This window comes from Bifidobacterium sp. LH_743 (assembly GCF_056355775.1).
Genome location: NZ_JBKESZ010000001.1, coordinates 288,358 through 403,700, shown reverse-complemented (window position 1 = coordinate 403,700; position 115,343 = coordinate 288,358). Strand labels below are relative to the sequence as shown.

General features: G+C 61.3%; 100 protein-coding genes and 5 tRNA genes (2 of these 105 only partly in view). 37 read left to right on the top strand and 68 right to left on the bottom strand.

What is annotated here, in order from left to right; genetic code table 11:
• The 3 genes from AC1ATL_RS01640 to AC1ATL_RS01630 form a co-directional block, all read right to left on the bottom strand.
• A protein-coding gene (locus AC1ATL_RS01640; RefSeq protein WP_476567970.1) for a fatty acid synthase subunit beta domain-containing protein crosses the window boundary here: on the bottom strand, window positions 1-3,722 show its 5' portion. Its footprint begins 5,602 nt before the window's first position; 3,722 of the gene's 9,324 nt are visible here — the first part of the coding sequence; its start codon is at window positions 3,720-3,722; its stop codon lies beyond the left edge, outside the window.
• A gap of 72 nt (window positions 3,723-3,794) precedes the next feature.
• Window positions 3,795-5,390 carry an acyl-CoA carboxylase subunit beta gene (locus tag AC1ATL_RS01635; protein WP_476568356.1) on the bottom strand — a complete coding sequence of 532 codons (1,596 nt, stop codon included), beginning with the start codon at window positions 5,388-5,390 and terminating at the stop codon, window positions 3,795-3,797.
• A 47-nt stretch (window positions 5,391-5,437) separates the two neighbouring features.
• Entirely contained in the window at window positions 5,438-7,354 is a 1,917-nt protein-coding gene (locus AC1ATL_RS01630; RefSeq protein WP_476567968.1) for an acetyl/propionyl/methylcrotonyl-CoA carboxylase subunit alpha, read from the bottom strand.
• Window positions 7,355-7,529: 175 nt separating this feature from the next.
• Here AC1ATL_RS01630 and AC1ATL_RS01625 point away from each other — a divergent pair, with 175 nt between their 5' ends.
• Window positions 7,530-8,123, top strand: coding sequence for a biotin transporter BioY (locus AC1ATL_RS01625; RefSeq protein WP_476567966.1), 594 nt, complete (start codon window positions 7,530-7,532; stop codon window positions 8,121-8,123).
• Window positions 8,124-8,179: 56 nt separating this feature from the next.
• Here the strand turns inward: AC1ATL_RS01625 and AC1ATL_RS01620 are convergent, their stop codons facing one another.
• Both AC1ATL_RS01620 and AC1ATL_RS01615 read right to left on the bottom strand, forming a co-directional pair.
• The gene (locus AC1ATL_RS01620) at window positions 8,180-9,166 is read right to left on the bottom strand and encodes a biotin--[acetyl-CoA-carboxylase] ligase (RefSeq protein WP_476567964.1); all 987 of its coding nucleotides are present in this window, start codon (window positions 9,164-9,166) and stop codon (window positions 8,180-8,182) included.
• Between the two features lie 9 nt (window positions 9,167-9,175).
• Window positions 9,176-11,248, bottom strand: coding sequence for a DUF6020 family protein (locus AC1ATL_RS01615; RefSeq protein WP_476567962.1), 2,073 nt, complete (start codon window positions 11,246-11,248; stop codon window positions 9,176-9,178).
• Between the two features lie 85 nt (window positions 11,249-11,333).
• Between AC1ATL_RS01615 and AC1ATL_RS01610 the strand changes: the two genes are divergently transcribed.
• Window positions 11,334-12,113, top strand: coding sequence for a PucR family transcriptional regulator (locus AC1ATL_RS01610; protein WP_476567960.1), 780 nt, complete (start codon window positions 11,334-11,336; stop codon window positions 12,111-12,113).
• Window positions 12,114-12,274: 161 nt separating this feature from the next.
• Here AC1ATL_RS01610 and rplA read toward each other — a convergent pair whose 3' ends face one another.
• The 12 genes from rplA to dapE all read right to left on the bottom strand — a co-directional run bounded on the left by rplA (window position 12,275) and on the right by dapE (window position 24,532).
• Window positions 12,275-12,967 (bottom strand): 50S ribosomal protein L1, encoded by a 693-nt coding sequence (gene rplA / locus AC1ATL_RS01605; protein WP_026647082.1) that lies wholly within the window; start codon window positions 12,965-12,967, stop codon window positions 12,275-12,277.
• A gap of 14 nt (window positions 12,968-12,981) precedes the next feature.
• Window positions 12,982-13,413 (bottom strand): 50S ribosomal protein L11, encoded by a 432-nt coding sequence (gene rplK / locus AC1ATL_RS01600; RefSeq protein ID WP_003807772.1) that lies wholly within the window; start codon window positions 13,411-13,413, stop codon window positions 12,982-12,984.
• 307 nt (window positions 13,414-13,720) lie between these two features.
• Entirely contained in the window at window positions 13,721-14,548 is an 828-nt protein-coding gene (nusG, locus tag AC1ATL_RS01595) for a transcription termination/antitermination protein NusG (RefSeq protein ID WP_476567957.1), read from the bottom strand.
• 24 nt (window positions 14,549-14,572) lie between these two features.
• The gene (gene secE / locus AC1ATL_RS01590; RefSeq protein ID WP_432624261.1) at window positions 14,573-14,800 is read right to left on the bottom strand and encodes a preprotein translocase subunit SecE; all 228 of its coding nucleotides are present in this window, start codon (window positions 14,798-14,800) and stop codon (window positions 14,573-14,575) included.
• A gap of 33 nt (window positions 14,801-14,833) precedes the next feature.
• Window positions 14,834-14,909, bottom strand: a tRNA-Trp gene (locus AC1ATL_RS01585).
• A gap of 236 nt (window positions 14,910-15,145) precedes the next feature.
• A complete protein-coding gene (locus AC1ATL_RS01580) occupies window positions 15,146-16,354 on the bottom strand; it encodes a pyridoxal phosphate-dependent aminotransferase (RefSeq protein ID WP_476568354.1) in 1,209 nt (402 codons plus the stop codon).
• Between the two features lie 127 nt (window positions 16,355-16,481).
• Window positions 16,482-17,615, bottom strand: a complete 1,134-nt coding sequence (gene proB, locus AC1ATL_RS01575) for a glutamate 5-kinase (RefSeq protein WP_476567954.1) — start codon at window positions 17,613-17,615, stop codon at window positions 16,482-16,484.
• Window positions 17,616-17,697: 82 nt separating this feature from the next.
• Window positions 17,698-19,389, bottom strand: a complete 1,692-nt coding sequence (gene obgE, locus AC1ATL_RS01570; protein ID WP_476567952.1) for a GTPase ObgE — start codon at window positions 19,387-19,389, stop codon at window positions 17,698-17,700.
• Window positions 19,390-19,465: 76 nt separating this feature from the next.
• Window positions 19,466-19,717, bottom strand: a complete 252-nt coding sequence (rpmA, locus tag AC1ATL_RS01565) for a 50S ribosomal protein L27 (protein WP_003807757.1) — start codon at window positions 19,715-19,717, stop codon at window positions 19,466-19,468.
• A gap of 39 nt (window positions 19,718-19,756) precedes the next feature.
• Window positions 19,757-20,065, bottom strand: coding sequence for a 50S ribosomal protein L21 (gene rplU, locus AC1ATL_RS01560; RefSeq protein WP_432624264.1), 309 nt, complete (start codon window positions 20,063-20,065; stop codon window positions 19,757-19,759).
• 144 nt (window positions 20,066-20,209) lie between these two features.
• Window positions 20,210-23,005, bottom strand: a complete 2,796-nt coding sequence (locus AC1ATL_RS01555; RefSeq protein ID WP_476567949.1) for an Rne/Rng family ribonuclease — start codon at window positions 23,003-23,005, stop codon at window positions 20,210-20,212.
• 330 nt (window positions 23,006-23,335) lie between these two features.
• On the bottom strand, window positions 23,336-24,532 hold the full coding sequence (dapE, locus tag AC1ATL_RS01550) for a succinyl-diaminopimelate desuccinylase (protein ID WP_476567947.1): 1,197 nt from the start codon (window positions 24,530-24,532) through the stop codon (window positions 23,336-23,338).
• Between the two features lie 139 nt (window positions 24,533-24,671).
• Here dapE and AC1ATL_RS01545 point away from each other — a divergent pair, with 139 nt between their 5' ends.
• Entirely contained in the window at window positions 24,672-25,616 is a 945-nt protein-coding gene (locus tag AC1ATL_RS01545) for an AEC family transporter (protein WP_085382309.1), read from the top strand.
• A gap of 38 nt (window positions 25,617-25,654) precedes the next feature.
• Here AC1ATL_RS01545 and AC1ATL_RS01540 read toward each other — a convergent pair whose 3' ends face one another.
• The 3 genes from AC1ATL_RS01540 to rplS form a co-directional block, all read right to left on the bottom strand.
• On the bottom strand, window positions 25,655-26,371 hold the full coding sequence (locus AC1ATL_RS01540) for a ribonuclease HII (RefSeq protein ID WP_476567945.1): 717 nt from the start codon (window positions 26,369-26,371) through the stop codon (window positions 25,655-25,657).
• Window positions 26,371-27,018, bottom strand: a complete 648-nt coding sequence (gene lepB, locus AC1ATL_RS01535; protein WP_476567943.1) for a signal peptidase I — start codon at window positions 27,016-27,018, stop codon at window positions 26,371-26,373. Before lepB ends, AC1ATL_RS01540 begins: the two co-directional genes overlap by 1 nt.
• 118 nt (window positions 27,019-27,136) lie before the next feature.
• Window positions 27,137-27,502: a 50S ribosomal protein L19 gene (rplS, locus tag AC1ATL_RS01530; RefSeq protein ID WP_204441821.1), complete on the bottom strand. Its 366-nt coding sequence runs from the start codon at window positions 27,500-27,502 to the stop codon at window positions 27,137-27,139.
• Between the two features lie 445 nt (window positions 27,503-27,947).
• Between rplS and AC1ATL_RS01525 the strand changes: the two genes are divergently transcribed.
• Entirely contained in the window at window positions 27,948-28,256 is a 309-nt protein-coding gene (locus tag AC1ATL_RS01525) for a BrnT family toxin (protein ID WP_476567940.1), read from the top strand.
• 1 nt (window position 28,257) lies between these two features.
• On the top strand, window positions 28,258-28,461 hold the full coding sequence (locus AC1ATL_RS01520) for a CopG family antitoxin (RefSeq protein ID WP_476567938.1): 204 nt from the start codon (window positions 28,258-28,260) through the stop codon (window positions 28,459-28,461).
• A gap of 96 nt (window positions 28,462-28,557) precedes the next feature.
• On the opposite strand, the gene pgi is transcribed toward AC1ATL_RS01520, so the two are convergent.
• The 9 genes from pgi to rph form a co-directional block, all read right to left on the bottom strand.
• A complete protein-coding gene (gene pgi, locus AC1ATL_RS01515; protein WP_432622998.1) occupies window positions 28,558-30,255 on the bottom strand; it encodes a glucose-6-phosphate isomerase in 1,698 nt (565 codons plus the stop codon).
• 239 nt (window positions 30,256-30,494) lie between these two features.
• A complete protein-coding gene (locus AC1ATL_RS01510; protein ID WP_476567936.1) occupies window positions 30,495-31,835 on the bottom strand; it encodes an acyltransferase family protein in 1,341 nt (446 codons plus the stop codon).
• A 29-nt stretch (window positions 31,836-31,864) separates the two neighbouring features.
• Entirely contained in the window at window positions 31,865-32,872 is a 1,008-nt protein-coding gene (locus AC1ATL_RS01505; protein WP_432622994.1) for an AEC family transporter, read from the bottom strand.
• Between the two features lies 1 nt (window position 32,873).
• A tRNA-Leu gene (locus tag AC1ATL_RS01500) sits at window positions 32,874-32,954 on the bottom strand.
• Window positions 32,955-33,058: 104 nt separating this feature from the next.
• A tRNA-Thr gene (locus AC1ATL_RS01495) sits at window positions 33,059-33,134 on the bottom strand.
• Between the two features lie 115 nt (window positions 33,135-33,249).
• On the bottom strand, window positions 33,250-34,530 hold the full coding sequence (locus AC1ATL_RS01490) for an aminoacyltransferase (protein ID WP_476567934.1): 1,281 nt from the start codon (window positions 34,528-34,530) through the stop codon (window positions 33,250-33,252).
• 131 nt (window positions 34,531-34,661) lie between these two features.
• Entirely contained in the window at window positions 34,662-35,936 is a 1,275-nt protein-coding gene (locus AC1ATL_RS01485; RefSeq protein WP_476567932.1) for an aminoacyltransferase, read from the bottom strand.
• Window positions 35,937-36,112: 176 nt separating this feature from the next.
• Window positions 36,113-36,787, bottom strand: a complete 675-nt coding sequence (locus tag AC1ATL_RS01480; protein ID WP_476567930.1) for a non-canonical purine NTP pyrophosphatase — start codon at window positions 36,785-36,787, stop codon at window positions 36,113-36,115.
• A gap of 102 nt (window positions 36,788-36,889) precedes the next feature.
• Window positions 36,890-37,654, bottom strand: a complete 765-nt coding sequence (gene rph / locus AC1ATL_RS01475; RefSeq protein WP_476567928.1) for a ribonuclease PH — start codon at window positions 37,652-37,654, stop codon at window positions 36,890-36,892.
• A gap of 196 nt (window positions 37,655-37,850) precedes the next feature.
• Here rph and AC1ATL_RS01470 point away from each other — a divergent pair, with 196 nt between their 5' ends.
• Window positions 37,851-39,179 carry a nicotinate phosphoribosyltransferase gene (locus tag AC1ATL_RS01470; protein ID WP_476567926.1) on the top strand — a complete coding sequence of 443 codons (1,329 nt, stop codon included), beginning with the start codon at window positions 37,851-37,853 and terminating at the stop codon, window positions 39,177-39,179.
• Between the two features lie 127 nt (window positions 39,180-39,306).
• On the opposite strand, the gene AC1ATL_RS01465 is transcribed toward AC1ATL_RS01470, so the two are convergent.
• Complete coding sequence (locus AC1ATL_RS01465) at window positions 39,307-40,314, bottom strand: aldo/keto reductase (RefSeq protein ID WP_476567924.1); 1,008 nt, start codon at window positions 40,312-40,314, stop codon at window positions 39,307-39,309.
• A 224-nt stretch (window positions 40,315-40,538) separates the two neighbouring features.
• On the bottom strand, window positions 40,539-40,856 hold the full coding sequence (locus AC1ATL_RS01460) for a DUF3039 domain-containing protein (protein ID WP_476567922.1): 318 nt from the start codon (window positions 40,854-40,856) through the stop codon (window positions 40,539-40,541).
• Window positions 40,857-41,003: 147 nt separating this feature from the next.
• On the opposite strand from AC1ATL_RS01460, the gene coaD reads away from it, so the two are divergent.
• The 9 genes from coaD to AC1ATL_RS01415 all read left to right on the top strand — a co-directional run bounded on the left by coaD (window position 41,004) and on the right by AC1ATL_RS01415 (window position 48,212).
• A complete protein-coding gene (gene coaD / locus AC1ATL_RS01455; RefSeq protein ID WP_432622977.1) occupies window positions 41,004-41,498 on the top strand; it encodes a pantetheine-phosphate adenylyltransferase in 495 nt (164 codons plus the stop codon).
• Entirely contained in the window at window positions 41,495-42,334 is an 840-nt protein-coding gene (locus tag AC1ATL_RS01450) for an ATP synthase subunit B family protein (protein WP_476567920.1), read from the top strand. The genes coaD and AC1ATL_RS01450 overlap by 4 nt, the downstream gene beginning before the upstream one ends.
• A gap of 48 nt (window positions 42,335-42,382) precedes the next feature.
• A complete protein-coding gene (locus AC1ATL_RS01445; RefSeq protein ID WP_476567918.1) occupies window positions 42,383-42,997 on the top strand; it encodes a YceD family protein in 615 nt (204 codons plus the stop codon).
• Window positions 42,998-43,124: 127 nt separating this feature from the next.
• The gene (gene rpmF / locus AC1ATL_RS01440; RefSeq protein ID WP_026646978.1) at window positions 43,125-43,319 is read left to right on the top strand and encodes a 50S ribosomal protein L32; all 195 of its coding nucleotides are present in this window, start codon (window positions 43,125-43,127) and stop codon (window positions 43,317-43,319) included.
• Between the two features lie 395 nt (window positions 43,320-43,714).
• Complete coding sequence (gene rnc / locus AC1ATL_RS01435) at window positions 43,715-44,497, top strand: ribonuclease III (protein WP_217063235.1); 783 nt, start codon at window positions 43,715-43,717, stop codon at window positions 44,495-44,497.
• A gap of 300 nt (window positions 44,498-44,797) precedes the next feature.
• Entirely contained in the window at window positions 44,798-46,660 is a 1,863-nt protein-coding gene (locus AC1ATL_RS01430; RefSeq protein WP_476567916.1) for an acetolactate synthase large subunit, read from the top strand.
• 30 nt (window positions 46,661-46,690) lie between these two features.
• Entirely contained in the window at window positions 46,691-47,245 is a 555-nt protein-coding gene (gene ilvN / locus AC1ATL_RS01425) for an acetolactate synthase small subunit (protein WP_033499342.1), read from the top strand.
• 383 nt (window positions 47,246-47,628) lie between these two features.
• On the top strand, window positions 47,629-47,913 hold the full coding sequence (locus AC1ATL_RS01420; RefSeq protein WP_476567913.1) for a type II toxin-antitoxin system RelB/DinJ family antitoxin: 285 nt from the start codon (window positions 47,629-47,631) through the stop codon (window positions 47,911-47,913).
• A complete protein-coding gene (locus tag AC1ATL_RS01415) occupies window positions 47,913-48,212 on the top strand; it encodes a type II toxin-antitoxin system RelE/ParE family toxin (RefSeq protein ID WP_476567911.1) in 300 nt (99 codons plus the stop codon). The genes AC1ATL_RS01420 and AC1ATL_RS01415 overlap by 1 nt, the downstream gene beginning before the upstream one ends.
• Window positions 48,213-48,347: 135 nt before the next feature.
• Here the strand turns inward: AC1ATL_RS01415 and AC1ATL_RS01410 are convergent, their stop codons facing one another.
• Together AC1ATL_RS01410 and AC1ATL_RS01405 are read right to left on the bottom strand one after the other, a co-directional pair.
• The gene (locus tag AC1ATL_RS01410; RefSeq protein ID WP_476567909.1) at window positions 48,348-49,628 is read right to left on the bottom strand and encodes an MFS transporter; all 1,281 of its coding nucleotides are present in this window, start codon (window positions 49,626-49,628) and stop codon (window positions 48,348-48,350) included.
• 82 nt (window positions 49,629-49,710) lie between these two features.
• On the bottom strand, window positions 49,711-50,322 hold the full coding sequence (locus AC1ATL_RS01405; RefSeq protein ID WP_476567907.1) for an ArsR/SmtB family transcription factor: 612 nt from the start codon (window positions 50,320-50,322) through the stop codon (window positions 49,711-49,713).
• 157 nt (window positions 50,323-50,479) lie between these two features.
• On the opposite strand from AC1ATL_RS01405, the gene AC1ATL_RS01400 reads away from it, so the two are divergent.
• Complete coding sequence (locus AC1ATL_RS01400; RefSeq protein WP_476567905.1) at window positions 50,480-51,109, top strand: response regulator transcription factor; 630 nt, start codon at window positions 50,480-50,482, stop codon at window positions 51,107-51,109.
• A gap of 2 nt (window positions 51,110-51,111) precedes the next feature.
• Window positions 51,112-52,263 (top strand): sensor histidine kinase, encoded by a 1,152-nt coding sequence (locus AC1ATL_RS01395; RefSeq protein ID WP_476567903.1) that lies wholly within the window; start codon window positions 51,112-51,114, stop codon window positions 52,261-52,263.
• A gap of 14 nt (window positions 52,264-52,277) precedes the next feature.
• Here AC1ATL_RS01395 and AC1ATL_RS01390 read toward each other — a convergent pair whose 3' ends face one another.
• From AC1ATL_RS01390 to AC1ATL_RS01370, 5 genes are all read right to left on the bottom strand, one after another.
• On the bottom strand, window positions 52,278-52,817 hold the full coding sequence (locus AC1ATL_RS01390; protein WP_432622959.1) for a hypothetical protein: 540 nt from the start codon (window positions 52,815-52,817) through the stop codon (window positions 52,278-52,280).
• A 329-nt stretch (window positions 52,818-53,146) separates the two neighbouring features.
• Window positions 53,147-55,348: an ABC-F family ATP-binding cassette domain-containing protein gene (locus AC1ATL_RS01385; RefSeq protein ID WP_476567901.1), complete on the bottom strand. Its 2,202-nt coding sequence runs from the start codon at window positions 55,346-55,348 to the stop codon at window positions 53,147-53,149.
• A gap of 67 nt (window positions 55,349-55,415) precedes the next feature.
• Window positions 55,416-56,747 carry an amidohydrolase family protein gene (locus AC1ATL_RS01380; RefSeq protein ID WP_476567899.1) on the bottom strand — a complete coding sequence of 444 codons (1,332 nt, stop codon included), beginning with the start codon at window positions 56,745-56,747 and terminating at the stop codon, window positions 55,416-55,418.
• A 191-nt stretch (window positions 56,748-56,938) separates the two neighbouring features.
• On the bottom strand, window positions 56,939-57,973 hold the full coding sequence (locus AC1ATL_RS01375; RefSeq protein ID WP_476567897.1) for an adenosine deaminase: 1,035 nt from the start codon (window positions 57,971-57,973) through the stop codon (window positions 56,939-56,941).
• A gap of 94 nt (window positions 57,974-58,067) precedes the next feature.
• Window positions 58,068-58,793, bottom strand: a complete 726-nt coding sequence (locus AC1ATL_RS01370; protein ID WP_476567895.1) for a type 1 glutamine amidotransferase — start codon at window positions 58,791-58,793, stop codon at window positions 58,068-58,070.
• Between the two features lie 100 nt (window positions 58,794-58,893).
• On the opposite strand from AC1ATL_RS01370, the gene cysS reads away from it, so the two are divergent.
• The gene (gene cysS / locus AC1ATL_RS01365) at window positions 58,894-60,540 is read left to right on the top strand and encodes a cysteine--tRNA ligase (RefSeq protein ID WP_476567893.1); all 1,647 of its coding nucleotides are present in this window, start codon (window positions 58,894-58,896) and stop codon (window positions 60,538-60,540) included.
• A 220-nt stretch (window positions 60,541-60,760) separates the two neighbouring features.
• The gene (gene ffh, locus AC1ATL_RS01360) at window positions 60,761-62,407 is read left to right on the top strand and encodes a signal recognition particle protein (protein WP_476567891.1); all 1,647 of its coding nucleotides are present in this window, start codon (window positions 60,761-60,763) and stop codon (window positions 62,405-62,407) included.
• A 123-nt stretch (window positions 62,408-62,530) separates the two neighbouring features.
• Here the strand turns inward: ffh and AC1ATL_RS01355 are convergent, their stop codons facing one another.
• Window positions 62,531-63,565: an endonuclease/exonuclease/phosphatase family protein gene (locus AC1ATL_RS01355; protein WP_476567889.1), complete on the bottom strand. Its 1,035-nt coding sequence runs from the start codon at window positions 63,563-63,565 to the stop codon at window positions 62,531-62,533.
• A 326-nt stretch (window positions 63,566-63,891) separates the two neighbouring features.
• Between AC1ATL_RS01355 and rpsP the strand changes: the two genes are divergently transcribed.
• The 4 genes from rpsP (at window position 63,892) to trmD (ending at window position 66,204) form a co-directional block, all read left to right on the top strand.
• Complete coding sequence (rpsP, locus tag AC1ATL_RS01350; RefSeq protein ID WP_011742735.1) at window positions 63,892-64,341, top strand: 30S ribosomal protein S16; 450 nt, start codon at window positions 63,892-63,894, stop codon at window positions 64,339-64,341.
• A 2-nt stretch (window positions 64,342-64,343) separates the two neighbouring features.
• Window positions 64,344-64,577 carry an RNA-binding protein gene (locus tag AC1ATL_RS01345; RefSeq protein ID WP_011742734.1) on the top strand — a complete coding sequence of 78 codons (234 nt, stop codon included), beginning with the start codon at window positions 64,344-64,346 and terminating at the stop codon, window positions 64,575-64,577.
• A gap of 21 nt (window positions 64,578-64,598) precedes the next feature.
• On the top strand, window positions 64,599-65,186 hold the full coding sequence (gene rimM, locus AC1ATL_RS01340) for a ribosome maturation factor RimM (RefSeq protein WP_026646989.1): 588 nt from the start codon (window positions 64,599-64,601) through the stop codon (window positions 65,184-65,186).
• A gap of 112 nt (window positions 65,187-65,298) precedes the next feature.
• On the top strand, window positions 65,299-66,204 hold the full coding sequence (gene trmD / locus AC1ATL_RS01335; protein ID WP_476567886.1) for a tRNA (guanosine(37)-N1)-methyltransferase TrmD: 906 nt from the start codon (window positions 65,299-65,301) through the stop codon (window positions 66,202-66,204).
• A 38-nt stretch (window positions 66,205-66,242) separates the two neighbouring features.
• Here the strand turns inward: trmD and rsmD are convergent, their stop codons facing one another.
• The 4 genes from rsmD to AC1ATL_RS01315 form a co-directional block, all read right to left on the bottom strand.
• Window positions 66,243-66,857 carry a 16S rRNA (guanine(966)-N(2))-methyltransferase RsmD gene (gene rsmD / locus AC1ATL_RS01330; protein ID WP_476567884.1) on the bottom strand — a complete coding sequence of 205 codons (615 nt, stop codon included), beginning with the start codon at window positions 66,855-66,857 and terminating at the stop codon, window positions 66,243-66,245.
• An 11-nt stretch (window positions 66,858-66,868) separates the two neighbouring features.
• Window positions 66,869-69,532: an ATP-dependent DNA helicase RecG gene (locus tag AC1ATL_RS01325; RefSeq protein WP_476567882.1), complete on the bottom strand. Its 2,664-nt coding sequence runs from the start codon at window positions 69,530-69,532 to the stop codon at window positions 66,869-66,871.
• Between the two features lie 179 nt (window positions 69,533-69,711).
• Entirely contained in the window at window positions 69,712-69,906 is a 195-nt protein-coding gene (gene rpmB / locus AC1ATL_RS01320) for a 50S ribosomal protein L28 (protein ID WP_003807649.1), read from the bottom strand.
• Window positions 69,907-70,073: 167 nt separating this feature from the next.
• A complete protein-coding gene (locus AC1ATL_RS01315) occupies window positions 70,074-72,038 on the bottom strand; it encodes a tetratricopeptide repeat protein (RefSeq protein ID WP_476567879.1) in 1,965 nt (654 codons plus the stop codon).
• A gap of 429 nt (window positions 72,039-72,467) precedes the next feature.
• Here AC1ATL_RS01315 and AC1ATL_RS01310 point away from each other — a divergent pair, with 429 nt between their 5' ends.
• From AC1ATL_RS01310 to AC1ATL_RS01295, 4 genes are all read left to right on the top strand, one after another.
• On the top strand, window positions 72,468-73,715 hold the full coding sequence (locus AC1ATL_RS01310) for an MFS transporter (protein WP_432623000.1): 1,248 nt from the start codon (window positions 72,468-72,470) through the stop codon (window positions 73,713-73,715).
• 78 nt (window positions 73,716-73,793) lie between these two features.
• The gene (locus AC1ATL_RS01305) at window positions 73,794-74,054 is read left to right on the top strand and encodes a hypothetical protein (protein ID WP_476567877.1); all 261 of its coding nucleotides are present in this window, start codon (window positions 73,794-73,796) and stop codon (window positions 74,052-74,054) included.
• A complete protein-coding gene (locus AC1ATL_RS01300; RefSeq protein WP_476567875.1) occupies window positions 74,014-74,310 on the top strand; it encodes a DUF4160 domain-containing protein in 297 nt (98 codons plus the stop codon). The genes AC1ATL_RS01305 and AC1ATL_RS01300 overlap by 41 nt, the downstream gene beginning before the upstream one ends.
• Window positions 74,303-74,563: a hypothetical protein gene (locus AC1ATL_RS01295; RefSeq protein ID WP_476567873.1), complete on the top strand. Its 261-nt coding sequence runs from the start codon at window positions 74,303-74,305 to the stop codon at window positions 74,561-74,563. Before AC1ATL_RS01300 ends, AC1ATL_RS01295 begins: the two co-directional genes overlap by 8 nt.
• Window positions 74,564-74,631: 68 nt before the next feature.
• On the opposite strand, the gene AC1ATL_RS01290 is transcribed toward AC1ATL_RS01295, so the two are convergent.
• Window positions 74,632-75,147 carry a GNAT family N-acetyltransferase gene (locus tag AC1ATL_RS01290; protein ID WP_476568350.1) on the bottom strand — a complete coding sequence of 172 codons (516 nt, stop codon included), beginning with the start codon at window positions 75,145-75,147 and terminating at the stop codon, window positions 74,632-74,634.
• Window positions 75,148-75,325: 178 nt separating this feature from the next.
• Between AC1ATL_RS01290 and AC1ATL_RS01285 the strand changes: the two genes are divergently transcribed.
• Entirely contained in the window at window positions 75,326-76,117 is a 792-nt protein-coding gene (locus tag AC1ATL_RS01285; RefSeq protein WP_476567871.1) for a DUF4037 domain-containing protein, read from the top strand.
• Window positions 76,118-76,285: 168 nt separating this feature from the next.
• On the opposite strand, the gene AC1ATL_RS01280 is transcribed toward AC1ATL_RS01285, so the two are convergent.
• Window positions 76,286-77,005: a FadR/GntR family transcriptional regulator gene (locus tag AC1ATL_RS01280; protein WP_476567869.1), complete on the bottom strand. Its 720-nt coding sequence runs from the start codon at window positions 77,003-77,005 to the stop codon at window positions 76,286-76,288.
• A 262-nt stretch (window positions 77,006-77,267) separates the two neighbouring features.
• On the opposite strand from AC1ATL_RS01280, the gene AC1ATL_RS01275 reads away from it, so the two are divergent.
• The 3 genes from AC1ATL_RS01275 (at window position 77,268) to gnd (ending at window position 80,314) form a co-directional block, all read left to right on the top strand.
• Window positions 77,268-77,807: a gluconokinase gene (locus AC1ATL_RS01275; protein WP_476567867.1), complete on the top strand. Its 540-nt coding sequence runs from the start codon at window positions 77,268-77,270 to the stop codon at window positions 77,805-77,807.
• Between the two features lie 68 nt (window positions 77,808-77,875).
• Window positions 77,876-79,204, top strand: a complete 1,329-nt coding sequence (locus AC1ATL_RS01270) for a GntP family permease (protein WP_476567865.1) — start codon at window positions 77,876-77,878, stop codon at window positions 79,202-79,204.
• 216 nt (window positions 79,205-79,420) lie between these two features.
• On the top strand, window positions 79,421-80,314 hold the full coding sequence (gnd, locus tag AC1ATL_RS01265; protein WP_476567863.1) for a phosphogluconate dehydrogenase (NAD(+)-dependent, decarboxylating): 894 nt from the start codon (window positions 79,421-79,423) through the stop codon (window positions 80,312-80,314).
• 236 nt (window positions 80,315-80,550) lie between these two features.
• Here the strand turns inward: gnd and AC1ATL_RS01260 are convergent, their stop codons facing one another.
• The 4 genes from AC1ATL_RS01260 to AC1ATL_RS01245 form a co-directional block, all read right to left on the bottom strand.
• Window positions 80,551-81,741, bottom strand: coding sequence for a pyridoxal phosphate-dependent aminotransferase (locus tag AC1ATL_RS01260; RefSeq protein WP_432624572.1), 1,191 nt, complete (start codon window positions 81,739-81,741; stop codon window positions 80,551-80,553).
• 167 nt (window positions 81,742-81,908) lie between these two features.
• Window positions 81,909-82,589: a TetR/AcrR family transcriptional regulator gene (locus tag AC1ATL_RS01255; protein WP_476567861.1), complete on the bottom strand. Its 681-nt coding sequence runs from the start codon at window positions 82,587-82,589 to the stop codon at window positions 81,909-81,911.
• A 152-nt stretch (window positions 82,590-82,741) separates the two neighbouring features.
• The gene (locus tag AC1ATL_RS01250) at window positions 82,742-83,950 is read right to left on the bottom strand and encodes a DUF2974 domain-containing protein (protein ID WP_476567859.1); all 1,209 of its coding nucleotides are present in this window, start codon (window positions 83,948-83,950) and stop codon (window positions 82,742-82,744) included.
• A 443-nt stretch (window positions 83,951-84,393) separates the two neighbouring features.
• Window positions 84,394-85,599 (bottom strand): DUF2974 domain-containing protein, encoded by a 1,206-nt coding sequence (locus AC1ATL_RS01245; protein WP_476567857.1) that lies wholly within the window; start codon window positions 85,597-85,599, stop codon window positions 84,394-84,396.
• Window positions 85,600-85,780: 181 nt separating this feature from the next.
• On the opposite strand from AC1ATL_RS01245, the gene AC1ATL_RS01240 reads away from it, so the two are divergent.
• A complete protein-coding gene (locus AC1ATL_RS01240; RefSeq protein ID WP_476567855.1) occupies window positions 85,781-86,569 on the top strand; it encodes a mechanosensitive ion channel family protein in 789 nt (262 codons plus the stop codon).
• A gap of 12 nt (window positions 86,570-86,581) precedes the next feature.
• Here AC1ATL_RS01240 and AC1ATL_RS01235 read toward each other — a convergent pair whose 3' ends face one another.
• From AC1ATL_RS01235 to AC1ATL_RS01225, 3 genes are all read right to left on the bottom strand, one after another.
• Complete coding sequence (locus AC1ATL_RS01235) at window positions 86,582-87,700, bottom strand: lysostaphin resistance A-like protein (RefSeq protein ID WP_476567853.1); 1,119 nt, start codon at window positions 87,698-87,700, stop codon at window positions 86,582-86,584.
• Between the two features lie 109 nt (window positions 87,701-87,809).
• A complete protein-coding gene (locus AC1ATL_RS01230) occupies window positions 87,810-88,946 on the bottom strand; it encodes a D-alanine--D-alanine ligase family protein (RefSeq protein ID WP_476568348.1) in 1,137 nt (378 codons plus the stop codon).
• A 71-nt stretch (window positions 88,947-89,017) separates the two neighbouring features.
• Complete coding sequence (locus tag AC1ATL_RS01225; protein WP_476567851.1) at window positions 89,018-90,016, bottom strand: NAD(P)H-dependent glycerol-3-phosphate dehydrogenase; 999 nt, start codon at window positions 90,014-90,016, stop codon at window positions 89,018-89,020.
• Between the two features lie 112 nt (window positions 90,017-90,128).
• Between AC1ATL_RS01225 and AC1ATL_RS01220 the strand changes: the two genes are divergently transcribed.
• A complete protein-coding gene (locus tag AC1ATL_RS01220; protein ID WP_476567849.1) occupies window positions 90,129-91,682 on the top strand; it encodes an ATP-binding protein in 1,554 nt (517 codons plus the stop codon).
• Window positions 91,683-91,731: 49 nt separating this feature from the next.
• On the opposite strand, the gene AC1ATL_RS01215 is transcribed toward AC1ATL_RS01220, so the two are convergent.
• From AC1ATL_RS01215 to leuC, 6 genes are all read right to left on the bottom strand, one after another.
• Window positions 91,732-92,613 (bottom strand): lysophospholipid acyltransferase family protein, encoded by an 882-nt coding sequence (locus AC1ATL_RS01215; protein ID WP_204442840.1) that lies wholly within the window; start codon window positions 92,611-92,613, stop codon window positions 91,732-91,734.
• A 147-nt stretch (window positions 92,614-92,760) separates the two neighbouring features.
• On the bottom strand, window positions 92,761-94,176 hold the full coding sequence (locus AC1ATL_RS01210; RefSeq protein WP_476567846.1) for an RNA-binding domain-containing protein: 1,416 nt from the start codon (window positions 94,174-94,176) through the stop codon (window positions 92,761-92,763).
• 333 nt (window positions 94,177-94,509) lie between these two features.
• Window positions 94,510-95,835, bottom strand: a complete 1,326-nt coding sequence (murA, locus tag AC1ATL_RS01205; RefSeq protein ID WP_432624082.1) for a UDP-N-acetylglucosamine 1-carboxyvinyltransferase — start codon at window positions 95,833-95,835, stop codon at window positions 94,510-94,512.
• Window positions 95,836-95,929: 94 nt separating this feature from the next.
• On the bottom strand, window positions 95,930-97,048 hold the full coding sequence (locus tag AC1ATL_RS01200) for a diguanylate cyclase (RefSeq protein WP_476567844.1): 1,119 nt from the start codon (window positions 97,046-97,048) through the stop codon (window positions 95,930-95,932).
• Between the two features lie 488 nt (window positions 97,049-97,536).
• Window positions 97,537-98,226, bottom strand: coding sequence for a 3-isopropylmalate dehydratase small subunit (leuD, locus tag AC1ATL_RS01195; protein ID WP_476567842.1), 690 nt, complete (start codon window positions 98,224-98,226; stop codon window positions 97,537-97,539).
• 58 nt (window positions 98,227-98,284) lie between these two features.
• On the bottom strand, window positions 98,285-99,688 hold the full coding sequence (leuC, locus tag AC1ATL_RS01190; protein ID WP_476567840.1) for a 3-isopropylmalate dehydratase large subunit: 1,404 nt from the start codon (window positions 99,686-99,688) through the stop codon (window positions 98,285-98,287).
• 315 nt (window positions 99,689-100,003) lie between these two features.
• Here leuC and AC1ATL_RS01185 point away from each other — a divergent pair, with 315 nt between their 5' ends.
• Entirely contained in the window at window positions 100,004-100,825 is an 822-nt protein-coding gene (locus AC1ATL_RS01185; protein WP_432624079.1) for an IclR family transcriptional regulator, read from the top strand.
• A gap of 124 nt (window positions 100,826-100,949) precedes the next feature.
• Here the strand turns inward: AC1ATL_RS01185 and AC1ATL_RS01180 are convergent, their stop codons facing one another.
• From AC1ATL_RS01180 to gltX, 4 genes are all read right to left on the bottom strand, one after another.
• A complete protein-coding gene (locus AC1ATL_RS01180; RefSeq protein ID WP_432624078.1) occupies window positions 100,950-102,347 on the bottom strand; it encodes a metallophosphoesterase in 1,398 nt (465 codons plus the stop codon).
• Between the two features lie 129 nt (window positions 102,348-102,476).
• Window positions 102,477-102,551: transfer RNA gene (locus tag AC1ATL_RS01175), tRNA-Gln, on the bottom strand.
• Window positions 102,552-102,589: 38 nt separating this feature from the next.
• Window positions 102,590-102,662, bottom strand: a tRNA-Glu gene (locus AC1ATL_RS01170).
• Window positions 102,663-102,906: 244 nt separating this feature from the next.
• Complete coding sequence (gene gltX / locus AC1ATL_RS01165) at window positions 102,907-104,427, bottom strand: glutamate--tRNA ligase (protein ID WP_432624077.1); 1,521 nt, start codon at window positions 104,425-104,427, stop codon at window positions 102,907-102,909.
• 163 nt (window positions 104,428-104,590) lie between these two features.
• Between gltX and AC1ATL_RS01160 the strand changes: the two genes are divergently transcribed.
• Window positions 104,591-105,925 carry a DUF805 domain-containing protein gene (locus AC1ATL_RS01160; RefSeq protein WP_476567837.1) on the top strand — a complete coding sequence of 445 codons (1,335 nt, stop codon included), beginning with the start codon at window positions 104,591-104,593 and terminating at the stop codon, window positions 105,923-105,925.
• Window positions 105,926-106,057: 132 nt separating this feature from the next.
• On the opposite strand, the gene AC1ATL_RS01155 is transcribed toward AC1ATL_RS01160, so the two are convergent.
• The gene (locus tag AC1ATL_RS01155) at window positions 106,058-107,071 is read right to left on the bottom strand and encodes a hypothetical protein (RefSeq protein WP_476567835.1); all 1,014 of its coding nucleotides are present in this window, start codon (window positions 107,069-107,071) and stop codon (window positions 106,058-106,060) included.
• Between the two features lie 108 nt (window positions 107,072-107,179).
• Window positions 107,180-107,839 (bottom strand): histidine phosphatase family protein, encoded by a 660-nt coding sequence (locus tag AC1ATL_RS01150; RefSeq protein WP_432624074.1) that lies wholly within the window; start codon window positions 107,837-107,839, stop codon window positions 107,180-107,182.
• A 412-nt stretch (window positions 107,840-108,251) separates the two neighbouring features.
• Between AC1ATL_RS01150 and AC1ATL_RS01145 the strand changes: the two genes are divergently transcribed.
• On the top strand, window positions 108,252-109,676 hold the full coding sequence (locus AC1ATL_RS01145; RefSeq protein WP_281775639.1) for an MFS transporter: 1,425 nt from the start codon (window positions 108,252-108,254) through the stop codon (window positions 109,674-109,676).
• A gap of 121 nt (window positions 109,677-109,797) precedes the next feature.
• On the opposite strand, the gene AC1ATL_RS01140 is transcribed toward AC1ATL_RS01145, so the two are convergent.
• On the bottom strand, window positions 109,798-110,334 hold the full coding sequence (locus AC1ATL_RS01140; protein WP_026646565.1) for a GtrA family protein: 537 nt from the start codon (window positions 110,332-110,334) through the stop codon (window positions 109,798-109,800).
• Window positions 110,335-110,441: 107 nt separating this feature from the next.
• Here AC1ATL_RS01140 and AC1ATL_RS01135 point away from each other — a divergent pair, with 107 nt between their 5' ends.
• On the top strand, window positions 110,442-110,789 hold the full coding sequence (locus AC1ATL_RS01135) for a phenylpyruvate tautomerase MIF-related protein (RefSeq protein WP_026646566.1): 348 nt from the start codon (window positions 110,442-110,444) through the stop codon (window positions 110,787-110,789).
• Window positions 110,790-111,143: 354 nt separating this feature from the next.
• Here AC1ATL_RS01135 and AC1ATL_RS01130 read toward each other — a convergent pair whose 3' ends face one another.
• The 3 genes from AC1ATL_RS01130 to AC1ATL_RS01120 all read right to left on the bottom strand — a co-directional run.
• On the bottom strand, window positions 111,144-112,604 hold the full coding sequence (locus tag AC1ATL_RS01130) for an ATP-binding protein (RefSeq protein ID WP_432624316.1): 1,461 nt from the start codon (window positions 112,602-112,604) through the stop codon (window positions 111,144-111,146).
• A gap of 259 nt (window positions 112,605-112,863) precedes the next feature.
• Window positions 112,864-114,381, bottom strand: coding sequence for a formate--tetrahydrofolate ligase (locus AC1ATL_RS01125; protein WP_476567831.1), 1,518 nt, complete (start codon window positions 114,379-114,381; stop codon window positions 112,864-112,866).
• Between the two features lie 252 nt (window positions 114,382-114,633).
• A protein-coding gene (locus AC1ATL_RS01120; RefSeq protein ID WP_476567829.1) for a C69 family dipeptidase crosses the window boundary here: on the bottom strand, window positions 114,634-115,343 show its 3' portion. 883 nt of this gene lie beyond the right edge of the window; the window shows 710 of its 1,593 coding nt (coding positions 884-1,593); its start codon lies beyond the right edge, outside the window — the gene reads right to left on this strand; the stop codon is at window positions 114,634-114,636.

Here is a 115,343-nt window from a genome sequence, read left to right as displayed (position 1 = left end):
CGGTGGGAGGTGTGGATCGGGTTGAAGTCGCCGGAAGTGCGGGCGAAGGCGGTCATCTCGTGCGGCGCGGTGACCGTGACGCGGCGCAGCATGCGGCGCGGCGTGTTTTCGATGTCGGCCTTGATGCCACCGTAATCGGGAGCCTCGGGCGGCAGAGCGTCGGAGTAGGCGCGGCCACGGATGGCGAAACGTTCGGTCTCATTGGCGAGCACGGTGCCGTCGGCTGCGGCATGGGTCACGTGGATGGTGACGACACGGCCGGAGGCGGATTCGAAGTAGTCTTCGGCCCAGCTGGTGAGCTGGATGGTCTCGCCGGTGTGCTTGAGCAGTTCGTCCTCGCTCACCTCAAGTTCGATGAGGTGGTCGAGATGCACTGCATTGAGCAGGCCTTCGATGACGGGGAACCCGTTGACATACACGGAGCCGAGGGCGGCGTAGATTGCCGGCCAGGCCGGTCCGACGAGCGCGTCCGGCGCGATGCGGGACGGCACGAGGTCGCTCGGCAAAGCACCGCCGGTGGCGGCCTCATGGTCGAAGCCGAGGTTGGCGGACAGCGTGTAGCTGGCGTGGGCGATGCCGAACGGGTAGGCGGTCTTGTCGTCGGCCGCTTCAATCTGCGGCATCGCGGTGAGCTTGTCGCCGGTGATGGCGGTGTTGCCGATGCCTGCGGTGTCGGCGAGCATGCGGTACACGTGTTCCGGCAGACGGTCGCGGTCCACTACCGGGAACAGGCCGGATTCGGCGCCGTCGACGTTCAGCGGGATGACGATGTCGCGCACGGCGTGCTTGGACTTGCCACCATCCGGGTCGTTGTCCCAGTAAGTATCCAGGTGGATGTCGAGATCATACTGCTCGACGCTGCCCTTGGTGCCGACCTTGCGGATCTCGTAGTGCTCGTCTCCGTTGGTGGTGCCGAATGCCGGGTTCGCCATCAGGTGGCCGACCCACGAGATGTTCGGGGACTTGCGGATGAATTCCTCGGCGGATGCGGCGGCACCCAGTTCGGCGAAGGCGGCCTTGTCGGCGGCCGGCGAATCGGCGGAGACGCGCTTGACCATCGCCTGCTCGAAACGGCCGAGGATGTCCGCCACCGGCTCGTCGATGGTCGTGATGCCGGCCACGGAAATCGGGCCGGGGATGATGCGCACGGAATCGGCGGAATAGCGGGAATCCTCGGACTGCCACAGCTGATCCTGGCCCCACCAACGCAGCAGGTCGTTGTCGATGACCGGCACGAACGGCATCGGCTTGGGGTACTCACGCACGAGCACCGGGAACCATGCCTCGTCCATCGGGGTCACCTTCAGTTCGGCGGCCTGCGGGTAGGCGGCCTGCAGCTTGGCGATGGCGGCGTTCGGATCGGATTCCACGTCGGCGCGGGAAGCGAATAGCGATTCGAATTCGCCGCTCTCCTGCTTGGTCACGCGGGCTTCGATACGCTGCAGCAGGTGCAGGAAACGGTCGGCGTAGGTCTCGTCGACCCACGGGAAGGCGAGATCGGCGAAGCGCTGGGCCCACTCGAGGTAGGTCATGGTCTTCAGATCGCCGAAATACGGCTTGGCTGTGGCGTTGAGCGCCTCGATGATCTCCTCGCGGCGGCTTTCCAGTTCCTCGGGGTGCTTCATCACGCGCACCAGCAGGCGGCCGCAGCGGGCGGAGGAGTTCTCCAGCTCGTAGATGTCGGCATGCAGGTGGCTCAGACCGGAGGTGACGCCGCCCTTGGCCTGGCCGGACGGCACCCACTGCTCGCCGAGCGGGGCGAACGGATCGGCGTTCGGGTCCTTGGCGGGGATGCCGGGGGTGTTCACCAGCATCTGCTTGACTTCGGGGCTGGTGTGGGCTTCCTTGGCGGTCATGACGGCGGTGCCGATGAGCACGCCGTCGACGGGCATGAGCGGACGGCCGTATTCCTTCGACCATTCGCCGGTGATGTAGTCGGCGCCGCGTTCCGGCGTGCCGATGCCGCCGCCGGCCACGAGCACCAGGTTGGGCTGTTCGCGCACTTCGGCGTAGGTGCTCAGCAGCAGATCGTCCAAAGCCTCCCAGGAGTGGTGGCCGCCGGCGGAGCCGCCTTCGACCTCGATGAGCACCTTGGTGGGGGCCACGGCCTTGGCGATGCGCACGACCTGGCGAATCTGGTCGACGGTGCCCGGCTTGAAGCTCACGTACGGGAAGCCGTCCGCGTTGAGCGTGTGGATGAGTTCGACGGCTTCGTCGAGTTCGGGGATGCCCGCGGAGACGACCACGCCGTCGATCGGCGTGCCGCTGGCACGCTTCTTCGGCACGATGCGCTGGCCGCCGAACTGCAGGTTCCACAGGTAGCGATCCATGAACATGGCGTTGAACTCGACGGTGCGGCCTTCTTCCAGCTCTTCCTCAAGCTTGGCCACATGGCGGTCGAACACCTCGGCGGTCACCTGGCCGCCGCCGGCGAGCTCAGCCCAATAGCCGGCGTTGGCGGCCGCGGCCACAATCTCCGGTTCCACGGTGGTCGGCGTCATGCCGGCCAGCAGCACCGGAGCCTTGCCGGTGAGCTCGGTGAACGCGGTGCGCACCTTGTCTCCCGCGGAGGTGTGGATGATGCTCGGCGCGAAGCGCTTCCAGTTCTGGGTGCGTTCCGGGGAGGTCTCCAGTGTGGAGAGCTTGACGCGATCGGCCACGGTGGAGGCTTCCACCACACCGACGCCGGTGCCCTGGGCCACGGTGGAGAACAGTTTGCCGACGGTGGTGCCCGGGCCGAAGTCCAGCACCCACAGCGTGCTCGGGTCGGTGGAGTTCATCAGCGCACGTACACGCGCGGCCCAATCCACATGGTTGAGCAGCACTTCGGCGGCGAGTTCACGGGCGTGGGAGGCGTCGATACCGCAGGTCTCGGCCCATGAAACAGCCTGTGAAACAGCGTCGGCCATAAGCGGGCTATGGAACGGCAACGTCACATCAAGGTATTCAAGCACCGGGTCGAACACACGACCGCCGCGCACCTTCTCCTCGCGCAGCTTGGCCTGATGCTTATGCTCCTTGGCCACTTCCACGCCGAACGCGGCCAGATCCTCCGGGTAGCCGGACAGCACGTAGTGGGTGGCGGAATTGGTGACGGCCACGGCGATCGGACCACGGGCACCATCCACGCGCTCGATCAGCGCGTCCACCTGCGCACGCGTGATGTCCTTGACGGACAGCATCGGGGTCGCGTCACCATGGCGGGCGGCCAGGCCGAGTTGACGGGCCTGACGGGTGCCCGCCACGCCAATCAGCGTCGCGATGGCGAGGATCTCGTCAATGGACGCCGCTGCGGCTTCGATGGAACCGGCTTCGCGAATCGCCTGCACCATGTGCACGGCAAGCACGCCCTGGGAATGGCCGAGCACCGCGACCGGCTTGGCTTCGGCGGGATTGTAGCCGAGGGACGCGGCGTCGATCAGCGCGCCCAGCTGGGTGAGCGCGATGCCGGGAACACTGGCGGAAGCGGCGGCCGCCGCGCCGAGACGGGCCGGATTCGGCTCGAAGCCGAACAGATCGACCGGACGTCCGGTGGTGGCGAGCAGTTCGGCAGACACCGGATACAGCAGCGCCTGCGCGGCTGCCGCATGGTTGTGCAGCGCCTCGTCGAGCGTCGGATTGGCGCTCTGGTCGGCGAGCGCGACCGGCCACGGGGTGGATTGGCCGGCGAAGGCGAGCGCGTGGGGCTCGCTGTTCAGTCGATCAAGAAAAAAGGTGTTCATAATCTTCCTTACTTTTTCAAAAATTTTTTTGCGACCGCATGGCCGCTTGCGTTGTCCGGCGATGTCGCGCCGTCACAGCGGCTGGTTGCCGTGATGTTTGGTGGTTCTGCGGACACGCTTCTTGCTGGCGAGCAGCCTGAGCGATTCGATGATGGTCTCGCGTGTCTGTTCGGGGTCGATCATGGCGTCGATCTCGCCCATTTCCAGCGACAGGTTCGCGTTGACGGTGGTGCGTTCGTAGTCGGCGATGTACTTGGCTCGCAGCGCTTCGACGTCCTTGCCGGCGTCCTTGGCCTTCTGCAGGTCCTTGCGGTGGATGATGTTGACCGCGCCGGCCGCGCCGAGCACCGCGATCTGGCTGGAGGGCCAGGCGTAGTTGAGGTCCGCACCGATGGCCTTGGACCCCATCACGATGTACGCGCCGCCGAAGGCCTTGCGCAGGATGATGGTGACGAGCGGCACCTGCGCGTTGGCGTAGGCGTAGATCACCTTGGCGCCGCGGCGGATGATGCCCGCGTGCTCCTGCTCCGCGCCGGGCTTGTAGCCCGGAGTGTCCACCAGCGTGACGACCGGAAGGTTGAACGCGTCGCACAACCGCACGAAACGCGCCACTTTCTCGGAGGAGTCCACGTCGAGGATTCCCGCGTTGACGTTCGGCTGGTTGGCCACGATACCGACCGGATGTCCGTCGATGCAGGCGAATCCAACCACCGCGGAGGCGGCGAACAGCTCATGCACCTGCACGAATTCGCCATAGTCCACGATGCAGCGGATCACGTCGAGCACGTCGTACGGCTGACGGTCGTTATCCGGAACGATGGTGGCGAGACGCTTGGCCACGTCACGGTCGGCGCGGGTCGCGGCGTACGCGTAGACGGGCGGCTGCTGGTCGGAATTGGACGGCAGGTACGCAAGCACGGTACGCGCATAGTCAATCGCGTCGGCCTCGTCCTCGCCGAGGTAGTGCGCCACACCGGAGGTGGCGTTGTGCACGTAGCCGCCGCCAAGATCGTCCATGCTGATCACTTCGCCGGTGGCCGCCTTGACCACATCGGGACCGGTGACGAACATGTTGGAGTTCTCGCGGGTCATGATGATCAGGTCGGTCAGGGCCGGGCAGTAGACGGCGCCACCGGCGCACGGGCCGAGGATCAGCGACAGTTGCGGCACGAAACCGCTGGCGTCGCAGGTCTTGCGGAACAGGTGCCCGTATTCGGTCAGCGCGGCCACGCCTTCCTGGATGCGCGCGCCACCGGAGTCGATGAGCGCGACGATCGGCACTTTGAGGTCGAGCGCCTTGTCCATCAGATGGCAGATCTTGCGTCCTTCGGCCACGCCGAGCGTGCCGCCTTTGACGGAGAAGTCCTGCGCATAGACGGCCACCTTGCGGCCGAACACCTCGCCGAAGCCGGTGATGACCGCGGATCCCGCGCGACCGCCGTTGATGTCTCCGCCGCGGAAGCGGCCGATCTCCTCGAAGGAGCCGGTGTCGAGCAGCAGGTCGAGTCGTTCGCGCGCGGTCAGCTTGCCCTTCACATGCTGGCGATCGCGGGCATGGTCCTCGGCTTCGTGCGCGAGTTGGGCGGCGCGCAGCACGGACGCGCGGATTGGCTGCGATGCGCGCGCTTCGGCGGCAGCGTCCTCTCCAAGACGCTCCTGCTGCTCCATGACGACCTTCACGGCCTCCTTGACGGCCGGGCTGGCGATGATGTCGGTCACTTCGCACCGCCTTCCGTCTTGGATTCCGCGTTGCCTTCGGTCGCGTCAGCATGGGCAGCGTCGGCATCGGCCGGCTTGGCAGAGCCGCCGACGTCGATGGTCATCAGCGTCTCCCCCGCCTCGACGCCGGCCGCCGGGCCGACGAAGATCTTGGTGACAGCGCCCTTGACCGGTGCGTACACGTAGTTCTCCATCTTCATGGATTCGAGCACCACCAGCAGGTCGCCCTTGGACACTTCCTGGCCTTCGGCGACGTTGACGCGTGTGACGACGGCCTGCATCGGGCTGGCGATCACGCCGGACTGCCCATCGTCGGCTTGCCGTTTCTTCTCGACATGGTGCAGGCCCTGGCCGCGCAGCGGCTGGATGGCGCGCTTGGCGTCACGTGCCTTGGCTCCGCCCGTCAGGTTGGCCACGATGTCGTTCGGCACGGTCAGCGACACGCGATGGTTGTTGACTTCGATGACGAAGGTTTCGCTGGATTCCTTCGTCTCGGCCTCCTTCATGCCGGTGGCGCCGGCCATGGACGCCGGCTGGCCGCCTTTGGTGGAGGAAGCTTCCTTGTTGAGATACTTACGTTCCAGCCACTTCGTGCTCACGTCGTAGGCCACGCCATGCTCGGCGGTGAATTCGTCATCGTTGAAAATCTGCTCGAACAGACTCGCCGGAGTTGGTACGCCCTCCACCTTGAGTTCCTCGAGCGCGCGGCGCACGCGCGCCACGGCAGCGGCGCGATCGGAGGCGGTGACCACGAGCTTGCCCATCATGGAATCGAACTTCGGGGAGATGGTGTCACCCTCCACCACGCCGGAATCGACGCGGATGCCCGGACCGGACGGCCATACGAGCTTGGTCAGCGTGCCGGAGCTCGGCGCCAGGTTCTTGGCGGGGTCCTCGCAGGTCAGACGCAGTTCGAAGCTGTGCCCGCGCAGCGGATGGTCTGTGGTCAGCTCACCGCCGTTGGCGATGGTGATCTGCTCACGGACCAGGTCGAGGCCGCAGACCTCCTCGCTGACGGTGTGCTCCACCTGCAGTCGGGGGTTGACTTCCAGGAAGTAGACCTTGCCCTGTTCGGTCACCATGAACTCGCAGGTGCCGAGGCCCACGTAATCGACCGCGTCGAACAGACGACGCGAGTAGGTTTCCAGCTGTTCGAGCACGCCGTCTGGTAGGAACGGGGCCGGCGCCTCCTCGACAAGCTTCTGGTTGCGGCGCTGCACGGAGCAGTCACGGGTGGAGTACACGGTGAAGTTGCCATGCGAATCGCGGCCGCACTGCGTTTCGACGTGACGGCCCTTGTCGATGAATCGTTCGACGAAATACTCGTCCAGATCGCCGCCCTGCAGAGCGTCATGGTTCATGTAGAAGCCGCGCAGCTCATCATCGTCGTGCACAAGTGTGATGCCGCGGCCGCCGCCGCCATCGGTGCGCTTGAGCATCAGCGGATAGCCGTGCGTGTGCGCGAAATCAAGCAGCAGACGCATGTCGGAAATCGAATGGGAGATGCCAGGAACCGGAGGCACCTTGGCGAAGGTGGCCACGCGACGGGCCGTGATCTTGTCACCCAGATCCACGAGCGCCTTCGGATTCGGACCGATCCAAGTGGCGCCGGCATCGATGACCTTCTGCGCGAAGGAGGAGACTTCGGACAGGAATCCATAGCCTGGATGCACGGCGTCGGCGCCGCTGCGACGCAGGATGTCGATAAGCAGGTCCTCGTTGAGGTACGTGTCCTTGTAGGTGTCGCCGGACAGCAGATACGCGTCATCGGCCATCCGCACATACTGCGCGTGACGGTCCTGTTCGGCGTAGACCGCAACCGTGGGAATCCCCATCTCACGGGCGGTGCGCACGACGCGAAGCGCGATTTCGCCGCGGTTCGCCACCAGTAGTTTGTTGACATTTCTAGGCATAATGTCAAATTATGGCCACCAAGGAGCGATCCGACGAACTCGTTTCCCACAAAAGATCCGAGATCTTTTTGTAAGGCTCCACAAACGTTACCGAAACCTGGCAATCCTACGATGGGGAACGTTGATTGACGGAACCAGCTTTTTCGTCACTTGTCGAGAGGGGGAACATCCCATTATGCGCAACGCAATCCTGACCATCGCATCCACAGCGAAAACCGCCACCGAAGGCAGGCTCGGCGCCGTTCTGAAGCCGACCCTCTTCGCCGTGCTGCTCGCGGCCGCCTCCATGGCCGGCGAGGTGCCGATTCCAGGCACTCCGGTCCCGATCACCCTGCAGACGTTCGTGGTCATGCTGGCCGCGCTGATGCTGCCATGGAAGCAGGCCGGAGCGGCGGTGCTCATGTATCTGGCGGCGGGCGCGGCGGGTCTGCCGGTGTTCGCCGGCGGCGCCTCCACCATGGCCTTGGTCGGCCCGAGTGCCGGTTTCCTCATCGGATTCCTGCCGGCCGCCGTCGTCACTTCACTGCTGAAGGGCCAGGCGCGCGTCGATTCCCCGAAGCATGCCGCGCTGACGGCCGCACGCTATCTGTTTGCCTGCGTGGCCGGCTGCATCGTGCTCGACTATCTGCTCGGTTTCGTCGTGCAGTCCGCCGTCACCGGCGTGGCGCTGCCGATCGTGGCCGTCGCCTCGATGGGCTTCATCGCCGGCGATTGCATCAAGGCCGTCGCGGTTTCGCTCGTCGCGTCGGGACTTGCCAAACTGCGGTGATCATTCCGTGACCATGTGGATGGTCGTGTGACGGCCATTCGCATGGTCACTGATGGCTATTTTGCCAAGACGCCCACATCGGCGGTATGCACCACGTGCATATCGCCGTTTTCGTCCTTGAGGGTGATGGAGGCGTCCCTGTTGATCCACATCGCCGTGCCATGCAGGGAGCCGCCGTCCACGAAATGCGCTTCACACGGCTTGCCGATCGTCCAGCACGCTGCGGTCATTTCCTTCAGTGATTTCTCCGCTTCACCGTGCGGATCTTCTTCGAAAGCCGTCAGACGCCTGCGCAATCCCTCGACCAACCGTGCCGCGATCGCATCGCGCAGGGTATTGGCGTTCGGCAGTCCGGTCGCGACCAGCTGCATCGACGTGGCTTGGGCGGACGGCAGGCGGCTTTCGGGGACGTCCAGATTCAGTCCGATACCGAAGATGATGCCGACCCGCTCCGTGGATGCACCCTCTTCGGAATCGACGAAACCACCGGAACCGGCGGAACCGCCGTCCATATCAGCTCCATCAGGTCCGTTCGTGGCGGTTCCTGCGAGCGGCACCATCTCCGCGAGCACGCCACCCAGCTTTTTCCCGCCAATGAAGATGTCGTTCGGCCATTTCAATTCGACCTTCCCGTCGAGTGTGCCATCAAAGTCGACCACCACGCCGGCGACGGCGTCGCGTACGGCGAGTCCCGCGATCATCTGCAACCATCCGTTGACGGACGTGTCCCGCACGATCGAAGCGGGAACGCTCGTCACCAAGGAGACGATGAACGATTCACCCTTCACGCTGACCCACCGATGGTCAAGCCGGCCACGTCCCGCGGTCTGCTCGTCCGCGCATATCGCCACGATCTCATGGCCCGTCCAATCGCGCATGCCGAATCCATCGGCGCTGCTGTATTTCCCGGAACCGAACAAGCGGCCCTCGCGCAACTGCTCCGCAGCATAGGTGTTGGTGGAATCGACCGAATCGAGCGCCACCACCATATCGGCGGCCACGCAGGTACGAGGCATGGTCAATGCGGAATCCTTCATCATCATTCTCGCTCCTTAACACGCATCGCGCGTACCAGCCCGCCGCGCGTTGGCCGCGGCAAGCCTCGCGGCGCGCGACTCACGCCAGAATTGCAGGCACAGGAAGCCGAACACGAACGCCACCGGAAGCATGTGCCGTTCGAAATTGTTGGCCGGCGCGGTGATCATCACACCCATGAGCAACAGCAACGGCAGATGCCACGACAGCGAGCGCCACCGGCGCAGCACCACTTCCGCGGCGCCGATGATCAGCGTCAGCGTGACGTACAGGTTGCCATGCGTCACCCACCCGACCACGGGAATGTTCCCCCATTGCTTGGCGAAGCCGGCCACCTGGTCGCGCCATTTGTGGTTGTACAGGTGAATCCATTCGTTGTCTGACTGCACGTAGTCGTTGTTCACGTAATAATCCATGGACACGTACGGCAGGTCGACCACATCGAAATAGCCGAAGCATTCGGCGAAGAAGGCGTCGAGCGCGATCTGCGGGTTCGCCTTGACGATCTGCCACCATGCGTCGTTGAAGTTCGTCATGTCCTTCTTGGTGACGGTGCGCCACTTGTAGCTCACCTTCTTGGATTGGATGCCGGACGATTTCACCGGATCGGCGTCCTGCTGGAAGTACGATTCCGCCATTTGGTCGAGGTTGAAGATCGGAGCAAGCTTCTTGGCGGCGTCCTCGGGAATGCCCTGCGGATTGTATTTCGCGACGCGGGCGATCTGCTGCAGCTGGATGCCACGGCTTTCAATCGGGTCGCCGCCGATGATGGCTCCGCTGTTCACCAGATATATGAGACCGCCGTGGATGAGCACAGTCGGCAGCAGCAGCGCGACCGCGTACGTCTTCCAGCGTTTACGGTCGTTGATCAACGCCAGCACCGCCGCGAACAGGATGATGTACCACGCGTACTTCGCGCTGATCAACATAACGCAGCTTGATGCGAACAGCGCGCACAGCGAGCGTTTGCGCAGTTTCATAGGCTTGCCGTTGATGGTGGGCAGCGCCTTGATGTGCGTCATGTGCAGCTCGTACCACACGCCGAACCACCAGACGAACGCGAAGGCGAACAACGGCGATTTGGTCAGTGAGATCGTGGCGAACACCGACAACGGACACACCATGAAGAACAGCAGAATGACGAAACGCGTCTTCGCTCCGGCGCGCAGTCTGGACGGACGCGCCACCACGCCCGCCTCGGGATGGGCGAAATCGCGCATGTTCCAGCAGTCGTGGCGTTCCGGATGCGAGAAGTCGAATGTGCCTACGCCCAGTCGGCGCCATGGCAGGTTGAAGAAGCGGTTCGCGGTGGCGGCGCAGCAGAACGCGGCGAACAGCCACTGCAGCGCGGCCAGGACGACGATGCCGGCGTCGTTGGAGCCGGTGAGATAGCGGGAGACCGCGGCGAAGGCGCCGTAGACGACGGTCAGCACGACGTTGTGCTGGTCGGTCAGATACGTAGGGTTGGCCGGCCACATGTAGTGCGCGGTCGGGTAGATGTCCATCGGCACGAACGAGAAGAATCCGATGTACGGCTGTTTGAGTCCCGTCCACTGGTTCAGGGCCCAGCTGAATTCGCGGATCTGCGAGCGGATGTCGGCGCCGAACGCGGCGAGCAGCGTGGTCGGCACCCACAGCCAGCCGATCACGAACACCAGCATGAGCTTCCACCAGCAGTCGGTGCAACTCGTCAGCTTGCGGCCGGTCCAGACGATCACCGCGTGGACGGCGCGTCCCGGACGACTATGCGCGGCGTCGTGCAGGTGGCGCAGCATGATACCCAGCACCGTCGTGGGCGTGCCCGCGATCTCGTGGCGGAGCTTCTCGTGACGACGCGCGAAATACCTCGGCAGCACACGTTCGCCGCGGCCGTATCGGACCAGCGCGCGCAGCATCGCAAACGAAATGACGAAGGCGATCGCCATGTACGCCGCGTTGCTCCATCCGAAACCGGACAATCCCGTGCCGAACCAGTACAGCGGGCCGATGGCGCAGCACCACGCCACCCACAGGCATGCCAGCACGCCCAACGTCCAGCTGAGGGTCGTCGCCACCTTTCCGGCTTTCTTCTTTTCGCTCATAAGCGGCATATTACCGTCACTGCCCGAATGAGGCCGGATCGGCCGGCGGAAACGTTCGGCGATTCAAGGGGCGTGACGGCTAGAATGGTCGATTATGATTTCCGAGCAGGCAGATATTCTCGACCTTTTGTCAGGGCATACCGATGATGCGACCATCGAACGGCTGGCCTTCGAATGCCTGTTGACGAATATGACGGACGACCGCGTGGTCTCGCTGATGAACGTTCTCGGATGGCAGGGCGATTTCGAATGCTTCGCGATCGGCGGGGTTCCGGCCGCCAGTCTCGCCTCCGCCTCCCTTGATATCCGCAAGGCGGTCCGCGACTTGGGCGGTGAGCATGTGGTCATCGGCACGTACGGGCATTTTCTGCTGGCACTGATCCGCCAGATGAGCGCCGTCACACCGGAGGTGACCTGCACTTCGGTCATGCAGGCCTTCAGCAAGGACGAACCGCTGTATCTGAGTCCTGTCCGTTCGGGTGTGGACGGGGCCTCGCACGCACTTCGCGAGACGATGTTCTCGCTGCAGGCGGCTCCCGCGCTGCCCGAGCCTTCACGCCCGCTGCGCGATGACGAGTTGCTGCCGGAGCGCGCGCTGCTCGGCGACGATTACGCGCGCGAGGAGCTGTATTGGAACGTATACCAGGTGTTGCGCGGAGACAATCCCGATGACCCCACCTATCTGACGGTGTCCACGTTCCTGCGGTACGGCAGCTCGCTGGAGAACACGGCCAAGGAGCTGAACGTGCATCCGAACACCGTACGGTACCGTCTGAAGCGCGCCGCCGAGACGACCGGATGGGACGCCACCGATCCGCGCGACGCGTATGTGCTGACCACCGCGCTGGCGATCGGCCGCATGCGCGACCATTGATCGAAAGTGAACGTCCGTCCATTGGCCGTCCGCTTTCGATCACGTGGCTGCCGGCCATACACGATGGCCGGATGCGACGAATATGAAAGGACCCGCACCTGCGTTGGCAGATGCGGGTCCTTTGCCTGCGTCACGCGTCAGTTCGCGTTATGACGTCATTCTCAGGCGATGACCGACGGATCGACCGGGACGCCCGGGTTCATCGTGGAGGTGATGGTCGCCTTGGTGACGTAGCGGCCCTTCACGGTGGCCGGCTTCAGACGCTTGACTTCGTCGGCGACGGCCTTGAAGTTCTCGTCCAGAGCCTGCTCGGTGAAGGACATCTTGCCGATGAGGAAGCTCAGGTTGCCGTTCTTGTCGACACGGAAGTCAACCTTGCCGCCCTTGATGTCCTTGATGGCCTTGGTGACGTCCATGGTCACGGTGCCGGTCTTCGGGTTCGGCATGAGGCCACGCGGACCGAGCACGCGGCCGAGGCGGCCGACCTTGCCCATCATGTCCGGGGTGGCGACGACGGAATCGAAGTCGAGGAAGCCGTCGGCGACCTTCTTCACGAGGTCGTCGTCACCGACGATGTCGGCGCCGGCCTCGAGAGCTTCGGTGGCCTTCGGGCCACGGGCGAAGACGAGGACCTTGGCGGTCTTACCGGTGCCGTTCGGCAGGTTCACGGAACCGCGGACCAGCTGGTCGGCCTTGCGCGGATCCACGTTCAGGCGCAGCACGGCCTCAACGGTCTGATCGAACTTGTACTCCGGCATGCTCTTGAGGAGAGCGATGGCTTCGTTGGCGGTGTAAAGGTTGTTGAAATCGACCTTCTCAGCCGCTTCGCGATACTTCTTGGAACGCTGTACCATTTGTCCTTCTCCTCTCAGTCGGTGACCGTGATACCCATCGAACGGGCGGTGCCCGCGATGATCTTCATGCCGGCTTCGACGTCGCGTGCGGACAGATCGGCCATCTTGATTTCGGCGATCTCACGGACCTGAGCCTTGGTGACGGAGCCGACCTTGTGGGTCAGCGGGTTCTCGGTACCCTTCTGGATGCCCGCGGCCTTCTTCAGCAGGGCTGCTGCCGGCGGGGTCTTCAGGATGAAGGTGAAGGAACGATCTTCGTAGACGGTGATCTCAACAGGGATGACCTGGCCCATCTTGTCCTGCGTGGCAGCGTTGTACTGCTTGCAGAAGTCCATGATGTTCACGCCATGGGAACCCAGAGCCGGGCCCAGCGGCGGAGCCGGGTTGGCCTTGCCGGCCTGAATCTGGAGCTTGAGAAGCGCCGAGACTTTCTTCTTAGGAGCCATTGTATGGTTCTTCTTTCTGTGAAGCGGTGGTTAGCGGCACCGGAGTAGGTCTCCCGCGTCCGGTTCCTTCCGCAACGTATATTGCTGTGCTGTGCTAGCGGACTTCATGCGATTCAGGCAGAAAACCCTCCAGACACAACTTTTCCATTATGCACGTCCATAGCGACATCACATACAAGAAAACCCCGCCGAAGCGGGGTTCAAAACTGAAATTCCATGATGCGCGCGGTAGCAAGGCGCACCAAGTGAAGGCGTACCAAGGTACGTCGAGCTTGGAGCAACGCAGCTAACGCGCCATCATGGAATTTCAGGCGAGCTTTTCGACTTGGTTGAAGCCCAGCTCCACTGGCGTGTCGCGTCCGAAAATGGACACAAGCACAGTGAGCTTCTGCGTGGACGGATCGACTTCAGAGACGACGGCGGCCATGGTGGTGAACGGTCCGTCGGTGACGGTGACCTGATCGCCAGGGGCGTAGGAGACTTCGAGGGTACGCTTCTTGGCTGCGGCCGGCTTGTCGCCGGCTGCCTTGAGCGCTTCGGAGGCGATCATCGGAGCCATCATGGAGACGACTTCCTTACGGGACAGCGGTGCCGGATCCTTGGTCGGGCCGACGAAACCGGTGACGCCTTCGGTCTCACGAACGATACGACGGGCGTTCTCGTCCGGAATCATACGAATCAGCACGTAGCCGGGCACGCGGACGCGGGTGATGACCTTCTTGCCCTTTTCGGTGTGCTTTTCGACTTCCTCCATCGGCACTTCGACCTGGAAGATCTTGTCTTCCATACCGAAGCTGGCCACGCGGGATTCGACGTTGGTCTTCACGCGTTTCTCATAGCCGGAATAGGTGTGCAGCACGTACCACTTGCCTTCGAGGTCGCGCAGGCTCTTGGAGAATTCCTCAACGGCCTTGGCGCCGGCATCCTGCTCGGGCTCCTCAGCGTCCTCAGTGGTTTCCGCGTTCTGCTCGGCCGGAGCGTCCTGCTCGGGCTCGGCGGTCTCGCCGTCGATGGCCTGTTCGCCGTCGGCGGTCTGCTCGGCTTCGCCTTCCGCCGGGAGCGCCGCTACTGCAGCAGCCTCACGCTCGGCTTCGGAGGCCTCGTCGAGGTTGTCGGAAAACACTTCGTCAGTCATGCACTTTCACCTTCACGTTGGTTATCAGCCGAAGATCCACAGGGTCAACTTGCCCAGACCGAAGTCCATGCCGGTAACCAGTGCCATGAGCAGCAGCACGAAGATGAACACGGCGAGGGCCCAGAAGAACAGTTCCTTGCTGGTCGGGGTCACTACCTTGCGGAGTTCGTCGATGATTTGTTTGATGAACAAGCCAATGCGCATGAAGATGTTCGGCTTAACGGCCTTTTCGCTGCTCTGTGCCTTCGCCATGATGATCCTCCGCTGAGCTTGTTGTAAGAAGCTTGGCAGGGAAGGCGGGACTCGAACCCACAACCTACGGTTTTGGAGACCGTTGCGCTACCAATTGCGCCACTTCCCTAGGTGAACTCTGCAGCCTTCTCTTGGTGGCGAGGATTCACACAACCACGCATGAGACAAGCGGCAAAACCGCCAAGTCGAAATAATAGCGGGTTTTCGCGACTTCGTCCAACCGGTTTCACGAGATCTGTCGAAAAACCGCTATTTTCCAACGAAAAAAAGATTCGCACCCCGGCATGTCACCGAAGTGCGAATCGTCGAAATCTGTCAATCGAGGGAAAGCCCCGAACTATGGAATCAGCCTTCGACCCAATTCTTCATACGGCGCATGCCTTCGACCAAATCGTCATCGGCAAGCGCATAGGAGAAACGCAGATAGCCGGGAGCACCGAACGCCTCGCCCGGAACGGCGGCGACGTGACCCTCGTCCAGCAACGCGGCAGCCAGTTCGGAGGTGTTGACAAACGTGGTCTTGTTGGCGCCAAGCGGCTTGCCCAGCAACGCGGTCACGTCGGCGAACGCGTAGAACGCGCCGGTCGGCGTGGGGCAGTTCACGCCTTCGATGTCGTTCAACGCGGCGACGATCGTCTGACGGCGCTTGTCAAAGGCGGCGCGCATCTCGTAGACGGCATCCAGGGATCCGGACACGGCCTCGATGGCGGCACGCTGGGAGATGTTGTTCACATTGGAGGTCATGTGGCCCTGCAGCTTGGACGCGGCCTTGGCCACGTCGGCCGGGGCGATCATCCAGCCGACGCGCCAGCCCGGCATGGCGTAGGTTTTGGCCACGCCGTTGAGCACGAGAAGCTGGGAACGCACTTCGGGCACTATGGCGCCGATGTACGTGGTCTTGGCGCCGTCATAGTTGAGATGTTCGTAGATTTCGTCGGAGATGACCCACACATGGTGTTCGATGGCCCATTCGGCGATGGCCTTGACCGTTTCCGGCTTCCATACGGCGCCGGTCGGATTGTTCGGCGTGTTCACGATGATGGCCTTGGTGCGCTCGGTGCGAGCAGCCTCGATGTCCTCGATGCTCGGTTCGAAATTGCGGTCGGAACCGGCGAACACCGTCACGGGCACGCCTCCGGCCAGCTTCACGGCTTCCGGATAGCTGGTCCAGTACGGGGTGGGGATGATGACCTCGTCGCCTTCGTTGAGCAGGATCTGGAAGGATTCGTACACGGCCTGCTTGCCGCCGTTGGTCACGATGACCTGGCTCGGGTCGACTTCATAGCCCGAGTCGCGCAGCGTCTTGTCGGCGATGGCTTTGCGCAATTCGGGCAGGCCGGCCGTAGGCGTGTAACGGTAGTTCTTGGGGTCTTGCACGGCGGCCGCGGCGGCCGCGACGATCGGCGCCGGGGTCGGGAAGTTCGGTTCGCCTGCGCCGAACCCGATGACGTCGATTCCGGCGGCCTTCATCGCCTTCGCCTTGGAATCGACCGCCAGGGTGGCGCTCGGGGCCACGTGATTGATACGGTCGGATAGAGTCTGCCAGTCAGCCATAGTCATGGTTGCCATGCTAGACCCGGCACGCGAAAAACGACAGCCCCACGACACACGTCCGTTCCGTTCCGTCCGGCGGGCATGGCGGTCCCATGCCGGGCGAGCGATGCCCGCCAGACGGACGCGTTCAGACCAGCACGAGATTGTCGCGGTGCACCAATGGATGCGCGTATTCCTCGCCGAGGAAACGTTTGAGCTGCGCGGTGTTGCGGCCGAGCATCTGCGGAATCTCCTCGGAATCGAAGCCGACCAACCCCTTCGCCAGATGGTTGCCCTGCTCGTCGTCCACCCATACCGCGTCTCCCGCGGCGAAATCGCCCCTCACTTCCACCACGCCGGCCGCAAGCAGGCTCGCCGCTCCCCCGCGCACCGCCTTGGCGGCGCCGGAATCAGCCACCAGCGTGCCCTGCGGGTGGGAGGCGAAGCCGATCCACAGACGACGTGACGAACCGCGGTCGTTGATCGGAGCGAAAGCCGTGCCGACCGGATCGCCCATCATGGCGGGACCCGCGTTCGAAGCGCAGGTAAGGACCGCCGGAATGCCGGACACCGCCGCGACGCGCGCCGCCTCCATTTTGGTGACCATGCCGCCGGTGCCGACGTTCGATCCGGTTCCGCCGACCTGTACCTTGGCCAATGCGTCCTCGACGTTCGGCACATAGGAGATACGTTTCGACCCGGGCTCGCTCGGCGGCGCGGTGTACAGCGCGTCCACGTCGGTGAGCAGCACGAGCGCGTCGGCGACGACGATGTTGGCGATCAGCGCGGACAGGCGGTCGTTGTCGCCGAAACGGATCTCGTTGGAGGCCAGGGAGTCGTTCTCGTTGATGATCGGCACCGCGCCCAGGTCGAGCAGACGGTCGAGCGTGCGGCGCACGTTGCGGTACTGCTGCGGCGCGATGGTGTCGGACACGGTGATGAGGATCTGCCCGACGCGCAGCCCATAACGGGCGAACGCCGTCTCGTACTGCGCCATGAGCAGTCCTTGGCCGACGGCGGCGCATGCCTGCTGGTCGGCCACGTCGGTCGGACGGCTGTCGAAGCCGAGGGTGCCGAAGCCGGCCGCGATCGCGCCGGAGGAGACCAGCACGACGCGTCCGCCCATCAAACGCACGCGGGCGATGGCCGCGACTAGCGCGTTCAGACGTTCCGGATCCAGATGCCCGCTCGGTTCAGTCAGCGAGCTGGAGCCCACTTTCACCACGATGGTCTGCGCTTCGGCTATGGCCCTGCGCACCTGCGTTTGCGATGGCGTGTTCATAGTTCCTCCCGGTACCGTTACCGGCCATTGGAAAAGCCCGCCGACATGCCATCGGCACATCGGCGGGCTTCGTTGGATGCTCCTATTGTTCCACATCCTCGTCGTCGACGGACTCGCCACGTCCAAAAAGACTGGTCTCGTCATGACGGTCGTCGTCCACGGACGGATCGGCCCAGTGGCCGGCCTTGCGTTCGGCCATCATGGCCTCGCGCACGGCCTGTCGGGCGTCCATCATCTCGTGGTACTGGCGGCGGCGTTCCGTGTTGGTGCGGCGCTGGGCACGGCCGTCCGACTCCTGCAGTCGCAGGTCGACGCCGCGTGCGCCCAGCTGGGTGCCGTCAAGCATCTCCGCGCCGGCCGCGATGGTCGGATCCCAATCGAATTCCACGGCGCGATCGCCACGGCCGATGCGCACTTCGTCGCCCGGCTTGGCGCCCTTGTTGCGCAGCTCGTCCTCGACGCCCAGCTTGGCCAGACGGTCGGCCAGGTATCCGACCGCCTCGTCGTTGTCGAAGTTGGTCTGCATGACCCAGCGTTCCGGCTTGGTGCCGAGCACCTCGTACCAGACCTCGCCGTTGCCGTTCTCCTTGCGTTCCACGGTGAAGTCGAGCGCGTTGCCGCCCTCATCGTTGCGACGGCGGCGGTTGCGCGGCTCCTCGAGCGGTTTGATGACCACGCGGGCCTCCTCCTCGGCCTGCTCGCGCTTGGCGACTTCCGCGCGCATGCCGGTCACGAGGTCGGCCAGCACCCAGTTGAGCTCCTTCAGGCCCTCATGGGAGGCGGTGGAGATGATGTATACCTTGAGGCCGAGCTTCTCGAATTCGGGCTTGACGAATTCGGCGAGCTCCTTGGCTTCCGGCATATCCACCTTGTTGAGGATGATGATGCGCGGACGTTCCGGAATGGGGATCGCTCCGAGCGGCAGTTCCAGCTTGTCAGCGTATTCGGCGAGCTCGTGTTCGAGCGCCTGGTAGTCGCTCATCGGATCGCGGCCGGGCTCGAGGGTGGCGCAATCGATGACATGGGCGATGATCTCCGTACGCTCGATGTGGCGCAGGAATTCCAATCCCAGTCCCTTGCCCTGGGACGCGCCCGGAATCAGACCGGGCACATCGGCGATGGTGTAGCGCATGTCGCCCGCCACGACGACGCCGAGATTCGGCACAAGCGTGGTGAACGGATAGTCGGCGATCTTCGGCTTGGCGGAGCTCATCGCGGCGATCAATGACGATTTGCCCGCGGACGGGAAGCCCACCAACGCCACGTCGGCGATGGATTTGAGTTCAAGGATGACGTCGCGTTCCTCGCCCGGCTCCCCGAGCAGCGCGAAGCCCGGCGCGCGACGGGTGCGGTTGGCCAGCGCCGCGTTGCCAAGGCCGCCGTTGCCGCCAGCGGCCACGACGAACCTGTCCCCCGCATGACGCAGGTCGGCGAGCTGCCTGCCCGGATGCTTCGGCTTGCCCTGCTGCCCCTTGGCCTCGAACACCACCGTGCCCACCGGAACGGGCAGAATCAGGTCGGCACCCTTCGAGCCGTCCTTGGTGTCTCCCAGTCCCATGGTGCCGCTTTCCGCCTCGCGGTGGGGCATGAAACGGTAATCGAGCAGACTGTTGGCGTTCGAATCGGCCACGAAGATCACGGAACCGCCATCGCCACCGTTGCCACCGTTCGGGCCGGCCAACGGCTTGTACTTCTCCCTACGGATGCCGGCGGAGCCGTTGCCGCCGTCGCCGCCCTTGACATGGACGGTCACTCGATCCACAAAATCACTCATGTATCTACCTTACATAACGAAAAAAGGCCGCGTCCATACGGGCGCGGCCTTCCACTAAGCGTGTAATGCGCGTATCTCAGGCGGCAATCACGTCGACGACCTTGCGGTCACGACGAACACCGAACTTCACGCTGCCGTCCTTGAGGGCGAACAGGGTGTGGTCCTTGCCCATGCCGACGTTCTCGCCCGGGTGGAACTTGGTGCCACGCTGGCGGACGATGATGTTGCCGGCCACGACGGCTTCGCCGCCGAACTTCTTCACACCGAGGTATTGCGCGTTTGAATCGCGACCGTTGCGCGAGCTGGACGCGCCCTTCTTATGTGCCATGTCTGTTCCTTTCGGTCCTTGACTCTAACCCTGCGCGAATCAGGCGATAGCCGTGATCTTGACAGCGGTCAGCTGCTGGCGATGGCCCTTGCGACGAGCAACGCCGGTCTTGTTCTTGTACTTCATGATGCTGATCTTCGGACCCTTGGCCTCGTCGTTGACAACCTCAGCCTTGACGCTGAGCTTGGCGAGATCCTTGGCACCGAGGATGACCTTGGAGCCATCCACCACGAGAGCGACCGGGAACTCCACAGTGTCGCCCTTCTTGGCATCGAGACGGTTGACGAGGATGACGTCACCGACCTCGACCTTTTCCTGATGGCCGCCGGCCTTCACAATAGCGTACATATCCGTTCCTTTATTAACTTGGAAAGCTTACTGCCCGGCACGTTCGAGCCTCGCGGCCAGACACCAGCAATCTAATCTACACATACCCGCGTACAACCGCAAGTCTGCTCCCGGCGTGTCAGGTTGACATACCGGGATTTTCCTTTATTGTTCTTGTTCCTCCCCGCCCAGGTCCGCGTTGTTGGCGGCCACGGCTGCCGCCGCGATCTGCGCGAGTTTGGCCTTCACGTCCGGCGAGGAGCCCTTCGGCACCTGCACGTCCGTACCGTGGCCATGCTTGTTGGTCTTGACGAACGGGTCGCCGCCCTTCAGGGCGTACGGATCATCGTAATCCGCGGACACCGTCGGCTCGTCATGGAGGATGAACCCGCGTCCCTTGCAGGTCGGGCACTCCTCGGAGAACGCCTCCACCAGACCTTGGCCGATGCGCTTGCGCGTCATCTGCACCAGACCCAGAGAGGTGACCTCGGCCACCTGATGCTTGGTGCGGTCGCGCGCCAGGCACTCCACCAGACGGCGGAGCACCAAATCCCTGTTGGCCGGCATGACCATGTCGACGAAATCGATCATCACCATGCCGCCGATGTCGCGCAGCCTCAACTGGCGCGCGATCTCCTCGGCCGCCTCGAGGTTGCAACGGGTCACCGTCTCCTCAAGGCTCTTGCCGCGGCCGATGAAACGGCCCGTGTTCACGTCGATGGTGGTCATGGCCTCGGTGCGGTCGATCACGATGGAGCCGCCGGACGGCAGGTAGACCTGACGCTCCATGCCCTTCCTGAGCTGGGAGTCGATCTGCCACTTGTCGAACACGTCCTTGCCGTCATGCTCGGCCGGATCCCATTTCTCAAGCTTGTCCTTGAGATCGGGGGCCATGGTGTCGAGGTATTCCTCGATGCGTTCGTACACGCGATCGCCTTCGACGATCATCTTGGAGAAGTCGTCGTTGAAGATGTCGCGCACCACGCGGATGGCCACATCCGGCTCGCCCTGCAGCAGCTTCGGACGCTTGCCGTGCAGGAACTCGTCGCGCTTGGCGATGATGCGTTCCCACTGACGCACCAGGTTCTCGAGATCCTTGGTGATGGCCTCCTCGGAAGCGCCTTCCGCGGCGGTGCGGATGATCACGCCCATGTCCTTCGGCGCGATCTTCGACACGATGCCCTTCAGACGGCTGCGCTCACGCTCGCTCAGCTTGCGGCTCACGCCCGTCATGCCGCCGGACGGCACCAGCACGAGGAAACGACCCGCCAACGTGACCTGCGAGGTCAGGCGTGCGCCCTTGTGCCCGATCGGATCCTTGGTGACCTGCACCAGCACCGGATCGCCCGACTTGAACGCGAGCTCGATACGGCGGGGCTGACCTTCCAGACGCGCGGAATCCCAGTTCACTTCGCCGGCGTACAGCACGCCGTTGCGGGCCTGGCCGATGTCCACGAACGCGGCCTCCATGCTCGGCAGCACGTTCTGCACACGGCCGAGGTAGATGTTGCCGACGGTGGCCACCTCCTGGATGTCGGACACGTAATGCTCGACGAGGATGTTGTCCTCGATCACGGAGATCTGGGTGTGGCGCTCACGCTCACGTACCACCATCAGACGCTCGACATGCTCGCGGCGAGCCAGAAAATCCTGCTCCATGAGCTGGTTCTGGCGGCTGCGCTCACGACGGTTGTCGCGGCGGCGCTGCTTCTTGGCCTCCAGACGGGTGGAGCCTTCGACGTCGGTGATTTCGTCGATGTACTGCTGCTTGCGGGAACGACGGGTCAGCGTCTCCTCGGATTCCTCGGACTTCGATCCCCCACGGCGGCGACGACGGCGACGGGTCACCGTGCCTTCGTCCTCCTCATCGTCCTCACGACGGCGACGGGACTCGCGTTCGGTGTTCTGCTGGTCGTCGGTCTCCTCACGATTGCCGTGTCCGCGGCGACGGCGACGGGTGCGCGTCGGCTGCGCGTCATCATCGTCATCGTTGCCATTACGAGATTCGTCGTCAATCGGCGCGTACGTGATGCCATCGAGGACCAGGTCCTCCTCGATCTGCTCCACCTCTGCCGCGGCGCGACGCTCCTGCGCGTTCAGACGGCGGGAACGACGCGAATGGCGGGAACCTTCCTCTTCGCCGTCGGCATCGTCATCGTGACGGCTGCGCTCGTTGCGATCGTCACGCAAAGAATCCTCACGATCCGTCTCATCCGCATCGCGGTTGCGACGACGGCGACGGCGCGACGGACGATTGCCGTCGCGGGTCTCGTCGGCATCGTCCATATCGCGGGAGCGGACATCGGAATCGTCATCATCGGACGAATCGCGGGCGGACGGAGCAGCCGGCAGAATCGGCTCCTGGAACAACAGCGACGTCATCGGACGCGGGTTATGGCGGGTCTCATGGCCTTCCGGCAACGCGTTGACGGCGTCGAACGCACGATCCTCGGTCGATTCCTCGTCACGGCCGGAACGCACGTCACGGTCATCATGGTCGTCATGCGACGCATCGCCGATACGGCGACGGCCGCGGCGCACCGGACGATCGTCCGCATCCTGCGCATCCGCGGAGGAACGGCGACGGCGACGCACGGGACGATCGTCCTGCCTCTCGTCATCGGCATCGTCCTGCGTCACACGACGGCGGCGACGCACCGGACGAGACGGTTCGGCTTCATCGGAATCCGAAGCGTCCGAAGCGGCCCGGTCCGGACGGACGGGCTCCAGCTTCGGCTCCTCGAACAACGGCGCCTTGGCATGCTCCTCGACCTTCAGTTCCAAGGACGCGCCGGCCGCGCCCACGCCACGCACCACGCGGCGACCGCCACGACGGCGGCGCGGAGCCGGGTCGGACGAGACGGAACCGGCGGAATTACCGGCATTATTGGCATTATTGGTGGAATTATCGGATGACACAGCAGCCTCGACCTGGTCGAGGCCCTCATTGGTAGTAGGCACAACGCTCCTCGGCAACGCGCTGCAATCGCATCGCCTTCACTCAAGCCCCAACGGTTCTCACACCACGCTCTCACCGTGGCCGCGCATCATGGCGCCCGTAGGAAGCAACTTCCGTCAAAAGTCTTCATCATGCGACGGCGGACACCTGCGCCCGCGACTCAAGAAACATTCACGCGAGGGGATCAACGCCATCGGATGCGTCGGCGGCTTGCAGAACCACCGTCTATAAGTATGACACAAAAACGAACGGAGCGTGACAGGTTGGGGAATTTCCCCTTCCGCACGCTCCGTTTTCCGGTCATTCACGTTGACACGCCGAAAATATACGATTCAGCGCAGCCAGTCCTCCAGCAGATCTGCCATGAGCAGCAGGTCGCCTTCCGGCAGCTGCTCGTCATGCTTGTGGGCCAGCAACGGGCTTCCGGCGCCAAGATTCACCGCGGGGATTCCCAATATGGCGAAACGCGCCACATCCGTCCAACCGAGCTTGGCGAGCGGATCGCGGCCGGTGCGCTCCTTGACCAGCGACACCAGCGACTGGGCAAGCGGCGAATTGAGCCCCGGACGCGCGCTCGGCGACTCATCCTTCATCTCAATGCCGAAACCTTCGAACACACCGCCCGTGGCCCGATGCTCGCCATTACCGAGCTCCGCCCCCGCATCCGCGCCGATCATCAGCGCCTTCGCCTCGGCGAGCGATTTGTCAGGCGCGAAGCGGTAATTGACATGCACACGGCACTCGTCGGGAATCACATTGGTGCCTTTGCCGCCCGAAATCATCGTGGCGTTCAGCCCCTCCTGATAGGTGAGGCCATCCACTTCGATAGCGCGGTTCTCATAAACATTCAGACGGTTCAGAATCTCGGCGGCGGCGTGAATCGCGTTGCTGCCCATCCAAGCGCGGGCCGAATGCGCGGCGACGCCATGCGTGATCACATCGAAGCGCATCGTGCCGTTGCAACCGCCTTCGATGCCGCAGTCGGTCGGCTCGCCGATGATCGCGAAATCGCCGGTGATCCAATCCGGATGCGCCTCAATCACCTTGCGCAGTCCGTTCTTCTCGGCGGCGACCTCCTCGTGGTCGTAGAACACGTATGTGAGGTCGTACTTCGCGTCGGTCAACGTGGCCGCCAGGTACAGCATCACCGCATCGGAACCCTTCATATCGGTGGCGCCGCGACCCCAGATCACACGCTCGTGCTCATGGCCGGCGGCCACGTCCTCGCGAATCAGCGGATCGCCGGGTTCCAGCCATTTCGGCGGGAAATTGTCGATCACCGGCACCGTGTCGAGATGCCCGGCGAGGATCACCCGCTGGGCGCGACCGAAATCGGTGGACGCAACCAAAGTGTCACCATGCCTGCGCACCGTCAGATGCGGCTGCTTCCGCAGAAAAGCCTCGACGGCGTCCGTCAGCGGGCCTTCGTCGTCGCTGACGGAATAGGAGCCCATGATCTGGTCCATCAGCTCGTTCAACTGCTCCTGCCTGCTGGCGGAAGCGGAAAATCCAATCGTAAGTTCGCTCATGCCGTCCATTATCCGGCAAGGCCGTGCCGTCAGCCGCGTAGCGGGCGTGCTTTTGAGACGAATCACACCGCTTCCGCGCGCATGGTGCCACACTAGGTAGCGGCCGGAAGGCGACGGCCGCTACGAAAAGGAGAGTGCAATGCCGGGTCTGTTAAGCGCGATGGAAGGTTTCTGCGTCATCGGCATCGTCATCGCCACGGGCTATGTGGCAGCGCGCATGCGCATCGGCGGACCGACCGCGCAGATGGTGCTCAACAGGTTCAGCTTCTTCATCTCCAGCCCGTGCCTGATGTTCGCCATCCTCTCCAAAGAGAAGATCTTCGAAATCTTCCACTCCTCCATCATCGTCGCGTTCTTCTCGGCGGTGCTCGTGGGCGTAGTCTTCCTGATCCTCAACAAGCTGTTCTTCCACTTGAAGGCGGCCGACGCCACCATCGGCGCGCTGAACTCGCTGTACTTGAACTCCAACAACATCGGCCTGCCTATCGCCACGTACATCTTGGGCAATCCAGCGTTGGTGGCGCCGATCCTGGTCATGCAGCAGGCGGTGTTCACGCCCATCGGCCTGACCGTGCTCGACGTGACCACCAAGGGCAAGGTGTCCGCCAAGGAAATCCTCAAGCAGCCGCTGCATCAACCGCTGCTCATCGGCTCGCTGCTGGGCATCGCCGTCTCCGCCATCTCCGCGAAGGTCGGGCATTTCGTCGTGCCGAGCTTCATCTACGACCCGATCGACATGATTGGCGACTCCGCAGTGCCGATGATCCTGATGGCGTTCGGCATGTCGCTGCACGGCACCAAGCCGCTGCAGGACAAATCGAACATCCCCGCGGTATTCACCGTGGCCGCGCTGAAGAACATCGTGATGCCGATCATCGCGTTCCTGCTGAGCTACTTCGTGATGGGCTTCCGCGGCGCGACGCTGTATGCGTGCGTGGTGCTCGCCGCCCTGCCAACCGGACAGAACGTATACAACTACGCGGCCCGATACAACGTGGGCCTGTCGTTCGCACGCGACGGCATCCTGTTCTCCACGCTGTCCTCGCCGATCTTCATCGCAATCATCGCGGTGCTGCTCGGCTGATTGAAGCCAGCTTCCAGCACCCGTGCCAAAACAGCGGCTCAGACCAAGTGCCAGGACAGACGGTGCAGGTCGCTGGGGCCGTATTCGGCGATGGCGTCACGATGCGCGGCGGAGCCGTACCCCTTGTTGTGCCCCCACTCATAGGGCGCGTATTGCGGCCGCTCCCCCAGCTCGACCATGAGCCGGTCTCGCGTGACTTTGGCGATGACGGCGGCGGTGGCCACGGTGGCGCAATACCGGTCGCCCTTCACTTTGGTGGCGACTTCCGCGGGCACCGGCACCTCCGGAGCGTCGAAGGTGTTCAGCGCCTTGGTGATGTAATCGTTCGGCCCATCAAGAATCGCGCCGACCCTCACCGGTTCGCCGTCGAGCCGTCCACCGCCGTCGATGCCGAGTTTCGTCTCCGCCTCCGCAAGCGCGCGCAACGCGGCCACGCCGAGCGCATAGGAGATGCCCCACTCATCGATCTCCTTGTTGGTGGCCGCGCCGACGGCCCAGGACGCGCACCAGTTTTTGAGCTCGTCGAAAATGGCCTCGCGCCTATGCTCCGTAAGCATCTTGGAATCGGCCACTCCGTCCGGCACGGTGAGCGGCGATGCGCCGATGAGGTCACGCGCACGTATCGCGGCGGCGCCGACCATGACGGGACCCGCGAGCGAACCACGCCCGACCTCGTCGAAACCGACGATCACGTCGAAGCCGCGTTCCGCGATCGCCCTTTCCATATCCAATGTGGGCGTCACCGAAACGGACATCAGTCGTCCGCTCCTTCCGGCACGTCCTTGAACACGTCGTGGTGCGAATCCAGCGTGCTGATGTGGTTCAACGGCCAATACTTGACCAGGCCGACGCCGACCACGTCGGAAACCGGCACGAGGCCATGCGAGGAATCGTCCTGATGATACCGGGAATCGGCGGAATTGGAACGATTGTCACCCATGACGAACACGTGTCCTGCGGTCACTTTCACACTGAACGGAAAGGCACTCGGGTCCACGCCCGGACGGATGTACGAGGATTCGTCGACGGCCGTGCCGTTGACGGTGACCGGCTTGCCCGGCCCCTCGCAGGCCACGGTGTCGCCGGGCAGTCCGATGAGCCGCTTGATGAGGAAGTCACCGCCGAGTTTGCCGCTGTTCTCCTGCTGCAACCAGTGGTCGGGGTCTTTGAACACCACCACGTCGCCGCGCTGAAGCTTGAAGACCTTGGGGGTGAGCTTGCTGGTGATGACCCGGTCTCCCGGCTCGATGGTGTCCATCATGGAACCGGACGGGATCACATAGAAACCGAACAGGAACAGACGCACCAGCAGCACGATGATGACGGGTATGCCGCACCAGATCAGAGTGTCTCGCCAGCCGAAGCTTTCGTTGCCCTCGGCGCTTGTATTGGCATGCTTCATGGATTTCCTTCTGCCGTCCGGTTCACACACTGGCCCCTATCATAGTGGCCGAGTATAGAAAACGGCTCTCCAGCGGAATGCCGAAGAGCCGATTTCACGCTTTATCCGCGATTCGAACTCACTTCTCGGAGTTGTCGCGACGCTCGACGATGCGAGCGGCCTTACCGCGCAGGTTGCGCAGGTAGTACAGCTTGGCGCGACGCACGCGACCCTTGCGGATCACCTTGATGGAGTCGATGGCCGGGGAGTGCAGCGGGAAGCGGCGCTCAACACCGGTGCCGAAGCTGATCTTGCGAACAACGAAGGTCTCACGGACTCCGCCACCCTGACGAGCGATCACCACGCCGGTGAAGGCCTGGATACGGGAGTTGTTGCCTTCCTTGATTTTCACGTTGACTTCAACGGTGTCGCCAGGACGGAAAGCCGGGATTTCCTCGGCCGGCTTCATGTGCTTGGCGTCAAATGCCTCAATAGCGTTAACCATTGTGTTTCCTCGAGTCGCCGCCGCATATCAGCGCACAGGTAAGGGCTTCGTACGGCGTTCTTGCGATCGTCGTCTCGGCCTGTTCTTTCGCTCCGCAGGTCTGCCTGCGAAGGGTTGCCGATCCGCCGGAAATATTGCGATTGAAGCACGGCTGCGATCGTACGCGGCCGTTCCGGCTGGACCCCATGGAAAAGCGGGATTATGCGGCGTCCCGCTTTCCGGCACAGCAATAATCAAAAATACCCCATCCGCAAGACCTATTCGCTGCGATCCGATCGAAATGTCCATTGTGGATAAGTCCGTTCCTATCCACCTACAATCCACAACACGCGCGGAGCACACCCAGTTATCCACTTTCCTCATATTCGATTGCGCGAACAGACCATTGACGCGCAGCATTGCATCATGCTCCGTTCCGAACTTTCACCAAGGATATTGATATTGTATGTATGATAGCAATATAGATGAAATACGATTCAACTGGGATCCATTGAAGGGAGAGACAAACCTCAGCAAACATGGCGTCACTTTCGAAGAAGCCAGCACGGTCTTCTACGACCCTTATGGTCTCGTCATCGAAGACCCCGAGCACTCCTGGGATGAGGAACGATTCATTCTGCTGGGCATCAGCTGGCAATCACGACTGCTCATCGTATGCCACTGCTACAGAAAGGAAACCGGCGAGATACGCATCATCTCCGCACGAAAAGCGACCAAACATGAATCAAAGGCATATGAGGCGAGGAGGAGCTGACATGCTTGACGAATACGATTTCAGTACTGCGAAACGGAATCCCTATGAGAAGAAGCTGCGCAAATCGGTGACGATGCGATTGGACGTATCCACCATCGACTATTTCAAAGGACTGGCGGAAGAAACGGGCATTCCGTACCAGAACCTCATCAACCTGTACCTGGCACAGTGCGTGAAAGAAAAGAAGCGTCTATCCTTCACGTGAATCCCTACGATGACTTCCTTGCACGCAAAAGACCCGCCTGCGATATGTAGACGGGTCTTTTAATGTTCAGCTACGCGTTACAGCGCCCTGATGAAATCAGAACTCCCTATTGGCGCGGTAGAACTTGATCAGGGACTGGGTGGAGGCGTCCTGGGCGGCCAGAGCGTCATCGTCCTTGGAGATGGCCGGGGTGATCTGCTTGGCAAGCTGCTTGCCGAGCTCGACGCCCCACTGGTCGTAGGAGTCCAGGCCCCACACGGTGCCCTCGACGAAGGTGATGTGCTCGTACAGGGCGATGAGCTCGCCGAGCGAGAACGGGGTCAGGGCCACACCGAAGATGGAGGTGGTCGGACGGTTGCCGGTGAACACGCGGGCCGGGACGATCTCCTCCGGGGTGCCCTCAGCGCGCACCTCGTCGGCGGTCTTGCCGAAGGCCAGGGCCTTGGTCTGCGCAAGGTAGTTGCCCAGGAACAGCTCGTGCACGTCCTGGTCGCCGTCCTTGGTCGGGTTCGGGGTGTTCACGAACGCGATGAAGTCGGCCGGGATGAGCTGGGTGCCCTGGTGGATCAGCTGGTAGAAGGCGTGCTGGCCGTTGGTGCCCGGCTCGCCCCAGAAGATCTCGCCGGTCTCGGAGGTGACCGGGGTGCCGTCCCAACGCACGGACTTGCCGTTGGACTCCATGGTCAGCTGCTGCAGGTAAGCCGGGAAGCGGTGCAGGTACTGGTCGTACGGCAGCACGGCGTGAGAGGCGGCCTTGAAGAAGTTGCGGTACCACACGTTCAGCATGCCGAGCAGCACGACGACGTTCTTCTCGAACGGGGTGTTGGCGAAGTATTCGTCGATCTCGTGGAAGCCGTGCAGGAACTCCTCGAAGCGGGCCGGGCCAAAGACCACGGCGAGGGAGGTGCCGACGGCGGAATCGACGGAGTAACGGCCGCCGACCCAGTTCCAGAAGCCGAAGGCGTTGGACGGATCGATGCCGAACTCGGCGACCTTCTCCAGGTTGGTGGAGACAGCGACGAAGTGCTTCTTGATGGCTTCGGCGTTCTTCTCGTCGGAACCGTCGATGGCGCCCTTGGCCTTGAGCTCCTCGAGCAGCCAGGTACGGGCTTCACGGGCGTTGGTCAGGGTCTCCAGGGTGGTGAAGGTCTTGGAGACGATGATGAACAGCGTGGTCTCCGGGTCGAGGCCCTTGGTCTTCTCGGCCAGATCGTTCGGGTCGATGTTGGAGATGTAACGGGCGGAGATGCCGGCGTCCGCGTACGGCTTCAGAGCCTCGTACACCATGACGGGACCCAGGTCGGAACCACCGATGCCGATGTTGACCACGGTTTCGATCTTCTTGCCGGTCACGCCGGTCCACTCGCCGGAACGAACCTTGTCGGCGAAGGCGTAGATGCGGTCGAGGACCTCACGCACGTCCTTGACGGTGTCCTGGCCATCGACGATGAACTTGCCCTCGTCCTCGACCGGGCGGCGCAGCGCGGTGTGCAGCACGGCGCGATCCTCGGTGTTGTTGATGTGCACGCCGGTGTACATGGCCTTGGTGCGCTCGTCGAGCTTGACGGCCTTGGCCAGGTCGGCGAACAGCTGCAGGGTTTCCGGCTTGATCAGGTTCTTGGACAGATCGAAGTGCAGGTCGCCGGCGTCGAAGCTCAGCTTCTCGACGCGCTCGGCGTCATCGGCGAACCACTGCTTGAGGCTGATGCCCTCGGACTGCAGCTCGTCGTAGTGCTTCTGCAGAGCGGCCCACTCCGGGGTCTTGGTGGCGTCAACGGGAGGATTGATGGCCATATCGGTTAGGTCCTTTCATCATCACTGTGAAGCGGGACGCGGCGGCGGAATCTCGTTCGATTTCCAACGTCGCGAGCCGTTTTCTTCACATCACAAGATACTCACAAAAGCCGACAGAACAACACAAAAATGTTTCCTCAGTTAACACATTCGCTCGGAAGCGCGGCATACCGCGGTTCCGACCACCTTTCGATGGCGACATGCCGTTTCACGGCGATTACTGAAATCGTATGCAACGTTCAGCGGGAAAGCTTCAGCGCACGTAGCAGCGGCTGCCGTATGCAACGATCGCATACACAGACCACGACCACGAAACCGATGGAGAAGACTATGCCGACCGCGAACCAGGCCAGCAGCCAGCCGAAGCGTGCGACAGGAGCGCCCGCCAAAGCCGCGTCGGCGAGCGCCGGCGCCATCGCCCGATCGCACAGCGGCTTCCACAATTCGCCGGCAAGCGATTGCACCACGTAGAAGCCGAGGATGCCGGAAGCGAGAGCCTGCACGGCGGGGCGGAATGGCGATCGCGCGGCCGAAGCGTGCCTCGCCTCGACATGTGTGACGGCGATCATCAGCGAACAGACGGCCAACACGAACGAGAACGCGGATGTCGACTTGAATGACAAGCGGTACATCAGTGAATAGTCGCCCTTGGCCACGGCCCATGCGACGACCACGGACAGCACGGCGAGCACCGCGACGAGCATCCACGCCCAGACGCCGGCGCGCATCCATAACGGCCTGCCGGATTTTCCACGACCGGCTTCACGGCCACAACCGGCACCTCCACGACCATCGCCGGTAACAGTCCCACGCGCAGCACGTCGCATCGCATAACCAACCAATCCGGCCAGCACGAACGAGACTGCATAGCTCAACGCGCCCATCCATTTACGCCAGTCGAACAGGGCGAACGAGCCCGTGGAGGTGAACGCCACGTAAGCGTTGAGCACATAGACCAGCACCGTCACGACGGCGGCCAGTGCAATCAGCATGGTGGCGTTCCACCGCGCGATACGGGCCAGCAGCCAGGCGACGGCCGGCGCGAACGCCACCACGAGCGTGTAGACCCAGACGAATTCGAGACCGAGCAGGAACCATTCCTTCCATCCGGCGGAGGCGACGGGCATGACGAAACGGTCGACGGCAAGCATGATCAGCGTATAGAACGCCACCGTGGCCAGGACCTGTGCCACACGGCGCGCGGTGGACCCGGCCTGCCGCCGCCAATAGCCCGTATCGAACGAATCGCGCATCATGCGGGGAATGAGGAAATATCCGGAGATCATGAAGAAGGCATGATTGCCCCACGCGCCCACGAATTTGATCATCATGACCAGCCAGACGGCCCACAGCGAGCCGGTCACCGCGCTGATGGGCGCAGCCGGGTCGATCGGCCGCGGACCGTATCCCAGCACGCTTTCGAACGCGGGAAGGAACGTGTGGAAGATGGCGATGCCGACGATGGCCAGCAATCGCAGCATTTCAACGGCGAAGATACGGGGCGATTTCGACCGGGTCCGTGCCGGCGTCCGTCCCTTCCACGGCATCCGTCCTTCAGGCTGGGTCACAGGTTGGGGCATATGTTCCATTGGCTTCATTGGCATACCGGTTAGGCTATCGCAGCGATCAGGAAATGCGCTGCGGTCATCATGATCAGGCCGATGATCGCGGAAACGGACAACGAGAAGCCGGCAAGCTTCGCGTTGCCAAGCACTTCGTCGGTGAACAGCGTGGAGAACACGGCGATCGGCGCGAGGCAGCACATCACCACCGCCTCACGCACGTCGGCGCCGAACGGCAGCACAAGCCAGGCGCACAGCGCGAATATCAGGCCGAACGGCAATCGCAGACCGATGATTTTCAGCAGCTTCGCCACATCGTCGCGTCCCGCGGGCAGATCCATGAGCATGCCGACCATCAGCATGGCGATGAACGAGTTGGCGTTAGCAAGCGGCGCGACGAACGTGGCCACGGCACTGGGAATCTTCACGTCGGCGAGCATCAGCACGATCATGACCAGGTAGGTGTCGAACGGCACCGAGCCGAAGAATCCCTTCGCCACATTGCGCAACAACGCGTGACGGGCGAGCCTGCGGGCGTCCTTGTCCTTGGGTTTCGCGTACGGCAACACCGGAGCGTTCCCTTGGTACTGCTCGCCCAGCGTCTTGCCTGGCTGAATATGCAGAAGGGTCTGCGTCATGACGTTCGTGCCGGCCGCCACCATCACGCAGTTGCCGATGTCGAACATGGCCGCCGGAACGATGGCGGCGGTGCCGAGGAACGCCTGAACCACGGGAAAACAGAAGCAGCCGATGTTGAAGCCGGAACCGTTGAGCATGGTGAACGCGCGTTCCTGCACCGGTTTGTGTCGCGTGATGAGGAAGATGAGCACGGGCGGAATGAACGCCACCACGAAGCCGAAGACGGAGATCCACAGCATGCTGGAATCGTGGGGGTTCGTGGCGAACGAGTAGATGATCGCGCAGGGAAGGACCAAGTCGAACAGTGCTACCTGCAGGATTCGATAGTCGCGGTTTTTGAATTTGCCGGCACGTTTGAACAGATAACCGGTGAGGATGATGGCCAACAGCGCAATCGGCTGAATAAGCGTGGACATGTGCGCGAGATGGGACTTGAACCCACACGTCAAAGACACAGGAACCTAAATCCTGCGCGTCTACCAATTCCGCCACTCGCGCGCTATTCGTCATCGTGCACACCGCATGGCGGAGCCGTAGCCCCGACCGGAACCACAATCCCGGCCGATATGCAAAACCCTAGATGCCTGACGCATCTAGGGCGATGGAGCCACTTGACAGAATCGAACTGTCGACCTGCTCATTACGAGTGAGCCGCTCTACCGACTGAGCTAAAGTGGCGTGCTGCCCGGCAGGCATATGCCGCCCGCGCACAAGACAACAAGCATAGCGGAAAAACCGGACGAGCACAAATCGAGCACGTCGGCCGTCGCGCGACGGCCGCTCGACGGCCACGTCAATGCCGCAGGAAATGCGCCAAACGCTTCAGGTCGTATCGGAAGCCATCAACCGGCAAGGTGAATTCGCCCGGAAGCTCCTCGACGTATCCGTTGAAGCCCTGCTTGAATTCCAGCACGCCGCGGCCAGCCGAATTCGGATCATCGAAGATGCCGTCGATGCCGTAGAAGTTGTAACGCTTCACGCCACGCTCCAGGCAGCGGGACATCATCTCATGCTGCAGTGCGGTGGGCGCATAGAATTTCGCATACCGCTCATCGGAGCCGCTGGAGAAGTAGACCAATTCGCGTTCATGCCACATGAACAGACCCACGGCCGCGGGCACCACCTCACCGTCCCGTTCGATGCGGAGATGGGCGTCCTCGATGCGCTTGCGGGCGGCAAGCACATTCTTCTCCGCGTTGTTCAGCTTCTTCCGCACGTCATCCGGATATTTCGTGGTTTCGAGCGATGCCGCGAACTTCGCCCGATCCTTTTCGAATTTATCGAGCTTGGTCTGCCAATTGTTCAGATACTCGTCAAGATGCACCTCGGCCACCATGAATTCAGCGGCGTCCCCGAACGCGTCGAACAGACGCTCGAAATACTCCACATCACGGTTGGCGAAATGCTGCTTGATGCTGCTCATCTCGCAAATATCGTGGAACGTCCCCAGTTCGTCGCGCTTCAGCCTGCGCACCTTCACTCCGCTGTTACGTGCGATCTTCACATTGCGCCGCGTGTTTTTCGCATACGAGGCGAGCAGCTGGTCCGCCGTGTCGAAACCACTGAGGTCCTTGACGTAGTTCCACCGGTTCACGATCGACGCGTATCCGCGCGTGAATCCCGCATGACGCCATCCCAGAGAAACGTACGCGTCGATCAAGGCGTTATCCGGATTCTCCGTCGGCTCGCCATCGGAATCATGCAGCCGGTAGACCTGCGCGGGCCAGCATGTGACGCTGATCGCACCGCGCTTGTGCGCCGCGGCACGCAAGGCGACCGTCAACGCGGTCAGCTGCTCCTTGTTGGCCGAATCGCATAGCGGGCCAAGCCAAATCGAGCCCTCGAGGCCGAACCGGCCTTTCGTATATGCCACCATCGCGCCGGCCACCGGCGTCCCATGCTCATCGGTCAATCCCAGGAACTGCGTGTCCGCGCCATCGGAAGCGGCCAAACGGGCCATCGCCGAAGTCTGCTGGAACCCGCCGAGCGCGCTGTTCGCGGACAATTCGTCAAACTGCTTCCCCGTCAATTCGCGGACGGACCATCCGGCACTCATCTTTTCCTCGTGCTGCATGTCATACCTCTGCTTCGTCTACATACGTAACCAAAAACGCGAGTATAAACATCCACCCGGGAAAAACACTGAACGAAAGCTATGTCCTAGCTATATTCCAGGACGTGCTTCACATAGCGGCGCAATCGTCGTCAGTGCCGAAGCAGACGGCGCAGAACCGTCTTGACGCGGTAGACCACCGGACGCACGGGCAGCACGAAATCGCCCGCCAGCTCCTCCACGTACCCGTTGAAGCCCTGCTTGAATTCCAGCACGCCACGTCCCTCGTCATCGGGATCATCGAAGACGCCGTCGATGCCGTAGAAGTTGTAGCGGTTCACGCCACGTTCCAGGCACAGGTGCAGCATCGCGTAATGCTGGATCAGCGCGGATGCGTAGAACGGCTTGTATTCCTCGACGCTGCCGGAGAACAGGTAGATGGTTTCACGGGGATGTTCCACGAACAGCGAGGCGGCGGCGGGCAGGATATCGCCCTTGCGCGCCAGCGTCTCGGCTTCGGCAAGACGTTTTTCGGCTGCGGCCAGGTTGCGGCTTTCCTCGCCCAGCTGTCTGACCAGCCTGGTGGTCTCGCGTTCGGCGATCTTCGCCTTCAGCGCGCCGACCTTCGCTTTCAGAGAGTCGACCTTCGATTCCATGTCGGCCTTGTATTCGGCGATATGGATCTCCGCCACCATGAAATGGGCGCTGCTGCCGTACGCCTTCTTGAACCGGTGGAAGTATTCCTCGCCGCGATATTCGAAGCTGCGCCGTTCGGCCGTGGCCTGTTCGATGTCGGCGAAGACCTTCAGCTCGCTGTCGTCCAGTTCGCGCACATGCACGCCCATGGACGCGGCACGTTTCACGCTCCACTGCGTGCGCTTGTCATACGACTTGAGCAGCGCGCGCTCGTCGGCGATGCCGTCCAGATTCTTGACGTAGCGCCAGCGCGGAACCGCGGTGTATCCGATGGTGAATCCGCCGTGTTCGAAACCGCACGCGGTGAGGTTCTTCACGATGGCGTTGTCGGGCGCTCCTCCCTGTTCGTCGGAAATCGGCTTGCCTTCGCTGTCACGCAGACGATACGGCTTTTCCGGTGTGATCTCAAGCTGCGCCGCCTTGTTCTTCCTGGCGCGCTGCTTCAGCTGTCCGATGAAAAACGCGGTCAGTTCGGCGTCGTTGAAGTCACATAGCGGCCCATCATGGACCGTACAGAACGTGGACACCCTGCTGCGATGCGTTTCCAGCAGCGCGGCGGCGACAAGCCCGCCGTTCTCTCGCACGCCGAGGTATTCGACCTGCACACCCTGCTCGGCGCGCAGCCGGCCGGCCGCCGAAGTCTGCTGGAAGTTGCCGTCCGGATGTCTGCCGGAGAAATCGTCGAATTCCTCTTCCGTGAGAGTCTCCAGAGTGAACGAACGCGTACCCATCAATTCTCCATCCATATCATTGACGAACATTGCCGATCATTGCCGATTCCACGGATCATACAAATCGCGCGAATCGTGTCTGCCGTGCGCCGGAACAGCATGGGGCGGCCATATCTTGGTCCTCCGCATCGCCATATGCCGTTATTACACGGCTATCTACATACGCACATACACGGCTATTTGACCAGCGATTCGATCGCACCTACCAGCGCGCGCAACGCCTTGCCGCGGTGGGAGATCGCGTTCTTCTCGTCGGGCTTCATCTCGGCAGATGTGAGCTTCACGCCGGCTTCGATTGCCCGTTGCGGCTGGTCGTCCGGCACGAACAGCGGATCGTAGCCAAAGCCGTTGGCGCCACGTGGGGCACGCAGCAGTACGCCCGGCATCTCGCCGACCTGCACGGTTTCGCCGGCGATGCCGTACGGCTTTTCGCCGCTCTCCGCCTGACGCTCACCCGGCACGACCAAGGCGGCGGCGCAGCGGAACCTCGCGGTGCGCTTGGCATCCGGAATGTCGGCCATCTGCTTGAGCAGCAGCGCGTTGTTGGCTTGGTCGTTGCCATGTTCGCCAGCCCAACGCGCGGACAGGATGCCCGGCGCGTTGCCCATCACGTCCACGATCAGGCCGGAATCGTCCGCGATCGCGGGGCATCCGGTACGTTCGGCCACATCGCGCGCCTTGATCAGCGCGTTCTCCTGGAAGGTCACGCCATCCTCCACCGGATCGGGCAGGCCGAGCGAGCCTGCAGAGACCAGCTGGACGTCGGCGGCATCCGCTCCGAGCCGCTCCTCGAGAATGCGGCGGATCTCCACCAGCTTGCCTTCGTTATGCGTGGCGACGATGATCTTCATGCCTTGCGATTCCTTCCGTCGTTTCCTTCGTACGATCCGTAAGTTCCGTACGTTTCCTTTTCCGCTTTTCCGCTTTTGATTCCGCCGTCCCCGGCAGCCGGCTCAGTCGAGCGCGAGCGCGGCGCGTTGGGCGGCCTGCAGCTCCCTGTTGCCCTTTTCGGCCAGGTCGAGCAGGGTGTTGAGCTCGGCGCGGTTGAACGGACGATGCTCGGCGGTGCCCTGGATTTCGATGAAATCGCCGGAACCGGTCATGGCCACGTTCATGTCGGTCATGGCCTGGCTGTCCTCGATGTACGGCAGATCCAGCATCGGCTTGCCGTCAATCACGCCGACGGAGACGGCGGAGACCCAGTCCTTGAGCACGCGGTCGGCGGACTTGATGCGCTTGTTCCGCTCGGCCCAATGCATCGCGTCGACAAGCGCCACGTACGCGCCGGTGATCGACGCGGTGCGGGTGCCGCCGTCGGCCTGCAGCACGTCGCAATCGATCTGCACCTGGTTCTCGCCGAGCGCCTTCATGTCGACGACGCCACGAAGGCAGCGGCCGATCAGACGGCTAATCTCATGCGTACGTCCTCCGATCTTGCCACGCACCGACTCGCGGTCCGTGCGCTCGGCAGTGGCGCGCGGCAGCATCGAGTATTCCGCGGTGACCCAGCCCAGACCGGAATCCTTGCGCCACCGCGGCACGCCCGTGGTGAAGGTGGCCGTGCACATCACACGCGTGTTGCCGCATTCGATGAGCACGGAACCTTCCGGAACGTCCGTGAAATGACGGGTGATGCGCACCGGGCGCAACTCGTCCACCTTGCGTCCGTCCGCACGCACCACCGTCTGGTCGCCCAACATGTCCTTGATCGCTACCATTTTCCCTACCGTACTTCGCTTTCCGATCGCTTCCGATATTTCTCAATCGATCACTCGTCTTATCAGCATTCGAGACTATCACCAGCCACGCACGCAGTGCCCCGGCGCCGCCTGCACGTATGATGGAACGCGAACCGGCGCCCGGCACCGCTGGCCACACGCCTGCGGACGGCCTCGTCAAAAGTCAAGAAAGGCTTTGGAAATGCTGGATTACTCACCTGCACTCATGACCGATATGTACGAATACACCATGCTTGACGCATGCCTTAGGGACGGCACCGCCAACCGCAAGTGCGTATTCGAGATCTTCACCCGGCACCTGCCGCTGGGCCGCCACTACGGCGTGGCCGCCGGGCAGGGGCGCATCCTCGACGCGCTCGAGAAGTTCCACCTCGACGACAACGACCTGAAATTCCTCGCCGACCGCAAGGTGGTCAGCCCGGAAACCATCAAATGGCTTGAGAACTTCCACTTCTCCGGCTCCATCAAGGGCTACCGCGAAGGCGAAATGTTCTTCCCGAATTCGCCGATCCTGCAGGTCGAGGGAACGTTCGGCGAATGCACGCTGCTGGAGACGCTGCTGCTGAGCATCCTGAATTACGATTCCGCCGTCGCCTCCGCCGCGTCCCGCATGGTCAGCGCCGCGAAGGACCGTCCGTGCATGGACATGGGCGGCCGACGCACCAACGAATGGGCCGCCGTGGCCGCCGCGCGCGCCGCCGTGGTGGGCGGATTCAAAGGCACCGCCAACCTGCTGGCCGCGCAGATGTACGGTCTGAAGGCCATCGGCACCGCCGCGCACTGCTTCACGCTGGTGCATGACGATGAGAGAAGCGCGTTCGAATCGCAGATCGCGGCGCTTGGCAAGAACACCACGCTGCTGGTGGACACCTACAACATCGAGGAAGCGGTGAAGACCGCCGTCGAAGTGGCCGGCCCCGAACTGGGCGGCGTGCGCATCGATTCCGGCGACCTCGCCTCCCTCGCGCAGCGCGTGCGCAACCAGCTCGACGCGCTCGGCGCCACCAACACGAAGATCACCGTTACCAACGACCTCGACGAATACGCGCTGGCCGCCCTGCAGACCGCTCCGGTCGATTCCTACGGCGTGGGCACCATGCTCGTCACCGGCTCGGGCGCGCCGACCTGCGCGATGGTATACAAGCTCACCGAGCGCGAGAACTCCGCCGGTGAAATGCAGCCGGTCGCCAAGAAGTCGAAGGACAAGGCCACCGTTCCGGGACGCAAGCTCGCCTTCCGCTCCTACGAATACTCGCTGGCAGACTGCGAGCACGTCATCTCCGGCTCCGAGGACAAGCTGGCCGCATACCAGCCGGAGGACGGCTGGAAGGACCTGCTGGTCGACTACGTGACCGACGGCGAGAACCACCGCGAATACCAAGGCCACGACGCAATCGTCAACGCGCACGACTACCGTGCGAAGGCGCTCGCCGAACTGCCGATCGGCGCGCAAAGCCTGATGAAGGGCGATCCGGTCATCCCAACCGAAGTTACCGTGCTCTGACGACCGACGACAGTTCATCAAAGCATCGCAGATGGCGGCGGCCCGAAGCGTTTCCGGCCCGCCGCCATTTCATATGTCATATGCGTTATATGCGCGTGCACGCAAAATCGTCCGCACGATCACCCGACTACAGCGAGATCTCGTCGATGCGGCACAGCTCCTCCTCACTGAACGAAGTGTTCTTGAGTGCTCCGATATTGTCAAGCAGTTGTTGCGGACGGGAGGCGCCGACCAGCACCGATGTGACCATGCCATCATGCAGCAGCCAGGCCAATGCCATTTCGGCCAGGGTCTGGCCACGTTCCGCCGCCAGATCATTCAATTCGCGAATCTGTCGGAGTTTCTCCGGCGTCAGCACGCTTTTCTGCAGGAATCGTCCGTCATGCGCGATTCTGCTGTCCGCGGGAACGCCGTCCAGATACCTGTCGGTCAGCAGTCCCTGGTCGAGAGGGGAAAAGGTGATCAGTCCCTTGCCAAGCCGATGCGCGGCCTCCTTGAGCCCGTTGCGCTCCACGGTGCGGTCGAAGATGTTGTACCGGTTCTGATTGATGACGAACGGCACATGCAGTTCGTCAAGAATGGCGGTGGCTTTTTCGAGCGTCGGACCATCGTAATTGGACAGGCCCACGTACAGAGCCTTGCCGCTACTGACCGCAGTGGCGAGCGCCCCCATGGTCTCTTCGAGCGGGGTGGATGGGTCCATATGGTGGTGGTAGAAGATGTCGACGTAGTCGAGTCCAAGCCGCCCGAGGCTTTGGTCGAGCGAGGCGAGCAGGTATTTGCGGCTGCCGAGATCCCCGTATGGACCGTTCCACATCTCATAGCCGGCTTTGGTGCTGATGATGAGCTCGTCGCGGTGGTGTTGGAAATATTCGCGCAGGAGTCTGCCACAGTTCTTTTCGGCCGATCCCGGTTCGGGACCGTAGTTGTTGGCCAGGTCGAAATGTGTGATGCCGTTGTCAAACGCGGTGAACACGATTCGGCGCATGGTGTCGTATGGGGTGATGTCGCCGAAGTTGTGCCAGAAGCCGAGGGAAATCGCCGGCAGCTTAAGTCCGCTTGTTCCCGCGTGGTTGTAGGTCATGTCATCGTATCGGGTTGGCGATGGCGTGTAGACGGTGGTCGGCTCGAGCATGGTTCCTCCTTGAAACAAGTTGCTTCCGATTGTTGGCTCCATCGTGGCACTTCAAGTACACTTGAACGCAAATCGTGGCACGGCACGAGGCAATACACACGGCGGATGTGCCGCATACGTGTAAACAATGGCAGGAAGACAAGGACTTCAGGCCCTGATTCGAATACCTATATCCCCGGAGTCGCCAGCAGCGGTCCGTCTCGGGAACCACCACGGACCTGCCGTCAGAACGAGCCGTTCATCATCTCGTCGTAGATACGCTTGCAGTCCGGGCACACCGGATACTGGGTGGGATCATGCTTCGGCACCCACACCTTGCCGCACAACGCCACGACCGGACGACCAGTGCGACGGGATTCCGCGATACGGTCGCGCGACACGTAATGTGCGAAACGGTCCGCGTCGCCGTTGCCGCCGTCATCGAGCTTCGTCTCCTCTTCAGGACGTTCCAGAACGGCGGTGCCGGTGCCCGCGTCCGGATTGGACAACGGCGAAACCGGATCGTCGGAGCCGAACAAGCCATCAAAAATCGCAAATGCCATAGCGATACTCCTCATACATCCTCATAAACTGCCGCCACCGCGGCCACAACCGCCTCCCATCATAGCCGAGCCGCATTGCGACGGGGCCGGCAACATGCATGGGCCGACGTTGCCGACTTCTCAACCAATCGCGGTACGCTTGAGGCTATGACAATTGCAGTTTGCCCCGGGTCCTACGACCCAGTGACCGCCGGCCACCTGGACGTGATCGAACGTTGCGCGCGCTTTTTCGACGAAGTGCATGTGGTGGTGGCCGTGAACGCGGCGAAGACGCCGATGTTCTCCGAAGAAACCCGCGTCGATATCATCCGGAAAGCGCTTGAAAAGCGCGATTGCGACAATGTGAAGGTGGATTCGACCACAGGTCTGATTACCGATTACTGCACGAAGGTGGGCGCGACGGTCATCGTCAAGGGCCTTCGGCAGAACGGCGATTACGAGGCCGAGCTGGGCATGGCGCTGGTCAATCGCAAGCTCGCCGGCGTGGAGACGCTGTTTCTGCCCGCGGCCCCGGACTTGGAGCACATCTCCAGTTCCATCGTCAAGGACGTGGCACGGCACGGGGGTGACGTGACGGGCATGGTGCCCGATTGCGTGATTCCGTTGCTCACAGAGGCGCTTACAAACGAAAAGAAGGCATGATGACTGAAGAGATCAACGATTCCAGGCCGCTTGCGGACGGCGACGACGTCACGTCGCAGCAGCCGGTCGCCGCTGCCGCCGATTACTCCGCAGCAGCGCACGGCGGCGATGCCACTTCCGCAGCCACGACCGGCACGGCATCGGCCGATATGGCTTCAACCCGCGATTCCAATGATTCCAACGCTTCCGACAAGCCGGCGAAGCCGTCGATCTCCATGTCGGACCTGCCCGACCTGCGCACCACGTTCGATCCGAACGCACCGCTCGGCGACACCGACGACCGCAGCCGCGACGAATTCACCACCGTCTACGACATCATCGACAGCATGGAGAACGAGCTGGATGAGGCCAAGCCAATCCTGTTCTCGCCCAGCTCGGTGCGCGTGGATCGCGAATCGTTCATCGGCAAGCTCGACCAGCTCAAGAAGATGCTGCCGGTGCAGCTGGAACGCGCCTCCGCGTTGATGCGCGAATCGGAACGCCGGTTGGAAAGCGCGCAGACACAGGCGAACGCGATCGTGGCATCCGCGCAGTCGCGCGCGGCCGACGCCGTACGCGAAGCAAACGAGCAGGCGCAGTTCCTCGCCGGACAGGAGAACGTGACGGAAATCGCCCGGCAGAAGGCGCGCGCCATCCTCGACCAGGCGCAGTCGAAGGCCGACAAGCTCACGCAGAACGCCGACAAGTACTGCATCACCATGATGGAATCGCTGCAGCAGCAGATCGACAAGATCGGCAACGGCGTACAGGCCGGATTGAACGTGCTGTACGATCGCCAGCGCGAGGCCGGCACGCATCTGGAGCATCTCGACGCGGACGATTATCCGAAGGACTGAACGAAAAGCACCCAACCGTGCAACCAGGAAGGAATGAAAGACCGAACTATGGCACGTACTGAAGATTCCCCGTGGGCCGTTTCCGTGGCGCAAGTGGCCTCGCGACCCGGGCAAAGCAAGGAGATCGACTCCGTATTCCCCGCTCCGAGCGGCATCGGCGACGAGATCATCGGCGTGGACGAGGGCGCGGACGTGTCCGTGGTCGGCTCGTTCGATTCGATTGTCGACGGCCTGATCCTCAACGCTCGCGTCAGCGCCCCCGTGCATGCCGAATGCACGCGTTGCCTGAAGCCGATCCAACGCGATTGGACGGTAAACGTCACCTCCTTCTTCCCATACGAGGACAAGTCCGCGGCGAACAAGGGCGGCAAGGCCGGGAAGAACGGCAAGGATGAGGAAGTGGACATCATCGCCGGCGAAGACGAGGCGGAGGACACCTATCCGCTGCTCGACGGCGGCGCCTGGGCCGATCTCGAGGCGATGCTGCGCGACACGCTGGTCGAGGAGCTGCCGCTGCAGCCGCTGTGCAAGCCAGATTGCAAGGGTCTGTGCTCGCAGTGCGGCGAGGATCTCAACGAGCATCCCGACCACCATCACGACGTGACCGACATCCGTTTCGCCGCGCTGGAGGGGCTGAAAGCCAAGCTGGAAGACAAGGAATAGACGGAAATCGGCGGAAGACGGCGGGCCGGACGCGACCTCCCATCGTCCGAGCGGAGGTTTGTACGGAGCCCACGTTAAGATACTGAACGCTTAAGCTCAATCGTTCGAACGAAATAGAGGAAACACAATGGCACTGCCTAAGTACAAGACTTCGCGCGCGAATACCCATTCCCGCCGCGCAAACTGGAAGGCCAAGGCCGCCCAGACCGTTACCTGCCCGAACTGCGGCGCTCCGACGCTGCCGCACATGGCATGCCCGAGCTGCGGTTCCTTCCGCGGCCGCGTGTACCGTGAGGCCATCCGCTCCATCCACACCAAGTGAGTGGTTGCCGGATAACGGTATAGAAGCATGGAAACCCTGCCATCGACGGGTGGCAGGGTTTCTTTTATTATTGCAAGTGATATGCGATTGGAACGTACGATCGCATACGCGACCGACGCGCGTTGCTTGCGTAGCAATACCGCCAGATTCCGCTGGCGTCTTGCCATGTGCGCAACGGCCACGGTCGAGGACGATGCGGCAGGACAGCCCGCCGCATGATGCATGGCATAACGCGTGGCATAACGCATAAGTGGTAAGGATTCTCCATGGCCAAGAACAACAATCAGGACAGCAGTCAGGCCCAACCGACCGGGCAGAACAGCTCAGCCGGACAGACCAGCCAGGCCGATGCGAACAAAGGCCGCATCGGCACCTCCATCACCCTTGAAGGCGAGATGACCGCCAATGTGCTGCTCGAGGCGCTCGGCACCACGCTCGAACCGGAGCTGCTCGTCGAGGCGCTCACCCACCGCTCCTTCTCGCACGAGCATGAGGGCGCCAAGAACTACGAACGTCTCGAATTCCTCGGCGACGCGGTGCTCGAACTGGTCTCCACGGAAACGCTGTACAAGGTGCATCCCGACATGAACGAAGGCCAGCTGGCCAAAATGCGCGCGAAAGCCGTTTCCGAGGAATCGCTGAGCAAAATCGCCCGCGAAAAGCTGCATGTCGGACCGTACATCTTGCTTGGGCACGGCGAGGCGGAGCAGGGCGGAGCCGACAAAAGCTCGATTCTGTGCGACATCGTCGAATCGCTGATCGGCGCGACGTTCATCCAGCACGGCATCGACGAAGCACGCCGCGTGGTGCACCATCTCGTCGACGATACGCTGGCGGAGGTCGCCACCGAAGGCCCGGCGCTCGATTGGAAGACGTCGCTGACCGTCAAGGCGCACGACATGGGACTGCCGGAACCGCACTACCGCACTTCGGTGGCGGGACCGGAATACGCGCTGGAATTCACGGCGCGCGCCATGCTCGGCGACGAGGTCATCGGCACCGGCACCGGCAGCAGCAAACGCAAGGCGCAGCTGGCGGCCGCGGAAATGGGCTGGAAGGCGCTTGACAGTCGCAAGGGCGAAATGGGCGGCAAGCAGAACGGGAAGACGCATAAGTCGAACCACAGGTCACACCGCAAGTCCAACGGTGGCACGCAGGATGCAGCGCAGGGCAAGTAACCGCGTAAACGGTAACGCAAGCGGCGGCACGGCCGGCGTCACGAAACAGCATTACAAGGCAGCGTCGCAATCGCAAAAATATGGTCCATATCACAATGGCGCGTAACGCGCCAGAATATGGGCCTTTCCGGCGAACCAAGCTGTCAGCCGTTAGCATAGACTCATTATCAGAGAGGAATGCGGCTGCAATCCGCCACAAGCGGTTGCATAGCATTCCGTTTAAGGGGTAAAACGGCGCATGAACGACGCGACCGCGGCCCCTTACGAGGAAATTTTCCACGAACGAGCATGAGAGGGAACATGGTGTTACCTACGCCTCTGCAGGCATTCAGCGGCATGCCAAAGGCATCCGCTACCACTGAAAAGCAGACCATTGTCGACGGCGAAAAGATGACCGGCGCCGAAGCGCTGGTTCGTTCGCTGGAGGATCTGGGCGTCAAGGACGTCTTCGGCGTTCCGGGCGGTGCGATTCTGCCCGTCTACGATTCCATCAAGGACGATACGAAGTTCCGCTTCGTCCTGATGCGCCACGAGCAGGCCGCCGGACATGCGGCCGAGGGCTATGCGCTGACCACCGGACAGGTGGGCGTGTGCATCGTCACCTCCGGCCCGGGCGCCACGAACATGATTACCCCGATCGCCGACGCGAACATGGATTCCATTCCAATGGTCGTCATCACCGGCCAGGTCGGCGTGAACGCCATCGGCACGGATGCCTTCCAGGAGGCCGATATCGTCGGCGCCACCTATCCGGTAGTCAAGCATTCGTACCTCGTCACCCGCGCGCAGGATATTCCGCGCGTGCTGGCCGAGGCGCATTACATCGCACGTTCCGGCCGTCCGGGACCGGTGGTGGTGGACGTCACCAAGACCGCGCAGACCGGTGAGATGTATTATTCCTGGCCGCAGCGCATGATTCTGCCGGGATACAATCCGACCACCAAGGCGCACGGCCGTGTGCTGTCCGACGCGGCGAAGCTGTTCGAGCAGTCGTATCGTCCGGTGCTGTACGTCGGCGGCGGCGCGGTGCGTTCCGACGCGGGCGAGCTTGTCAAGGAGCTGGCCGATGTGACCGGCGCTCCGATCGTCACCACCCTGCCGGCGCGTGGCATTGTGCCGGATTCCGATCCGAAGGTGCTTGGCATGCTCGGCATGCATGGCACGATTGCGGCGACCGGCGCCGTGCAGCGTTGCGATCTGCTGGTCGCGATCGGCGCACGCTTCGACGACCGTGTCACCGGCAAGCTCGACGCGTTCGCGCCGGGCGCGCGCGTGATCCACATCGACATCGATCCGGCGGAAATCGGCAAGAACCGTCAGCCGGATGTGCCGATCGTCGGCGATGTGGCCACCGTGCTCAAGGACCTCATTCCGGAGATCAAGCGCGAGCAGGCCGTGCACGGCAAGCCCGACACCAGCCATTGGTGGGACGTCATCAACAAGTGGGTCGAGGAATATCCGATCACGTGGGACGAACCGACCGACGGCAGCCTTGCCCCGCAGTGGGTCGTCAAGCAGCTGTCTGACTTGGCCGATCCGGACACCATCTGGGTTTCCGGCGTGGGTCAGCATCAGATGTGGGCCACCCAGATCATCGAATTCAACAAGCCCCACTCCTGGCTGTCCTCCGGCGGCCTCGGCACGATGGGCTTCGGCCTGCCGGCAGCCATCGGCGCCCGCGTCGGCTCCGCCCGCGAATTCGACAACAAGAAGCCGGTGTGGCTCATCGACGGCGACGGCTCCTTCCAGATGACCTCCGAAGAGCTGGCGGCTGCGTTCCTCGACCACACTCCGGTGAAGATCGCGCTGCTCAACAACTCCGTGTACGGCATGGTCCGTCAGTGGCAGACCCTGTTCTACGATCACCACTATTCCGCGACGAACCTGCTGGACGGCGAGAACACGCCGGACATCGTGGATGTGCCGGACTTCGTGAAGCTTGCCGAGGCATACGGCTGCGTCGGCATGCGCGCGTTCACCAAGGACGAAGCCATCGAATGCATCAAGAAGGCCAACGAAATCAACGACCGTCCGGTGCTGATCGATTTCCGCGTGTGGAAGGATGCCATGGTGTGGCCGATGGTCGCAGCCGGCGATTCCAACGACAACGTCACGTACAAGCCGGGCGTGAAGCCTCTGCAGCGCGCTGGCGAGAACGACTGAACGAGTAGCGTAAGGAAGGAAATTTCGATCATGGCAAATTATCCTGCATCCCAGCCGGGTTCCAAGCGTCACACGCTGTCCGTGCTCGTCGAGAACCGTCCGGGCGTGCTGGCCCGCATCGCCGGCCTGTTCGCCCGCCGCGCGTTCAACATCAATTCGCTGTCCGTCTCCCCCACCGAGCGTCCGGACATCTCCCGTGTCACCGTCACCGCCGAAGTGGAGGAAGTGCCGCTCGAGCAGATCATCAAGCAGCTCAACAAGCTGCTGCACGTGCTGAAGATCGTGGACCTCGATCCGGAAACCACTGTGGAGCGCGAGCTGGTGCTCATCAAGGTGGCCGCCGACGAATCCAACCGTTCCGATGTGCTGGAGATCGTGCGTCTGTTCCGCGTGCGTGTGGTGGACGTGAACCCTGAGTCGCTGACCATCGAGGCCACCGGCGCCGAAGGCAAGATCGACGCGCTGCTCGGCCTGCTGGAGCATTACGGCATCATCGAGCTGGTCCGCTCTGGTGCGGTCGCCGTGACCCGCGGCCCGAAGGCGCTAAGCGAGAAGGTGCTCGGCTCCGAGATCACCGGTCGCTGAACGGTCTGAAGCCCCCGTATTCCACGAAACCGACGCTGAGCCAATCGCCAGCGTCGGTTTCGCATATTCCATACCGCCAAACCGACGCCTACGGGCCTCTCACCGTCGGTTTGACATGCTCTGTTCCGCCAAACCGACGGTGAGGGGCGGCTCAGCGTCGATTTGTTCGAATGGGGAAGATGCAGATGACGATTGATTCCATCCATGCGATTGCGACGCTATGCATCGGCATCGTACTTATTGCACTGCCTTGGCTGCTTCCACGTGATTCAGGGGAATACGTACAGTGCGCGCAATGCGGTTAGTCAGCTGCAAGCCTTGGATGGAATCACTTTCTTTGTTAAAATGTACGTACAATATCTAGTTTTTGTACGTACAAGTGAATGAGGATTCTGATGAGTGCATCGACGTTGACCATACGAATGGATGACAATCTCAAGCGTTCGGCCGCCGACGTGGCCGAATACTATGGCCTGGATCTCTCGTCGGTGGTGCGCGCAGTGTTCAAACAGATGGTGAACACCGGGCGCATCCCATTGACCTTCGCTCCCGAAGAGCCCAATGACGAAAGCCGGAACGCAGCCGCCGAAGCAGACAACTTCATAACGTCGGGCAAAGCGGGGCGTTTTGCCAACGGACATGACTTGATCGAGGCGGCGATGCGCTGATGGGCCGTCTGACCGCCGACTTCGCGAAGGCCTTCAGCCGTGATTTGAAAAAGAACGCCAAGCGGCGCAACTGGAACCTGGCCGAGCTTGAAAAAGTCATCGATCTAGTGGTGGAGAACACCCCGGAAACACTGGAGGAGCTGCGCCGCCGCCACAACATGCACACCCTGTCCGGCAATTGGCGTGGACGGTACGAATGCCATGTCGCCAACGCCGGGGACTGGCTGGTGATCTGGTCGTCGAACGACACGGTCGCGTTCTTCGAACGCACCGGCAGCCACGACGAATTATTCCGGTAAACCGACGCTGAGCGAGAAGGTGCTCGGCTCCGAGATCACCGGTCGCTGAACGGCCTGAGCAATCTGCCTGATTTACGGCAAGCGGTGTCCCACGACTCGTCTCGTGGGGCACCGCTTTTCATTTGCTTCGATATCTCACCGCAATATCGTATGCTCCCATTGCGCCGCCTTGGGGATGTCGCGAATGGAACGGGAGCACATCACCAGCACGGCGCTTGCCACGAGTATGGCGAGGAACACCAGCATCGTGCCGTGGAATCCGAGGACCGGAAGCAAGGTGCCGGCCACTGCGCTGCAGAACATCGAGAGCACCTGGGCCGGAACCGTCAATGTGACGGTAATGCGCCCTTGCATGTTCGTGGGCGACTTGGCGAAGATGAAACCGAGCAGCATCGCGTTAATCAGCGGGAACGGCAGACCGACGAACGAATTGGCAACCAGCATGACCCAGTAGTTGTCGGTCAAAGCCACTGGCAAGACGCACAGGCAGATGAACAGACAGACGAGGCACACGGTTGGACCGACCGGAACCTTATCACTGATTTTGCCGGCCAGTAACGATCCCACAAACATCATCAGCGATATGCCACCACTGATGAATCCGATGGAGGTCGCATTGGTCCCGCACGACATCAGATGCAGCTGAATGGCATATTGGATGCCATTGACGCCGAAATTAAGCAATGCCGCCACGACGAGCACGACCACCAGCGTTTTCCTGTGCAACGACCATGACCAGCCTTCCAGGAAATCGCGGAAGAAACCACCTTTCGCCGCATCGCCATCCGTTTCCCCGATACGCCTGTTATCCGAATCATGTTCGCGAATGCCGGTGGCGGCAACGCCGGCCACGGCGTACATACATGCTGACACCAGGAATGGCAGCCATGGTGCGACGCCGTACAGGAATCCTCCGATGGGGCTTCCCGCCATGGTGATGGTCGCGTCACGCCCTTCGTTGAGGCTTCGCGCCTTGGGATAATAGCGGATATCGATGATTGAGCGAAGCATCGCATCCGTGGCGCTCCCGAGAAATCCGTTGACGCCGGATGCAAGCACCGCAATCAGCAGCAACACGGGAAACGATAATGCGTTACACAGCAGTAGCACTGCTACCGCGCCCCAAGCCAAAACGCCGACGATGGCGTTTGCCACGATAAGTCGTTTGCGGTCATGCCTGTCGACGAAGGTTCCTCCGAATACGCTCGCAACCTGTTGCGCAATCATCGACGCCGTTCCAAGCCAACCGGCGGCGACGGTGGAGCCGGACACCGCATATCCGAGCAGGCTGATCGCCAATGTACGCAGTGCTGAACCGGCCGCCGATGCCGTATCCGCGGTGAACCAAGGAATGTACCCTGCGGATTGCCAAAGTGATTTCGTCGTTCCGCCCACGCTTTGTTCCACTTGTCCCACTTGTTCCTTATTCCACCCATGCTTCCGTATTGCTATGTATTTATGGGCTATGCGCCCATGGGCAAAAGTCCCTACCGACGTCTTACGAAAACCATCTGAAGGCCTGCAGAATCAGCGCAACGGGTTCGACGCCCGGTTCATCGTCTCCGTGCACGCCTGCCTTGATCTGCCAGCGACGCACGACCTCATTGAGCTCTTCAAGCATCGAGCTCATCTCCTCTGCGGTCAAGCGCAACACGTGATCATCGCTGGTGCATGCATCGGCCCATTCCCGTGGCAATTCCGGCAACTTGTCCAGAAAACGCTCATAGGCCATCTCGTAGGAGAGTGCCGTAGAACGTCGGAACATATCCATGGCCTTTGCATTGTCCGCACCGTTTTTCTCCCCGGAGCCCTCCAGACGAATGGCGCTTTGGCAAGCCTTCCACCAGCTTTTTCTTCGATCGCCATCGGGAGACTTCACCTTCTCCACAAGTCCGGCACCTGCAAGCTGCCCCAAGTGATAGCTGATGGCGCCAGAAGCCTCACCAAGCTGCTCGCTGATGTTTCCTACAGTCTGTTCGCCATTCACCCGCAATGTTCCAAGAATCCTCATACGAATCGGACTTGCCATGGCCCGAAGAGTATCGGCATTGGTTACAGTTACTGCGGCATCTTCAGGCAGCCGTGCTTCGTCTGGGATGGTATCGGTCATTGCAGGAGACTCCTTTCCGTCGCCCCCATTATATACAAATTATTTGTACAATATATTTTTTAAACTCAACCGCAATATATGCCGCCGTCAACACTATGATTTCCTTGCAGCAACAAAACGTCTATTCTGGAGCGAGAAGCAGACTAATGGGGGCATTATGCACACGCTTGCCAATGATCCGACCCTAGGGATCGTGGACAATGATCCGTTGGTCGCGAGCGCAATCCGAAGCTTATTGGTCGAAACATGCGCACCCATACAGATTCTATGGACCGCCGCTTCAGCCGAACAAGCACTTGACGCCATGCGGGACTCTTCGCAAAGACCGCAGGCCATGCTCACCGATATCGCAATGCCTGAAATGGACGGTGTGGAATTGGCACGTCATGTCAAGGAACAATATCCAGATATTGCCATCATCGGCATCAGCGCCTTTTTGGACAGCGAAAACGAAAAAGCACACGGAGCACCATGGTCCGATGCGTTCTATGCGATTATTCCAAAAGAAATTCCCACGATTCAACTGGTCCGAATCATCGGCAAAGCCATTGGAAATAGCGAAGTTGCGTCGTGGACGGGAAAGAGCACGGAATCCATGCGACTTTCCGGCAAGGAATTGCAGATCATTGCCAGCTATGCAAACGGATTCACTACTTCCGCCATCGCCCGGCAACTCAACGTCAGCGAAGCATCGGTGAAAACATATGCGCGACGAGCTTTCGAGAAACTTCATGCTCACAGTCGCGCCGAAGCTGTTGCGACGTGCGTGAGAAACGGCTGGATATAACGATGAAGCTGCCACAGCAAATAACGTCATTGGCGAAGACCGCACACAAGCCTTACCTGGCGGGATCCATTATCTGCATTTGCTTTTTCCTGCTCGAACTGACCGCTTGGACAAACATGTCCCTCTGGTCATGGCTATATTTGACGCCTTATTGCATTGCTCTGCTGCTATTAGCCTGGTTCCCTGTGCCGGCAAGTATGGCGATCCTTGCAACGCACATAGCGTGCGCGCTAATCCCGGCTATCTGCGATGGCCCTTCGACCTTATACGGCACATGGCTTGCATGCGGAATACTTGCGTTTGAAGTCAGACGATTTACATTTGCCATCGCAGGACCGATACTTTGCGCTCTGGCGCTTCCTTTAGGCTATTGGACAGGCGGCATCGACTACAATTCGAGCATCCCTGTGCTCGCATGCTCCTATATCGGAGCCTTTTTCGTCGGCTTTGCCATACGGTGGAAGATACAGACAGAGCAACGGAAGGCCGACCTGGCGATTGCGCAAGAACAAGTGCGACGACAACAGGAACGGCTCAGGGAGACTCACATACTGCATGATTCCATTGCAGGGTCTATGACCTATGCGATTCTGCTGTGTCGCAAGGAAGAATCCGTGAAAAGCAATGATGCTTTGGCGCAAATCGAACAGGTACTTACGCAGGCATTGCATGAGCTTCGCACTCAGATCATCAGTCCCATGGCCAACGATCTTGAGACAGGTAATGAGACAGATAAGAGGAATGATCTCGATCTTTTCCAGCAACGCATCGAGAGCCAATGCGATAGGCTCAGAACTCTAGGTTTTACCGGAATGCCGATAATCCGTGGGGATTTGAACGCAATAGACAAAGCGGAGCTGCCGCTGCTGCAAACAGCCTGCACCGAAATACTCAACAACATCGCAAAACATGGAAAACCAGGCCCTTTTGCCTTTATTCTCTCGGTGGAAGCAGGATCGGCGGAATCAGGCGAGGCTCACATCTTCGCATCGAATCCGTACAGCGCCGCGATGGATAGCGAATCGAAAAAGCACTACGGAATCACCCTCATACAAAAATTCGTACAGCAGCATAACGGAACAATGACCATAAATTCAGAAAATGAAGAATGGTCATTGTCCCTGACGATTCCGCTAACCCATCAAGCAAATTAAGCCAGCCGCCAACGTTATTCCTGACGATTCTCCTTTACTTCATATACGGAGACAACGAGATCCGTGTTGTCGATATTGATGATGGACAATGATGTCGCGCCAGGGAAGCTCTCCGCCGGAAGAGAGACCGTCTCTATTCCATTGGGCGTACAGGCTTCCCTCGTGGTCAGAGTGTGCGGCTGCCCATCTTTGTAGAGGACGAGTGAGTAAGGAGCCTGTTCCTTCTGCTTGCACATGGAAACGACATAGTACATATTGTTTTCGTCGACCTTTTTGGAAAACGGAACAGTGCCATCGCCGTGCACGGATTTCGCGCCCAACTTGTTTATCAGAACCAATTTGTCCGAGTCATTGAGATCGTCGACGGCGACACGGTCCAGAGCGTCCACAGTAAACGCTTTATACGCTTGCTCAGCAGCATCATCGTTTTTACTGCTGCTCTGAACAGCGTTACCATCAGAGGTTTCATGTGCGGGATTCGCACATCCGACGCATGAACACAACAATAAAACGGACAACAAACAGCCGAGACTTCTTCGCGTCATTTGATTCATGAGACACCTCCATTGGTTTCTCCGGCAGAAGTAGCTGAGAACTTCTATGCAGACAAGAATATGACACTGATACCTCGTGCGCCACGCATCCCTGTCGCACGAATGGCCAACATTCACCGGGAGCACTGGAACTGGACGCGGGTTTTGCGGAAGGGTCGCCGCTCCCGTTCCAGCTCTTCACCACCTTGGCCTGATCACCCTCGGCCAGCCGCGACGCATCATTCCGCAAAGCCGACGCTGAGCGAGCTGTCACCGTCGGTTTTGCATATTCCATACCGCCAAACCGACGGTGAGGAGCGGCTCAGCGTCGGTTTGTTCGAATGGGGGGGCTACTCGAGCTGTTCGGAAAGTTCCATCCACTCCGTTTCGAGGGATTCGGACTCGTCCGTGACGGCCTGCAACTGCTCGTTAAGCTTGTTCAGGCCTTCGTAATCGCTCGGATCATGCGCGGCCATCTGCGCTTCCAGATCGGACTTCTGCTCCTCCAGCTTGCCCAGCTTGCGTTCGATCGCGGAAACGCGCTTCGATGCCTCATGGAACGCCTTGCCGGTGAGCTTCGGCGTGGATTCGGCCGAACCGGTGTCGGCGGCATCCGAATCGGCACCGCTGGAGGAAACGGCGGAGCCAGCCGAACTAGTCGAACCAGCCGCAACGGAATCTCCCGTATCGCCGCCCTTCCGCCCCTTGCCGTTCCTGCCGGTCTTCTCGTCCGCGAACGGGTCCTTGCCGTTCTTGATGGCCTCGGTCATATCGAGATAATCCTGCACGCCGCCGGGCAGATGGCGGATCTTGCCGCCGATCAGCGCGAACTGCTGGTCGGTGACGCGTTCGAGCAGGTAGCGGTCGTGGGAGACGACGATCAGCGTGCCCGGCCAGGTGTCGAGCAGGTCCTCCATCACGGCGAGCATGTCGGTGTCAAGGTCGTTGCCGGGCTCGTCCATGATGAGCACGTTCGGCTCGTCGAGCAGGATGAGCAGCAGTTGCATACGGCGCTTCTGGCCACCCGAAAGATCCTTGATCGGCGTCATGAGCTGCGCGGATTCGAAGCCGAGGCGTTCCATCATCTGCCCCGGCGTGGTCTCCTTGCCGTCCACGATGTAGCTCGGCTTGTAGCGGCTGAGCACTTCCTTGATCTTGTACTTGCCCAGCTTCTCCAGCTCGTCGAGACGTTGCGAGAGCACCGCGAACTTCACGGTCTTGCCGATGTTCACATGGCCTGCGGTCGGGGTGATCGTGCCGTCGAGGATCTTCAGCAGGGTCGATTTGCCGGCGCCGTTCGCGCCGACGATGCCGAAACGGTCGCCGGGACCAATCAGCCACGTCACGTCGTCGAGGATCTTGCGGCCGGTGACGGTGACTTTCCGCGCCGCGGACGTGACCTCCGGCGTGGATGCATCAGCATCATCGCCCGACTCCTGCGCCTGCTCCCCGGCCTGCCGCGCGGCCTGTGCGGCGGCCTGCCGGGCCTCGGGCACGCCGGCGTCCACCAATCGCGGGTCGGTCAGATCGTCGACGGCCACTTCGACGGAACCGTGGGCCTGCGGTTCGGCATACATGGCCGGCACCACGTCCACGCGCGAGGCCGAAGCCTCCATTTCCGCCACATCGGGGTCGATGTCGGCCTCACCCTGCGCATGTTCGAAGATCTGCGTCACATCGATCAGATCGACCACCTGCTTGCCCAGTCGGGAGGTGGCCATCTGCTTCAGCTCCAAGGTGTTACGCACCGGCGGCACGTCGGCGATGAGCTCCCGCGCAGCCTTGACATGGAACTTCTGCTTGGTGGAACGCGCCCGGGCGCCGCGGGTAAGCCATGCGAGCTCCTTGCGGGCCAGGTTGCGGCGCTTGGTCTCGCGCACATCGGCTTGGCGGTCGCGTTCCACACGCTGCAGCATGTACGCGGAATAACCACCTTCGAACGGGTCGATCACACCGTCATGGACCTCCCACATCGATTCGCACACCTCGTCGAGGAACCAACGGTCGTGGGTGACGAGCAACAGCGCGCCCTGACCGGACGGCCAACGGTTCTTCAGGTGTTCGGCAAGCCAGTGGATGGTCACCACGTCCAAGTGGTTGGTGGGCTCGTCGAGCGCGAGGATGTCCCAATCCTTGAGCAGCAGGCGTGCCAAGTCGGCGCGGCGGCGCTGGCCGCCGGACAGCGAGCCGATCTTCGCGTCCAGGCTGATGCCGCCGAGCAGCGCCTCCACGATCTCACGCGATTTGGTTTCGGCGGCCCACTCGTAGTCCTCGCGCCCCTCGAGCGCGGCCTCACGCACGGTGGCGTTGTCGTCGAGCGGATCACGCTGGTCGAGCATGCCGAAGGTCAGGCCACCCCGCATGGTCACGCGGCCGGAATCCGGTTCCTGCGTGCCGCGGAAGAGGTGCAGCAGCGTGGATTTGCCATCGCCGTTCCTGCCGACGATGCCGATGCGGTCGCCCTCGAAGACGCCCTGCGTCACATCGGTGAAGATGTTCTTGGTCGCGAAGGCGAGCGAAACGTGTTCAAGTCCCAAATCATAAGTCGGCATAAAGCACCAATGTAGCGCGGCGGCGGAACACCGACGCCGCGCCGGTTCTTCACGACCTGAATCGCGTCTATTCGGCGAAGGGGCGGGGAATCTCACTCCCGGCCACGTACCGGTGGCTGATGTTCGCCGGCGTGCCCGTGTAGATGAACTGCTCCACCCGTTCCGCAACGCTCAGCTCCCACGGCGAGGTCATCGGCTCTACCACCAGCGCGTCGAACGCGTATCCGGGTTCGAACGACCCTGCGGGTGCCTGCCCCGTGGCCGCGGCCAGGAACCTGCCCGGCTCCTTGGTGACCATATGGAACGCTTCCGGCAGACGCAATGCCGTCTCGTCGGCGTATTGAGTCTGCCGCAACTTCGACACCGCGACCGCGGCGGCGATATGACGATTCATGTCGGGCACGTGCCCGGCGTCCACGTCGCTGGCGATGGTGACGTGCAGCCCCTGCTCCAGGTAGCGCCGCGCCGGCATGATGCCGCTGGTCAGATTGGCGTTGGACTGCGGGCAGTGCGCCACGGTCACGTCGTGGCGGCGCAACGTGTCGATTTCCTCGTCGTCCAGGTAGATGCAGTGCGCCATGATCGTTTTGCTGTCCCGCAGCAGCCCGTACTGTTCATACACGTCCGTGTACGACGCGCATTCAGGGTGCAGTTCGCGCACCCATGCGACCTCGCCGCGATTCTCCGACAGATGCGATTGCACCGGCAGATCGTATCGTTGCGCGATGTCGGCGAGTCCGCGCATGAGTTCGGGCGTGGTGGATGGCACGAAACGCGGCGTGACGATGTAGCCGATGTCGGGTGTCTCGCTGCGCATCGTTTCGATGACGGCAACGGTGTTGTCCAGAGATTCCTCAGTGCTTTCGCTCAGTTCCTCGGAACCGTTGCGGTCCATGTTGACCTTGCCAATGACCGGTCGGAGTCCCGATTCCTGCGCGAGCCGGGCGAGCGTCAACGTGGCTTCGCGGTGCAGGGTCGCGAACGCGCTGAAACGCAGGGTTCCCACCTCCCACATGCGTTGGATGAAGCGCTGGTACCAGATCCGCGCATAGTCGGGGCTGGCGAATCGCGCTTCGGCGGGGAACGTGTAGGTTTCCAGCCATGGAAGCAGTTCCTTGTCGAGGCCAAGCCCTGCGGTCGGGTATTGCGGGGCGTGGATGTGCAGGTCGTTGAACCCCGGAATCACCAGCGCATCGCCGAAGTCGGTTCTGGGCGCGTTCCGCCAATGGGCCGGCACGTCGGCCATGGACTCGTAACATCCTGAAACGATGCCATTCTCCACCGCGACGACACCGCGTCTGATGCCCACCAGGCGTTGCGGCGAGGGGGTGAAGGCGATGTCGCCGACATACAACATTCGATTATCCGGGCGCCGCCCGGTCTGTGCGTTCATACGCATATGTTTCTCCTCCCGCGCACGCCGCCCACGCAGGTGCCCGCGCATATTGCGTGGCACCGCGCGAACGTGCCGCTTATTCCGTCTGTTCCATGTTGCGGTTTGTCTCCGCACACCCCGTCACAGATATACCCCACCAAAAACCGCACTGGCCAGCATTCGCATTATGCCGCCCTGCATAAACCCGGTGAAGATCATGACAGCAGATCGGCGTACTCAGTCTTCCACCGGTCCAGCTCAGTGCGCATAGACGCCTTGTCCTCCTCCGGCGCGAAGCACGCTTCAATCGAGTTGCCTGCGATGGTGGCGAGCGCCGTCATCGACAGGCCGGCTTCGGCGAGGGCCATGTAGTTGCGTGCGATGTATCCGCCGAAATACGCGGGATCGTCGGAATTGACGGTGACGCGTACTCCGGCGTCCAACAGCTGGCGGATCGGCACTTTGGCCACGTCGTCGACCACTTGCAGTCGCAGGTTCGACAGCGGGCACACGGTGAGCCCGATACCCTCCGCAGCCACGCGTTCCACCAACGCGGGGTCATCGACGATGCGCACGCCATGGTCGATGCGTTCGACGTGCAGCACGTCCAGCGCCTGCCGGATGTATTCCGACGGGCCTTCCTCGCCGGCATGGGCGACGAGATGCAGGCCCATGCCCGCCGCGCGCTCGTATACCTGTTCGAACAGTTCGGGCGGATAGCCGACTTCCGCGGAGTCTAAGCCGATCGCCAGCAGTTCGTTGGCGCGGGGCGCTGCGGCGTCGAGCAAAGCCTGTGCCGATTCGACCGGCAGGTCGCGCACGACGCTGAGAATCAGCGCGGCGTCGATGCCGTATGCGTCGCGGCTTCGCGCGATGCCGTCCTGCAGGCCATCAAGCACAAGGTTGTAGTCGAGTCCGTTGTTCATATGCACCTGCGGGTCGAAGAAGATCTCCGTGCGGCGCACTCCGTCCTTGTGCGCGTGCGTGAGGTAGGCGAACATCAGGTCGGCGAAATCCTCGCGAGTGCGCAGCACGCCCATGAGCTGGTAGTACAGGTCGAGGAAGGATTGCAGATTGGCGAAATGGTAGCGGGAACGCAGGTCGTCAAGTCCGTTGAACGGCAGCGTGACGCCGTTGCGCTCCGCCAATCGCAGGGCGAGTTCCGGTTCCAGCGTGCCTTCGATGTGCAGGTGGAGTTCGGTTTTGGGTAGTTCCTGAAGGGCTTGCGATATACGGGTGCTGATGGCCATGGTGTTCCTCCTTGTACACGGACGGCGGCAAGACCGTTACGGCCTGATGCCGCCGATTATATGGCTTTTTTGAAAATCCCGGGAATATCAACGATTACCGCAGCGTGGCGGCATGGGTGTTGCAACGGGCGGCGAATCCCGAAAACACTTGGTCGGCGAGGGGCTGCAGACGTGGGTTGCATTCGGCGAAATCCTCGCGCAGCTTGGATTTGGACCCGCCAGCGGCCTTCAGGCCCTTGACCATACTGGGTTCGTCCAGCCATTCCTCCAGCAGGGTGGGGGTGACTTCAAGATGGAACTGCAGTCCGAGCGCCGAGCCGAAGCGGAACGCTTGGTTTTTGGTGGCGGCGGATCGTGCGAGCGGCTGCGCGCCTTCGGGCAGCGAGACCACGTCGTTATGCCAGTGCAGCACGTTGATGGTTTTGTCCCACATGGAGAAGTAGTCGTGCTTGTCGATGCGTTTGATGGGGGCGAATCCGATTTCGGGCGCCTTGCCGGATTTGAGTTTCGCTCCAAGGGCCGTGGCGATGATCTGATGCCCCAAGCACACGCCCAGCACCGGTTTGTTCACTGCGATGGCGGCGCGCGCCAGCTTGGCTTCGGCCTTCAGACCCGGGTATTCGTCGAAATCCAGCGCGCCCATAGGCCCGCCCATGATCACCACGCCGGCGACCTCGTTGAAATTCGGCAGTTCCGGCTTCTTCGTCTTGGCTACATTCACCACCTGGTATGGCAGCTGCATGTCGTCCAGACTGTCGAGGATGCGCCCCGGCTTCTCCCACGGAACATGTTGCAAAATCAACACTTTCGGCTTAGTCATAATCCCTATTGTGGCACGACCCACGTAAACTGCATACGTTTGCCGCACAGCCGCGGGGCGCACGCCCGCCTTGTCTGGTTTCATGCCTACTCTAGGAGCCATGGCAAACACTCAGGAACCGCAGGATTTCAACGCTTCCGTCATGCCGAGCACGCTTGTCTCGGCGCAAGTGGCCAAGGCCGCTGCAGGACTGAAGCTGTACGATACGGCCTCGCACGCCGTCAGCACGTTCACCCCGATCAAACCAGGCGAAGTGGGCATGTACGTCTGCGGCGCGACGGTGCAGTCGTCGCCGCACATCGGCCATATCCGCGCCGCCGTGGCGTTCGACATCGTGCGCCGCTGGTTCCTCAAGCTCGGCTATCAGGTCACTTTCGTACGCAACGTGACCGATATCGACGACAAGATTCTTGACAAGGCCGCCGCCGCAGGCCAGCAGTGGTGGGCCCGCGCGTACTACTACGAACGCGAGTTCAGCCAGGCCTACGCCGATCTGGGCGTGCTGCCGCCCACCGTCGAGCCGCGTGCCACCGGCCATATGAGCGACATGATCGACATGATTCAACGCATCATCGATAACGGCCACGCCTACGTAGTGCGCGATGAGAACGGTGAACCGACCGGCAACGTGTACTTCGATGTGGCCTCCTGGCCGCATTACGGCGAGCTGACGCACCAGAAGCAGACCGCCGTCGAGGACGAGGCTTCCAAGGTGACCGACGCGATGGGCCCGTCCGTCGACAACGCGGGCGATGACAAGTACAATCCCGTCGATCCGGCCGACGCCTCCCCCGACAAGCATGATCCGCGCGATTTCGCGCTGTGGAAGGCGCCGAAGGATTCCGATCCGCTCGACGCGCGTTGGAACACCCCGTTCGGCACCGGCCGTCCGGGCTGGCATATCGAATGCTCCGCGATGAGCCACCGTTATCTGAAGGATGGTTTCGACATCCACGGCGGCGGGCTTGATTTGCGATTCCCCCACCATGAGAACGAGATGGCCCAGACCCGTGCCGCCGGCTATGATTCGGCCGCGCGTTGGATGCATTCGGCTTGGGTGACCGCCAAGGGTGAGAAGATGTCGAAGTCGCTGGGCAACGGCCTGTCTGTGCCGGCCGTGCTGGCGAACAATTCCGCCTGGGTGGTGCGCTATGCACTGGGCGGTGTGCAGTACCGCTCGATGCTGGAATGGTCCGATCAGACGCTCGCCGAGGCGCAGTCCGCCTATGAGCGCGTCTCGAACTTCATCGAACGCGCGGGCATCGCCATCGGCGAACAGCCCAGCCGTGCCGAGGTCGTTTCCGTTTCCGCCGATGCGCTGCCGACCGACTTCGTCGCCGCGATGAACGACGACATCAACGTGTCCGGTGCGACCGCCGCGATTTTCACCGCCATCCGTTCCGGCAACACGCTGCTGTCGAAACTGGCCGACCGCGCCGATTCCGACGCCGCCAAGGCCGAGGTGCGTGAGGTGCTGCTCAACGTTCGCGCGATGCTCGACACGTTGGGTCTGGACCCGCTGGCGGAACCGTGGGCGAACGGCGGCGAGGCCGGCGGCGAGGCCGGAGAGGGAGAATCCGCAGAGCATGATGCGCTCGACGCGCTGATCTCCGAACAGCTTACGGCACGTGCCGAGGCCCGCAAGGCCAAGGACTTCGCCAAGGCCGACACGATTCGCGACGCGCTGAACGCGGCCGGCATCGCCATCGAGGACGGCCCCCAGGGCTCCACTTGGTCGCTGAAGTGATGTAACTGCGCGCTTTGCGCCGAAGACACACCGAAATGGTGGTCTTTGCGGACGGAATCCACCCTGATTTCATCCGTAAAGACCACCATTTCGTCGTTTTCACCTGAAAGCACCGCACAACTTCATCCGAGGAAGCACCGCACGGCGTCAACAATTGGACCGCGCCCCGAACGTGCCATGCCCCGATATTTCCCACACGACGGCTAGACTGAGGAACATTATGGCAGCATTTAGTTCTTTGACAGATAGGCTCTCGAATGCCTTCAAGCATCTGAAGAGCAAGGGCAAGCTTTCCGAGGCTGATATCGACGGCACCATCCGCGAGATCCGCCGCGCGCTGCTCGACGCCGATGTGGCGCTCGACGTGGTGCGTTCCTTCACCGGCCGTATCCGTGAGCGCGCGCTCGGCACCGAGGTTTCCGAAGCGCTCAATCCGGCCCAGCAAGTGGTGAAAATCGTCAACGAGGAGCTCACCGCAGTGCTCGGCGCGGGTGTAGACCGCCCGCTGAACTTCGCGAAGAATCCGCCGACGATCATCATGCTCGCGGGTCTTCAGGGTGCCGGCAAGACCACGTTGGCTGGCAAGCTGGGCTACTGGCTGAAAGATTCCGGCCACACCCCGCTGTTGGTCGCGGCCGATCTGCAGCGTCCGAACGCGGTGACGCAGCTTCAGGTGGTCGGCGAGCGCGCGGGCGTGCCGGTGTACGCGCCGGAGAAGGGCGTGCAGTCCGATGGCGGCGAAGCGGTCGTCTCCCCCGGCCAGACCACCGGTGATCCGGTGAAGGTGGCCCGTGATGCCGTCGAGCTTGCCAAGCAGAAGCTGTATGACACGGTCATCATCGATACCGCAGGCCGTCTTGGCGTGGACGAGGAGCTGATGAAGCAGGCCCGCGACATCCGCGACGCCGTGCAGCCGAACGAGATCCTGTTCGTCATCGACGCGATGATCGGCCAGGATGCCGTGCAGACCGCCAAGGCTTTCGATGAGGGTGTTGATTTCACCGGCGTTGTGCTGTCCAAGCTGGATGGCGACGCCCGTGGCGGCGCCGCGCTGTCCGTGGCGTCCGTGACCGGTAAGCCGATCCTGTTCGCCTCCACCGGCGAGGGTCTGAAGGATTTCGAGGTCTTCCATCCGGATCGTATGGCCTCCCGCATCCTCGACATGGGCGACATCCTCACCCTTATCGAGCAGGCGCAGAAGCAGTTCGACGAGGAGGAGGCCCGCAAGGCCGCCGTCAAGATCTCCGACGGCTCCTTCGGACTTGACGATTTCCTCGACCAGCTTCAGCAGGTGCGCAAGCTTGGCCCGATGAAGAACCTGCTCGGCATGATTCCGGGCATGGCGGCCCACCGCAAGGAACTTGAGCAGTTCGATGAGAAGGAGATCGACCGCACGGAGGCCATCATCCGTTCGATGACTCCGGCCGAGCGTCGCGATCCGAGCATCATCGACGGTTCCCGCCGCGCGCGTATCGCCTACGGTTCCGGCGTCACCGTCTCGCAGGTCAACGGGCTGCTGCAGCGTTTCGAGCAGGCCGCGAAGATGATGCGTCGCATGAGCAACAAGGCCGGCGCCGGCATCCCCGGTTTCGGCGGTCCGGCCATGGGCGGCGGCAAGGGCAAAGGCAAAGGCAAGAAGAACAAGAAGAAGAGCGGCAAGTCCGGCAATCCGATGAAGCGCGAGGCTGAGGAGAAGGCATTGCGCGAGAAGCTCGCCGGCAAGAATTCCGGTGGCTCTTCCAGCGGTTCCGCGTTTGCCAAGAAGCCGCAGAATCCGGCGCTGCCCGCCGGTTTGCAGGATATGATGGGCGATTCCGGCGAGCTGCCGCCGAACTTCGGTGGCGGACTGTCGGGTCTGCTGCACTAAGCCGCGCATACAAGCACATACAAAACGAAGCTGCCGATGTCGGAAATCAACTTCCGGCATCGGCAGCTTCGTTTTATTTGTACGGCGTTTTGGCGCCGTACCAACGTCATTTCAACGTCAACGTCATTTCAACGTCAACGTGGCGGCCAGCGCGAGATGGTCGGTGCCGTTGACCGTGAAGGAGCGCACGTCGGACGCGTCCAGTCCCGCGGTGAACAGCACATGGTCGAGGATGAGACGCGGCCACGGAATCCACGACGGGAACGTGGCACGGCGGCCCTTCGCCTCATCGAGCGCGGCGTCCTTGAATCCGGCGGCCAGCAGTCCACGGAAGCTCGGATGGTCGGTGCCGGAGTTGAGGTCACCCAGGATCACGGTGATATCGCCCTTCTTCTGCGACGTGGCCAACTCGCCCAGACCGAGGATGCCGGCCGACCAATCGCGGCAGCCGCGCATCGGCGACTTCGGATGCGCGGAAACGAACGTGATGCCACGCATCGAATCGATCGGGAAGCATACGCCCGGTACGTCGGCGGCGGGGATTTCCACGGTGACCGGCGAGGTGTCGCTCGGCTCCACACGAATCCAGACGCCGTTGAATCCGCCATTGTCCGTCTCTTTGTTCTCACCCAGCTGGCGGTACGGCAGCAGGTCGGACAGGCCGGCCTCGTCCAGAGCCGCGACCAGATCGTCCGTCAATTCCTGCAGTGCGAGCACGGCGATGTCGCGTTCCTTGACGGCGCTGACGATCGCGGCCGCGTTGGCACGCCCGTACCGGCAGTTGAGCGTCATCACGCGGAAACGGCCGTGTTTCGCGGCTTCCGCGGCGGTAGACACGCGTGTTTCACGGGATGTTCCACGCTTTTCGGCAAGTTTGTCGGCCACCATCTGCGCCGTGTTGATGGACGTGAGATTGTTGCTCCAGTACGCGATTTTGCGCAGCAGGGATGCGATGCACGCGATGGCCGCGACGACGGCAAGCGCAGTGTCGTGTGTTGCGATACCGGCAATGGCGATCGCCAGCGTGGGAATCCACAGCAGAGGCGTCAACGCGATCAGATACGGCAACGGCAGATGACCGTCCCAGCCGACCGGCATTTCGCTCAATGCGATCCACACAACGCATACCAGCAACACGATCCACAGCGCAATAGCCATGCAAACCCCCTTGGCGTGGCCGTGAGCAGCCACGCGGAAACATCGCCAACAACCGCCCTAGCATAGTGGCTTCATCCGATGCCGGCACATCGAGCGCCCAAACCCGCCCAAACACCTCACGAATGCCCAACGTCTCCAGAAACCTTGGAACCGCGCCAAGCGCGACCACAGCTACGACGCGTCCATACCCCACGGTTATAATTAGCCAGTTATTCGCGCGCGCGAGGCCCTCTACCAATCGCGTGACGCGAGGAACACGTGGGTTTCGGATTCCGTGCCCCACACAGAACACGAAACACACACCCCTAGTTACAAGGAGAGCCATTTTGGCAACCAAGATTCGTCTGAAGCGCATGGGTAAGAAGTTCTACGCGTTCTACCGCGTGGTGATCATGGATTCCCGTACCAAGCGCGATGGCCGCGCCATCGAGGAGATCGGTACCTACAACCCGAACACCCAGCCTTCGACCATCAACATCAACTCTGAGCGCGCTCAGTACTGGCTCGGCGTTGGCGCTCAGCCGACCGAGCAGGTGCTGAACCTGCTGAAGATCACCGGCGACTGGCAGAAGTTCAAGGGTCTCGACGGTGCCGAAGGCACCCTGAAGACCGTTGAGGCTGGCCCGGATGCCGCCGCTCGCGTCGAGGCCGTTGAGGCTCAGGCCCAGAAGCTGAAGGCCGCCAAGTCCGAAGCTGACGCCAAGGCCAAGGCTGAGGCCGAAGCCGCCGCCACCGAGGAAGCTCCGGCTGAAGAGCCGGCTGCGGAAGCCGAGTGACCATGCTCGCCCAGGCTGTGGAACATCTGATTAAGAACATCGTCGATTTTCCCGATGATGTCTCGGTGAAGTCCCATGAGAATCCGCGCGGCGAGCTTATTCGCGTGCGTGTGAATCCCGAGGACATCGGCCGCGTCATCGGACGCAGCGGACGCACGGCAAATGCGATTCGCACCGTGGTGCAGGCACTGTCCGACCACAAGGTGCGCGTCGACATCATGGACGTGCGCAGGTGAGATCCTAGCGTGGTGCGTGATATGCATTCCGACGACCCTCAACAGCTTGAGCTGCTGAGGGTCTGTCGTATCGGGCGTGCGCAGGGGCTCAAGGGCGAGGTCACCGTGCAGATCTTTACGGACGAACCGGAATACCGGTTCGCTCCCGGTGCTGTGTTGTATACGAAGGACGGCGAGGAAGAGTACGTGGTGGAAAGCTCCCGTACCTTCAAGAACCGTTGGATCATCAAATTCGAGGGCATCGACGACCGCGATGCGTCCGAGGCCGCCAATGGCGTGGTGCTGTATGGCGAGGCGGACGATCCGGAGGAGATGCTTGAGGCGGACGAGTGGTACCCGAAGGACCTGATCGGTCTTGAGGCACGCCTTGCCGAAGGCAATACGCTGGGACTCGAGCCCGGCACCGTGGTCGGCAAGGTGGTGGATGTGATCGAAGTGGCCCAGTGGCTGCTCAAGATCCGTCTGGCCAATCCCGTCAAGGACGCCGATGGCGTGGTGGTCGAGAACAGCGCGCTCGTGCCGTTCGTGGACGAGCTTGTGCCGGATATCGACCTCGAGGGCGGATATCTGACTCTCGATCCGCCGGGCGGGCTCATTCCGGGGCTCTGACCCCGCTGATTCCCAAAGGCGCTGGCTTCATGCCGGCGCCTTTTCGCATATACGGACGCATCAGCTCCGCTTGACAGGCGTCTTGGCAGGCATGCCGGTATTGTGGAACATTATGAAGATCGATATCGTGTCCGTGTTCCCGGAATATTTCGAAGTGCTGAATCTGAGTCTGCTTGGCAAGGCGCAGGAGAAAGGCCTCGTCGAAGTCACCGCGCACAATCTGCGTGACTGGACGCACGATGTGCACCATTCCGTCGACGATACCCCTGTCGGCGGCGGGGCGGGCATGGTGATGAAGCCCGAGGTGTGGGGCGAATGCCTTGACGAGCTGCTGCATCTCGAACCGGCCACGATCGCATCTGATGTCGATGACGACGATGACGTGACCTCGTCTTCCGAAGCCCCGGCTCCTACGGAATCCGCGGATGGCGTGGCGGGCGAAGCCGACGGTCCGGAAACCACCGCTCCCGGTCCGGTGCTGATCTTCCCGAATCCATCCGCTCCCCTGTTCAGACAGCAGGACGCGACGGAGCTGAGCCACGCCGACCATCTGTTGTTCGGCTGCGGCCGGTACGAGGGCTACGACGCGCGCATTCCGCGGTATTACCGCGCGCAGGGCGTCGACGTGCGCGAATATTCGATCGGCGATTATGTGCTTAACGGCGGCGAAGTGGCCGTTTCCGTCATGCTGGAGGCCATCACCCGCCTGCTGCCGGGATTCATGGGCAACGCCGCGTCGATCGTGGAGGAATCCTACACGGGCGAGAACGCGCTCCTGGAGCACCGCCAGTATACGAAGCCGGCCGATTGGCGCGGCATCAAGGTTCCGGACGTGCTGCTGTCCGGCAACCACGCGAAAGTGGACCGTTTCCGCCGCGACGAGGCGCTGGCCAAGACCGATGAGCTGCGTCCGGACCTCATCGAGGCCCTCGACTGCGCGAAGCTCGACAAGGCGGACCGCAAGACGCTTATGGCCTTGGGATGGGAAGTCTCCGGAGCACACCCCCGTCAGCGCTGATTTCCTTTCTGGGTGCCAGGCAACGGCGGGAATGGGGGTCAGATGCCTTCCCCGGCGGAGGCATCGGCCGCGCCGGAGGAAACGGGCTCGATGTAGTAGACGGCGGTTTCGCCGTAATCGCGGCGATCGGAGATGGTCCAGCCTTCCGGGGCGGTCGGTTCGGCGGAACGCGTGGAACGTTCCAGCATGATCACCGTGCCGTCGCCGGTCAGTTCGCGGGCCGCCAGATCGGCCAGCAGCCGGTTGCACGCCTCGGTTTCGAACGCGTACGGCGGATCGATGAAGATCACGTCGAACGGGGCCACGGCGGAGGCGGAGGCCGCGTATTTCTCCGCGCGGGCCTTGATCACACGGGCGCCCATGCCCGGCTCCCACGCACGGTTGCGCTTCAACGCCGTCAGTGTCTGCGCGATCAGCGCCGCGGCGGGAGCGGCCGATTCCACCGCCACAAGTTCGCGCGCTCCACGGCTCAAGGCCTCGACGCCCAACGCGCCGGTCCCGGCGAACAGGTCGAGCACGCGTGCGTCGTCCAGCACTCCCCACGAATCGAGGTGCGAGAAGATCGCCTCCTTGGTGCGGTCGGTGGTGGGTCTGGTGCCCGGCTTCGGCGCGGTCAACGCCATACCTTTGAATCGTCCTGAAATCACGCGCATATCGTCACAGCCTAGTTGCTGGTCAGGAACGTCTCGTTGCCGCGCGTGAAGTCCAATACCGCACCCGCAAGCTGCACGCAATCATGCAGGCCAGGGTCCTCCGCCACCAATCGCTGAGCTTCGGCCCTGGCGTCCTCGATGATTTTCACATCCTTGACCACGCGCAGCAGCTTCAATCCCGACTTTCCGCCGGATTGCGCGTCGCCGAGCACGTCGCCCGCGCCGCGGAACTCAAGATCGGCCTGCGCGATTTCGGCGCCGTCCAACGTGCCGGAAATCACTTCGAGCCTCTTCGCCGCGTCGCTGCCCTCCGGCGCGCGGGAAATCAGGAACGCGCCCGATTCGGTGCCGCCACGGCCCACACGTCCGCGCAGCTGGTGCAGCTGCGACAATCCATACCGGTCGGCGTCGAAGATCACCATGCAACTGGCCTTCGCCACGTCAACGCCGACTTCGATGACGGTGGTGGCCACCAGAACCGGTGTTTTCCCGGATTCGAAATCGGCCATGACCTGCGTCTTCGTCGCGTCGTCGTCACGTCCGGTCAGCGTGGCTATGCGGATACCGGCGAACTGCGGCAGCGATCGCAATCGTTCCGCGATTTCCGCGACGGCGTGCAATGGCGGCCTTTGCTCGCGCTGCGCATCGTCCTCGCCCAGATCATACATGTCGTCGAACGCGGAACCCACTTCCGCATCATCCGCGCCGGACGCCGTATCCGCGTCCTCGGAATCCGCGTCGATGCGCGGGCAGACCACGTAGGCGCGCTCCCCCGCGTCGATACGACGGCGGATCAGGCCGAACATCTCCGCCATGAGCGATCCGTTCTCCTCCGGCACGATGAAGGTGCGGATCGGCTTGCGGCCGCCCGGCAGCTCGGTGAGCCAGGAGATGTCAAGGCCGCCGAACCAGGTCATGGCGGCGGTGCGCGGAATCGGCGTGGCCGTCATGACCAGCAGATGCGGGGCCGTAAAGCCTTTGCCGTTCAACGATTCGCGCTGCTCCACGCCGAAGCGGTGCTGTTCGTCGATCACCGCCAGCGCGAGGTTGGGTGCCTGGAACGTCTTGGAGAACGCGGCGTGCGTGGCCACCACGATGCACGGCTTGCCGGAGGCGGCCGCGGCAAGCACACGCCGGCGTGCGGCGAGCTTCATGCCGCCGGTGAGCAGCAGCACCGGAATATCGGCTGGCCGGCCAGCCGGATCGGACGGTTGTCCACCGTCCGCCGACGCCGTTCCACCGTCCGCGCCGACTTGTCCACTTTTGTCCACAGCCGCGTTGTGCGTTGTTTTTCCGCCGGATTCCCCGGATTGCGCGCCGCCACGCATACGCTCCACCATGCCGCAAATGCTTTCGTAATGCTGTTCGGCCAGCACCTGCGTCGGCGCCACCAATACCGCCTGTTTGCCGGAGCCGACGGCCTGCATCATCGCGGCGACCGCCACTACGGTCTTGCCGGAGCCGACCTCGCCCTGCAGCAGACGCTGCATGGGGTAATCGCGTGCCATGTCCGAGGAGATGTCGTCGATGACCCGCTGCTGCCCATCCGTCAGCGAGAACGGCAGCGACGCCACGAAATCGTCCTTCAGACGGGTGTCGGCGCAGACCGTCGCTTTGGCCTTGCGTGACGAATCGCGCGACTGCACCAGCGCCGTCTGGCAGACGAGCGCCTCCTCGTAGCGCAATGTCCGCAACGCCTCGTCGAACCGCCGGCGGTCCTGCGGATCGTGGATCGCCATGAACGCCTCGGCGCGGTGCATCAGCCCATGCTCCACGCGGAACCGTTCCGGTATGATGTCCGGAACCGCGACGGCCAGCGCTTCGGTCCTGGCCTCGCGATCGGCTTGTGGAAGGTCGGATTCCCCGCTTTGCGCGTCGGGCGCCTCGTCCTGCCGCATGGTGCCCGCCATCTGGGCCGCCGCGTATTCGTCACCTCGCAGCGCATCCATGCATTTTTCGATCGATTCGTGAATGTGTTCGCTGGAAATCCGCGAATTCGCATGATATACGGGCCTGGGGCGGCACACGTGACGCAACGCCTCCGGAATCGATTCCGCATCGTATTTCAGACTGCCCGTGTGGACGTTCGGCGCGGCGAAATTCCCCGCGAAACCCGCCGTTCCATTGCTTCCGTCGACTCCGCTGCTTTCACCGAAGCCGGTTCCGTCGATTTCGCCGAAGCCGTCGTCCCATTCCGCACGCTCGTCCTCCGTACGCTCGGCAGCCGGATCCACGGTCAGCAGGTCGGGATGCGTGAATTGCAGGCGATCGTTGTATACGCTCGGCTCCCCCGCGACCACCAGCAGCGCGCCCGGACGCAGCTTACGCTGGATCCAATCGACATACGATTTCCGGTAGGAGAAGAACACCAGCGACGCCATGGAAGCGCTCTGCCGCCTGCTTTGCGCGAAATCGCCATCGTCCACGTCGGCGATCAGACGGAATCCGCGCCGGGCCATCGGAAATACGCGCACGTCCCGCACATGCGCGGCGAACGCCATCTTCTCCCCGATTTTCGCTTCGCGCAGCGCCTTCGCCGGCACGGGGTCGGTGACGCGGAACGGATAGTAGGTCAGCGCGTCGCCGACCGACACCACACCCAGCGATTTCAACGCACCGACTCTGCGACGGTTGCTTTCGATAGAAGAAATCGGGGTTTCCAGTGTGGTGCTCATAACACTCCATTGTGTCACGACGGGATGATTGTGCGGCGGGCGGAATTCCCCACCATTGTGAGGCATGCAGAAAACAGAGGCACGGGCAACAGGGGCACAAACAACAGCACCACCGCAGATAAAGCAAAACCCCGGCGGCCGAATCGGCTTACCGGGGTTTCAAGCTGTTATTTCGCGATTCACGCTTCAACGCGCTGAACCTTGCCAGCCTTGATGCACTTCACGCAGACGCGAACGCGAACGTTCTCGCCGTCGATGGTGGTGCGAACCGGCTGCAGGTTCGGGCGGAAGGTGCGCTTATTGCGAATATGTGAGTGCGAAACGGTGAAACCGGTCTGCGGTCCCTTGCCGCACACTGCGCAACGAGCTGCCATAATGGACTCCCTATGATTACTATTGACTTGCAAGTCTGCGCGTTCGATGTCACACAGCGAAGTGCATGGCAGAACACACAACTTCTCAACTATACAACCAGCCCCGGCCAATCGCAAAACCTGTGGATGGAAATCGTATGCGATTCCCCATATTCCGCCGTTTTACGTCAGTCAACATCATCCTTCCACTCCACGCCGTAGCGCAGGCTGACGGACATCGAGGCGACCACGTCGCCACCGCCGCGCATGCCCAGCACCCAAGCCGCGTCATACGCGAGCAGTGGGAAACCGGCGTCGGTCAGCCCTATGGCGGCCCGTGCCAGCACGTTCAGCACAGTATCCGACGGAGCCACGGGCACATTGCCAGCACGCAACGCGGCATGGGCTTCGGCGGGGGTCATATCCGGCGAGGCCAGTCCCATCTGCTGGCTCAACTCGTAGGCCTCATCCTTCGCGGAATGACGGAACGGCGTGCCTCCGCCCACCATCATCGCATAGCAGGCGAGCGCCTCAGGCAGTCGTCCGATCCTCCACAGCGCGTATCCGAGCCGGTAGTACAGCACTTCGCAATCGACCGGCGTCACGGCCAGCTTCAGCGCCTCGACGAGCGTGTCCGCGGTTTTGCCGAAATCCCCGTTCCTCCCGTATACCTGCGAAAGCCCTTCGCGGAGCTGCACACAGGTCGGCCCGAGATCGACGCAGGTCCTGCTTTCCCGTTCGGCCCGTTCGAAATCGCCATTGTCCAGTGCAAGCTCGCCGAGGTTCCGGTGCACGTCGACGATTGCGTCCGGCATTTTCCAGTATCGGGTCCGCTCGTCGCCGTCGAGCAGAGAGACCATCATGCGACTGGCCGGGCGGTTACAATACAGCGGTTTCTCGCCGTTGGAACCGGTTTTCGCCTCAACTGCCTCGCCGAGTTGCGCCAGGGTCGTCTCGAGTTGCAGTTCGGCAACCATCGGCGAGTCCTTGTTTTCCTCGACGATGGCGTCGATGTCGGCGGCGGAGATGGGAACATCCCCTTCGTGCATGACGTCGAGCTCGCATGCGCGGTCCGCACGCAGCAGCCCACGCAACGGTTCCGGCAATTCACGCCGATCCTGCCATACGGGAGTACGGTTTTCCAGGAACACCGCCGGCATGGCGAGCGGTTCGATCGGCGTCAGCGCACGACTGGTGTCGAAATGGCCCGAATAACGCACCGGACGCAGAATATTGAGCAGGGCAAGCGGATCCACGTCCAACGGCACGGCGTCGCAATCGCCCTTCTTCATGGCAGGCAACGCACCCATCATGAACGGCACGCGATCGAAACCCATGGAGATCACGGGGACGCCGTCCGCGTCGCCCACGCAGCCGGTCAAATCGACCTGCGTGAGCCGCACGCTGGACGAGAACGCGCCCCATGCCAGCAGACCAGCCAATCGCACGGCATATGCGGAGACGAAACCGTCGCGATACTGCGGAGCAACCGGCATGACCGACGGCTTCGGAATGCCGTAGCGCACCACCATCACGCCGGTCCGCGCATCCACGTCGAACCGATAGGACAGGCGGAACGGCAGTTCGAGGCCTTCGCAGACGTTGGCGAAGCGGGTGCCGATGTCCCAGTTTCCGCCGCGCGCGGCTTCCACACCGTATAAGGTGCGGAATTCGTTCTCGCCTTCCTGCAATTCGTCGATATCTCGGATCTCCCCGGATACGTTGCGCAGGAATTGTTGCGATTTCGCCAGATAGTAGCGTTCGTCAATCTGCGCGACCGGCACGCCTTCCGCCAGCGCCTCGTGCGCTTCGTCATCGGCGTAGTCGATGCGGTTGAGCGCCGATTCGACCATCTGCAGCACGTCACGCTGCTCTTCGGTGAGCTCGCCGCCGTTGCAGCGGATCCAGAAACGCGTCGAAGTGCTCAGCCTGATCACTTCGAGATCATTTTCGGCAGCGATGTCGCGGATGCGTTGCGCTCCGGCCTCGACCAGCAGCTGGGCGGCGAAGCGCTCGAACGGCGTGGCTTGTTCGGCGTTGTTCGTGGTGCCACGGTAGATGATCATGTCGATCACGTCCGGCAGCGGCTGCTCCAATACCGCCCGTAGCATCCGCACGTTCGCGTCAAGGGAGTTCGGGACCTGCACACCCATGGGTAGGGCTCCTTGTCATATGGCGTCCGCAGGGCGGACTTTGCCATGCGATCGCGATTCGGGAAAAGAACCATCACGGTTCCACAACAGCCGACAGCGGCATCTGCGAAACCGGACATCAGTCTTATCCTACTCGGACGGGCCATGCCATGAAGGTTCCGTCTCACGGAACAACCTGTGACAGACAATGATCCGCATAAATGGAAATGGCGCGGAAACCCATTTATTTCGTATTTTTTCCACACGTCAACTTGTTCATACGATGTTCATGTCGGGCGGCATCCATGACCACAGCGCGCCCATACGATGGCATATGGAATAAGATGAGCCATAAGATTGACATTGAGCCGAAAAGAGTCAACATTGACTGGTACAGCCCCCGAATCGCACGCGACCGCAACAGCACAAACCGCCGTGACTTCCAAGAAAATGACGTCCCGTGAGAAGAAGTGGATCGTCTACGACGTCGGCAATTCCGCGTTCGTGCTGCTGTCCACCGCCGTGGTGCCGATCTACACGAATTCGCTGCTCAAGGCCGCGGGCGAGACGAACATCGTGTCCACCTGGGGCTACGCGCAGACCATCGCGTCGCTCGTCATCGCCGTGCTCATGCCGCTGCTCGGCTCCATCGCGGACGTGCAGGGCATGAAGATCAAGTTCTTCACCGGCTTCTTCCTGACCGGCGTGGTCATGTGCTGCGCGATGGCGCTGCCGCTCGGCTGGCTCGCGTTCCTCATCGTGTGCGTCCTGGCCACCATCGGCCTCAACGGCTCGCTCACCTTCTATGACTCCATGCTGGTGGACACCACCAGCAACGAGCGCATGGACCGCATCTCCTCGCACGGCTACGCGTGGGGCTATATCGGTTCCACCGTGCCGTTCATCGTGTGCATCGCGCTGATCTTCGGCGGTCCGGCGCTGTTCGGCTGGTCGACCGTGGCCTGCACGCGCGCCTCGTTCGTCATCACCGCCGCATGGTGGGTGGCCTTCACCATCCCGCTGCTCACCAGCTACAAGCAGGTGCATTACCGTGCCACCGCGTCCCAGACCGGCGAGGCCATCCGCGGCACGTTCGCGGAACTCGGCTCCACATTCCGCGCGATCCGCAAGAACAAGCCGCTGTGGATGTTCATGATCGCGTTCTTCTTCTACATCGACGCCGTCAACACCGTCATCTCCATGAGCACGTCGTACGGCACGCAGCTGGGCATCGACTCCACGCAGCTGGTCGTGGCGCTGCTCGTCACGCAGTTCGTGGCGTTCCCGAGCGCCATCGTCTACGGCAAGCTGGCCGGCCGCTTCGGCGCGAAAACCATGATCACCGTCGCGGTGGTGGCGTACATGTGCATCGTCTTCTTCGCCGCGTTCTTCCTGCGTTCCGCATTCGAATTCTGGATTCTGGCGATTCTCGTCGGCATGTTCCAAGGCGGCATCCAGGCGCTGTCCCGCTCGTACTACGGCAAGATCATTCCGAAGAAGCACGCCAACGAATACTACGGTTTCTACGACATCTTCGGCAAGACGGCTTCGATCATCGGCACTTTCCTGGTCGCCACGACCACGTCGATCACCGGCAACGCGTCGCTCGGCGTGCTGTCGATCGCCATCCTGCTGGCCGCCGCCCTCGTCTTCCTGCTCCTGCAAAAAGATCCGACCACAGAATCGGCGCGCGGCTGATCGATCCACAGGACCGTCAATGCATCGAACTCATGACGAGCATCCATGCATACAATAGTGATAGCAAGGAGGCCATCAATGCGCATCTTCGATTATTACGAGACCGGCGACGGCGTGAAGGTCACGCACTCCGACGTGACACCGGATCATAACGTCCTTGTCTTCTTCGACAAGGGTGTCCAACATCTTGAAGTGACTATTCCGGAAGGACGCATCGTCGAGAACAAAGGATTCAGCGATAATCAGGCGACGGCATTCCTCATCAGCACGGTCCGTGGCATGAAATCCATCATGGATTATGCTCAACGCGGAGGAGTCAAGCATGCCTGGACTCTATAGAATCAGCGGATTCCTCGTCTATTTCTGGGTCAATGAAAACAACGAACCCATCCACGTGCATGTAGCACGTGGCAAACAATCGCCTTCCGCGGCCAAATTCTGGATTCTTGAAAATGGAGACGTCCGACTGGAGAAGGCATCTCCGGACATGTCCTCCAAAGAAGAGCGAGGCATCGCCGATTTCCTTCGCGCAGTTGCGCCGGACATCGTTGTGGCTTGGCAGGAGGTATTCGGATATGTCCGTTTCCATGACTGAAACACCACTGCACAAATGCGGACGTATCGGCAATTTCGATGTGTACTACAATCCTCTCAACCACCGAGTGATCTGCGAACGCAAAACCGACCTTGCCACCGTGTTGTTTGATTATCCTTCCTTCACGATCGTCCGCAATTGGGACGTCGATGGGCAGGAACTAACGCAGCTGCACCGTCAACTGCAAACGGAGATGCGGTCGGTTTCTTTCGAAGGAGCTGACCACGAAGACGATGCGCGGCTGACAAGATAGATATCAACCAGAATCAAGGCCGAATTGCCGTTCCAGCAGTGTTCGGCCACCGCCGACTGCTGAGGCAATCACAATACGATTGCCGACGTATCAATGCGTGTAAAGTAATGGTCTTCTGATTCATGGTCGATGCAGGCACCGAGATGTCGCTGGACAGCCAAGGACGCGGGATTGTCCTTGCGTACCGACAGGTACGCCTCGCGGATGCCGAACTCATCGCGAGCTTTGAGAAGCACCAACCGCAACCCCTCGGTGGCATAGCCGCGTCCACGCCATTCAGGGGCAATGCCGTAACCAATATGCCCCGCACCAGCCTTCAACGCATCATTGATTTCATGCCGCAGATTGATGATACCGACATACTCGCCACCATCGTTCACCAGGATGTATTTCGTGGCCGGCACCCAGCCAGCCGGCAGACCGACACCGTTCGCCTCATCCTTGAGCCCGCGCACATACATCGCGAATTCGTTTCTCCCCATACCAGCCGCCGGATTCTCAAACCCGTTCTCGTCCGCCGCGAACTTACCAAACAACTCATATGTCCGCTCTGGCTCGCCCAGCCACGCTTCAATCAATCGCATAACGCCGACCATATCATCGTTTGCTTCCGTCATGAACTGTACTATCACGAAGACGCCGTGGCGGAAAACGGCAGTTACCGGAATCGACAGTTACCAATTGGTATGTTATGATGGCATCGTTTGCATAAAGTGATGCAATGAAGCATCACTCAGGCAATGAAGCAGAGAGAGGTAAACGATGTCATTAGTTGATGATTTAGTTACGGCGATGTCCGCATGGCCGGAAGTGGAGGCCATCACATTGGGCGGTTCGCGCGCCACCGGAGACGACGACGGAAAGTCCGACTACGACGTGTATGTGTACGTCACCGCAACCGTGCCGGCGGAGCGCCGACGCCGGTTGCTCGACAAATACTGCGGTCATATGGAAATCGACAACGATTTCTGGGAGACGGAGGACGACTGCACGCTCAACGACGGCGTCGGAATCGACATCCTGTACCGCGATCTGGACCGGTTCTCGGACAACGTCGCCGACGTGGTGGAACGATTCCACGCCAACAACGGCTACACGACATGCATGTGGCACAATCTGCTCACCAGCAAAATCCTGTTCGACCGCGACGGCCGGTACGCCGCGGCCCGCCAGCGTTTCGATGTGCCGTTCCCGGAACCGCTACGGCGCAACATCATCAACCGCAACATGCGCCTGCTCACCGGCAATCTGCCGTCGTATGACAGACAGATCCGCACAGCAGCGAGCCGAGGCGACAAAATCGCCGTCAACCATCGCATCGCCGCGTTCATGGAATCGTATTTCGACGTGGTGTTCGCACTGAACCACCGCACCCATCCCGGCGAGAAGCGCCTCGACAGGATCGCCGAGCGCGATTGCGCCATCCTGCCCGAGGATTTCCGCGCGAATCTCGATACGTTGTTCGATTCCATGTACGCCGATCAGAAGACGTTCAGCGAAACCTTGGGCAGCATCGTCGATAATTTGCAGCAAACCGTCGATGACAGGCTGTGATTTTACAACGAACGCACACTTCCCGCGGAATTCGTGGCATACGGCGCCACACCACGACGGAAGCATCTTGCTTCGCCATCGATATGGCCATCGTCGCCGCCGTCCGGGCTTGGTAGCACGACGGACGGCGGCTTGGACGGGTTCAGAAGACGGATCCAGAAGACAGGTTCAGAAGAAGTTGAGTGCGCGGGCCACTTCGTCGACGATGTCGAACATGGCTTCGCGCGCACGTTCCGGATCGCCCTTGGCTATAGCGTCGGCCACGGCGTCATGCGCGTCCAACGCCGCCGGCTTCGGCTTCATCGGGTATTTGCCGAGTTCCACGCGGCCTCGTAGCACGGTGGCGATGGTATCGGAAAGCGCCGCGAACAGCTCGTTGCCGCTTTCCCGCAGAATCAGAGTATGGAATTCCACATCCAGATAATGGAATTCCGATAGACCGGCGGCACCTTCCTCATTCGATTCCGCAATCCGGCGCATCTGCGCCGCATACACCGGAAACTTCGCCTTGACGTCGATGGAGGCAAGTCGCGCCGCCGAAGCCGCCGCTGCCGGCTCGACCGCCAATCGCAATTCCGTCAACGATGACAGCTGACGCTCACGTTGCGTGGAGTGCAACCGCCATTCGATGACCTGATGGTTGAGCGCCTGCCATTCGGAGAACGGCCGCGCCACCAATCCGACACGACGACGGACCGTCACCGCGCCCATCGATTCCAGCGTTTTCGCCACTTCCCGCGCCACGGTACGCGAGATGCCGAAACGGTTCTGCACGTCTTCCAACGTCTTGCTCTCGCCGGCCGCCCATTTGCCGTCCAGCATTTCGATGGCCAGCGTGCGGCTTACGGCGTCCTGCAGCAGTTCTCCACCGGTTGCGGATTCAGCCATCCAGATCCCTCCTGATTCGCCCGCGATTCGCGCATTTCCGTTTCTCGACACGCCGACACGTCCGCCATCGACCGATTCCGTCGACGACCGATTCGCCTGGTTCGCGCGACTTGCCGCCGTTTTGTACTACCTACAGCATAGCAAGTCGCATGTTTTTTCGAATTCGTAGTACTTTTTATTTGACTCGTACTACTTTTCGATTTATAGTGATGCCATCACCGATGCGAGGAGGCACCGGAACAACAGGTTCAAGGAGGACGACATGAGCATTCACGTGGTGGTGATGGGTGTCGCTGGATGCGGCAAATCCACTGTGGCGGAAGCCATCCACGAACGTCTCGGATACGTATACGCGGAAGGCGACGACTTCCACCCGCAGGCCAACATCGACAAGATGAGCGCCGGCATTCCACTGACCGACGAGGACCGCTGGCCGTGGCTGAAGGTCATCAACACCTGGATGGTGGCGCGCGATGCGCTGGACGAGAACACCGTGGTCTCCAGCTCCGCGCTGAAACGCAGCTATCGTGAGGTGCTCGCCAAGGACGTGCCCACGTTCTTCATCCACCTGACCGGATCCCAGGAACTCATCCAGCAACGCCTCAACGAGCGCAAGGGGCACTTCATGCCGCCGGCGCTGCTGCCCAGCCAATTCGCCATTCTGGAGCCGCTCCAGCCGGATGAGAACGGCGTGGAGGTCTCCATCGAAGGCAGCGTCGAGGACATGGTGGAACGTGCCATCGCGGCGGTGAACGAATACGCGGCAAAGGTGGCCGCGCAATCGCAGGAACAGGCCGCCTAGGACAGACGTCCACGGCACGAATCGCAAAATCGAAAATCGCAGGAAATTCAACGGGTCAAGGAGGATTCATGAATCTCATCGCAGCGGCGGTCATCGGCATCGCCGTCATCGTGCTTCTCATCGCGGTATGCAAGGTGCATCCGTTCCTTTCGCTGCTCGCCGGATCGTTCGTCATGGCCGTATGCGCCGGCGTACAATTCGACAAGGCGTTCGACAGCTTCACATCCGGCGTCGGCTCCACAATCTCCAATGTGGGCCTGCTCATAGCGTTCGGCTCGATCATCGGCACGATTCTGTTCAAATCGGGCGGAGCCGACACCATCGTCGACACCATCATGGCCAAGACGCCGCTACAGCTTCTGCCATGGGCCATGGCGCTGATCGCCTTCATCGTGGGCATTCCGATGTTCTTCGAGGTCGGCGTGGTCATTCTCATCCCGGTCGTGCTGTTCGCCGCCCGTCGCGCCAAGTCCCCGGTTGTGTTGCTCGGCATTCCGGCCCTCGCCGGCCTGTCCACGCTGCATGCCTTCATACCGCCGCATCCCGGCCCGCTCACCGCCATCGGAGCGTTGAACGCGAATCTCGGCATCACCCTGGCGCTCGGCCTGATCGTGGCCATTCCGACCGTCATCATCGCCGGCCCGCTGTTCGGCAGGCTCGCCGCCAAGTGGGTGCCGATCGCAGCTCCGGAGAACCAGGCTGAGGCCGAAGCACCAAAGTCGGCCGAGCATCGTCCGTCCTTCGGCACCGCGCTTTCCGTGATCCTGCTGCCTGTGGTGCTGATGCTCGCCGCGTCCGTGGTGGATCTCATCGGCCAGAGCGGCACCGCATGGGGCCGCGTGGTCGCCTTCCTGGGAACGCCGTTGGTGGCGCTGCTCATCACCACGATCTTCGCCATGGTGGTCCTCGGCTATATGCAGAAGTTCTCCCGCGACGCCGTCAACGGCATGGTCGGGCAATCCTTCGGCTCCGTGGCCGGCATCATCCTGATCGTCGCCGCAGGCGGCGGTTTCAAGCAGACGCTGGTCGATTCCGGCATCGGCGACGTGATTGCCAATTCCATCACCGAATCCGCCATGAACCCGCTGATCGCCGGTTGGCTGGTGGCCGTGCTCATCCGTCTCGCCACCGGTTCGGCAACCGTGGCCACCGTCACCGCATCCGGCATCATGGTGCCGCTCGCCGCCGGCATGAGTCCAACCCATCTGGCACTGCTGGTGCTGGCCATCGGCGCAGGATCCGTGTTCTTCTCGCATCTCAACGACGCCGGCTTCTGGCTGGTCAAGGAATATTTCGGCATGACCGTGGGCCAGACGCTGAAGACCTGGTCGCTGATGGAGACCATCCTGTCCGTGACCGGCCTGGGCTGCGTGATGCTGCTTTCGCTGGTGCTGTGACCATACCGGGAACAGCCTCCAGAATCGCAATCACAAGCACAAACGCATAACCGGCATAACCGAATCTTGCCGTCCGCAAGGTCTTCCGTCATCTTCTTTTTCACGTTGCGGAGGACGCGGAAAGCCTGCGGACGGCGTCAAAACCTATCAAATCGCACATTTTTTTTTCGCAGAAATTCATAAAAAATCGTAGAAATTCGTAGAAAGAAGCACATCATGCAGTTGGGAATGATCGGACTGGGCCGAATGGGTGGCAATATGGCGAAACGCATCGCCGCCGCGGGACACGAGGTGGTCGGCTACGACCGCTCCCCCGAATCGGACCGCACCGTGTCCAGTCTTGAGGAATTGGTGTCCGCGCTCAAGGCCCCACGCCTCGTATGGGTGATGGTGCCCGCCGGAGATGCGACCGACAGCACCATCGACGAGCTTGCCGGATTGCTGGATCCCGACGATATGATCATCGATGGAGGCAATTCGCACTACACCGATGATGCACGGCACGCGGCCGAATTGGAGACGAAAGGCATCCATTTCATGGATTGCGGCGTGTCCGGAGGTGTGTGGGGCATTGACCGCGGCTACGCGCTCATGGTGGGCGGCAGCCAGGAGGATTTCGATAGGGCACGCCCGATTTTCGAGGCCCTCAAGCCCGAAGGCGATTCAGGACTGGTATTGGCCGGCCCGGTGGGCGGCGGCCACTTCGCGAAAATGGTGCACAACGGCATCGAATACGGCATGATGCAGGCGTTCGGCGAGGGTTTCGCCACCATGGTGAAGTCGCAGCTCATCGAAGACCCGGCGGCCGTGATGTCGTCCTGGCGCGAAGGATCCGTCGTGCAATCCTGGCTGCTGGACCTGCTGGCCATCGCGTTCAAGGCGGATCCGACGCTTGAATCCATGCCGCCGGTAGCCAACGAATCCGGCGAGGCGAAGTGGATGATCGAAGCGGCGCTCGAACTTGGCGTGCCGACCCCGGCCACCGCCGCCGCACTGTACGCCCGCCAAGCCTCACGTGGCGGAGCCGACGACATCCTGCGCGTCGTGTCCACCATGCGCGCCCAATTCGGCGGCCACGTCACCAAAATCGACGAAATCGCCACGCACTGACCATATGTGAGTACAGTGCAAATGCGGACGGAGCGCAATGGACGCACTCCGTCCGTATCATACCCACGCACCGCCCGCATTGCACCAGACGGACCTTGCCGGAACCGCGAATCGCACCGATTCCGGATGAATTCAATCGAAAAACGCCGTTTGAAGGCATTTGCCCCAAACGGCGTTCACGTTATCTATTCAGGCGATTAGCGGCATGCGGCCCATCACCTAACAGCCCATCGGCTTCAGCGGCCGTAAACCTCGTGCACGAAACGCTCAAGCGCCGCGATGGAACGCTTCACCTTGTCGGTGTCGATGCAGTACGCCATGCGGAAGTAGCCGGGCACACCGAAGCTATCGGACGGCACGAGGATCAGGTCGTAATCCTTGGCCTTCATGCAGAACGCGTTCGCATCCTCCTCCAACGCCTTCGGGAAGATGTAGAACGTGCCGCCAGGACGTACCACGTCGAAACCCAGACGGGTCAGCGCGTCGTACAGCAGGTTCATGTTGGTCTCGTACACGGACAGGTCGCTCGTCTCGTCCACCACCTTGGCCACGGCCAGCTGCGCGGTGGAAGACGGGCAGTTGTGGCCGGTTCCGCGGCTGATCTGTCCGCACATCGGCACAATCAGCTCGGCGTCGGTAGCGCGCGGATTCACGGCCACATAGCCGATGCGCTCGCCCGGCAGCGACAGGGACTTCGAATACGAATAGCAGGAGAGCGTATTGTCGTAGAACTTGCTCGGATACGGCTGCTCGCCGCCGTCGAACACGATCTCGCGGTACGGTTCGTCGGAGATCAGGAAGATGTCGTGGCCGTACTCGGCCTGCTTGGCGTTGAGCACCTCGGCCAGACGGGTCAGCGTCTCGGCGGAGTAGACCGCGCCGGACGGATTATTCGGAGTGTTGATGAGTACCGCCGCGGTTCCCGGATTCAGCGCCTTTTCGAAGGCCTCGAAGTTGATCTGGAAGTTCTCGGTGTCCGCGGGCACCACGGTCAGATGCGCGCCGGTGCCGTTCACATACGGCTGGTATTCCGGGAAATATGGGGCGAAGGTGATCACCTCGTCACCCGGCTTGGTCACCACGCGCAGCGCGTGCGCCAACGCGCCTGCCGCGCCCGTGGTCGGGAAGATGTAATCGGCCGTGTAATCCATGCCGAAGCGGCGGTTGAGGCTTTCGGCGATCGCCTTGCGCACCGACGGGATGCCCAGGGACGGCGAATAACCGTGCAGCGCCACCGGCTCAGCCGTCTTGTACAAATCGATTACGGCGTCCGTGTAGTCCTGCGGGCACGGCACGCTCGGGTTGCCCAGCGAATAGTCGAACACGTTCTCATAGCCGATTTCGGCGCCGCGCGCGGTCGCGTATTCGCTCAGCTCGCGGATCACGGATTTGCCGCCGAGCATGGCCTTGTAGGCTTCGTTGATCATGGAACAACCTCCCTGTCGTGCTGTTACGTGCGCCGAAGAGCGCCCGCCGCGCCCTGGAAGGGCGTCGCTACAGACTTTCTACCACCGAAAAGTCACGACATGCGGCGCAACGTTCACTGTTCGGCTTGCCGCGGGCGTGCCTTCTGCCCACATCCGCCGCCCGTCGTCTACTTCCGCTGCGCGTCGCCGTCGGCTTCGTCCTGTGCGTCCTGCCCCGCCACGAAGCCGCTGCTGAAGATGCGCTTCCAGTACCCCAGCATGTCGGTTTTGGACATGGACATGAACAGGCCCGTGGCCAACACCGCCAGATCCTCGTTGAACACGGCGTCCATCGGCAGCTGCTCGTGCAGTTTCGGCCAGCGGCGGAGCACCGCGAGCATGCCTCCGACGGTGAAGTCGAGCATGAGGTCGGTTTTCAGGTCGAGATGGTCCGCATCAAGTCCCAGCACGGAGATCAGGGTGAGCCTGCCGAATTCCCGCATCGATTCGACCAATTCCGGCGAACTGTGCGGGCCGGCCAGCAGTGCGAGCCGGTCGAGCCGTTGGCGTTGTTCGGGATCACGCAGCAACGCGGTCACATGCTTGCGCCATTCGGTGTCGGGGTTGAAGCTCGCATCGGGCGTGCCAGGCATCGGCGTGTTCTCCACGGCATGCAAAATGGCGGAGTCGGCGAGCTCTGGCAGCCCCGCGAAATGGTAATAGAAGGAATTGCGATTCACCCCTGCCGTCCGCACGATGTCGGTGACGGTGATTTTGCGGTATTCCCGCTCAGAAAGCAGTTCCCAGAACGCGTTTTCGAGACGTTCCTTCGCGGGCAGGATCTCCGAATCGTGGCGTGGACGTGGCATGGTCTCCCCTTGTGGACAGTCGCTTCATATACGCAACACATACGCAACGCGAATTACTATACAGGCTGTCTAGAACAAATTGCACACCATGTCGCATTTATGACGATCGACGGCGGACGTTTTCGTCCCGTCACATCATCGCCCGCGACCATTCACTTGCGCCGCACTTTCGGATTGCGGGCGAGCGCGGCCTGCAGCATAATCGCCAGCGCCTGGTTCAGATTGCGCCGGTCCTCGCCGCTCAATCCAACATAGGTGCCAAGCATTTCGGGAATGACCTTCGGACCGGCCGCCATCATCGCGGATATGCTGCCCGCGCCGGAAGCCTCAAGCACCGCGAACAACGCGTCCACCGCGCGTTCCCGCTGCTCCTTGGACAGGTTGGACAGCCATTTGTTCAGCGCCTTGTTGAAAGTGACCGAGCTGCTGGCCACATCCTCCACCTTGTCGAATTCATCGCCATGCATCCGCCAGGAGAACGCGAAATGCTGCATGATGCCTTCCACGTCGGATTTCACCACAATGCAGCGCTCCTGGGTTTCCAACACCATGCCCACCACCGACGAGTCCGGCACGATTTTGACGATGCGGCTGCTGACACTCGAGTATTCGAAACTGTTCACCACGGCTTCGGGGAAGCCGGGACCATCCAGCGAATAGATGCGTTCGATGCGGTCCTTCACCCCGTCCGCGGCGTTCATCGCCGCATAAACGGCCAGATTGCCGCCTTTGGAATGGCCGGTGAGCACGATCGGAACATCCTTCCACAACGCGGCCACCCTGGCCAGGTAGTCGGCAGCGGTCACCTGCGCCGGCACCGGGTATTGGAAGGCCATGTTGAAGTCCTCCTTCCAACCCACAAGCGAATCGTCGGTACCGCGGAACGCCACAACCAGCATGCCGGACGGCAGACGATAGGTCACGGCGGCGAACTGCGTCTGCTCATCGCCGTCGAACTGCTCGAGAAAAGCGCCCATCTCAATGCCGGAAAAACGCGGATTCGCGGCGATGGCATGGTAGAAGTCGTGCGTCACCTGCGGATCGACCAAGCCCACATTCTCAACGTTATGGTCGGGCACCGCGCTTCCGTGGTGCAGCTCGTCGTCGGCGCGCGCGATCGTCACACCGTCGAATGGGGGCTTTCGCAGCATCCGCACGGAACGTATCGGATGGCGCGGGTCGAATTCCTTCACACGATCATGCAGCGTGCCGTACCGCGATTCGACGTCGTCAAGCCGCGGCACGCATTCCGGCACGTCGTCGTACGAAAGCTGCGCGAGCACAAGCGCGTCGGCCTCGCGGAAGGCAAGCGCGTCGAAATCACGCGTCTCCGTGCGTGCGTAATCGATGATGTTGCCCATCGCACACCCCTTTCGCAGCTGTCGGCATTCCGCATTCCATTATGCGTCCAAATTATGCGTCCGCATCGTCCATCCTACGTCGGCGAATGGGAACGCATCCGGGTCATTGGCGACCCAGCCCCTCCATTGCACTTCTTATGTGTCATTTGCGCGGCACTTATGTGTCACGACCCCATTTTTTGCGACTTTTTCAGAATCGTGACACATTTTCCCACACACATGCACCCTCTAACTGCGATTAAAAGCTAGGAATCACCAATTCGGGGGCATAGATTCGGTAGTAGATTTGTCACGATTCCATTTTTCGCGATTTTTTCAGAATCGTGACACATGAATCGGCTGAAATGCGTCCCAGCAACCGCACCAACCAGCCGTCGCCTCCGCCCATGACTCCGCCCCGGCAATCACCTCAGCCTTCAGCCCGTCTCAGCCAGCCTCGGCACTCAGCCCTCGCGCACCGCCTTCGCCGCGCTGGCCGGAATCGCCTTGATCACGGCCTTGATGAGCCCGCGCGTCTCCCGATCGGTGTTGCGCGCCGCCTCCACGATCTTCGGCAGCGAATCCGTCCAATGCTCCACCAGATCGGCGATATTGCCATATCCCGCCGCTGCGAAGATTCCGTAGATCTGGTCGATGGCGCGCTCACGCTGCTCCTGGCTTACGGTGTCAAGCCACCCATCGATGGTCCGCTTGATGAGCTGCGCGCCGGCAGTCAGCTCGTCCACCTGCTCGAAATCGCCGTTTTCCGCCACTTGCCAGCTGTTTCCCATGTGCTGCATGATACCGATGGCATCCGCTTTGACGATGCGTACCGTCGCGTTCGATTGCAGCAGCATGCCCACGACGGACGATTCGGGCACGGTTTTGCGGATACGCGATTCGATTGCACGGTACGCCTGACCGCGCACCGCCGATTCCGGAAGGCCCGGCCCGTCATGGGAGAAGATATGGGAGATCCGTCCGTTGCGCCCCCGCACTTGTCCACCCAATGAAGGCAGCAGACCAAGCCGCCGCGCACGTTCGCCGGCCACCTCGATGTCGTCGTGCGCGATCCGCATGGCCGCATACACGGCCATATTGCCGCCTTTCGAATGCCCACCAAGCATGACCGCGGGCGAATCGCCCGAGGAAAGAAATCCTTCCGACCTGTCCAGAATCGAGTTCACATACCGATACGCGGATTCCTGGGATGGCACCGGGCATCGCACCGCCATATTGAAATCCTCTTTCCATCCGACGAGCGTGCCATCGGTGCCGCGGAAGGCGACATACAGCGAATCGGCGGGCCCGCAACCCACGTCGAATGTCATCGCGGCGAACTGCTGCTGCTCGCGCTCGCTCAACCGTTCCGCGTACTCGCCGACACGCAACGCACGAAAACGCGGCGATTCGCAGACGGCGCGCAGCAACGCAAGCCGATACTCGTTCATATCGGAGGAATTAGAGACAAACATGTCGGCATAGCTTTCGGCACGCAGCAGCTCGCGGATTGGCAACGTCGCCACCGATCTCGCCTCGCCGAACGCCGAAACCAAGCCGGAAAGCCGCATGTAGGACAATTCGGACAACACCAGCGAATCGACATCGCCGAACGGCAGCTCCGCGAATCCACGGAATTCCCGCCGCACATAATCCACGATATTGCCCATGCCGCACCCCTTTCGCCGGCCAACGCATCCTTCGGAATCCATTATGCTCCGCTACGACGGGACGACCGGCCATCATCTAGCCATCACCTAACCATCCCAGTCATCACGGCAGCCGGCGAATCAGGAGTCATCCAGCCAATCGCAAGCGTCGCGCAACGGGCCATGTGTAGACTAGGCAGCCATGGATCCAGTTGAAATTCTCACGCACTGGCTTGCCAAAAACTACAGCAAGCTCATCCTGCTCGCCGTCGTGCTCGCCGTCGCCGCGCTCATAGACAAGGCGCTCACCAAGGTGGTGCGCCGCGTACTGGACAAATCGCAGGTGCCGAACGCGTCCATCTTCGTCAACATCCTGCGCGTGGTGGTGTGGGCATTCGCCATCGGCACGCTGCTGCAACCGGTGTTCGGCATCAATCCGACCACCCTGTTCACGGCGCTTGGCATTGGCGGTCTCGCGGTCTCGCTTGGCTTGAAGGACACGATCGCCAACGTGATCGGCGGCTTCGGCCTCATGCTCGGCCGCGTCATCCAGCCGGGCGACTACGTCAAAGTGGCGGGCGTCGCAGGCACCGTCAAGGACATCAACTGGCGTCAGACCATCGTCCGCGAGCGCAACGGCAACGAAATGGTCATTCCGAACTCCATACTGAACACCGCCTCGCTGGAGAAGGTCACCCCGTCGAACGAGGGTCTGGTGCAGGTGCCGTTCACCGCAAAAGCCGATGCCGATGTGGAACGCATGAAGGCCGACATCGTGGAAGTCGTGACGCAGGCCACCACCGAGTTCGCCGATCCGGAATACAAACCGGTGGTGAAGCTCAACGGGTTCACCCCGTACGGCATCGACGGCACGATCTACATACACGCGAAGAGGAATCTGCTGCCGTCCACCATGGCTGACGCGGTGGCGCAGGCGATTGCGCACTCCGATTATCTCGAACATCGCGCGGTCAGCGGCGATTCGGAATGAGCGGACGCAGAATTACAGGAACAGATTAAGCGCCGTCAGCAGGACGGTGACCACGATGAACGTGATCATGCCGACGTTGCCGTATACGGTTTTGGTGCTGGTTCCGCGCGGCAGCTCTTCCGGCGCGATGTAGAATTCGGCCTTTCTGAAGTTGCGTATCAACAGCACGAATCCGACGAGAATCACCGCGCCGTACAGCAGGAAATAGACGAGCATGACGGCCAGCCCACCGAGATTCTGCGAAGCCCACTGCTCCATCGCCGCCGCATTGCCGTTCTCCGCCATCTGCGACACCTTGTCCATCTGGTCCAAGTCGACGCGCGTCAGAACCCATGGCGCGAGCACGCCTCCGTTGAAGTTGATGATCATGTGCATGGCCGTCGAATAGCGCAGCTTGCTGGTGCGCGTATAGACGTAGCCGAACATGATGCCCAGCAGGAACGCGTAGAAGAACTGGAACAGGTTCATGTGGAACAGGCCGAACGCCAGTCCGGACAGCACGATCGCCGTTTTTTCGCCGTATTTGCGGGTGTGGTCGATCAGTTGCTTGCGGAATAGCCATTCCTCGAAAATCGGTCCGACGATCACCAGGAACACGACGTTCCAGACGTTCGTCTGCATGGCGAGGTCGGAGACGCGGTCCGTCGCCTCGCCATTGGACAACGCCATCGACAGCATGCTGCCGACCACGCTGCCGACCCACATCATCGGCAGGCACATGAGCAGCAGTTTGAAGAACAGGCCCGGCTTCATATCGAATTTGCGGGTTTCGACGACGGTCGATTTGCCCATGAGCTTCACCGCAACCGGCATGGCAATCAGGTACAGCGGCACGCCGGAGCCCACATACGTGACCCAGTTCGGCACATCACCGCCGCCGCCCGCTACGGCGTACAGCGCCCTTTCCAGCACCATGGCGAGCGCGTACCAGATGATCACCATCAGGCATAGGCTCGCGCCGATTCGGGAGAAATCGCGTCGCGCCCGTTGCAGCCATTCGACGAATGGATTTCGATATGGATTATTGCGATCGGCCATCGGCGGCTGTGGCGGTTGCGGACCGTTCGGTTGGTATTGCGGGACCGGCCCCTGCCGGTATTGCGGTTGCTGCGGAAATTGCGGAAACGTCATGGTCACCTTACGAAGTAAATAAAAAGCTGATATTCAGCACTGTACTACCAGTCCGCTGAATATCAGCTTGAAGCCTTGCTCCCGTGAAGGTCACACGGCAGCCGCAGTCTCAGCGCAGCACGCCTTCGATCAGCTTGGTGATCAGGTCGGTGTAGCGCACGCCGGTGGCCTCCCATGCCTTGGGATACATGGAGATGGACGTGAAGCCCGGCATGGTGTTGATCTCGTTGACCATCACCTCGCCATCCTTGGTCACGAAGGTGTCCACGCGGCTCAGACCCGAGCCGTCCACGGCGACGAAAGCCTTCTTGGCGGTCTCGCGCACACGGTTCAGGATCTCCTCCGGCAGGTGGGCTGGCACTTCCACGTGGCTCGCCGCGGAATCCATGTACTTGCTGTCGAAATCGTAGAACTGGTCGTCGCCTTCGGCGCGCTTGTCGAGCACGATCTCGCCCGGCCAGCTGGCCTGCGGAGCCTCGCCCACCTTCGGACACAGCACCGCGCATTCGATCTCACGCGCATCGATGCCCTGTTCCACGAGAACGCGCCAATCGTGATGGGACGCCTCGAAAACGGCGGCCGCAAGCTCCTCGGCATCGCCTTCACGCTCCACCTTGGTCACGCCAAAGCTGGAGCCCGCACGCGACGGCTTGACGAACAGCGGATATTCCAATCCCGCCTCGCGGACCTGAGCCATGATCGCATCCGCATTGGTCTTGAAGCCGGAAGCCGCATCGAAGAAACGGGCGTCGAGCGTGATGCCGGGGGCGACCGGAATTCCGGCGGCCGAAAGCAGCACCTTCGTGTAATGCTTGTCCATGCAGGCGGCGGAGGAAAGCACGCCACAGCCCACGTACGGCACACCCATCATCTCGAACAGGCCCTGGATGGTGCCATCCTCGCCGAACGGTCCGTGCAGCACGGGAAACACCGCGTCCACATGTCCGAACGGAGTCAGCGTCCCGTCATCCTCACGGGCGAAGAAACCGTCCTGCCCAAGCGCCATCTCAAGCACCACGTCCTTGGCGCCGGGGGTCTTTTCCACGGTCGGCAGTCCCTCATCCAAGCTCCATCCGAGCGGATTCTCGCCGTCGACGATCCATTTGCCGTCTTTGGTGATACCCACCGGAATGGCCTCGAACTTGTCCGTGTCCAGCGCGCGCAGCGCACTTGCGGCGGAAATGCAGGAAATCGAATGCTCATCGGCCTTGCCGCCATACATCACCACAATGCGCTTTTTTGCCATCTTCAAGCCTTTTCCTTACCTTTGCAAGCCTCTTCAAGCGATTTTCAAGCACTCAGCATACAAGCCGGCTATTACTCTTCGGTGATGCCTTCGCCGAACAGTTCGGAAAGCATGCTCGCACAGGAGATGCCATCGTCCAGCACATGGCTCATGGCCGTGGCGAGGGGGGTCGGCACGCCGTACTTCCTGCCCAGTTCCACCACCGCATCGGTCGTCGGCACGCCTTCGGCCACGCCGTTGCTGACCTTGGTGGCCTCCTCCACGCTCAGTCCCTTGCCAAGATTCGAGCCGAAAGTGTAGTTGCGGCTCAAGGGGGAGCCACAGGTGGCGATCAGGTCACCCACGCCGGCAAGACCCGCGAAGGTCTTCGGATCGGCGCCGGCCGCCTCGCCCAACGCGGTCAGTTCAGCAAGACCGCGGGTCTCAATCATGGCCGCGGTGTTCTCGCCATAGCCCGCGCCACGGGCCATGCCCACGGCGAGCGCCACCACGTTCTTGAGCGATCCGCACATCTCCAGACCAATCACGTCGCGCGTCACGAAGGCGCGGAAATAGTCGGTGGTGCAGGCGGTTGCAATCGTGCGCGCGTTGTTGATGTCAGCGCAGCCGACCACGGTGGCCGCCGGCTCGCGATCCGCGATCTGCCTGCTCAGATTCGGGCCGGAGATGGCCGCGAAACGTTCCGCCGGCAGGTCGAGCGTCTCCATGACGACCTCGTCCATGCGCTTTCCGGTGTTGCGTTCGATGCCCTTCATCAGGGATGCCACCAACGCGGTTTCGGGAATGAGCCCCTTGAATTCGGTGAGCGCGACGCGGGCGAACTGCGCGGCGATGGCCACGATGACGATATCGGCATGGGCCACGGCTTCGGCACGGTCGCCGGTAGCGGTCATGTTGCTCGGCAGCTTCTCCACGCTGGGCAGACGCACGCCGTTATGGTGATGGTCCCGGATGCCTTCCACGATTTCCGGTTCGATGGCCCACATGGTCACGTCGTTGCCCGCGTCGGCAAGCACCTGACCGAAGGCCGTTCCCCAAGCGCCAGCGCCCAGTACCGTCACATTCGCCATTGTTCAGCTCCTTGAATTGCTCCGGCCGCCCGTCGCGGGCCGCCGCGTTCCAACACTTGCTCTATGCTACCGCCGACCACGCACACCGGCCGGCGTCTCCGTTTTAGAAAACATGGGCAATCGCTTCATCAACATCGATTCCAGACGATTCCAGTCAAGCGAACTGATTTGCGAATTCCAAGCGTCATACACGATATTTCTAAAAACATGTACATGCTGTACACAAAATTATGTAATTTCGTGTACGCGTTGTACACAAAATCACATAAAATCGCATACAACTACGAAAAGCAAAAAACATCCGGAGTGCCTTATGCCATATATGAAACGCAAAATGGAAGAAGCCATATCCCAATGGGCCACCAGCGGGGACGATCATCCTCTTCTGATTCGAGGAGCCAGGCGCATCGGCAAAACGCGCCTCATCAGGCACATCGGCGAAACCACCTTCCACGGCGACATGGTCACGCTAGATTTCCAAACCGATTTGGACACCATCGAAAAGATATTCAGCGTCCCCACCAACGAACCGGATGCTATTGTCCGGCGCATACAGGAATATACCGGCAAGTCATGCGAGCCAGGTCACACGCTGTTGTTCTTCGACGAAATCCAGCTCTCCGAAAAAGCCTTGAATTCGCTGCGATTCTTTTCCGGCACACGATGGAGAGTCATAGCCACGGGAAGCCTGCTCGGAGTCACGGTAAAGAAACGCAGCCTGCCGTTCCCCTCCGGAGTTCGCCAGATGGATATGCATCCCATGGATTTCGAGGAATTCCTCTGGGCTTTGGGAGAGGACGCTCTGGCGCAATCCATACGTTCCCACGCGCTCAGCATGGAGCCTCTGCTCGTCCACGACAAGGCACTGGACCTCTACCATCGATATCTTGTCGTCGGAGGCATGCCCAAAGCGGTGCTCGCCTACCGAGAAAGCGGATCGTTCAGCGAGGTGGCGCAGGAGCAGCAGGAAATCGACAGCACATACGTCAACGACATGACGGATCCGGACAACGGCATCAGCGGCATTTCCGCCAAACGAATCTGGGACAGCCTGCCAAAACAGCTGTTGCGTTCCTCCACCAAAAAATTCAAATACTCCGAAGTGGTCCGCGGAGGACGACGCAGCCGCCTCATGGAACCGCTCGAATGGCTAGAAGCCGCTGGAATCGTGTCGCGCAACGAAATGACGAAGGACACCACACCGCCGCTTTGCGAATATTGCGATGAGGAGGGCAGCTTCTTCAAGGTCTACGTTGCGGACACCGGCCTCATGTTCCATAAATTCGGCATCAGCGCCGAAATGTTCCTCTCGCCGGATACGACGAAAGCATTGTCCTCCGATTTTCGCGGGGCGTTGGCCGAGAATTACGTAATGCAGGCATTGCGAGGCAACGGCATCAACACACTGTACTGGACACCTGAAGGGGGCACCCGCGGAGAACTCGATTTCGTTTTCCAGAATACAATGGCGCAGGCGATTCCCGTCGAAGTCAAGTCGGCCCGCAACGTTACGGCAAAGAGCCTCGCCAGATTCGTGCGTGAAGGCAATTCACCCTACGCATACCGCCTGTCCGAACGTAATTTCGGCGTGGATACCGTAGCGGAAACCTCGGTACCGCTGCGTAGCTTGCCGCTGTATGCGGCCTTCACCATAACCGCCGACTGACCGACGGCTATGGCACTCGCCGCATCGTGGCAATTCGATACGACCGCCTTCAGTCCTTCACGCGGCTCATGGTGCGGTAGTCCCAGTAGCCGTCGGGCGCCTGCTCGCCGCGAATCTCAGCCATGATCTCGGTCATGCGCACACGGATGCGACGGGTCAGCTCGTCGGCGCGATCGGTCGGCACGTCCTTGCCCCAGGAATCGCAGCCATCCAGCAAATCCGAATAATCGAGCGCCTCGTCGAAGCACATCACCACGTTCTTGCGCGGCCACGGCCACCAGTGGTTGATGCTTGCCGCGCCCCACGTCACGGAGCAGTACAGCGGCACTTGGTAGCCAAGCCGGCGCGAGGCCTCGAGCGCAATCACACCCACACCGTTCTTCATGCTCATCGGCCACTTCTGCGGGTCACGCGTCACGGTGCCTTCCGGCCATACGGTCAAAGGACGACCGGAGGTCAGAATCTCCACGGACGTCTCCTCGATAGCCCTGGCCTTGCCGGCACGGCGTTCGACCGGCTGCATGCCGACCAGCTGGAACCATTTGCCGATCAACGGCCATTTGGCCATTTCGGCCTTAGCCATATACCTCGGACGACGGCCCTGATGGAACATCGAAACCATCGGCACGAACACGTCGTACATGGTCACATGCGTGGCGGCGGTGATGAACGGGCCGGTTTCCGGCACGTGCTCCAGTCCCCAGACGCGGATTTTGCTGTGCGCGCGCATGACCAGGTCACAGCCGGTCAGCAGACGCTGCGTGGCCTTGGGATGCTGTGCTTCGATCTCCGCGGTGTTGGCCTTGCGCGGGCCGGTCGGGAAATCGTGGGTCGGATCGACCAGATGATGCTTCTTCGCGAGTTTCGCCACTTGCTCGTCGCTCAGCGGCTTCACCGCGGAACGAGGAGACGGTTTTCCTTTGGATGCCATGGCTCCCATTGTGCCACCGCCCGCCGATACGCACATATGGCAAAGCCGGCACCCGCGTGATGCGGATGCCGGCTGAATCGACTCCGGCCAGCGACCAGCGCCGGCTAGGAAAAACGGCCGAAGAATCAGTCGAAATCGGCGCCCGACTTATTTCTCTGCTCTCTTATAGCGACGATTACGGGTCTTGCCCAGCGCAACCAGACGTCCTCGTTCGACCAATTTACCGACTTTACGTCTCACCGCGCGAACATCAGAACCACTTAATTTTGCAATTTGGGCAATCGTAATCTCACTGTGTTCAGACAACAAATACTCAATGGCATCTTCAATACTGACAACCGAGTCGGCTGCCTTCCCAGGCTTCCGTCCAACCATGTTCTCATGTTCGGCATCATGCTCGCGAACAGGCACGAATGCCGTGAACACCAGTCCATCGTGGAACCTCGGGTCGCCTCCGGAATACAGCTTCGTATATTTCGTGAGATTCCTTACGCCACTGCCCAGTTCCTCAGCCAAACCAATCTGCATAAAAACATCGGCAATCACGGGATTCTTGGGCACAGGAGTGAAGTTACCCAAATCAATCTCGCCTTCAAAAACCGGACGGCTGGCATTACGAGTTTCGATCCCCTCATCCGTGATAACGATTTGAGCCGGGACCGGACTGGAATACTCACGATGCACGAGGATGTTCGACACTAATTCCCTGACAATCCAATCACGAGCGCTAACAGCCGTGCCATGTTCCGCATGGAAACGATCAGGCAATGACTTGCGCATGAACGCCGAAAGCTGTCCGTAAGCATCAATCAGATTGGTGCGCACTACGAGACGGTCATCATATCGGTCCAAATCTTCACGTCTGACCACGGCATCGGTTTTGTATGCGGGAAGCAGGTCAGCAATTACTTCATCCTTGCCCAGCAAAAGTCCGGCGGCCAATGTCAATCCCTCAGTCTTGCTGCCATAATCCCGTGCATACAGACGGGCGCTGCGCAATAATGTCCGATCATCCATTCCGCCCCATGGATGATCAGGGGTCTTGTTTTCCGCCATCGCACGGATTCTAGCTATCAAATTCGAATCCAGATCCTCAAACGACAATCCCGGATAGATGCGTTGTTCCGTAAAAATGTTCTGTTTGCGAATATACATCTGGGTAATCTGCATCTCACCGTCAATCCGCCTATCAGCATCCGCGACGCGATCCCATATCTGCCCTTTATAGCGGAATACGGATGAAGTCGGCGGCACCCATATACGAATCACAGTCTTCCCGTCGTATTGGAAACGTTCCGTTTCCACGAACAGCGTCGGGGAGAACGACTGTGACTGTCCAGTCACATTGGCGATATTGCGTTCAATGCTCAACGCCGATTTCTCAGGAACTCCCAATACCGTGCCATCATCCTTCACACCGAGGAAGATGGCACCTCCGGCATGATTGGCGAATGAGCAAATCGTTTCATAAGTATCATGCTCAGGATTGCCTCCGCACCGTTTGAATTCCACGATCGAACTTTCACCTACACGGAGAATACCTTCAAACTCTGCGATATCCATTGATCCACCTCACTACAGGAGTCTTCCGCCCATTCGATTCGACCGCTATTCGACCGCTATTCGACCGCTATTCGACCGCTTAATTCATATTTAACCACATAAGAGAATCTCCCCCTTGCCACAAGCAAAAGCCAATGGCATCAAGAGAACGTGGCACAAACCAGGCGACGATGCAGCAAAGCAGGCGCGGACTCCCGTGCAGGTCGCCGCACAAACCGCCACGTATGGCAAAGCCGGCACCCGCGCGATGCGGATGCCGGCTGAAGTCGGTATTTGACAGCGGCCAACGTCGGTCAGTGCCGGCGACCAGTCAAAGGCAATCGGCCGAAACGATTAGTCGAAATCAGCGCCGAGGGCTTCCAGCTTGCCACGGAAGTCGGCGTAGCCACGGTCGATCAGGGAGATGCCCTGCACATTGGACGGGCCCTTGGCCGCGAGTGCCGCGATCAGGTGGCTGAAGCCGCCACGCAGATCCGGCACGTCGATGTCGCGACCGGTCAGCGGAGTCGGTCCGAAGATGACCGCGGAATGCTTGTAGTTGCGTTGCTGGAAACGGCACGGCAGCGAGCCCAGGCATTCGCGATACAGCTGGATGGTGGCGCCCATCTGCACCAATGGCTTGGTGAAGCCGAAACGGTTCTCATACACGGTCTCATGCACGATGGAAAGACCGTTGGCCTGGGTCAGTGCCACGACGAGCGGCTGCTGCCAGTCGGTCATGAAGCCCGGATGCACGTCGGTCTCGATGGCCACTGGCTTCAGATCGCCGCCCGGATGCCAGAAACGGATGCCCTTGTCGGTGATGTCGAATTCGCCGCCGATCTTGCGGAACACGTTCAGGAAGGTCAGCATCTCCGGCTGGGTGGCACCCTTGACGAAGATGTCGCCATGGGTGGCGAGCGCCGCGGACGCCCAGGATGCCGCCTCGATACGGTCGGTCAGCGACGTGTGCGTGTAACCCTTGAGCTCCTTGACACCTTCGATGCGGAACGTACGGTCCACGTCCACGGAGATGAGCGCGCCCATCTTCTGCAGCACGTTCACCAGATCCATGATCTCAGGTTCAATGGCAGCGCCGGAAAGCTCGGTCTTGCCTTCGGCAAGCACGGCGGCGAGCAGCGTCTGCTCAGTGGCACCCACGGACGGGTACGGCAGGTGAATCTTCGCACCATGAAGGCCGTTCGGAGCGGTGATATGGATACCGTCCTTGTGCTCCTTGTCCACGTTCGCACCGAGCTTGCGCAGGGTCTCAAGGTGGAAATCGATCGGACGTCCGCCGATGTTGCAACCGCCGAGCGCCGGAATGAACGCCTCACCCAGACGATGCAGCAGCGGACCGGAGAACAGAATCGGAATGCGGGACGAGCCGGACAACGTGTCCACGTCGGCCACGTCGGCAAGCTGCACATGGGTGGCGTCGATCGTCACCACGCCGTTCTTGCCGTCCACAGTCACGTCCACGCCGTGCAATCGCAGCAAATCGGAAACCACATGCACATCGCGAATCTCCGGAACGTTCTTCAACACGGAAACGCCCGGAGCCAGCAACGCGGCCACCATGGCCTTGCTTACAAAGTTCTTCGCGCCGCGGACCTTGATGGTGCCGTTCAGCGGCTTGCCGCCTTCGACGTGCAGAATGTCTTTTTTGTTGTCAGACACGCTCAACCTCTTTCGATTCCTGTTGAATCAGGTCTAAAGAATACTGCTGTTTAGTTTGCCATAAGCCCTGTAGCACTTTCGCGCAAGCCGGAATTCAACGCGATGTCTCCTTAATCTCGCGTGCAAGATTCGCGTCCCACATGGCTCCGGTGGCGCTCATCACGGCATTCGCGCCCGCCTTACGGTACGCGTGGTAGTCGTCGGGACTGATGACTCCGCCAACGCCCACGATGGCGAAGTCGAGGCCGAGCTTTTCGCGGATGGCGGAGAGCCTGCCGACCATGTCGAGGCCGGCGCCGCGGATGGCGTTGCCGCACACGCCGGAACGTTCTCTGCCGGCGCCCGGCAGCGCCTGGTTGCCATTGGCGTCCACCAATCGCGCGGAAATGGTGTTGATGGTGGAGAAGCCTTGCACGGTGCCGTGGCCGGCGGTTTCCGCGACCATGGTTTCCAGGTCGGCATCGTCGGGAATGTATGCGAGTTTCACGATGAGCGGACGATCGCCGATTTCGTTTTTCACGGCTTCCGTGATCTCCCCCACCAGATGCGGGTCATGGCACAGCAGACGATTGTGGCCTTCGTTCGGGCAGCTGGTGTTCATTTCCATCAGCCCGGCGCCGGTTTCCGTCACCAGATGCGCGGTGGTGACATGGTCGGCGATGTACGCCTTGCGATCCATGCCTTCCACGCGCGATCCCTGGAAGCTTGGCACGAGCAACTGGCCTTCACCGGCGGACGCGATCGCCTTTTCCATGTCCGGCTGCCATTCGTCCGGATCACGCGACGGCACGCCGAAGCTGTTGGAAATCGAAATCGGAAGCTCGAATCGGGTATCGGCGAGCACGCCTTCGTCAAGTTCGGCGCTGCCTGGAACGAGCGAGCCGTCCGCGCGCCTCGGATGCACGGCGAGCACGTTCGGAAACGCGTTGCAGCCCCATGCGCGGGAGCGGACCGTCTTGTAGACCGCCAAATCGAATCCCATACGGAAGGCGGCGGTGGTGAATAGTTCGTTGAGCAGCGGACCGGCGGGAATGCCGAATGGCAGATTCACATGGAATCCGAGGACATCCTCGCCCTGGGTGGATGGTTCAGGCCGAGCGGACCGTGCGGAATCGTTTTTCAACGCTTCGGCGAACGCGCCGAACGGCCCCTGCAGATAATTGTCTTCATACGTGCGATTGACGTCATAGAACGGCGCGAAACCCTGGCTCATAATGCTCTCCGAAATCATTCCCAGTCATGGTGGATGTGCGATGCGAACGCGCGAAATGCTGCATCCACTGTAACGCGCTGTACGGTCCGGCGGCGGTTGCGTCTCACCGACGGAAACGACATGTGGATATAGGAAAGCCCGGCACGGATGCCGGGCTTTGGAAGAAGGGCTATTGCTGGGTGATTGCGGCGGCAGGGTGATTGCGGCGAACTGTGCTGTCTGTTGATGGTCGAGGCTGGCAGGACGATTAGCAGCGACGCAATCGCGACGACGCAATCACAGCAACACAACGGCAGCAACACAACGGCAATCACAACAACGCGACCATGATTGGGTAACTGGTCTTGCCCACAATTTCAAGCAACGGCCCCGTCCTGCAATTAAGGACCGCGCTGCGCGCGGGCTCAGTGCTACCCTCGCTCGGCTGTCGCCTCGCTCGGGCAAGGCCCTGCCTGCAGTGCACTGCACTGCAGGCCAGCCAATCGCGGCTAGATAATGCCGCGATCGGCTAGCGGGCCTTGCCAATCAGGGTATTCGCCTTCTCGGGCGGATTCGATCGACTGTTCCGGCTCGCGCTTGACCGGCAGGGTCTTCGGCTTGAACGGGAACTTCTCAGCGCGCATCTTCTCGTAGGCGATGATGTCGTCCTCATGCTGCAGCGTCAGATCGATATCGTCATAGCCGTTCATCAGACGCCAACGGGTGTAGTCGTTCACTTCGAACGGCAGCGTCACGTCGCCGCAGGTGACGGTACGGTCCTCCAGGCTGACGGTCATCTCGCGGCCCGGTTCCTCGTCGAGCAGCTTCCACAGCAGTTCGACGGACTCCTGCGGCATAATCGCGGCGAGCACGCCGTTCTTGGCGGTGTTGCCATAGAAGATGTCTGCGAAACGAGAGGAAATCACCACGCGGAAGCCGTAGTCATGCAGCGCCCACACGGCATGCTCGCGGGAGGAGCCGATGCCGAAATCCGGTCCGGCCACCAGAATCTTGCCATGCTGGTATTCCGGCTTGTTCAGCACGAATTCCGGATCGCGGCGCCATGCGTAGAACAGCGCATCGTCGAAGCCGGTTTTCTTCACACGCTTCAGGAACACGGCCGGAATGATCTGGTCAGTATCGACATTGGAACGGCGGAGCGGCACAGCCACGCCGGTGAGTGTAGTCAGTTTTTCCATTTCAACAAATCCTTCGATTACTTACGATTGCCTACGATTGCAAGCTGTTCGGCCAGGCTCACAGATCCGCCGGCGAGCAGATGGTTCCGCGGATGGCGGTGGCTGCGGCGACGGCCGGCGACGCCAGATGCGTGCGCGAACCCTTGCCCTGACGGCCTTCGAAGTTACGGTTCGAGGTGGAGATGGAGCGTTCGTGGGCCACCATCTTGTCCGAGTTCATGCCCAGGCACATGGAACAGCCGGCGTTACGCCATTCGGCGCCGAAGTCCTTGAAGATCTTGTCAAGGCCTTCCTTCTCCGCCTGCAGACGCACACGGGAGGATGCCGGCACCACGAGCACGCGGTGGATGTTGTCCGCCTTGTGATGGCCCTTCATGATGGAGGCGGCCACACGCAGGTCCTCGAGGCGACCGTTCGTGCAGGAGCCGATGAACACGGTGTCCACGGCGATGTCCTTGATGCGCATGCCCGGCTTGAGGCCCATGTAGGCGATGGCGCGCTCGGCGGCGGAACGTTCGGTCTCGTCGTTGAAGGAGGCCGGATCCGGCACCACGCCGGAGATCTTCACGCCCTGGCCGGGGTTGGTGCCCCAGGTGACGTACGGTTCGAGGTCGGCCGCGTTGATGGTCACTTCCTTGTCGAACACGGCGTCATCATCGGTCTTCAGCGTCTTCCAATATTCGACGGCCTTGTCCCACATCTCGCCTTCCGGCGCATGCGGACGGCCCTTCAGGTATTCGAAGGTCACTTCGTCCGGCGCGATCATGCCGGCGCGGGCGCCGGCTTCGATCGACATGTTGCAGATGGTCATGCGGGCGTCCATCGACAGCTTCTTGATGGCCTCGCCACGGTATTCGATGACATGGCCCTGGCCACCGCCGGTGCCGATCTTCGCGATGATGGCGAGGATGATGTCCTTGGCAGTCACGCCCTTCGGCAGCTCGCCCTCGATGTTCACGGCCATGGTCTTGAACGGCTTGAGGCTCAGGGTCTGCGTGGCCATGACGTGCTCGACCTCGGAGGTGCCGATGCCGATGGCCATCGCGCCGAATGCGCCATGGGTGGAGGTGTGCGAATCGCCGCACACGATGGTCATGCCCGGCTGGGTCAGGCCCAGCACCGGAGCGAACGCGTGCACCACGCCCTGGTCCGCGTCGCCGAGCGGGCACAGACGCACGCCGAAGTCCTTGCAGTTCTTCTCCAGCGTGCTCAGCTGCAGTGCCGAGGTCTTGTCCGGATTCGGACGGTCGATGTCGACGGTCGGCGTGTTGTGGTCTTCCGTGGCGATGAGCTGGTCGACGTGACGCGGCTTGCGTCCTGCCAGGCGCAGACCTTCGAACGCCTGCGGGCTGGTCACCTCATGCATGAGCATCAGGTCGATGTACAGCAAGTCGGGAGCTCCATCGCTACCCTTGCGTACCAAATGATCGGCCCAGACCTTCTCGGCCAATGTCGTTCCCATTGTGGGACCTCCTCGGTTTTCCTCACTAATTTCCTTGCGGCTATTGCGTCACCGCGTTACTCGTGCTATAAGCCTATGGTCTTGAAACGGGTTCGAGCTCCTGGATGCCGGTATATGAGATATGAAAACGGGACGGATGCGGTGGCTGAACGCGCCCTGTCAGGGCTCAACCCGACATCACCCACAAAAACGTTGGAATTTCAGCATTTTCCCAGCTTTAATCACCATCACAAAAAGAGTAAAATATCTGCTTTACCCCACTCGCGAACCACGTACATTTTGCATTTCAATATGTGAGATGGCATAATTCGACGTATGACTTCTTCGAACCCGAGCAAAGCTATGCCCCCGTCGCAAGCTGCAAACGCTGCGCACGAGGCGGATGGCACATATACGGCACCCCCGCAAAGCAACGAAATCCATTCCGGGGTCGGTGTGCTCGACAAGACAGTCAAGATTCTCGACGCCCTTGAATCCGGTCCGGCCACGCTTGGACAGCTGGTTTCCGCGACGGGACTCGCACGTCCGACTGCGCACCGTCTTGCGATCGCGCTGGAACGGCATCGCTTCGTGCTGCGCGACCAGCATGGCCGTTTCGTGCTCGGCTCGCGATTCGCGGAACTTGCGGCCGCGGCCGGCGAGGACCGTCTGCTCACCGCGGCAGCGCCTATTCTGCAGACCCTGCTCGATCGCACCGGCGAATCCGCGCAGATCTACCGCCGTCAGGGCGATCAGCGCGTCTGCATCGCGGCCGTGGAGCGCGCCTCCGGTCTGCGCGATTCCATTCCGGTCGGCGCGATGCTGTCCATGGAAGCGGGTTCCGCTGCGCAGATTCTGCTGGCTTGGGAGGATTCCGAACGACTTCATCAGGGACTGCGCCACGCTAAGTTCTCCGCGGCCAAGCTCACCGCCGTCCGCAAACGCGGCTGGGCCGAGTCGGTCAATGAACGCGACGAGGGCGTATGCTCGATTTCCGCGCCGATTCGCAACGCCTCCGGTCAGGTGATCGCCGCCATTTCGATTTCCGGTCCGAACGGCCGCATGGGCGCCAATCCCGGCCGCCGCTACGCGCCGCTGGTCATGGCCGCCGGCAAGTATCTCACCGACGCGCTGATCAAGGCATCCTCCGGACGTTGACGGATTCACGTGATTCGCTGATTCGCTTTTATTTCGCTTTTATACAAAATGCCGATTCGCCATCTTCGACGAATCGGCGTTTTACGTATATGGGCGTATACGCGGACATACTGGCTGACGTGGGTTACCTGCGAATCAACGCGGCCAATCTGCCCAGCACCTTGCCCCACCATGTCGGCCGATGCAGCAGGTCCATGCCTTCCGCGTCAGGCTTCGATTCGCTCGTCATGCCGTACGCGTACGGTCTTCCGGCGCTCGGTTTGCCCACCAACTCACCGTATTCCAGCAATTGCGTACGCGGCTCGTACGGGTGTCGAATATCGAATTCGAACAGCCGTGCCGCACGTTTCTCCGGCACCGGACCATACGAGCCGAAGCCGCTGGTCGGCGAGGCGACCATCATGATCCGTCTATCCCTGTTTTCGGCATCCCCAGCCGTAATCGAACCGACGAAGGCATTGCGATGGTCATGCCCTGCGGAAATCGCGAAATATCCCGATTTGCCGAGAATCGCGAATTCGCCGCTATCGGCATCCGGGCAGCTGACGCCCTCTCCCAGATAGCTGCCGGGCTGCGTCTTGTCCTCGTCAAGTACGAAATGACGGCCGGCGAAATCGCGGTATCCCTCAATGGCGCGAGCTGCGGTGGCCGCGACCGGTTTGAGCAGCTGATAGTACTGCGCCACCGGGAAATGCTGGAAAACCATGCACGGCAGCTTTCCCGTATCGTCGCGTCTTTCCTGCGGGCGCGCGCTCCTCATCCGCTCCGGAACGTCGGCAAGGAAACGCAACGCGGCCGCGGAGGGGCTTCCATAGCCGCCGGAACGGGCGTAATCGCCGGAATCCAGCAATACCAAGCCCAGCACATCGTACGTGCGATCGACGTTCGAAACCGGCAATGCGAACGTGCCGGGCGCGCACGCGTATGCCGGCTGATCCGGCAACGCGGCCTTTTGTCCGTCTCGCGTTTCAGCATCGGACGTCTCTTCCCGCGCAGGATTGAGGCATCCCGGGAATTCGCGGCAGATGCCTTCGATTTCGGCATTGTCGAGTCCGCACTGGAAATCATGGTTGCCGAAGGTCACCGCCCACGGAATGCCGCGTTCGGCAAGCGGCTGCACGAGCCGTCCGATAGTCTGCCGCACCAAGCCACGTGTGCGCCCCAGAGCGGCCGCATAACGTTCTTCGGAAGCTTCGGAGGAAGTGCCGGACGGACGTGCGCTCCAGCGGCGTTTGCGCGTGGTCTGCGCGTACGCGGGGTCGTATCCGGCGATCTGATTGCCGTTGAAGATGACGATGTCGGGACGTGTGGCGTCGACCGACGCTTCGATGAGTTTGATGGTGTCCTTGCTGACGTTCGGCCCGTCCTGGATGTCAGCGAATTGCAGCACGCGGAATTTGCCGGATTGATGGAATTGCAGCCGGCCGAGACGCGCGGAGACGGAAAGTGGACGATTGTCCCCCTCCTCCGCTGGTTGGATGCGCGGGCGCGTGGCTTTGTCGGCATGCTGCATTTCGGTCATAGTTCTAGGGTAGTGCACTTTGGTCGGCATATTCCGATTTAAATGGCGGCTTTTGCGATTCGTGGAAGGGATTGCCCACGGAAAGGATTTTTCAGGAAACAAAAAACCCTCGCAACTGCGAGGGCTCATTGGCTGGGATGCCTGGACTCGAACCAAGAATGGCTGAACCAGAATCAGCTGTGTTGCCAATTACACCACATCCCAATTTGGCAGGCGTGGCAACTTCGAGAAGTTGTCCGTCGTACCCCCGACCGGATTTGAACCGGTGTTGGCGCCGTGAGAGGGCGTAGTCCTAGACCGCTAGACGACGGGGGCTTGAGTTATCGTTGTGATTCCCAGCTGAGCTGTGAACCGCAACGAGTGATAAATATACGCGAAACCAAGGCACTATGCAAATCACGGCGTGTCGCGCTATTTTCCGCCATTTTACAGATATACGGAAAGCATGCGAAAACATGCAAGGACGTACAAAAAGCATGCAAAAGCCGCTCCCCCATACAGAGGAGCGGCTTCGAATCAGTGCCTGTACGTAGACATTCTACGTACAGACGTCACCTCATCACAGGTGTTCGCGCAGGCCACGCAGACGAGCCATGGAAACGTCCTTGCCGACAATCTCCATGGATTCGAACAGCGGCGGGCTCACGCGGCGGCCACTCATGGCCACACGCACCGGACCGAAGGCCAGACGCGGCTTGTAGCCGCCTTCCTCGACCAGCGTCTTGTTCAGCGTCTCGTGCAGGTTGTCGGTCTTCCAATCGGCCTCATCCACGCCGTCAAGGGCGGCGATGGCCTTGTCCAGCACCTCGGGAGCGGAATCCTTGAGCTGCTTCTTGGCGTCGGCGTCAGGCTCGATGTAGCCTTCGGTGGACAGCAGGGAGCCGACCATGCCGGCAACCTCGCCCAGCAGGCGCACACGCGGCTGCACGAGCGGAGCGGCGGCGGTGAGGATCTCGCGCTCACGGTCGGTCAGGGCGTCCCAGGAGTCGGCGGACACAACGCCGTCACGCTTGAGGTACGGCACGGAACGGTTCAGGAAGTCCTGCGGGTCGAGCATACGGATGTGCTCGGCGTTGATGGAGATGGCCTTGTCGATGTCGAAACGGGCCGGGTTGGCCTTGACGTCGCGCACATCGAACTTCTCGATCATTTCGTCCATGGAGAACACGTCGCGGTCGGGGGCGATGGACCAACCCAGCAGCGCCAAGTAGTTCAGCAGGCCCTCACGGATGAAGCCGTGGTCGCGGTGCAGGAACAGGTTGGATTCCGGATCGCGCTTGGAAAGCTTCTTATTGCCCTGGCCCATCACGTACGGCATGTGGCCGAACAGCGGCATTTCCTTGGCCACGCCCAGCTCGATCAGGTAGCGGTACAGCACGATCTGGCGCGGGGTGGAGCTCAGCAGATCTTCGCCACGCAGCACCACGTTGATGCGCATCATGGCGTCGTCGACCGGGTTGGTCAGCGTGTACAGCGGGTCGCCGTTCGGACGGACGATCACGTAGTCCGGCACGGAACCGGCCTTGAATTCGATGCGACCACGGATGAGGTCGTCGAAGGCGATGTCCTCGTCGGGCATGCGGATACGCAGGGCGGGCTTGCGGCCTTCCGCGCGGAAGGCGGCCTTCTGCTCCTCGGTCAGGTTGCGGTCGTAGCCGTCGTAACCGAAGGCCTTCGGACGACCAGCGGCCACGTTGCGGGCCTCGATCTCCTCAGGAGTGGAGAAGGATTCGTACGCATAGCCGGCTTCGAGCAGCTTGGCCGCGACATCCTTGTAGATATCGCCGCGCTCGGACTGACGGTACGGGCCGTCCGGGCCGCCGACGTTGATGCCTTCGTCCCAGTCAATGCCGAGCCAGTTCAGGGCTTCGATGATCTGGTTGTAGCTTTCCTCGGAATCGCGCTGGGCGTCCGTATCCTCGATGCGGAACACGAACGTGCCCTTGGTGTGGCGGGCCTCAGCCCAGTTGAACAGTGCGGTGCGGACCATGCCGACGTGCGGGATGCCGGTCGGGGACGGGCAGAAACGCACGCGGACGTTTTCGGGAAGTTCCGGTTTGGTGTTTTCAGCTTCAGTCATAGGCTCCATTGTGCCGCGCAAACCGGACGTGACGTCATCCGATCGCCATTTTTCTCCCATGGCGTCCCATAGTGCAATATTTCCCCTATCTCCACGCCTGCAGGGGAGTACAGTGTAAGTTGATTCTTTTTCTCAAATCATCATTTTGCGAAAGGGCGCTCTAATGACGGACCCCAACCAATACAATCCACAGGTGCCGCAACCGACGCCGCAATACAACCAGCCGAATTACGGCCAGCAAGCTCCGCAATACGGAACCCCCGATTACAGTCAGGCGCCGTCGCCGCAATACGGCGATCCGACCTACGGACAGCAGCAGTACGGACAGGCACAGTACGGCCAGCCTCAGTACGGTCAAGGCCCGTCCGCCAACTACGGACAGCCGGCACCGGCTCCGCAGGCCGGCGACAGCTTCTTCGCATTGACCGCGCCGCTTGACATGCCAGCTTACGGCTGCAACATGGGCGAGGCGGTCGTCCGCTTCTTCAAGAAGTACGCGGTGTTCAAGGGACGTGCATCCCGCGGCGAATTCTGGTGGTGGATTCTCGCCAACTACATCATCGTCTTCGCTCTCGGTTGCCTCTTCGGTCTGTTGGGAACGATCACCGATTCCGACGCCATCTCCACCATCGACGATCTGGTCGGCACCCTCTGGGGGCTTGGCACTCTCGTGCCGACCCTCGCGCTCGGTGTGCGCCGTCTGCATGACGTCAATCTGCGCGGCACCACGCTGGCCATCATCTACGGAGTCCAAGTCGTCGCGATGATCATCCTCATCATCGGCCTGGTCTTCATCGGTGGAGGTGCCATAAGCGCTCTGAACGGCAGCAGCGGCAATCTGGCCGCCATCGGCATCGTCATGTCCATCGTCGGCGTTCTGGCGATGTTGGGCTCAATCATCACCTACATCTACCTGATGGCCAAAAGGACCAACCCCGAGGGCGCACGATTCGACGATCCGAATACGGGCACCCTTCCATACCCCAATGGCATGGCACCCACCAACGACCCTTACGCAGCGCCACAGCAGTACGCCGCGCAATACAACACAGCGCCACAGTACAACGCAGCCCAGCAGTATGACGCGGCGCCTCAAAACGACGCTTACCAGCAGTACGCCGCTCCCGCCGCGCCAACGACGCCGGTAGCACAACAACCGGCAATGCCACCCATGCCGACGGCTCCGGCCGCCGACCCGTATGCGGCGCAGGCCGCCCAATACAATCCCGCGCCGCAACAGTACGCTGCCCCCGCGGTGCCGACAGCTCCGGTAGCACAGCAGCCGACCATGCCGCCCATGCCGGCCGTCCCAACCGTGCCAACCGTCCCGCCGATGCCCGCCATGCCCCAGGCGCCGGCCCAGTTCCAAGAGCCGTATGGAGCCGCTCCGACGGAATCGAACACCCCGGTAGAGCCGAGCGTCCCAACGGAACAAAGCGCCCCGACCAACCCGACCAACCCGGACGCCCCGGCGGATGACAACGACCAGCAGCGCTGACCGGTGTCCATCGCAATAATGAAAAGCGCATGACGCGCACGTAAACGCAGAATCCCGGCTCCTGCCAATCGCAGGAGCCGGGATTCGTCATATAGGAAGCAGAAAAATAGGACGGAAAGAAACGGAAACCGTCTATTCGCGCGGCTTCGAACCCGTGCCGGCGGTCGCACCGGAATTCGAATCGGCCGAATCATCCTTCGTCAGATTGAATTTCTTGGCGAGCGCCTCCTTGCTTCTACGCTCGTCCTCGTCTCTGGCCTCCTGCTCGGCCTTCTTCGGGTCCCACCGCAGATACGAGGCGTGCTCCGCCCATTCCTGCCCGGCGAACATGGCGAGGTACCGTACCGTGGCGACGAAGGTCTGCGGGCAGAAGGAATTGGAGAATACCGGCTCGCAGTCGCCGAATCGCCGTGCGGAATCGCGTAGCTCGATCAGATAGCCCAGCTGCTCCGCGGTGACGAACGTGTGCGGAACCGCCAACTGCTCGCGCAGGCCGTTGACGTACAGCAGCACCGGCAACGCGCGAATGGCTTGCTCCTGCTGGTCGTCGACGTCGTGGCACATGAGGTTCAGCAAAGCATCGCCGACGGTCACCGAAGCCAGATACCGCCGGGCAAGCACATCGCGGTCCACAGTGGCGGACTTGCACAGTCCGGCATCCTCCGCAACATCGTCATCAATCTCAAGATCGGAGGTGTCGCGCATCGTCCGCGCCACGCTGGCCATCACTTCACGGATCCCCTGTTCGACACGGTCCTCTACATCGATGCCAAGCGTTCTGGCGGCTTCCATGAACAGGTCGGCGCCGTCGACGCCATGGTAGGACGACAGCACATCGTAGGCCTGATTGGCGCTCATCAACGCATGCATGACGTCCCGATCGCAGCCGGGAATCACATCCATGCCCTCGTACGCGGCCTCCGCGACGGACTGCTCGATCTTTTCGGAACGCTTCAGCAACGTCTGCGCCATCATGCAGGAGAAACGCACTTGCAGATCCTCCGCGTAACGCGCGTCGTTCTCCAATTCCTGAGCCGTCTGCAGCGGCCACATCTTGACCAGATCGATACCCAGATCGATGGCGGTGGCGACCACATGCGAGGCAAGCATCGAAGTGACCGTCTCCTGATCAATCACGAAAGGCATGCATCCTCCTTGTATGTCCGAATCGTATGTCCGAAGTCGTGTGTCCAATCGGACGGTCGGCATCGACCATCGCCGGTCGCCGTCGACTGCCCGTTCCTTACGCTCACCTTACTCGACGCCCGCCGCGGGGTCCACATATGTGATGGACAGCACTTTTTTGGTGTCGCAATCGTACGTGATGGAGGTGATGGACGCGAGCGCGGTGTGGCGCAACATCATGTTGTGTTCGGGATGGCCGGTTTCCAGCATGTGGCGATAGCTCCAGATGGGTGATTCATGGCTGACCACCACAATCTGCTTTCCCGGGTATTCGTCGACTTTCTCCAGCGCGAAGTCCTGCATGCGGTGCGCGATCGATTGGTAGCTTTCGCCCCAGCTTGGCTTCCACAGGTTGCGCACCAGCTTCCAGTTGCCGTTTTTCCACAGCGCGCCTTCGCCGAAGCCGATGCGTTTGCCGCGGAATTCGTTGCGTGCCTCGATCAGGCGCTCGTCCGTCTTGAGTTCCAGCGGCCGCTCGTCGCGCAGGCCGCGCACCGAGTTGAGCGATTCGAGGATTTCTCCGGCGGTTTCGCGCGTGCGTTCCAGCGGTGACGAATAGACGGCGGACACGGTGTTCAGCTGCGGGCTGACGGCGATGTAGTGCGCGGTGGCCTGCGCCATGCGGACGCCCAATTCCGACAGGTGAAAGCCCGGCAGGCGCTCGTACAACAGGTGTCCGGGATTCTCCACCTTGCCGTGGCGTACGAAATGGATGGTTGTCGCCGGCATCTTGGCCACCTTTCCTATGGCGGGCCGGTCCGTTTCGCCGGTGTCCCGGCTGCTCCGCGGTTCGGTCAGCCGCCGGCCCTCTGTTCTTGCATACCTACGCAATCCTACGTAGACCATCCAACCGAATCGAATATCGTTTCCCATGCCGACGTGCCGCGTGTCACGACGGTACCTGCGCATAGAGTGTTCCTTGGTCCACAAAGACGCATAAACAACACGCAACCCCCATACTTTCCCCTGCTCGGCATGCCAGCTGCGTCAATCGATTGACGCATTGCGATCGCCAGGCGGGAAGGCTATGCGCGGAAGCGGTTCACCAACATTATTTCCAGGGGTAAGCATCATCAGCCCACGGCGACGCAAAGCCGTGGACGCGGCAAACAAAACCGTGAGCAGAAAGGAGCGGCGGAGCATGTCCAATACTGTCCTCGCCAGCGTCAAGGACGCCGGCCAACGTCTTTTCGGAGGGTACGCGGAGCTTCTGCGCATACCACACACCGCGCGCTTCTCCATCGGCTCGGTGATCGCCTGCATGCCGTTCCCGATGGTCGGCATGACGATCACGATTTCCGTGCAGCATTACTACGGCAACTATTCGCTGGCGGGCGCGCTGACGGCCGTGCAGGCGATCGCGCTGGCCGTGGCGAGCCCGGTGCTCGGCAAGCTGGTCGACAAATTCGGTCAACGGCAGGTGTCGATTCCCACAATCATCGTGTGGATGGTGGCGGCGATCGCGCTGGTCTCCTGCATCACCGCACGCGTGCCGTCGTGGATCCTGTTCTGCATAGTGCCGTTCATGGCCGCGATTCCGCCGTGGGGCGCGATGAGCCGTCAACGTTGGACGACGCTGCTCAAGGGTGATGCGGAGAAGACGAACCGTGCGCTGTCGCTGTCCGGCGTATTCGACGAGTGCATGTGGGTTATCGGCAATCCGCTGGCGTCCACCTTGGCCGTGATCTCCGGACTGCTGGCGTTCTCGTTCACCGGCATGTGCGTGGTGATCGGCGCGCTGATGTTCCTGACGGAGCTTACGACCGAGCCGAAATCGCAGACCCAGCTGGCCCGCGAGGCGGGCATGACCCGCAAGGAGTACCGCGAGCGCGAGGCCGCCCGGTCCAAGGCGCTGCAGGCCGAGGCCGCGGTGGAGTACGCGCGCGACAAGGCGCGTGCGGAAGGCAAGACGGCCGCTGAGGTGAAGGCCGCGATGCAGAAAGCCGAAGCGGATATAAAAGCCGGTCGCAAGGAATCGATTTGGGGGCCAGGCCTGATCGCCGTGTGCGTGACGTGGTTCGGCTTGGGGGCATTCCAGTCGGCCGCCAGCATTTCGATTGTTGCATTCGCCACGGAAGCGCATATGAAGCAGTACACCGGTTTCGTGTTCTCCTGTTTCTCGCTCAGCTCGCTGATTGGCGCACTTGTGTACGGCGCGAAGAATTGGAAGATTCCGCTGTGGAAACGTTTCTACTTCTGCCTTGCGGTGGTGAATCTGGGCATCGGCTCATTCATGTTCGCTAAGCATCTATGGGTGATCATGATCATCTACCTGTGCATCGGTGTTTGCCAGTCGCCGACGTGGGTGAACGGCAACCAGCTGATGCTGCATTTGGTCCCGCCCACACGATTTACAGAAGGCATGGCTTGGATGGGCGCGATGAATTCGATCGGCGGTTCGGTGGGCTCCGCGATCGCGGGACAGTTCATCGACCGCATGGGCTCGCAGGGCGGCTTCATCGTGGTGACGGCGTTGGCATTGACTTCGCTGGCAATCGCCATGCTCGGCTTCAAGCAGATCAAGGAATCCACGGAGCAACCGATGCTCACCAGCGTGAGCGTGTGACGGAGCATGTGCCGGATGCCGACGGGTAACCGGCAGGCACGGCAGACAATCCGCATAACGAAAAGCGCGTCCGAATCGCAATGGATTCGGACGCGCTTTTCGTTACCCCGTTATTTGGGAGTTACTTCGGCCAGCCCTTGGGCGTATGTTCCAGCGACCACACGCCGAGCTTGTGCGAGAAGCTGTTCTCCCACTTGGCCTCCAGCTCTTCGGGAGTCAGGCGGTTCTCCTGCTTCTTCAAGCGGTTCATCGCATTGGTGTGCGTATCGTCCAGCAGCCACTTGCGGGTCAGGAAGTTCCACACCATCACCACGGCGGTGGCGATGAGCTTGCCCACGTTGGTGCGGATCAGGTATTCGGTGCTCTGCGACACGTAGGCATCGTGGTTCATGCCGTACGTGGAGATCCAGATGATGGCGTCGTTCATGAACAGGCCGATCACCGCGCCGACCACGAAGATGACGATCTCCATCCAACGCGCCATATCGTCGCGATGCTTGAACACGACCTTCATGCTGGCCACGTAGTTGAAGATCAGGGAGATGATAAAGGAGATGGTGGCGGCGAGCACATTATGCATGTGGAACAGGCCGACCAGAAGATTCAGGATGCCCCAGTCGATGATGAAGGCGATCACGCCCACAATGCCGAATTTCATCAGCTGTTCAATCAGTTTTTTCACACAGAATATTAAACACGCGCACGCAGACCACCTAGACTTGGGTGACGAAGGACATTATTTTCCAACGATTGCAAGGAGCAGCAATGCCAGTCATTCACACGCATGTTTCCGTTTCCACCACCCCTGAGCAGCGCGAGGCGCTGAAGGCCGCCTACGGCAAGGCCATCACCGCAGTCCCCGGCAAGTCCGAAGGCTGGCTGATGTGCCCGTTCGAAGACAATATGCCGATCTACTTCGGCGGCGACGACTCCAAGCCGGCAGCCTATGTGGAGGTGAACGTGTTCGGCCGTTCCGTGCCGGGTTCCGCCTGGGAGAAGCTGACCGAGCAGATCATGGCCGCGCTGAACAAGGAACTCGGCATTCCGAAGGACCGCACGTACATCCGCTACACCGCCACCACCGACTGGGGATGGAATGGTGGGAACTTCTGACGAAGTTCCACCGGCAGCCGCCAATTCGGCTATTGATGGCAGATTGATGTCTCTCTCGTAGGACAGTTCGCCTACTTATGGCAGCCAAAACCAGATAGGCCAAGTATGGGCCTTGGAATTCCAGGTCTCATACTTGGCCTATCGCCGTTTCAGTGCCACAAACAAGCCACTTAGCTGTTTTTGGAAAGCGTCAATCAACGCTCATGGCGCAATCTCGGCTTCTTCGCATTGCCGCCACCCACCTGATCAACCGAGATCCGTCAAATAACCGTCAAATAAAAAATCGTTGGAAAATGGCCGTTTTGCGCGACTCGACCACCATTTTCCGGGTTACTCGTCAAATAAACGTAACTATCAGACCCAAGCCGGAATGTATTCCATCTTCTTTTTGGAAGCCGCAGTATCAACGGGTTTGATCCGACCCTCATCCACGCAATCGCGAATCAGACGGGAGATCTGCGAGGAATATGACTCGTCCAAGCCGAACCGATTACGCAAAGACGAATTGGTCAAGCAAGTTCCATCCGCAAACTGGATACACGCATGCCAATAGCAGGAATCCCTGCGCTCCGCCATGCTGAGCTCCGCATACGGCCGATACTGGGAAAGTCGCACCATCATACTCGCATTGTCAATGCCATCGGATTGCTGTACAACCGGCGAAGGCAAATGCGCGGCCTCGCAGGAATCGATGATCTTATCCCAGCCGGACCCCGCCTCCTCACACATGTGCAAGCGGCGTGACAGCTCCGCCAGCTTCGGATTACGCGTTTCGGGCGGATCGTTGACCAAACGTTCGACGCGAATCAACGAATTCCCCGGATTGGAGAACTCCACGCGGTTGTCGAAAATCTCCACAAGTGGTCCGGAACCACGGGACGTAAGATCCTGGTGAATCAGCATATTTGCAAGCAATTCGCGAATGGCGATCGGCGGGTAAGCCGTATGCGTGACGCGCAAGGCACGGCCAATCGTCTCGGACTCAGGCAGCCAAGGCTGCAGAAAAGCAACCATCGCATCCATATCGGCATAACCATGCCTATACGTCTGGGTACGGGAAGGCGAGGATTTCCGCACTCCCTCATACTTGATGACGCGCAGGGCCTTACGCGCGACGGTAGGGAACCGCTGCATATCGGTCGCGAACAGCAGCGCCCCAAGATTGGTGATCGCATATTGGCCACTATCCAAGGTCTTGATCAGGCCATCCGCCTCAAGATAATGAAGAATCGCATCTCGGCTGGACGGCAACGGCGTATTGGTCTGCGAAAAGTAGACATTCCAATCCAACAACGACAAGGCTTCTTCGGCGGTAAGCCACTGGTCCGCGATCTGCTCCTCGAACGATTCGGACTTGGTCACCTCCCATAAACGCCGTTCGCGTTGCGAATTCCTAGCCAACGGCTGCGTGGAGGTTCCGGAACGGACGTATTCGGTTCCGTCGAAGGAAACCGGGTAGCCGGCAGCCGGCCAGATGCGCAGAATCACCATGCTACAGCCCTGCACTTCCACCGGAATGAAGCTGAATTCCGCGTTCTTGGAAAGCTTGAGCCGAAGCCAAAGCTCCAATTCCTGCCCCTTATGCTTGGCCGCAAGCGGATTGAACGAAGTACCGACTATCTTGTGAGTGGAATCATCCACACCCCACAGCATGTAGGCATAGTCCTGCCCCTCCACAGCAGCGGCATTGGCTAGAGCGGAAATGTCTTTGCCGATCATGAAGGCATCGTCATTCGATTGCTTGAATTCAATAGTCTGCGATTCCGTTGAACGAGCGACAAGTTGCTCGACAAGCTTAAGAAGATCTTCCGGCATACCAACCCTTTCGGCTCTCATAATGCGATCCGACTCCACCCAGTTTAGCTGAAGTCAACCGCAATTCGTCAAATAACCGTCAAATAACCGTCAAATAAAAAAACGTTGGAAAATAGCCGTTTTACGCAACTCGGCCACCATTTTCCGGGTTACTCGTCAAATAAGCGCAACCAGCGAACAACCAGCGAACGACGTGTACAAACAAAAAGGCCGCCGGCCCGAACGGGACCAGCGGCTTTGAAGCTCGCACAAGCCGGAATCAGACGATCTTCGGCATCGGAGTGGTCAGGGAGGTGGTGAGGTTCACATGCACCAGACCGGCGCCCGCATGCACCTCAACCTTCTTCAGAGTGACGGTGCGCTCGCTTTCCGGAGCGCGGTCGTTGTCGGTCATGGTGGCCGGGGACTTCACCGCCACCAGAGCGAGCGAACCGAAATCGACGCCCGCGCTGGCGCACAGCTCCTGCGCGGCCTTCAGCGATTCGGCGAAACCATCCTTCAGCACCACGCGATCGGCCGGAACGCCATACGCATGCTCGGCCACCCAACGCACGTTCTCCACCAGAGCCATGCCCTTGTGGCTGTGCGGTTCGGCCGGCATGGAACCGTTCATCACGGCATCAGCGAACGCGTCGAGCTGCGAGGCCAGCGCGTCGCCGCCGTCACGGTACAGGTTGCCGATGATCGGATCGCGGAACTCCAGTTCCTTGGCCGTGGCCTTGAGCGCCGGAATCTGATCGTCCTCGCCATCCCACAGGTTGATAAGCGGGAAGGTGGGGATGTCAAGGCCTTCGAGACGCTGCACGTGGAACGGGTAACGCCAGGCCAGGTCCGGATCGTCGCGCCACGTGGAGGCACGGGTCACGACGATGGCCGCGGACGGCCACTGGGCGCCGTATTCGCGGCAGGCGATGTCCAGCCACTTCTGCGCACCGGCATCGGTGCCGTAGCCGGCCTCGACGATGACCACATCGTGCAGCGCGCAGGCCATCTCCACGGAGACCAGCGTCGGGATGCCGATGGACACGTTGGCGAACGGACCGCCATGCACATACACCGGGGAGCCGTTCACCGTCTCGGTCTTGGCCGGCTTGACGGCGTCGCCCAAGATGCCGGTGATGCGCCACAGGTCGATGAATTCGCCGAAGGTCACGGCCTTGCCGTCCTTCGTGCCGGCGATCATCTTGGACACGCGCTCGGAGATCTCATCCATGGAACGGGACAGCACGACGATCTGCATGAGCTCGCAGGTCGGGGTGAGCACCACACGCTCGGGCACGTCGCCCTTGCCACGGTCCACCGCGATCTGACGCAGGGAGCGGGACGGCACTTCGGAGACGCGCGGCACGAGGATGGTGTCCAGCTTGCCCTCGTCCACGGCCTTCTCCGCGAAGGAGACCAGCAGGTTCTGGGCCGCCTCGATGGCGCCCATCTCGCCGCACAGACCCCAGTCGATCAGCTCCGGGTGCGTCAGGGAGGCCTTGCCGCCACCGGAGGCGCCGCCCTTGGAACCGGCCGCGGTGATGCCCATGCTCGGCTGGCGCAGCACGGCGGCCGCGTCGATGCCACGTTCACGCAACGCGTCGATCAGCGCGATCGTAGTGGTGGTCTTGCCTTCGCCGCGGGACGCCTTCAACGGGGTATCGGCGGTGACGAGGACGACCTTGCCATGCTTGCGCGGCGCATCAGGATTCTTCTTCAGGTAATCGAGATAGCCGAACGCATCAATCTTCTGCACCAGACCGTACTGGCTGGTGAAATCCTCAATGCTGGTCACTGGGTTCCTTTCTTGGGAAAGCAATCCGCCGGACGCTACGCCGCGCACGCGATACGCATGATGCGCGCTTCTTGCGCGCGACGCAGACCCGAGCGGAAAAGCAAAGACAACGGTCATTCTAATAAGCCCGCATTACCAATGGAAAACCGGCTCCCGCACAACGGACGCGCGCCGGCCGTCATGTGGAACGGTCGGCGGCGAACGTCGTATGGAAGCCGGAATCCATATATGCGCAGATACCTGCGGAAACCGTCAGAAGTCAGACATGTGGAAGCCGTTCTTCATGTTCATGCTGGTGGTGTAGAGCACGGAATCGAGCAGCTTGTCGGTTTCCTCCTTGATCTGTGCGGCCATGGTCTCGTTGGCAGCGGCGAGCACGTCGCGGGCTTCGCCGTTGCGCACGGCCTTGATGACCTCGTCCGGCTCCAACGGCTGCACGTCGCCGTTTTCGTCGTCCGTCTCGAATTCGTCGGACACGCCTTCCACCAGGCGGGCGATCTGCTCGTCGGTGGCGGCAACCATGCGGTGGCCCATGCCGCCGGTCTTCTCCTGGTAGCGCTCGACCGCGTTGGCGGTGTCGGCGAAGCTCGCGTCGCACAAGGCTGCGATGATGCGGTTCTCCCAGTAGAAGTTCTCGGAAGTGACGCGCGTGGTGGTGTCTTCGAGATACTTCGGCGTGGAGTCGACGTTCGGATAGAACGGCACGAGCGTGTTGAACGGGTTGGAACCGTAGGCAATCCACTGGATGGCGCGGTTGGCCTGCGGACGGTACGGGCGGATCTGCATGACCGCGAGCTGGCTCTGACGGTTGATGCCGATCGGGCGGAACATATGGCGGGTGCGCTGGTCGCCGAGCTTGCCGTACGGATCGTACGGGGTGCCCTGATAGTGGGAGCTCAGCACGTACTTCACATCCTCGATGGTGATCTTGCGATCGGGCTGGCGAGCCCACGGAATGTCGT

Bases quoted from the DNA above. Each gene is read 5' to 3' on its own strand.
- AC1ATL_RS01635 (WP_476568356.1), bottom strand. From the start codon at position 5,390: ATGGAGCAGCAGGAGCGTCTTGGAGAGGACGCTGCCGCCGAAGCGCGC.
- AC1ATL_RS01630 (WP_476567968.1), bottom strand. From the start codon at position 7,354: ATGCCTAGAAATGTCAACAAACTACTGGTGGCGAACCGCGGCGAAATC.
- AC1ATL_RS01625 (WP_476567966.1), top strand. From the start codon at position 7,530: ATGCGCAACGCAATCCTGACCATCGCATCCACAGCGAAAACCGCCACC.
- AC1ATL_RS01620 (WP_476567964.1), bottom strand. From the start codon at position 9,166: ATGATGATGAAGGATTCCGCATTGACCATGCCTCGTACCTGCGTGGCC.
- AC1ATL_RS01615 (WP_476567962.1), bottom strand. From the start codon at position 11,248: ATGCCGCTTATGAGCGAAAAGAAGAAAGCCGGAAAGGTGGCGACGACC.
- AC1ATL_RS01610 (WP_476567960.1), top strand. From the start codon at position 11,334: ATGATTTCCGAGCAGGCAGATATTCTCGACCTTTTGTCAGGGCATACC.
- rplA (WP_026647082.1), bottom strand. From the start codon at position 12,967: ATGGTACAGCGTTCCAAGAAGTATCGCGAAGCGGCTGAGAAGGTCGAT.
- rplK (WP_003807772.1), bottom strand. From the start codon at position 13,413: ATGGCTCCTAAGAAGAAAGTCTCGGCGCTTCTCAAGCTCCAGATTCAG.
- nusG (WP_476567957.1), bottom strand. From the start codon at position 14,548: ATGACTGACGAAGTGTTTTCCGACAACCTCGACGAGGCCTCCGAAGCC.
- secE (WP_432624261.1), bottom strand. From the start codon at position 14,800: ATGGCGAAGGCACAGAGCAGCGAAAAGGCCGTTAAGCCGAACATCTTC.
- AC1ATL_RS01580 (WP_476568354.1), bottom strand. From the start codon at position 16,354: ATGGCTGACTGGCAGACTCTATCCGACCGTATCAATCACGTGGCCCCG.
- proB (WP_476567954.1), bottom strand. From the start codon at position 17,615: ATGAACACGCCATCGCAAACGCAGGTGCGCAGGGCCATAGCCGAAGCG.
- obgE (WP_476567952.1), bottom strand. From the start codon at position 19,389: ATGAGTGATTTTGTGGATCGAGTGACCGTCCATGTCAAGGGCGGCGAC.
- rpmA (WP_003807757.1), bottom strand. From the start codon at position 19,717: ATGGCACATAAGAAGGGCGCGTCCAGCTCGCGCAACGGTCGCGATTCA.
- rplU (WP_432624264.1), bottom strand. From the start codon at position 20,065: ATGTACGCTATTGTGAAGGCCGGCGGCCATCAGGAAAAGGTCGAGGTC.
- dapE (WP_476567947.1), bottom strand. From the start codon at position 24,532: ATGAGCGAACTTACGATTGGATTTTCCGCTTCCGCCAGCAGGCAGGAG.
- AC1ATL_RS01545 (WP_085382309.1), top strand. From the start codon at position 24,672: ATGCCGGGTCTGTTAAGCGCGATGGAAGGTTTCTGCGTCATCGGCATC.
- AC1ATL_RS01540 (WP_476567945.1), bottom strand. From the start codon at position 26,371: ATGTCCGTTTCGGTGACGCCCACATTGGATATGGAAAGGGCGATCGCG.
- lepB (WP_476567943.1), bottom strand. From the start codon at position 27,018: ATGAAGCATGCCAATACAAGCGCCGAGGGCAACGAAAGCTTCGGCTGG.
- rplS (WP_204441821.1), bottom strand. From the start codon at position 27,502: ATGGTTAACGCTATTGAGGCATTTGACGCCAAGCACATGAAGCCGGCC.
- AC1ATL_RS01525 (WP_476567940.1), top strand. From the start codon at position 27,948: ATGTATGATAGCAATATAGATGAAATACGATTCAACTGGGATCCATTG.
- AC1ATL_RS01520 (WP_476567938.1), top strand. From the start codon at position 28,258: ATGCTTGACGAATACGATTTCAGTACTGCGAAACGGAATCCCTATGAG.
- pgi (WP_432622998.1), bottom strand. From the start codon at position 30,255: ATGGCCATCAATCCTCCCGTTGACGCCACCAAGACCCCGGAGTGGGCC.
- AC1ATL_RS01510 (WP_476567936.1), bottom strand. From the start codon at position 31,835: ATGCCCCAACCTGTGACCCAGCCTGAAGGACGGATGCCGTGGAAGGGA.
- AC1ATL_RS01505 (WP_432622994.1), bottom strand. From the start codon at position 32,872: ATGTCCACGCTTATTCAGCCGATTGCGCTGTTGGCCATCATCCTCACC.
- AC1ATL_RS01490 (WP_476567934.1), bottom strand. From the start codon at position 34,530: ATGCAGCACGAGGAAAAGATGAGTGCCGGATGGTCCGTCCGCGAATTG.
- AC1ATL_RS01485 (WP_476567932.1), bottom strand. From the start codon at position 35,936: ATGGGTACGCGTTCGTTCACTCTGGAGACTCTCACGGAAGAGGAATTC.
- AC1ATL_RS01480 (WP_476567930.1), bottom strand. From the start codon at position 36,787: ATGAAGATCATCGTCGCCACGCATAACGAAGGCAAGCTGGTGGAGATC.
- rph (WP_476567928.1), bottom strand. From the start codon at position 37,654: ATGGTAGCGATCAAGGACATGTTGGGCGACCAGACGGTGGTGCGTGCG.
- AC1ATL_RS01465 (WP_476567924.1), bottom strand. From the start codon at position 40,314: ATGCTCGAGCCGACCACCGTCTACACGCCATCGCCAACCCGATACGAT.
- AC1ATL_RS01460 (WP_476567922.1), bottom strand. From the start codon at position 40,856: ATGGCATTTGCGATTTTTGATGGCTTGTTCGGCTCCGACGATCCGGTT.
- coaD (WP_432622977.1), top strand. From the start codon at position 41,004: ATGACAATTGCAGTTTGCCCCGGGTCCTACGACCCAGTGACCGCCGGC.
- AC1ATL_RS01450 (WP_476567920.1), top strand. From the start codon at position 41,495: ATGATGACTGAAGAGATCAACGATTCCAGGCCGCTTGCGGACGGCGAC.
- AC1ATL_RS01445 (WP_476567918.1), top strand. From the start codon at position 42,383: ATGGCACGTACTGAAGATTCCCCGTGGGCCGTTTCCGTGGCGCAAGTG.
- rpmF (WP_026646978.1), top strand. From the start codon at position 43,125: ATGGCACTGCCTAAGTACAAGACTTCGCGCGCGAATACCCATTCCCGC.
- rnc (WP_217063235.1), top strand. From the start codon at position 43,715: ATGACCGCCAATGTGCTGCTCGAGGCGCTCGGCACCACGCTCGAACCG.
- AC1ATL_RS01430 (WP_476567916.1), top strand. From the start codon at position 44,798: ATGGTGTTACCTACGCCTCTGCAGGCATTCAGCGGCATGCCAAAGGCA.
- ilvN (WP_033499342.1), top strand. From the start codon at position 46,691: ATGGCAAATTATCCTGCATCCCAGCCGGGTTCCAAGCGTCACACGCTG.
- AC1ATL_RS01420 (WP_476567913.1), top strand. From the start codon at position 47,629: ATGAGGATTCTGATGAGTGCATCGACGTTGACCATACGAATGGATGAC.
- AC1ATL_RS01415 (WP_476567911.1), top strand. From the start codon at position 47,913: ATGGGCCGTCTGACCGCCGACTTCGCGAAGGCCTTCAGCCGTGATTTG.
- AC1ATL_RS01405 (WP_476567907.1), bottom strand. From the start codon at position 50,322: ATGACCGATACCATCCCAGACGAAGCACGGCTGCCTGAAGATGCCGCA.
- AC1ATL_RS01400 (WP_476567905.1), top strand. From the start codon at position 50,480: ATGCACACGCTTGCCAATGATCCGACCCTAGGGATCGTGGACAATGAT.
- AC1ATL_RS01395 (WP_476567903.1), top strand. From the start codon at position 51,112: ATGAAGCTGCCACAGCAAATAACGTCATTGGCGAAGACCGCACACAAG.
- AC1ATL_RS01390 (WP_432622959.1), bottom strand. From the start codon at position 52,817: ATGAATCAAATGACGCGAAGAAGTCTCGGCTGTTTGTTGTCCGTTTTA.
- AC1ATL_RS01385 (WP_476567901.1), bottom strand. From the start codon at position 55,348: ATGCCGACTTATGATTTGGGACTTGAACACGTTTCGCTCGCCTTCGCG.
- AC1ATL_RS01380 (WP_476567899.1), bottom strand. From the start codon at position 56,747: ATGCGTATGAACGCACAGACCGGGCGGCGCCCGGATAATCGAATGTTG.
- AC1ATL_RS01375 (WP_476567897.1), bottom strand. From the start codon at position 57,973: ATGGCCATCAGCACCCGTATATCGCAAGCCCTTCAGGAACTACCCAAA.
- AC1ATL_RS01370 (WP_476567895.1), bottom strand. From the start codon at position 58,793: ATGACTAAGCCGAAAGTGTTGATTTTGCAACATGTTCCGTGGGAGAAG.
- cysS (WP_476567893.1), top strand. From the start codon at position 58,894: ATGGCAAACACTCAGGAACCGCAGGATTTCAACGCTTCCGTCATGCCG.
- ffh (WP_476567891.1), top strand. From the start codon at position 60,761: ATGGCAGCATTTAGTTCTTTGACAGATAGGCTCTCGAATGCCTTCAAG.
- AC1ATL_RS01355 (WP_476567889.1), bottom strand. From the start codon at position 63,565: ATGGCTATTGCGCTGTGGATCGTGTTGCTGGTATGCGTTGTGTGGATC.
- AC1ATL_RS01345 (WP_011742734.1), top strand. From the start codon at position 64,344: ATGCTCGCCCAGGCTGTGGAACATCTGATTAAGAACATCGTCGATTTT.
- rimM (WP_026646989.1), top strand. From the start codon at position 64,599: ATGCATTCCGACGACCCTCAACAGCTTGAGCTGCTGAGGGTCTGTCGT.
- trmD (WP_476567886.1), top strand. From the start codon at position 65,299: ATGAAGATCGATATCGTGTCCGTGTTCCCGGAATATTTCGAAGTGCTG.
- rsmD (WP_476567884.1), bottom strand. From the start codon at position 66,857: ATGCGCGTGATTTCAGGACGATTCAAAGGTATGGCGTTGACCGCGCCG.
- AC1ATL_RS01325 (WP_476567882.1), bottom strand. From the start codon at position 69,532: ATGAGCACCACACTGGAAACCCCGATTTCTTCTATCGAAAGCAACCGT.
- rpmB (WP_003807649.1), bottom strand. From the start codon at position 69,906: ATGGCAGCTCGTTGCGCAGTGTGCGGCAAGGGACCGCAGACCGGTTTC.
- AC1ATL_RS01315 (WP_476567879.1), bottom strand. From the start codon at position 72,038: ATGGGTGTGCAGGTCCCGAACTCCCTTGACGCGAACGTGCGGATGCTA.
- AC1ATL_RS01310 (WP_432623000.1), top strand. From the start codon at position 72,468: ATGACGTCCCGTGAGAAGAAGTGGATCGTCTACGACGTCGGCAATTCC.
- AC1ATL_RS01305 (WP_476567877.1), top strand. From the start codon at position 73,794: ATGCGCATCTTCGATTATTACGAGACCGGCGACGGCGTGAAGGTCACG.
- AC1ATL_RS01300 (WP_476567875.1), top strand. From the start codon at position 74,014: ATGCTCAACGCGGAGGAGTCAAGCATGCCTGGACTCTATAGAATCAGC.
- AC1ATL_RS01295 (WP_476567873.1), top strand. From the start codon at position 74,303: ATGACTGAAACACCACTGCACAAATGCGGACGTATCGGCAATTTCGAT.
- AC1ATL_RS01290 (WP_476568350.1), bottom strand. From the start codon at position 75,147: ATGCGATTGATTGAAGCGTGGCTGGGCGAGCCAGAGCGGACATATGAG.
- AC1ATL_RS01285 (WP_476567871.1), top strand. From the start codon at position 75,326: ATGTCATTAGTTGATGATTTAGTTACGGCGATGTCCGCATGGCCGGAA.
- AC1ATL_RS01280 (WP_476567869.1), bottom strand. From the start codon at position 77,005: ATGGCTGAATCCGCAACCGGTGGAGAACTGCTGCAGGACGCCGTAAGC.
- AC1ATL_RS01275 (WP_476567867.1), top strand. From the start codon at position 77,268: ATGAGCATTCACGTGGTGGTGATGGGTGTCGCTGGATGCGGCAAATCC.
- AC1ATL_RS01270 (WP_476567865.1), top strand. From the start codon at position 77,876: ATGAATCTCATCGCAGCGGCGGTCATCGGCATCGCCGTCATCGTGCTT.
- gnd (WP_476567863.1), top strand. From the start codon at position 79,421: ATGCAGTTGGGAATGATCGGACTGGGCCGAATGGGTGGCAATATGGCG.
- AC1ATL_RS01260 (WP_432624572.1), bottom strand. From the start codon at position 81,741: ATGATCAACGAAGCCTACAAGGCCATGCTCGGCGGCAAATCCGTGATC.
- AC1ATL_RS01255 (WP_476567861.1), bottom strand. From the start codon at position 82,589: ATGCCACGTCCACGCCACGATTCGGAGATCCTGCCCGCGAAGGAACGT.
- AC1ATL_RS01250 (WP_476567859.1), bottom strand. From the start codon at position 83,950: ATGGGCAACATCATCGATTACGCACGCACGGAGACGCGTGATTTCGAC.
- AC1ATL_RS01245 (WP_476567857.1), bottom strand. From the start codon at position 85,599: ATGGGCAATATCGTGGATTATGTGCGGCGGGAATTCCGTGGATTCGCG.
- AC1ATL_RS01240 (WP_476567855.1), top strand. From the start codon at position 85,781: ATGGATCCAGTTGAAATTCTCACGCACTGGCTTGCCAAAAACTACAGC.
- AC1ATL_RS01235 (WP_476567853.1), bottom strand. From the start codon at position 87,700: ATGACGTTTCCGCAATTTCCGCAGCAACCGCAATACCGGCAGGGGCCG.
- AC1ATL_RS01230 (WP_476568348.1), bottom strand. From the start codon at position 88,946: ATGGCAAAAAAGCGCATTGTGGTGATGTATGGCGGCAAGGCCGATGAG.
- AC1ATL_RS01225 (WP_476567851.1), bottom strand. From the start codon at position 90,016: ATGGCGAATGTGACGGTACTGGGCGCTGGCGCTTGGGGAACGGCCTTC.
- AC1ATL_RS01220 (WP_476567849.1), top strand. From the start codon at position 90,129: ATGGGCAATCGCTTCATCAACATCGATTCCAGACGATTCCAGTCAAGC.
- AC1ATL_RS01215 (WP_204442840.1), bottom strand. From the start codon at position 92,613: ATGGCATCCAAAGGAAAACCGTCTCCTCGTTCCGCGGTGAAGCCGCTG.
- AC1ATL_RS01210 (WP_476567846.1), bottom strand. From the start codon at position 94,176: ATGGATATCGCAGAGTTTGAAGGTATTCTCCGTGTAGGTGAAAGTTCG.
- AC1ATL_RS01200 (WP_476567844.1), bottom strand. From the start codon at position 97,048: ATGAGCCAGGGTTTCGCGCCGTTCTATGACGTCAATCGCACGTATGAA.
- leuD (WP_476567842.1), bottom strand. From the start codon at position 98,226: ATGGAAAAACTGACTACACTCACCGGCGTGGCTGTGCCGCTCCGCCGT.
- leuC (WP_476567840.1), bottom strand. From the start codon at position 99,688: ATGGGAACGACATTGGCCGAGAAGGTCTGGGCCGATCATTTGGTACGC.
- AC1ATL_RS01185 (WP_432624079.1), top strand. From the start codon at position 100,004: ATGACTTCTTCGAACCCGAGCAAAGCTATGCCCCCGTCGCAAGCTGCA.
- AC1ATL_RS01180 (WP_432624078.1), bottom strand. From the start codon at position 102,347: ATGACCGAAATGCAGCATGCCGACAAAGCCACGCGCCCGCGCATCCAA.
- gltX (WP_432624077.1), bottom strand. From the start codon at position 104,427: ATGACTGAAGCTGAAAACACCAAACCGGAACTTCCCGAAAACGTCCGC.
- AC1ATL_RS01160 (WP_476567837.1), top strand. From the start codon at position 104,591: ATGACGGACCCCAACCAATACAATCCACAGGTGCCGCAACCGACGCCG.
- AC1ATL_RS01155 (WP_476567835.1), bottom strand. From the start codon at position 107,071: ATGCCTTTCGTGATTGATCAGGAGACGGTCACTTCGATGCTTGCCTCG.
- AC1ATL_RS01150 (WP_432624074.1), bottom strand. From the start codon at position 107,839: ATGCCGGCGACAACCATCCATTTCGTACGCCACGGCAAGGTGGAGAAT.
- AC1ATL_RS01145 (WP_281775639.1), top strand. From the start codon at position 108,252: ATGTCCAATACTGTCCTCGCCAGCGTCAAGGACGCCGGCCAACGTCTT.
- AC1ATL_RS01140 (WP_026646565.1), bottom strand. From the start codon at position 110,334: ATGAAATTCGGCATTGTGGGCGTGATCGCCTTCATCATCGACTGGGGC.
- AC1ATL_RS01135 (WP_026646566.1), top strand. From the start codon at position 110,442: ATGCCAGTCATTCACACGCATGTTTCCGTTTCCACCACCCCTGAGCAG.
- AC1ATL_RS01130 (WP_432624316.1), bottom strand. From the start codon at position 112,604: ATGCCGGAAGATCTTCTTAAGCTTGTCGAGCAACTTGTCGCTCGTTCA.